The sequence below is a fragment of the Thermococcus atlanticus genome, assembly GCF_054657855.1.
This window is the reverse complement of the sequence record NZ_BAAHXX010000001.1, coordinates 2,007,504-2,116,347: the sequence shown is the minus strand read 5'-3', so window position 1 is coordinate 2,116,347 and position 108,844 is coordinate 2,007,504. Positions and strand designations below refer to the sequence as shown.

122 protein-coding genes, 5 tRNA genes, 2 rRNA genes, 1 other RNA gene and 1 pseudogene (2 of these 131 only partly in view) are annotated in these 108,844 nt (G+C 51.9%); 78 read left to right on the top strand and 53 right to left on the bottom strand.

The features are described 5' to 3' along the window. Positions 1–299, bottom strand: partial view of a glycine C-acetyltransferase gene (locus tag ACYQ27_RS11540; RefSeq protein ID WP_456454079.1) — the 5' portion only. The gene continues 889 nt to the left of window position 1, outside the view; the window shows 299 of its 1,188 coding nt (coding positions 1–299); the start codon lies at positions 297–299; its stop codon lies beyond the left edge, outside the window. Between the two features lie 96 nt (positions 300–395). After that, the gene (locus ACYQ27_RS11535; RefSeq protein WP_456396024.1) at positions 396–887 is read right to left on the bottom strand and encodes a metal-dependent hydrolase; all 492 of its coding nucleotides are present in this window, start codon (positions 885–887) and stop codon (positions 396–398) included. 57 nt (positions 888–944) lie between these two features. Here ACYQ27_RS11535 and ACYQ27_RS11530 point away from each other — a divergent pair, with 57 nt between their 5' ends. Further along, a complete protein-coding gene (locus ACYQ27_RS11530; RefSeq protein ID WP_460041662.1) occupies positions 945–5,057 on the top strand; it encodes an LAGLIDADG family homing endonuclease in 4,113 nt (1,370 codons plus the stop codon). 5 nt (positions 5,058–5,062) lie between these two features. After that, a complete protein-coding gene (locus ACYQ27_RS11525) occupies positions 5,063–6,502 on the top strand; it encodes a replication factor C large subunit (protein ID WP_460041661.1) in 1,440 nt (479 codons plus the stop codon). 98 nt (positions 6,503–6,600) lie between these two features. Here ACYQ27_RS11525 and taw22 read toward each other — a convergent pair whose 3' ends face one another. The 3 genes from taw22 to moaA form a co-directional block, all read right to left on the bottom strand. Continuing rightward, a complete protein-coding gene (gene taw22 / locus ACYQ27_RS11520) occupies positions 6,601–7,611 on the bottom strand; it encodes a tRNA (guanine(37)-N1)/4-demethylwyosine(37)-methyltransferase Taw22 (RefSeq protein WP_460041660.1) in 1,011 nt (336 codons plus the stop codon). Further along, positions 7,568–8,449: a DUF835 domain-containing protein gene (locus ACYQ27_RS11515; protein ID WP_460041659.1), complete on the bottom strand. Its 882-nt coding sequence runs from the start codon at positions 8,447–8,449 to the stop codon at positions 7,568–7,570. The genes taw22 and ACYQ27_RS11515 overlap by 44 nt, the downstream gene beginning before the upstream one ends. Before the next feature lie 126 nt (positions 8,450–8,575). Continuing rightward, entirely contained in the window at positions 8,576–9,496 is a 921-nt protein-coding gene (moaA, locus tag ACYQ27_RS11510; RefSeq protein ID WP_456396029.1) for a GTP 3',8-cyclase MoaA, read from the bottom strand. Positions 9,497–9,614: 118 nt separating this feature from the next. On the opposite strand from moaA, the gene ACYQ27_RS11505 reads away from it, so the two are divergent. Further along, entirely contained in the window at positions 9,615–10,364 is a 750-nt protein-coding gene (locus tag ACYQ27_RS11505) for a hypothetical protein (protein WP_460041658.1), read from the top strand. Then, a complete protein-coding gene (locus tag ACYQ27_RS11500) occupies positions 10,330–11,745 on the top strand; it encodes a ribonuclease FAU-1 family protein (protein WP_456396020.1) in 1,416 nt (471 codons plus the stop codon). The genes ACYQ27_RS11505 and ACYQ27_RS11500 overlap by 35 nt, the downstream gene beginning before the upstream one ends. Before the next feature lies 1 nt (position 11,746). On the opposite strand, the gene ACYQ27_RS11495 is transcribed toward ACYQ27_RS11500, so the two are convergent. The 4 genes from ACYQ27_RS11495 to ACYQ27_RS11480 form a co-directional block, all read right to left on the bottom strand. Further along, the gene (locus ACYQ27_RS11495; RefSeq protein ID WP_456454222.1) at positions 11,747–12,133 is read right to left on the bottom strand and encodes a PIN domain-containing protein; all 387 of its coding nucleotides are present in this window, start codon (positions 12,131–12,133) and stop codon (positions 11,747–11,749) included. Beyond that, positions 12,130–12,354 carry an AbrB/MazE/SpoVT family DNA-binding domain-containing protein gene (locus tag ACYQ27_RS11490; RefSeq protein WP_456396018.1) on the bottom strand — a complete coding sequence of 75 codons (225 nt, stop codon included), beginning with the start codon at positions 12,352–12,354 and terminating at the stop codon, positions 12,130–12,132. The genes ACYQ27_RS11495 and ACYQ27_RS11490 overlap by 4 nt, the downstream gene beginning before the upstream one ends. A 93-nt stretch (positions 12,355–12,447) precedes the next feature. Further along, entirely contained in the window at positions 12,448–13,119 is a 672-nt protein-coding gene (gene radB, locus ACYQ27_RS11485; RefSeq protein WP_456396017.1) for a DNA repair and recombination protein RadB, read from the bottom strand. Positions 13,120–13,138: 19 nt separating this feature from the next. Next, positions 13,139–13,774: an MBL fold metallo-hydrolase gene (locus ACYQ27_RS11480; protein WP_456396016.1), complete on the bottom strand. Its 636-nt coding sequence runs from the start codon at positions 13,772–13,774 to the stop codon at positions 13,139–13,141. A gap of 159 nt (positions 13,775–13,933) precedes the next feature. Between ACYQ27_RS11480 and ACYQ27_RS11475 the strand changes: the two genes are divergently transcribed. The 10 genes from ACYQ27_RS11475 (at position 13,934) to ACYQ27_RS11430 (ending at position 22,757) form a co-directional block, all read left to right on the top strand. Then, the gene (locus tag ACYQ27_RS11475; RefSeq protein WP_460041657.1) at positions 13,934–14,275 is read left to right on the top strand and encodes an ASCH domain-containing protein; all 342 of its coding nucleotides are present in this window, start codon (positions 13,934–13,936) and stop codon (positions 14,273–14,275) included. 10 nt (positions 14,276–14,285) lie between these two features. Beyond that, positions 14,286–14,984, top strand: a complete 699-nt coding sequence (locus ACYQ27_RS11470; RefSeq protein WP_456396028.1) for a DUF1614 domain-containing protein — start codon at positions 14,286–14,288, stop codon at positions 14,982–14,984. Positions 14,985–15,039: 55 nt separating this feature from the next. Further along, on the top strand, positions 15,040–15,879 hold the full coding sequence (locus tag ACYQ27_RS11465) for a ribose-phosphate diphosphokinase (RefSeq protein WP_456396027.1): 840 nt from the start codon (positions 15,040–15,042) through the stop codon (positions 15,877–15,879). 9 nt (positions 15,880–15,888) lie between these two features. Continuing rightward, positions 15,889–16,185, top strand: a complete 297-nt coding sequence (locus ACYQ27_RS11460; RefSeq protein ID WP_456454216.1) for a hypothetical protein — start codon at positions 15,889–15,891, stop codon at positions 16,183–16,185. Beyond that, positions 16,182–16,448, top strand: a complete 267-nt coding sequence (locus ACYQ27_RS11455) for a hypothetical protein (RefSeq protein WP_456454215.1) — start codon at positions 16,182–16,184, stop codon at positions 16,446–16,448. Before ACYQ27_RS11460 ends, ACYQ27_RS11455 begins: the two co-directional genes overlap by 4 nt. Before the next feature lie 379 nt (positions 16,449–16,827). Next, positions 16,828–18,313: ribosomal RNA gene (locus ACYQ27_RS11450) — 16S ribosomal RNA — on the top strand. 52 nt (positions 18,314–18,365) lie between these two features. After that, positions 18,366–18,442, top strand: a tRNA-Ala gene (locus ACYQ27_RS11445). Between the two features lie 120 nt (positions 18,443–18,562). Next, positions 18,563–21,592 (top strand): 23S ribosomal RNA (locus ACYQ27_RS11440). The 16S and 23S rRNA genes sit together here with 1 tRNA gene alongside, the layout of an rRNA operon. A 119-nt stretch (positions 21,593–21,711) precedes the next feature. Further along, positions 21,712–22,191 (top strand): magnesium-dependent phosphatase-1, encoded by a 480-nt coding sequence (locus ACYQ27_RS11435; protein ID WP_456396684.1) that lies wholly within the window; start codon positions 21,712–21,714, stop codon positions 22,189–22,191. Continuing rightward, positions 22,191–22,757 (top strand): DUF366 family protein, encoded by a 567-nt coding sequence (locus tag ACYQ27_RS11430; RefSeq protein ID WP_456452990.1) that lies wholly within the window; start codon positions 22,191–22,193, stop codon positions 22,755–22,757. Before ACYQ27_RS11435 ends, ACYQ27_RS11430 begins: the two co-directional genes overlap by 1 nt. Here the strand turns inward: ACYQ27_RS11430 and ACYQ27_RS11425 are convergent. Further along, complete coding sequence (locus ACYQ27_RS11425; RefSeq protein ID WP_456396688.1) at positions 22,751–23,356, bottom strand: hypothetical protein; 606 nt, start codon at positions 23,354–23,356, stop codon at positions 22,751–22,753. The two genes, ACYQ27_RS11430 and ACYQ27_RS11425, sit on opposite strands and share 7 nt — an antisense overlap. A gap of 65 nt (positions 23,357–23,421) precedes the next feature. Then, positions 23,422–24,300 carry a PhoI gene (locus ACYQ27_RS11420; protein WP_460041656.1) on the bottom strand — a complete coding sequence of 293 codons (879 nt, stop codon included), beginning with the start codon at positions 24,298–24,300 and terminating at the stop codon, positions 23,422–23,424. 124 nt (positions 24,301–24,424) lie between these two features. Between ACYQ27_RS11420 and lysS the strand changes: the two genes are divergently transcribed. The 6 genes from lysS to lipS2 all read left to right on the top strand — a co-directional run bounded on the left by lysS (position 24,425) and on the right by lipS2 (position 30,868). Continuing rightward, positions 24,425–26,005 carry a lysine--tRNA ligase gene (gene lysS / locus ACYQ27_RS11415; RefSeq protein WP_460041655.1) on the top strand — a complete coding sequence of 527 codons (1,581 nt, stop codon included), beginning with the start codon at positions 24,425–24,427 and terminating at the stop codon, positions 26,003–26,005. 38 nt (positions 26,006–26,043) lie between these two features. Next, positions 26,044–26,628 (top strand): indolepyruvate oxidoreductase subunit beta, encoded by a 585-nt coding sequence (locus tag ACYQ27_RS11410; protein ID WP_456452996.1) that lies wholly within the window; start codon positions 26,044–26,046, stop codon positions 26,626–26,628. A gap of 120 nt (positions 26,629–26,748) precedes the next feature. Continuing rightward, a complete protein-coding gene (locus ACYQ27_RS11405) occupies positions 26,749–27,663 on the top strand; it encodes an AbrB/MazE/SpoVT family DNA-binding domain-containing protein (RefSeq protein WP_456396674.1) in 915 nt (304 codons plus the stop codon). Between the two features lie 154 nt (positions 27,664–27,817). Further along, positions 27,818–28,735: an isoaspartyl peptidase/L-asparaginase family protein gene (locus tag ACYQ27_RS11400; protein ID WP_456396686.1), complete on the top strand. Its 918-nt coding sequence runs from the start codon at positions 27,818–27,820 to the stop codon at positions 28,733–28,735. Continuing rightward, positions 28,736–29,896, top strand: coding sequence for an MFS transporter (locus tag ACYQ27_RS11395; RefSeq protein ID WP_456396672.1), 1,161 nt, complete (start codon positions 28,736–28,738; stop codon positions 29,894–29,896). Positions 29,897–29,911: 15 nt separating this feature from the next. Next, complete coding sequence (lipS2, locus tag ACYQ27_RS11390; protein ID WP_460041654.1) at positions 29,912–30,868, top strand: LipS2 family lipoyl synthase; 957 nt, start codon at positions 29,912–29,914, stop codon at positions 30,866–30,868. On the opposite strand, the gene ACYQ27_RS11385 is transcribed toward lipS2, so the two are convergent. The 4 genes from ACYQ27_RS11385 to ACYQ27_RS11370 all read right to left on the bottom strand — a co-directional run bounded on the left by ACYQ27_RS11385 (position 30,848) and on the right by ACYQ27_RS11370 (position 34,188). Beyond that, positions 30,848–31,375 carry a hypothetical protein gene (locus ACYQ27_RS11385; RefSeq protein WP_460041653.1) on the bottom strand — a complete coding sequence of 176 codons (528 nt, stop codon included), beginning with the start codon at positions 31,373–31,375 and terminating at the stop codon, positions 30,848–30,850. The two genes, lipS2 and ACYQ27_RS11385, sit on opposite strands and share 21 nt — an antisense overlap. Continuing rightward, positions 31,347–32,267, bottom strand: a complete 921-nt coding sequence (locus ACYQ27_RS11380) for an RIO1 family regulatory kinase/ATPase domain-containing protein (RefSeq protein ID WP_460041652.1) — start codon at positions 32,265–32,267, stop codon at positions 31,347–31,349. Before ACYQ27_RS11380 ends, ACYQ27_RS11385 begins: the two co-directional genes overlap by 29 nt. A gap of 101 nt (positions 32,268–32,368) precedes the next feature. Beyond that, the gene (locus ACYQ27_RS11375; RefSeq protein ID WP_460041651.1) at positions 32,369–32,938 is read right to left on the bottom strand and encodes a hypothetical protein; all 570 of its coding nucleotides are present in this window, start codon (positions 32,936–32,938) and stop codon (positions 32,369–32,371) included. A 50-nt stretch (positions 32,939–32,988) separates the two neighbouring features. Next, positions 32,989–34,188 (bottom strand): proteasome-activating nucleotidase, encoded by a 1,200-nt coding sequence (locus ACYQ27_RS11370; RefSeq protein WP_460041650.1) that lies wholly within the window; start codon positions 34,186–34,188, stop codon positions 32,989–32,991. Positions 34,189–34,403: 215 nt separating this feature from the next. On the opposite strand from ACYQ27_RS11370, the gene cas6 reads away from it, so the two are divergent. Further along, positions 34,404–35,135, top strand: coding sequence for a CRISPR-associated endoribonuclease Cas6 (cas6, locus tag ACYQ27_RS11365; protein ID WP_456395958.1), 732 nt, complete (start codon positions 34,404–34,406; stop codon positions 35,133–35,135). On the opposite strand, the gene ACYQ27_RS11360 is transcribed toward cas6, so the two are convergent. Continuing rightward, on the bottom strand, positions 35,110–36,009 hold the full coding sequence (locus ACYQ27_RS11360) for an MraY family glycosyltransferase (RefSeq protein ID WP_460041877.1): 900 nt from the start codon (positions 36,007–36,009) through the stop codon (positions 35,110–35,112). The genes cas6 and ACYQ27_RS11360 overlap by 26 nt on opposite strands. Before the next feature lie 53 nt (positions 36,010–36,062). Between ACYQ27_RS11360 and ACYQ27_RS11355 the strand changes: the two genes are divergently transcribed. Genes ACYQ27_RS11355 through ACYQ27_RS11345 form a run of 3 tightly spaced genes read left to right on the top strand, consistent with a single transcriptional unit; the run spans position 36,063 to position 38,374 of the window. After that, positions 36,063–36,689 carry an HAD family hydrolase gene (locus ACYQ27_RS11355; protein ID WP_460041649.1) on the top strand — a complete coding sequence of 209 codons (627 nt, stop codon included), beginning with the start codon at positions 36,063–36,065 and terminating at the stop codon, positions 36,687–36,689. Continuing rightward, positions 36,680–38,002: a glycosyltransferase gene (locus ACYQ27_RS11350; protein ID WP_456395956.1), complete on the top strand. Its 1,323-nt coding sequence runs from the start codon at positions 36,680–36,682 to the stop codon at positions 38,000–38,002. Before ACYQ27_RS11355 ends, ACYQ27_RS11350 begins: the two co-directional genes overlap by 10 nt. Before the next feature lie 6 nt (positions 38,003–38,008). Next, positions 38,009–38,374, top strand: coding sequence for a DUF2304 domain-containing protein (locus ACYQ27_RS11345; RefSeq protein ID WP_456452489.1), 366 nt, complete (start codon positions 38,009–38,011; stop codon positions 38,372–38,374). Between the two features lie 2 nt (positions 38,375–38,376). Here the strand turns inward: ACYQ27_RS11345 and ACYQ27_RS11340 are convergent, their stop codons facing one another. From ACYQ27_RS11340 to rlmD, 6 genes are all read right to left on the bottom strand, one after another. After that, positions 38,377–38,901 (bottom strand): deoxycytidylate deaminase, encoded by a 525-nt coding sequence (locus tag ACYQ27_RS11340; RefSeq protein ID WP_456395952.1) that lies wholly within the window; start codon positions 38,899–38,901, stop codon positions 38,377–38,379. A 6-nt stretch (positions 38,902–38,907) separates the two neighbouring features. Next, the gene (locus ACYQ27_RS11335) at positions 38,908–39,699 is read right to left on the bottom strand and encodes a M48 family metallopeptidase (protein WP_456452487.1); all 792 of its coding nucleotides are present in this window, start codon (positions 39,697–39,699) and stop codon (positions 38,908–38,910) included. A gap of 5 nt (positions 39,700–39,704) precedes the next feature. Next, the gene (locus tag ACYQ27_RS11330) at positions 39,705–40,070 is read right to left on the bottom strand and encodes a BlaI/MecI/CopY family transcriptional regulator (protein ID WP_456395966.1); all 366 of its coding nucleotides are present in this window, start codon (positions 40,068–40,070) and stop codon (positions 39,705–39,707) included. Positions 40,071–40,181: 111 nt separating this feature from the next. After that, a tRNA-Gly gene (locus ACYQ27_RS11325) sits at positions 40,182–40,259 on the bottom strand. Positions 40,260–40,303: 44 nt separating this feature from the next. After that, positions 40,304–40,729 (bottom strand): HTH-type transcriptional regulator LrpA, encoded by a 426-nt coding sequence (gene lrpA / locus ACYQ27_RS11320; protein WP_456395948.1) that lies wholly within the window; start codon positions 40,727–40,729, stop codon positions 40,304–40,306. Between the two features lie 65 nt (positions 40,730–40,794). After that, the gene (gene rlmD, locus ACYQ27_RS11315) at positions 40,795–42,048 is read right to left on the bottom strand and encodes a 23S rRNA (uracil(1939)-C(5))-methyltransferase RlmD (RefSeq protein WP_460041648.1); all 1,254 of its coding nucleotides are present in this window, start codon (positions 42,046–42,048) and stop codon (positions 40,795–40,797) included. A 109-nt stretch (positions 42,049–42,157) separates the two neighbouring features. On the opposite strand from rlmD, the gene ACYQ27_RS11310 reads away from it, so the two are divergent. Next, positions 42,158–42,373 carry an ArsR family transcriptional regulator gene (locus ACYQ27_RS11310; RefSeq protein ID WP_456395944.1) on the top strand — a complete coding sequence of 72 codons (216 nt, stop codon included), beginning with the start codon at positions 42,158–42,160 and terminating at the stop codon, positions 42,371–42,373. 29 nt (positions 42,374–42,402) lie between these two features. Here ACYQ27_RS11310 and pyrE read toward each other — a convergent pair whose 3' ends face one another. Beyond that, positions 42,403–42,954 (bottom strand): orotate phosphoribosyltransferase, encoded by a 552-nt coding sequence (pyrE, locus tag ACYQ27_RS11305; protein WP_456395942.1) that lies wholly within the window; start codon positions 42,952–42,954, stop codon positions 42,403–42,405. 176 nt (positions 42,955–43,130) lie between these two features. Between pyrE and ACYQ27_RS11300 the strand changes: the two genes are divergently transcribed. Then, positions 43,131–43,826, top strand: a complete 696-nt coding sequence (locus tag ACYQ27_RS11300) for a PrsW family glutamic-type intramembrane protease (protein ID WP_460041647.1) — start codon at positions 43,131–43,133, stop codon at positions 43,824–43,826. Here ACYQ27_RS11300 and ACYQ27_RS11295 read toward each other — a convergent pair. The 5 genes from ACYQ27_RS11295 to ACYQ27_RS11275 all read right to left on the bottom strand — a co-directional run bounded on the left by ACYQ27_RS11295 (position 43,807) and on the right by ACYQ27_RS11275 (position 49,359). Continuing rightward, positions 43,807–45,492 carry an ATP-dependent DNA ligase gene (locus tag ACYQ27_RS11295; protein WP_460041876.1) on the bottom strand — a complete coding sequence of 562 codons (1,686 nt, stop codon included), beginning with the start codon at positions 45,490–45,492 and terminating at the stop codon, positions 43,807–43,809. The genes ACYQ27_RS11300 and ACYQ27_RS11295 overlap by 20 nt on opposite strands. A gap of 43 nt (positions 45,493–45,535) precedes the next feature. After that, the gene (locus ACYQ27_RS11290) at positions 45,536–46,441 is read right to left on the bottom strand and encodes a pantoate kinase (protein WP_460041875.1); all 906 of its coding nucleotides are present in this window, start codon (positions 46,439–46,441) and stop codon (positions 45,536–45,538) included. Between the two features lie 52 nt (positions 46,442–46,493). Then, positions 46,494–48,089: a Na+/H+ antiporter NhaC family protein gene (locus ACYQ27_RS11285; protein ID WP_460041874.1), complete on the bottom strand. Its 1,596-nt coding sequence runs from the start codon at positions 48,087–48,089 to the stop codon at positions 46,494–46,496. Between the two features lie 333 nt (positions 48,090–48,422). After that, positions 48,423–49,004: a type-4 uracil-DNA glycosylase gene (gene udg, locus ACYQ27_RS11280; protein WP_456452479.1), complete on the bottom strand. Its 582-nt coding sequence runs from the start codon at positions 49,002–49,004 to the stop codon at positions 48,423–48,425. Next, positions 48,991–49,359: a hypothetical protein gene (locus ACYQ27_RS11275; RefSeq protein ID WP_456396149.1), complete on the bottom strand. Its 369-nt coding sequence runs from the start codon at positions 49,357–49,359 to the stop codon at positions 48,991–48,993. The genes udg and ACYQ27_RS11275 overlap by 14 nt, the downstream gene beginning before the upstream one ends. A 160-nt stretch (positions 49,360–49,519) precedes the next feature. On the opposite strand from ACYQ27_RS11275, the gene tes-int reads away from it, so the two are divergent. After that, positions 49,520–52,636: a tetraether lipid synthase Tes, intein-containing gene (gene tes-int, locus ACYQ27_RS11270; RefSeq protein WP_456452477.1), complete on the top strand. Its 3,117-nt coding sequence runs from the start codon at positions 49,520–49,522 to the stop codon at positions 52,634–52,636. Then, positions 52,636–52,914: a DUF3213 domain-containing protein gene (locus ACYQ27_RS11265; RefSeq protein WP_456396151.1), complete on the top strand. Its 279-nt coding sequence runs from the start codon at positions 52,636–52,638 to the stop codon at positions 52,912–52,914. The genes tes-int and ACYQ27_RS11265 overlap by 1 nt, the downstream gene beginning before the upstream one ends. Positions 52,915–52,930: 16 nt before the next feature. Here ACYQ27_RS11265 and ACYQ27_RS11260 read toward each other — a convergent pair whose 3' ends face one another. From ACYQ27_RS11260 to ACYQ27_RS11250, 3 genes are all read right to left on the bottom strand, one after another. Next, a complete protein-coding gene (locus ACYQ27_RS11260; protein ID WP_460041873.1) occupies positions 52,931–54,388 on the bottom strand; it encodes a DUF2139 domain-containing protein in 1,458 nt (485 codons plus the stop codon). Between the two features lie 159 nt (positions 54,389–54,547). Continuing rightward, complete coding sequence (gene enfR, locus ACYQ27_RS11255; RefSeq protein ID WP_456452495.1) at positions 54,548–54,991, bottom strand: transcriptional factor EnfR; 444 nt, start codon at positions 54,989–54,991, stop codon at positions 54,548–54,550. 121 nt (positions 54,992–55,112) lie between these two features. Beyond that, positions 55,113–55,200 (bottom strand) — tRNA-Leu (locus tag ACYQ27_RS11250). Between the two features lie 102 nt (positions 55,201–55,302). Here ACYQ27_RS11250 and ACYQ27_RS11245 point away from each other — a divergent pair. The 7 genes from ACYQ27_RS11245 to ACYQ27_RS11215 are packed head-to-tail and all read left to right on the top strand — an operon-like array spanning position 55,303 to position 58,933. Continuing rightward, the gene (locus tag ACYQ27_RS11245) at positions 55,303–55,683 is read left to right on the top strand and encodes a DUF2178 domain-containing protein (protein ID WP_456452475.1); all 381 of its coding nucleotides are present in this window, start codon (positions 55,303–55,305) and stop codon (positions 55,681–55,683) included. After that, positions 55,684–56,046 carry a DUF2178 domain-containing protein gene (locus tag ACYQ27_RS11240; RefSeq protein WP_456452473.1) on the top strand — a complete coding sequence of 121 codons (363 nt, stop codon included), beginning with the start codon at positions 55,684–55,686 and terminating at the stop codon, positions 56,044–56,046. After that, a complete protein-coding gene (locus ACYQ27_RS11235) occupies positions 56,047–56,400 on the top strand; it encodes a hypothetical protein (protein ID WP_460041646.1) in 354 nt (117 codons plus the stop codon). Further along, positions 56,375–56,584, top strand: coding sequence for a helix-turn-helix transcriptional regulator (locus ACYQ27_RS11230; RefSeq protein ID WP_456396154.1), 210 nt, complete (start codon positions 56,375–56,377; stop codon positions 56,582–56,584). The genes ACYQ27_RS11235 and ACYQ27_RS11230 overlap by 26 nt, the downstream gene beginning before the upstream one ends. Next, complete coding sequence (locus ACYQ27_RS11225) at positions 56,565–56,942, top strand: hypothetical protein (protein WP_456396155.1); 378 nt, start codon at positions 56,565–56,567, stop codon at positions 56,940–56,942. Before ACYQ27_RS11230 ends, ACYQ27_RS11225 begins: the two co-directional genes overlap by 20 nt. After that, on the top strand, positions 56,929–57,672 hold the full coding sequence (locus ACYQ27_RS11220; RefSeq protein WP_456452471.1) for an ABC transporter ATP-binding protein: 744 nt from the start codon (positions 56,929–56,931) through the stop codon (positions 57,670–57,672). The genes ACYQ27_RS11225 and ACYQ27_RS11220 overlap by 14 nt, the downstream gene beginning before the upstream one ends. Beyond that, positions 57,665–58,933 (top strand): ABC transporter permease, encoded by a 1,269-nt coding sequence (locus tag ACYQ27_RS11215; RefSeq protein WP_456452469.1) that lies wholly within the window; start codon positions 57,665–57,667, stop codon positions 58,931–58,933. Before ACYQ27_RS11220 ends, ACYQ27_RS11215 begins: the two co-directional genes overlap by 8 nt. On the opposite strand, the gene ACYQ27_RS11210 is transcribed toward ACYQ27_RS11215, so the two are convergent. Next, entirely contained in the window at positions 58,934–59,341 is a 408-nt protein-coding gene (locus ACYQ27_RS11210) for an RNA-binding domain-containing protein (RefSeq protein ID WP_456452467.1), read from the bottom strand. Positions 59,342–59,495: 154 nt separating this feature from the next. On the opposite strand from ACYQ27_RS11210, the gene ACYQ27_RS11205 reads away from it, so the two are divergent. After that, a complete protein-coding gene (locus ACYQ27_RS11205) occupies positions 59,496–60,305 on the top strand; it encodes a ZIP family metal transporter (RefSeq protein WP_456452465.1) in 810 nt (269 codons plus the stop codon). Here the strand turns inward: ACYQ27_RS11205 and ACYQ27_RS11200 are convergent. Next, complete coding sequence (locus tag ACYQ27_RS11200) at positions 60,274–60,864, bottom strand: dephospho-CoA kinase (RefSeq protein ID WP_456452493.1); 591 nt, start codon at positions 60,862–60,864, stop codon at positions 60,274–60,276. The genes ACYQ27_RS11205 and ACYQ27_RS11200 overlap by 32 nt on opposite strands. 51 nt (positions 60,865–60,915) lie before the next feature. After that, complete coding sequence (locus tag ACYQ27_RS11195) at positions 60,916–63,078, bottom strand: ATP-dependent DNA helicase (protein WP_460041645.1); 2,163 nt, start codon at positions 63,076–63,078, stop codon at positions 60,916–60,918. 58 nt (positions 63,079–63,136) lie between these two features. Between ACYQ27_RS11195 and ACYQ27_RS11190 the strand changes: the two genes are divergently transcribed. Next, a complete protein-coding gene (locus ACYQ27_RS11190) occupies positions 63,137–63,718 on the top strand; it encodes a hypothetical protein (RefSeq protein ID WP_456396161.1) in 582 nt (193 codons plus the stop codon). 22 nt (positions 63,719–63,740) lie between these two features. Here the strand turns inward: ACYQ27_RS11190 and ACYQ27_RS11185 are convergent, their stop codons facing one another. The 5 genes from ACYQ27_RS11185 to ACYQ27_RS11165 form a co-directional block, all read right to left on the bottom strand. Next, positions 63,741–64,715 (bottom strand): ABC transporter ATP-binding protein, encoded by a 975-nt coding sequence (locus tag ACYQ27_RS11185; protein WP_456453203.1) that lies wholly within the window; start codon positions 64,713–64,715, stop codon positions 63,741–63,743. Positions 64,716–64,725: 10 nt separating this feature from the next. Next, positions 64,726–65,706, bottom strand: coding sequence for an ABC transporter ATP-binding protein (locus tag ACYQ27_RS11180; protein ID WP_456453205.1), 981 nt, complete (start codon positions 65,704–65,706; stop codon positions 64,726–64,728). After that, the gene (locus tag ACYQ27_RS11175; RefSeq protein WP_456453207.1) at positions 65,699–66,901 is read right to left on the bottom strand and encodes an ABC transporter permease; all 1,203 of its coding nucleotides are present in this window, start codon (positions 66,899–66,901) and stop codon (positions 65,699–65,701) included. The genes ACYQ27_RS11180 and ACYQ27_RS11175 overlap by 8 nt, the downstream gene beginning before the upstream one ends. 10 nt (positions 66,902–66,911) lie before the next feature. Then, complete coding sequence (locus ACYQ27_RS11170) at positions 66,912–67,913, bottom strand: ABC transporter permease (RefSeq protein ID WP_460041644.1); 1,002 nt, start codon at positions 67,911–67,913, stop codon at positions 66,912–66,914. A 61-nt stretch (positions 67,914–67,974) separates the two neighbouring features. Further along, on the bottom strand, positions 67,975–69,801 hold the full coding sequence (locus ACYQ27_RS11165) for an ABC transporter substrate-binding protein (RefSeq protein ID WP_460041643.1): 1,827 nt from the start codon (positions 69,799–69,801) through the stop codon (positions 67,975–67,977). A 292-nt stretch (positions 69,802–70,093) separates the two neighbouring features. On the opposite strand from ACYQ27_RS11165, the gene ACYQ27_RS11160 reads away from it, so the two are divergent. Together ACYQ27_RS11160 and ACYQ27_RS11155 are read left to right on the top strand one after the other, a co-directional pair. After that, a complete protein-coding gene (locus ACYQ27_RS11160) occupies positions 70,094–70,303 on the top strand; it encodes a hypothetical protein (protein WP_460041642.1) in 210 nt (69 codons plus the stop codon). Positions 70,304–70,377: 74 nt separating this feature from the next. Continuing rightward, entirely contained in the window at positions 70,378–70,617 is a 240-nt protein-coding gene (locus ACYQ27_RS11155) for an Lrp/AsnC family transcriptional regulator (RefSeq protein WP_456396245.1), read from the top strand. On the opposite strand, the gene ACYQ27_RS11150 is transcribed toward ACYQ27_RS11155, so the two are convergent. Beyond that, a complete protein-coding gene (locus ACYQ27_RS11150) occupies positions 70,618–70,941 on the bottom strand; it encodes a signal recognition particle protein Srp19 (RefSeq protein ID WP_456396167.1) in 324 nt (107 codons plus the stop codon). A 57-nt stretch (positions 70,942–70,998) separates the two neighbouring features. Here ACYQ27_RS11150 and ACYQ27_RS11145 point away from each other — a divergent pair, with 57 nt between their 5' ends. The 6 genes from ACYQ27_RS11145 (at position 70,999) to ACYQ27_RS11120 (ending at position 75,594) form a co-directional block, all read left to right on the top strand. Continuing rightward, complete coding sequence (locus ACYQ27_RS11145; RefSeq protein WP_456396246.1) at positions 70,999–71,619, top strand: DUF257 family protein; 621 nt, start codon at positions 70,999–71,001, stop codon at positions 71,617–71,619. Positions 71,620–71,632: 13 nt separating this feature from the next. After that, the gene (locus ACYQ27_RS11140; RefSeq protein WP_456453211.1) at positions 71,633–72,394 is read left to right on the top strand and encodes a tRNA (adenine-N1)-methyltransferase; all 762 of its coding nucleotides are present in this window, start codon (positions 71,633–71,635) and stop codon (positions 72,392–72,394) included. 155 nt (positions 72,395–72,549) lie between these two features. Then, positions 72,550–73,416 (top strand): sulfide/dihydroorotate dehydrogenase-like FAD/NAD-binding protein, encoded by an 867-nt coding sequence (locus ACYQ27_RS11135; protein ID WP_456453213.1) that lies wholly within the window; start codon positions 72,550–72,552, stop codon positions 73,414–73,416. Then, positions 73,413–74,852, top strand: a complete 1,440-nt coding sequence (gltA, locus tag ACYQ27_RS11130; protein ID WP_460041641.1) for an NADPH-dependent glutamate synthase — start codon at positions 73,413–73,415, stop codon at positions 74,850–74,852. Before ACYQ27_RS11135 ends, gltA begins: the two co-directional genes overlap by 4 nt. A 63-nt stretch (positions 74,853–74,915) precedes the next feature. After that, positions 74,916–75,221, top strand: a complete 306-nt coding sequence (locus ACYQ27_RS11125) for a nucleotidyltransferase domain-containing protein (protein ID WP_456453217.1) — start codon at positions 74,916–74,918, stop codon at positions 75,219–75,221. Continuing rightward, entirely contained in the window at positions 75,214–75,594 is a 381-nt protein-coding gene (locus ACYQ27_RS11120) for a HEPN domain-containing protein (protein WP_456396172.1), read from the top strand. Before ACYQ27_RS11125 ends, ACYQ27_RS11120 begins: the two co-directional genes overlap by 8 nt. 3 nt (positions 75,595–75,597) lie before the next feature. Here ACYQ27_RS11120 and ACYQ27_RS11115 read toward each other — a convergent pair whose 3' ends face one another. The 3 genes from ACYQ27_RS11115 to gcvH all read right to left on the bottom strand — a co-directional run bounded on the left by ACYQ27_RS11115 (position 75,598) and on the right by gcvH (position 77,726). Beyond that, positions 75,598–76,695 (bottom strand): AAA family ATPase, encoded by a 1,098-nt coding sequence (locus ACYQ27_RS11115; RefSeq protein WP_456453219.1) that lies wholly within the window; start codon positions 76,693–76,695, stop codon positions 75,598–75,600. Between the two features lie 249 nt (positions 76,696–76,944). Continuing rightward, positions 76,945–77,286, bottom strand: a complete 342-nt coding sequence (locus ACYQ27_RS11110; protein WP_456396174.1) for a DUF7132 family protein — start codon at positions 77,284–77,286, stop codon at positions 76,945–76,947. Between the two features lie 35 nt (positions 77,287–77,321). Then, positions 77,322–77,726, bottom strand: a complete 405-nt coding sequence (gene gcvH, locus ACYQ27_RS11105) for a glycine cleavage system protein GcvH (RefSeq protein ID WP_456396247.1) — start codon at positions 77,724–77,726, stop codon at positions 77,322–77,324. A 120-nt stretch (positions 77,727–77,846) separates the two neighbouring features. Between gcvH and ACYQ27_RS11100 the strand changes: the two genes are divergently transcribed. Genes ACYQ27_RS11100 through ACYQ27_RS11065 form a run of 8 tightly spaced genes read left to right on the top strand, consistent with a single transcriptional unit; the run spans position 77,847 to position 81,716 of the window. Next, on the top strand, positions 77,847–78,452 hold the full coding sequence (locus ACYQ27_RS11100) for a Na+/H+ antiporter subunit E (protein ID WP_456396175.1): 606 nt from the start codon (positions 77,847–77,849) through the stop codon (positions 78,450–78,452). Positions 78,453–78,473: 21 nt separating this feature from the next. After that, positions 78,474–78,746: a monovalent cation/H+ antiporter complex subunit F gene (locus ACYQ27_RS11095; RefSeq protein ID WP_456396176.1), complete on the top strand. Its 273-nt coding sequence runs from the start codon at positions 78,474–78,476 to the stop codon at positions 78,744–78,746. Then, entirely contained in the window at positions 78,739–79,053 is a 315-nt protein-coding gene (mnhG, locus tag ACYQ27_RS11090; protein WP_456396177.1) for a monovalent cation/H(+) antiporter subunit G, read from the top strand. Before ACYQ27_RS11095 ends, mnhG begins: the two co-directional genes overlap by 8 nt. Continuing rightward, entirely contained in the window at positions 79,034–79,282 is a 249-nt protein-coding gene (locus ACYQ27_RS11085) for a hydrogenase subunit MbhD domain-containing protein (protein WP_456396178.1), read from the top strand. Before mnhG ends, ACYQ27_RS11085 begins: the two co-directional genes overlap by 20 nt. Before the next feature lie 5 nt (positions 79,283–79,287). After that, positions 79,288–79,515, top strand: coding sequence for a hypothetical protein (locus tag ACYQ27_RS11080; RefSeq protein WP_456453239.1), 228 nt, complete (start codon positions 79,288–79,290; stop codon positions 79,513–79,515). Then, a complete protein-coding gene (locus ACYQ27_RS11075; protein ID WP_456453223.1) occupies positions 79,512–79,919 on the top strand; it encodes a Na(+)/H(+) antiporter subunit B in 408 nt (135 codons plus the stop codon). Before ACYQ27_RS11080 ends, ACYQ27_RS11075 begins: the two co-directional genes overlap by 4 nt. Further along, complete coding sequence (locus tag ACYQ27_RS11070; protein WP_456396180.1) at positions 79,912–80,205, top strand: cation:proton antiporter subunit C; 294 nt, start codon at positions 79,912–79,914, stop codon at positions 80,203–80,205. The genes ACYQ27_RS11075 and ACYQ27_RS11070 overlap by 8 nt, the downstream gene beginning before the upstream one ends. Then, on the top strand, positions 80,202–81,716 hold the full coding sequence (locus ACYQ27_RS11065) for a proton-conducting transporter transmembrane domain-containing protein (RefSeq protein ID WP_456453225.1): 1,515 nt from the start codon (positions 80,202–80,204) through the stop codon (positions 81,714–81,716). Before ACYQ27_RS11070 ends, ACYQ27_RS11065 begins: the two co-directional genes overlap by 4 nt. Here ACYQ27_RS11065 and ACYQ27_RS11060 read toward each other — a convergent pair. Beyond that, positions 81,696–82,103 carry an ACT domain-containing protein gene (locus ACYQ27_RS11060; protein WP_456396182.1) on the bottom strand — a complete coding sequence of 136 codons (408 nt, stop codon included), beginning with the start codon at positions 82,101–82,103 and terminating at the stop codon, positions 81,696–81,698. The genes ACYQ27_RS11065 and ACYQ27_RS11060 overlap by 21 nt on opposite strands. 33 nt (positions 82,104–82,136) lie before the next feature. Here ACYQ27_RS11060 and ACYQ27_RS11055 point away from each other — a divergent pair, with 33 nt between their 5' ends. The 12 genes and pseudogenes from ACYQ27_RS11055 (at position 82,137) to ACYQ27_RS11000 (ending at position 92,647) form a co-directional block, all read left to right on the top strand. Then, a complete protein-coding gene (locus tag ACYQ27_RS11055; protein WP_456453227.1) occupies positions 82,137–83,330 on the top strand; it encodes a cation:proton antiporter in 1,194 nt (397 codons plus the stop codon). A 191-nt stretch (positions 83,331–83,521) separates the two neighbouring features. Continuing rightward, positions 83,522–83,995, top strand: a complete 474-nt coding sequence (locus tag ACYQ27_RS11050) for a pyruvoyl-dependent arginine decarboxylase (RefSeq protein WP_456396183.1) — start codon at positions 83,522–83,524, stop codon at positions 83,993–83,995. Positions 83,996–84,030: 35 nt separating this feature from the next. Continuing rightward, positions 84,031–84,396 carry an adenosylmethionine decarboxylase gene (gene speD / locus ACYQ27_RS11045; protein ID WP_456396184.1) on the top strand — a complete coding sequence of 122 codons (366 nt, stop codon included), beginning with the start codon at positions 84,031–84,033 and terminating at the stop codon, positions 84,394–84,396. Between the two features lie 264 nt (positions 84,397–84,660). Next, on the top strand, positions 84,661–85,518 hold the full coding sequence (speE, locus tag ACYQ27_RS11040; RefSeq protein ID WP_460041872.1) for a polyamine aminopropyltransferase: 858 nt from the start codon (positions 84,661–84,663) through the stop codon (positions 85,516–85,518). Between the two features lie 76 nt (positions 85,519–85,594). Beyond that, positions 85,595–86,386 carry a UbiA prenyltransferase family protein gene (locus tag ACYQ27_RS11035; protein ID WP_456453229.1) on the top strand — a complete coding sequence of 264 codons (792 nt, stop codon included), beginning with the start codon at positions 85,595–85,597 and terminating at the stop codon, positions 86,384–86,386. Between the two features lies 1 nt (position 86,387). Continuing rightward, entirely contained in the window at positions 86,388–87,311 is a 924-nt protein-coding gene (locus ACYQ27_RS11030) for a lysylphosphatidylglycerol synthase transmembrane domain-containing protein (protein WP_460041640.1), read from the top strand. After that, the gene (locus tag ACYQ27_RS11025; protein WP_456453233.1) at positions 87,292–88,422 is read left to right on the top strand and encodes a glycosyltransferase family 4 protein; all 1,131 of its coding nucleotides are present in this window, start codon (positions 87,292–87,294) and stop codon (positions 88,420–88,422) included. The genes ACYQ27_RS11030 and ACYQ27_RS11025 overlap by 20 nt, the downstream gene beginning before the upstream one ends. Position 88,423: 1 nt before the next feature. Continuing rightward, the gene (locus tag ACYQ27_RS11020) at positions 88,424–89,158 is read left to right on the top strand and encodes a creatininase family protein (RefSeq protein WP_456453235.1); all 735 of its coding nucleotides are present in this window, start codon (positions 88,424–88,426) and stop codon (positions 89,156–89,158) included. After that, complete coding sequence (locus ACYQ27_RS11015; RefSeq protein WP_456453237.1) at positions 89,139–89,768, top strand: hypothetical protein; 630 nt, start codon at positions 89,139–89,141, stop codon at positions 89,766–89,768. The genes ACYQ27_RS11020 and ACYQ27_RS11015 overlap by 20 nt, the downstream gene beginning before the upstream one ends. A gap of 114 nt (positions 89,769–89,882) precedes the next feature. After that, positions 89,883–91,189, top strand: a pseudogene (locus tag ACYQ27_RS11010) (RNA-guided endonuclease InsQ/TnpB family protein). A 195-nt stretch (positions 91,190–91,384) separates the two neighbouring features. Further along, a complete protein-coding gene (locus tag ACYQ27_RS11005) occupies positions 91,385–92,191 on the top strand; it encodes a hypothetical protein (protein ID WP_456452328.1) in 807 nt (268 codons plus the stop codon). 318 nt (positions 92,192–92,509) lie between these two features. Further along, the gene (locus tag ACYQ27_RS11000) at positions 92,510–92,647 is read left to right on the top strand and encodes a nucleotide-binding protein (RefSeq protein WP_460041639.1); all 138 of its coding nucleotides are present in this window, start codon (positions 92,510–92,512) and stop codon (positions 92,645–92,647) included. A gap of 95 nt (positions 92,648–92,742) precedes the next feature. Here the strand turns inward: ACYQ27_RS11000 and ACYQ27_RS10995 are convergent. The 7 genes from ACYQ27_RS10995 to ffs all read right to left on the bottom strand — a co-directional run bounded on the left by ACYQ27_RS10995 (position 92,743) and on the right by ffs (position 95,688). Then, positions 92,743–92,820: transfer RNA gene (locus ACYQ27_RS10995), tRNA-Gly, on the bottom strand. Positions 92,821–92,830: 10 nt separating this feature from the next. After that, a tRNA-Phe gene (locus ACYQ27_RS10990) sits at positions 92,831–92,907 on the bottom strand. Between the two features lie 50 nt (positions 92,908–92,957). Continuing rightward, the gene (gene queC / locus ACYQ27_RS10985) at positions 92,958–93,677 is read right to left on the bottom strand and encodes a 7-cyano-7-deazaguanine synthase QueC (RefSeq protein WP_460041638.1); all 720 of its coding nucleotides are present in this window, start codon (positions 93,675–93,677) and stop codon (positions 92,958–92,960) included. Beyond that, positions 93,674–94,084 (bottom strand): PIN domain-containing protein, encoded by a 411-nt coding sequence (locus ACYQ27_RS10980; protein ID WP_460041637.1) that lies wholly within the window; start codon positions 94,082–94,084, stop codon positions 93,674–93,676. The genes queC and ACYQ27_RS10980 overlap by 4 nt, the downstream gene beginning before the upstream one ends. Then, positions 94,072–94,308 (bottom strand): AbrB/MazE/SpoVT family DNA-binding domain-containing protein, encoded by a 237-nt coding sequence (locus ACYQ27_RS10975; protein WP_456396194.1) that lies wholly within the window; start codon positions 94,306–94,308, stop codon positions 94,072–94,074. The genes ACYQ27_RS10980 and ACYQ27_RS10975 overlap by 13 nt, the downstream gene beginning before the upstream one ends. A 70-nt stretch (positions 94,309–94,378) precedes the next feature. Continuing rightward, positions 94,379–95,281, bottom strand: a complete 903-nt coding sequence (locus tag ACYQ27_RS10970; protein WP_460041636.1) for a dihydroorotate dehydrogenase — start codon at positions 95,279–95,281, stop codon at positions 94,379–94,381. Positions 95,282–95,374: 93 nt separating this feature from the next. Beyond that, positions 95,375–95,688, bottom strand: an RNA gene (gene ffs / locus ACYQ27_RS10965) — signal recognition particle sRNA. Positions 95,689–96,012: 324 nt separating this feature from the next. Here ffs and ACYQ27_RS10960 point away from each other — a divergent pair. The 10 genes from ACYQ27_RS10960 (at position 96,013) to ACYQ27_RS10915 (ending at position 104,764) form a co-directional block, all read left to right on the top strand. Next, positions 96,013–97,458 (top strand): FAD-dependent oxidoreductase, encoded by a 1,446-nt coding sequence (locus tag ACYQ27_RS10960; RefSeq protein ID WP_460041635.1) that lies wholly within the window; start codon positions 96,013–96,015, stop codon positions 97,456–97,458. Next, on the top strand, positions 97,455–97,970 hold the full coding sequence (locus ACYQ27_RS10955; RefSeq protein ID WP_456453128.1) for a 4Fe-4S binding protein: 516 nt from the start codon (positions 97,455–97,457) through the stop codon (positions 97,968–97,970). Before ACYQ27_RS10960 ends, ACYQ27_RS10955 begins: the two co-directional genes overlap by 4 nt. After that, positions 97,967–98,251, top strand: a complete 285-nt coding sequence (locus ACYQ27_RS10950) for a (2Fe-2S)-binding protein (RefSeq protein WP_456396202.1) — start codon at positions 97,967–97,969, stop codon at positions 98,249–98,251. The genes ACYQ27_RS10955 and ACYQ27_RS10950 overlap by 4 nt, the downstream gene beginning before the upstream one ends. After that, entirely contained in the window at positions 98,241–99,398 is a 1,158-nt protein-coding gene (locus tag ACYQ27_RS10945) for an NAD(P)/FAD-dependent oxidoreductase (RefSeq protein ID WP_460041634.1), read from the top strand. The genes ACYQ27_RS10950 and ACYQ27_RS10945 overlap by 11 nt, the downstream gene beginning before the upstream one ends. A gap of 122 nt (positions 99,399–99,520) precedes the next feature. Next, positions 99,521–100,204: a UMP kinase gene (pyrH, locus tag ACYQ27_RS10940; protein ID WP_456396206.1), complete on the top strand. Its 684-nt coding sequence runs from the start codon at positions 99,521–99,523 to the stop codon at positions 100,202–100,204. Between the two features lie 49 nt (positions 100,205–100,253). After that, the gene (locus ACYQ27_RS10935; RefSeq protein WP_456453124.1) at positions 100,254–100,469 is read left to right on the top strand and encodes a hypothetical protein; all 216 of its coding nucleotides are present in this window, start codon (positions 100,254–100,256) and stop codon (positions 100,467–100,469) included. Next, a complete protein-coding gene (locus tag ACYQ27_RS10930; RefSeq protein ID WP_460041633.1) occupies positions 100,466–100,732 on the top strand; it encodes a type II toxin-antitoxin system RelE family toxin in 267 nt (88 codons plus the stop codon). The genes ACYQ27_RS10935 and ACYQ27_RS10930 overlap by 4 nt, the downstream gene beginning before the upstream one ends. Before the next feature lie 4 nt (positions 100,733–100,736). Then, the gene (locus tag ACYQ27_RS10925) at positions 100,737–102,017 is read left to right on the top strand and encodes a pentapeptide repeat-containing protein (protein WP_460041632.1); all 1,281 of its coding nucleotides are present in this window, start codon (positions 100,737–100,739) and stop codon (positions 102,015–102,017) included. Positions 102,018–102,075: 58 nt separating this feature from the next. Continuing rightward, positions 102,076–103,395 carry an NAD(P)/FAD-dependent oxidoreductase gene (locus ACYQ27_RS10920; RefSeq protein ID WP_460041871.1) on the top strand — a complete coding sequence of 440 codons (1,320 nt, stop codon included), beginning with the start codon at positions 102,076–102,078 and terminating at the stop codon, positions 103,393–103,395. A gap of 67 nt (positions 103,396–103,462) precedes the next feature. Beyond that, complete coding sequence (locus ACYQ27_RS10915) at positions 103,463–104,764, top strand: C69 family dipeptidase (RefSeq protein ID WP_460041631.1); 1,302 nt, start codon at positions 103,463–103,465, stop codon at positions 104,762–104,764. Here the strand turns inward: ACYQ27_RS10915 and bpsA are convergent. Further along, positions 104,734–105,789, bottom strand: coding sequence for a N(4)-bis(aminopropyl)spermidine synthase (bpsA, locus tag ACYQ27_RS10910; protein WP_460041630.1), 1,056 nt, complete (start codon positions 105,787–105,789; stop codon positions 104,734–104,736). The genes ACYQ27_RS10915 and bpsA overlap by 31 nt on opposite strands. A gap of 370 nt (positions 105,790–106,159) precedes the next feature. Here bpsA and ACYQ27_RS10905 point away from each other — a divergent pair, with 370 nt between their 5' ends. From ACYQ27_RS10905 to ACYQ27_RS10895, 3 genes are all read left to right on the top strand, one after another. Then, the gene (locus ACYQ27_RS10905) at positions 106,160–106,900 is read left to right on the top strand and encodes an ATPase (RefSeq protein ID WP_456454270.1); all 741 of its coding nucleotides are present in this window, start codon (positions 106,160–106,162) and stop codon (positions 106,898–106,900) included. Between the two features lie 50 nt (positions 106,901–106,950). Continuing rightward, entirely contained in the window at positions 106,951–107,478 is a 528-nt protein-coding gene (locus ACYQ27_RS10900; protein WP_456396253.1) for a metal-sulfur cluster assembly factor, read from the top strand. Between the two features lie 171 nt (positions 107,479–107,649). Continuing rightward, the gene (locus ACYQ27_RS10895) at positions 107,650–107,850 is read left to right on the top strand and encodes a ferredoxin (RefSeq protein ID WP_456396226.1); all 201 of its coding nucleotides are present in this window, start codon (positions 107,650–107,652) and stop codon (positions 107,848–107,850) included. A 71-nt stretch (positions 107,851–107,921) separates the two neighbouring features. Here ACYQ27_RS10895 and ACYQ27_RS10890 read toward each other — a convergent pair whose 3' ends face one another. Next, positions 107,922–108,844 carry the 3' portion of a nicotinate phosphoribosyltransferase gene (locus ACYQ27_RS10890; RefSeq protein ID WP_460041870.1) on the bottom strand. It continues 250 nt past the right edge of the window, so the window shows 923 of its 1,173 coding nt (coding positions 251–1,173); its start codon lies beyond the right edge, outside the window — the gene reads right to left on this strand; it ends in the stop codon at positions 107,922–107,924.

The following is a 108,844-nucleotide window of genomic DNA, read 5'->3' as shown; positions in this document are numbered from 1 at the left end:
TCCCTCTTCTTGAACTTTGCCAGCTTCTCCTCAAGCTCCACGTGGAGCTCCATGGTCCCGGCGATTGTTCTAACGGCACCGGCACCAACGCCGTAGTCGAGAATGGCCCTTATCGCGGCCTCTTTAATCTTTGGGTGGGCGGCCAGGCCCAGATAGTTGTTTGAACACATGTTGAGAACCTTTTTGCCACCGACGACAACCCATGGGCCCTGGGCGCTCTCAAGCTTTCTGATGGTGACGTAAAGGCCCTTCTCCTTAAGCTCCCTCAACTCTTCGGTAATCCAGTCCAGCTTTGCCATAAGAACCACCATGATAAGAATGCTCATGCAGGTATAAAAGTTTTGCACTCCTCGCTTGCATTTTTATTCTGAAAGCCTTGGCCGGGCTGCAGTCCCTCAGGTCGAGAGCCGGAGCAGCAGAGCGGCGAGTGCAACAATAAGCATCGCAACGCTCTCATTTGAAAGGGCAGTGTGGCTCCCCCTTGATCTCTCGGGATAGCCGAGAATGAGTCTATACCTTATTTTCAGCCGGGGCAGGCTCTCAAAAACCACAAGCCCCATGATTTTAATGCCAAGACCCCTCTTTTTTATAGGATACAGGAATGGAATCACGCCGGAGAAGAAATCCAGGAAGATGTGGAAAGCCGCCCCCGCTGTGAAAAGCCAGAGGTACATGCTGTGTGTCCAGAGCGACAGCAGTGAAAGCGGAGTTAGGAAAATCAGGGAATGGAAGTAGCTCCTGTGCTCGTCAAAGAAGACATCGAAATCAGGGAATATCGCCCCAAAAGTGAAGACTGCGAGGAGAAATAGACTGAGCTCCCGGGTTATTGCCAGAAATGCAAGCATTGGAATCGAAATATGCTTCAGGACATCCATTTTCTCTCCCAAAGTTTTTAATATCTCAAGCCATAATAAACCTTTAGCTCACGATGATAGGTGATAACTATGGGCGAAGAGGTTAAAGAGGTTAAAATTCTCGAAAAACCATGGGTTGAGAAGTACAGGCCGGAGAGGCTCGATGATATAGTGGGTCAGGATCACATCGTAAAGCGGCTCAAGCACTATGCCAGAACCGGCTCGATGCCCCATCTTTTATTCGCCGGGCCACCCGGTACGGGAAAGACGACCAGCGCTCTGGCCCTCGCGAGGGAGCTTTTCGGTGAAAACTGGCGCCACAACTTTCTGGAACTGAACGCCTCAGTCTCCAAGGACACACCCGTACTCGTGAGGATTGGGGGCAAAGTCGTTAGAAAGACCTTCGCTGAACTCGACAAGATTTACTTCGATGAGAACGACGGTGACGTTGCCTACAAAGACGCCCCTGACTTGGAAGTCTTGACGGTTGACGAGAGCTACCGCGTCAGGTGGGCTAGGGTAAGCAAGATAATCCGCCACCGCGTTCCGGTTATACTCCGTCTTCACCTTGAGGGCGGAGGAAAGCTCGAACTGACCGGGAACCACTCGGTTATGGTGCTCACAGAGAACGGTCTCGAAACAGTCAAGGCGAGCGAGCTTAGGGAAGGCTCAATCCTTCTCAGCTTTACCGCGAACCTTGAGGGCATTCTCGACTTCATTGACCTGAGCGAGCACAGGATTAAGGAGAGCGCGAGAACGAGAACCTTTGGGGGGCTCCCGGTTAGCGAAGGGCTTTCGTACATGCTCGGCCTCTACGCCGCTGAAGGTGCGGTCGGCTTTAGGGGCAACACCTCCGGACAGGTGATTTACACCCTTGGAAGCCACGAGGGTGAACTGATAGACCGCGTTAGAACCTTTGCTGGAAATCTCGGCGTCAGCGTATACGAGAACTACACGGGCTCGGGCTTCGACCGCTCACGGAAGAGTGCGTACCAGATCAGGCTTCTGAACACCCAGCTGGCTAAGTTCTTTGATGGAAACTTCTACGATGGAAACGGCAGGAGGGCGGAGAATAAGAGGATTCCTGGTTTTGTCTTCGAGTTCCCGATTCAGGACAGAATAGCCTTCCTTAGGGGTCTCGCCGACGGCGACGGGACTGGCGAATGGGGAAGTGTCATCAGGGTTTCCTCCGTTTCGAGGGAACTGCTGATAGACACGGTGTGGCTTGCAAGGGTCTCTGGAATAGAGTCCAGTCTCTTCGAGAGGGAAGCGAGGCTTATCTGGAGGGGCGGAATGAAGTGGAGCAAGGCGGAGCTCCTTCCGGCTGAGCCAGTGGTTAAGATGCTACTGTCGATAGAGGACGCAATCGAGGGGAACTGGCGCTATGAACTTAGGCACCAGCTCTACGAGGGCAAGAAGCGCTTGAGGAAGGAGACCCTGAGAAGGGTCATAAGTATGGTTAACGAGAAGAAACTTGATGGAAAAGGCAGGAGAATCCTTGAAACGCTGAGGAAGCTCGCCAACACGGATCTCCACGCCCTTATGATACGGAAAGTTGAAGTCGTCGAGTACAACGACTTTGTCTATGATGTTAGCGTTCCGGGCAATGAGATGTTCTTTGCCGGCGAGATACCTGTGCTCCTCCACAACTCAGACGAGCGTGGCATAAACGTCATCCGCGAGAAAGTAAAGGAGTTTGCGCGCACAAAGCCCATCGGCAGTGCGGGCTTCAAGATAATCTTCCTCGATGAGGCCGATGCTTTAACGCAGGATGCCCAGCAGGCCCTGAGGAGAACGATGGAGATGTTCTCGAACAATGTTAGATTTATCCTGAGCTGTATCACAGGAAACATCAAGGTTTACACCCCTGACGAGAGGGAGGTTAAGGTCAAGGATTTCATGAGGCACTTTGAAGAGGGCCTCCTCCGGGAGGTTAGCAACAGGGCTGGAAGGGATACCGTTATAGCCGCGGTTGCATTCAACTCAAAGATAGTCGGGCATCCGGTTTTCAGGCTCACACTTGATAGCGGAAGAACCATAGAGGCCACCGGCGATCATATGTTCCTTACGCCGGAAGGCTGGGCTCAGATATATGACCTGAAGGAAGGCTCGGAAGTCCTCGTCAGATCAACGCTTGAGGGCACTCCCTACGAGCCTGATCCAAGGCCGATACTTGACCTCTATGACTTCTACTGCTTCCTTGAGAAGATCGAGCGGGAACACGGCCTCAAACCCCCTGAAGAGGCAAAGGCCTTCAGGGAGCTAATCACGCGGGGCAAAGAGCGGGTTTTGGCAAGAGCCCTTGAGCTCAAGGCCGAGATGGAGAACGGCCTGACGATGAGGGAAGCGGAAGTTCTGGCGCTGATTTCCAGCGAATGGACAACGAGGGAGGAGCTACAGAAAAAAGTTGGTCTTTCCCGCGTTAGGCTCAACCAGCTCCTCCGGAGCCTTGAAAGGAAGGGATACGTTGAGAGAAGGATTGAGGGAAGGAAACAGTTCATCAGGAAGGTGCGTGACGGGAGGCCAATAAGGAATGCAATGGACATCAGGAAGACCCTTGAGGATGAGTTTAGAATCAGGATAAGCTACTCCGCGGTTAAAAGACTTCTTGCCGGCGAGCTTAACGGAATGGCCTACAACATCCTTAAAGAAGTCAAAGAGAATTGGCTCGTCCGCTACGATGACGAAAAAGCTGGAATCCTCGCGAGGGTTCTTGGATTCCTGCTCGGCGACGGACATCTGGCCAAGAACGGCGTTAGGATATGGTTTAATTCAAACAGGGAAGAGCTCGAAATGCTCGCGGAGGATCTGAAGAGGCTCGGCCTGAAGCCTTCGGAGATCATCGAGCGTGAGGTTACCTCTGAAATTGACGGAAGAAGGGTTGAGGGCAGAACCCACATGCTCTACGTGGACAGCTCGGCGTTCCATGCTTTAATGCGCTTCTGGGGTGTTGAAGTCGGCAACAAGACGAAGAAAGGATACATGGTTCCAGGATGGATAAAGAAAGGCAACCTCTTCGTCAAGAGGGAGTTCCTGCGCGGTCTCTTTGGAGCGGACGGTACAAAGCCCGCAGGAAAGCGCCACAACTTCAACGGTATTAAACTTGAGATGCGCTCAACCAGGGAAAGCCTCGAAAGAACCACCGAGTTCTTCAACGATGTTGCCGAGCTACTCAGGGAGTTCGAAGTTGATTCCAAAATCATGGTTTCGCCTGTGGGAGACAGGTTCATCGTCCGCCTCGTTGTTATGCCGAACGATGCCAACTACCTAAACTTCCTCACGAGGGTCAGCTACGCCTACGCAAAAGATAACTACGCCAGGCTCGTCGGAGAGTACTTGAGGATCAAGCTTGCATACAAGGAGATAATCCTGCCCGCGATTGCTGAGAAAGCCGTTGAACTCGCCACAACCACGAATCCTACTCAAGCCGCCAGAGTCCTCGGCGTTAAGAGGGACTTTGTCGTGAACAGGCTCAAAGGCGTTCCCATCGGTATAACAAGGGATTTCATGACCTTTGAGGAGTTCCTACGGGATAGGGTCCTCGATGGCTACATTGTGGAGAGGGTCATCAGAAAGGAGGAACTCGGCTACCTCGACGTCTACGACGTGACCTGTGCAAGGGATCACAGCTTCATCTCCAATGGCCTGGTGAGCCACAACTGCAACTATTCGTCAAAAATCATCGAGCCAATCCAGTCAAGATGTGCCATATTCCGCTTCAGGCCGTTACGGGATGAGGACGTTGCCATGAGACTTCGCCACATCGCGGAGAGGGAGGGTCTCGAGCTCACTGAGGAAGGCCTTCATGCTCTTCTCTATGTTGCAGAGGGTGATATGAGGAGGGCAATAAATGTCCTGCAAGCGGCGGCAGCCCTCGACACGAAGATAACCGATGAGAATGTCTTTACTGTGGCGAGCAGGGCAAGGCCCGAGGACGTCAGGCAGATGATGCTCCTCGCCTTGGAGGGCAACTTCCTCAAGGCCAGAGATAAGCTCAGGGAGATTCTCCTGAAGCAGGGCCTCAGCGGTGAGGATGTCATAATCCAGATGCACAAGGAGGTCTTCAACCTTCCAATAGCAGAGCCCAGGAAGGTCGCCTTGGCCGATAAGATAGGGGAGTACAACTTCCGCCTCGTCGAGGGAGCGAACGAGATGATTCAGCTTGAGGCCTTACTCGCCCAGTTCACAATAATGGGTAAGTGATTTCCATGCTTCCGTGGGTTGAGAAATACCGTCCGAGGCACATGAAGGATATAATCAACCAGAAGAGCGCAGTCCAGAAGGTCAATGACTGGATCAGGGGGTGGCTTGGAGGGACTCCCAAGAAAAAAGCCCTGCTGCTTGCAGGGCCGCCGGGCTCCGGCAAAACCTCCACGGTCTATGCCCTCGCCAACGACTACGGCTTTGAGGTCATAGAGCTCAACGCTTCGGATGAGCGGACTCTGGAGAAGATAAAAAGATACATAGGGGCAGCTTACACCCTTGATGTTTTCGGGAGGAGGAGAAAGCTGATCTTCCTCGATGAGGCAGACAACATGGAATCGAGCGGTGCCAGGGAGATTGCAAAGCTGATTGAGAGGGCGCAGAACCCCATAATAATGGCGGCCAACTACTACTGGAAGGTTCCGAGGGAAATCCGGAACAAGGCTGTGATAGTGGAGTACAAGCGCCTTACCCGGCGCGACATCCAGACCGCCCTCTACAGAATCCTGAAGGTTGAGGGCATTTTTGTCCCGAAGGAGATCATAGCGGAGATTGCCAGGAGAGCCAGCGGGGATTTGAGGGCTGCCATAAACGACCTGCAGACCGTCGTGAGCGGCGGTGTTGAGGATGCAGCCGAGGTTCTGGCATACAGAGACGTTGAGAAGTCCGTCTTCCAGGTTCTCGGGACGATATTCGCCACTGACAATGTTAAAAAGGCCAGAATGGCGAGCTGGAATCTCGACATGATGCCAAACGAGCTTCTCCTGTGGATAGATGAGAACATCCCCTACGTTTATCCGAAGCCTGAGGACATAGCGGCGGCATATGAAGCCCTCAGCAGGGCGGATATATACCTCGCAAGGGCTCAGAGAACCGGGAACTACGGGCTGTGGAAGTATGCAACCGACATGATGAGCGCAGGTGTTGCTGTGGCGGGCGTCAAGAAGAAGGGCTTCCTCCGCTTCTACCCGCCAAAGACGATTAAACTGCTGACAGAGAGCAAGGAGGAGCGCTCACTGAGGGACTCCATTCTCAGAAAGATCATGAAGGAGATGCACATGGCGAAGCTTGAGGCCATCGAGACGATGAGGATATTCAGATCAATCTTCGAGGGCAATCCCGAGGTGGCTGCACATATAGCGGTTTTCCTTGATCTGGGTGATAAGGAGCTTGAATTCCTGGCAGGAGATAAGGAGAAGGCCGCAAAGATAAAGGGGAGGATGCTTGGCATCCACAGAAAGCTGAAAGAGCGCGGGGAGCTTGAGGAGCATGTGAGGGTTGCGGCTGGGAGGAAGCCTGCGGAAGCTGAACCCGGGGACGAGGAAGAGATTGAGAAGGCCGAGGAGGAAATGGAGGCCATTGAGGAAAAGAAAGAGGAAGGCCAGACAGACAAACCAAAGAAGAAGGGCAAGCAGGCGACGCTGTTCGACTTCCTGAAGAAGTGAGGGCCGGTCTGTATTGTTTGCGATATGGATTTTTGCAATTTTTATATTCCGTGCAATATAAAATTTGGCGAGTTTTATATCCTGTTATGAACTAAGAATTACCTTAACTCAACATCAGCACACACCTTGAAAACCCTCGGCTTGTACTCGCTCACCTTCTTTACCTTTACCCTGCACTCCTTTCCCTGTTTCCTGCATTCTTCAAGGATTCTGCTCTCAAAGCCCCCAATTTCATCCTCATGGACGAAGTCGTAGTAGTGGAGCCAGTTTTTCGCTTTCCCCAGTGCGATGGAGAGAGCATCCACTCCCTTTGGAGTCGGGCTTATGACCCTGTCGAAAGCCGGAAGCCCGGGCACGACCTCAAAAACATCTCCATGGATAAGCCTGATTCTGCCCCTCAGCTTTCCCCTGTTCAGCTCGATGTTTTCAAGACCGAGCTTTACGGCATCTTCGTTCAGCTCCACCGCAGTGATTTCGGCTTTTCTGTATCTGGCTATGACGAGAGCGTAGGGCAGCACGCCGGCAAACATGAGCAGAACCCTCTCGCCGTCGCGAACGAGCCGGGCCAAGCGGTAGCGCTCACCCTTCATCCTCGGGTTGAAGAATACCTTTGAAAGGTCGACCTTTATCTGAACGCCGTTCTCCCTGTGGACTGTTGTCAATCTTCTCTCGCCCCATATTATCGAGTAGTCCCTTATCCTGAAGGCTCCCCTGTGGAACCCCTTCACCGCCACAACCTTCAGGAAGGGATGCACCTTAAGGAGGGCCTCAATGATTTCCCCTCTCCTGTGTTTGAGCTCCGGGAGAATCCGGGTTACAGCTATATCCCCGATTATGTCGTACCTCCTGACGTATTTCATCTCCTCAGGGCTCAGCTTTTCCCTTAGAACGCTCTCAAGGTTCCTGTAAATCTGCCTCTCCGGCCTCATCGGAAGCTCCACATCGAGGACATCGAAGCCCAGTTCAAGGGCTTTATCGGGATCGAGGAGGGGCAGCAGGACGTGATCTCCTTCCCTTACCGGCCTCCTCTTTCCATCGTATATTCCGAGTCTTTTCAGGAGTCTCTTAGTCATCTCCGCTTTTTCCCTGGGAACCATCAGTGCCGGCATTTGATGGGCCCTCCCTCCTCATGATGCCGAAGAGCGCTATCTCCTCTATCTCCGAGAGCAGCCTGCCCTCATCAAGCCATTTGAACTCCCTCATAAGGGTCGACTCCTGGAGTTTATTCACGGTTTGCTCGGGCAGGTGGATGATGAGCAGGGAGGCCTTCATCATGAGGTGATCCTTCAGGTTCAGGAGAAACTTGGCGACACTCCTGAAGTCGTTGTACAGGAGGAGGTAATCAAAGCCACCTAGATAGACAACAATTCTCCCGCCCTTTTTTGCGGCAAACCTGAGAATTTCCTCCTGGAGCATGTGGAGCTTTGCGGGGTCGATGCTGTTAGGGGAGCCGGTTCTGCTCAGCCATATATACCTGTCGGGCTTTACACCAGAACTCCTCACAAACGCCTCCTCTGGCTCTCTCCCGATTACAACAAGCCCGTTGGAATTCTCCTTTAGGAGCATGAGGAGCTCTTTTAGGTCTTTTGCAGATTTTCTTGTTATGTCTCCTCCTGTTAGTGCCCATTTTTCACTCACTTCCTCTTGGCGGTAATTGCCGATATACGTGATGCGTCTTATATAATGAACACCTGCAGAAACAGCGAGGATGTAGGAAATGGTTATTGGGATTGCAGCCAGAAACCAGAGCTGAGATTTGCTCAGTGAGTCTACTATAACCCCTATGCCACCTGCGGAGAAAAGGATAAGGGATAGCAATATTCTCCTTCCTAACTGTTTCACAGGTGAATCCAAGACCTTGTAGCGGGAATACATCAGGCTTATTAATGAAACCCCTATAAAAAGAACAACCACACCACTTGCGACACCAAGTTGGTCAATATACATCGGCTTCCCCTCTCTTCGATATTTCATAAGGGTATAGCACGGCGGCTATATAAATACCTTGGTTTCCCTCAGTTTAATTAGCCTTCTGGTGGATTTCGAAGGGTGCGCTCAAACATGCAAAAAACTCTAACGCCAGTAAGGCTGCCTGATTTTAATGGCTTCCCTGAAAACGTCCACAAGCTCCTCATCTGTGGCTCCTTCTCTCAGAGGTGTCAGGATGTCTATCAGGTCGTCCCTTCTGAGGAGGCAGGTTTTCAGATGTCCGTCAGCGGTGAGCCTCAGGCGGGTGCAGTTGGCACAGAAAACCGTGTTGTGCATTGCCCTGACAACTTCCACCTCGGCGGTTCCGCCATTCACCGGCAGAAAGTACTTCCTCCTCCTGTGCATTCTCCTTTCCCTTATTTCCACAGCTTTCCGCTCGAATTCCTCTTCGAGGGGTCTGAGCGGGTAGAAGTACCTCTTAAAAAACCACGACTCTTCAAGCTCCCTGGGGGCTTCGATTTCAATCAGCTGGAGAACAGCACCGGTTCTGGCGGCGTAGTCTATCATATCCCATATTTCATCATCGTTCAGCCCCTTCATAACGACCATGTTGAGCTTGACCGGATTGAAGAGCCGCACCGATTTCTCAATGCCCCTGAGAACCTGAGGCAGAACATCGAAACCCGTGATACGTCTGTATTTTTCTCTATCAAGCGTATCGAGGCTTATATTTACCCTATCCAGTCCGGCCTCCTTCAGGTCTTCCGCAAGGTTATACATGACCGTTCCGTTCGTTGTGAGGGATAGATCCTTCACGTAGGGCCTTATCCTCCTGACGATTTCAACGATGTCCTTCCTTATGGTCGGCTCCCCTCCGGTGAGCTTTACCTTTCTTACCCCCAGCCTTGAGGCGATTCTGACGATTCTCTCTATCTCCTCAGGGGTCATCTCCCTCCGCCCTTCGTTCTGCCCCTCCCTGTGGCAGTAGAAACAGTTCAGGTTGCAGCTCTCCGTCACGGATATTCTGAGGTTGGTCACTGGCCTCCCGAAGCGGTCAAAGAGCACCATCTTTTCACCGCAGTAATTAAGCTCCATATGTTAAAAAAAGCTTATGGGTAAATGATTTCATTTACATCGAAAAGTAAAAGTAGGGGAAGGGGGGAATATTCTAAGGGGGCGTTCTATGAATATCGAAGAGTTGAAGGATTTGGTGCATAAAGCCGGGGAGCTCCACAGGAAATTTGAGAGGGAGTTCCCAAAACTCTATGAAAGCGATGACATCGAGTCGCTCCATTCTCTGGTCAGGCTCCTTTATTCCCTTGCTGAGGAAAAGTTCAACCTTGCCTCCTCCATACACAGAGAGGTTGCGATTATAGGGGGGACAATTGAACATTATGCAAAGGAGCTGCAGAAGAACGAGCACCAGATGAAGTTCCGTCTTGAGGAGGTTCTCTCGCTCCTGCCCCGGGTAAATGACTATGAGAGCAGAACAAAGCTGAAAACCTCCATAGGCAGGCTCGTGCAGTTTCACCGCTTTTATGATTACACGGTTACCCAGTCCATCCAGGGGCTCAGCTCCGAGATTGAAGGGCTGATTTTTATAGGGTCGACAGGCGAAAAAGAGAAAAAGCCTCCGACGAGTATAATGGAGAAGCTCAGGAAAGTTGAGGAAGTTGATGCCCGACTCAGCACGCTCATAGCACTCACGTATCATCTCTACACTCATCCCTCGTGGGTTCATAAGGTTGAAGAGGCCCTGAGAAGGTGGCACTCCAGGGGTTTGCTCTGGGTCGAGGCGAGAAATGTTGAAAAGGAGAGCGGGGTGCGGGATGCCGCACAGATACTTGAAGGTCTTGCCCTCATCGGAATAGCTGAAAAAAGGTATAGGGGTGGTGAAGTTGTCTACAGACTCAGAGGTTTCGGTAAGGATTAGGGGGATATACAGCACGGCGCTGACAAAGCTGTTCCTTGACAGCGGCCTCAGAATCTCTCAGCCGAGCCAGAGGATCGCTGAAAGGCTGGGAATTGAGAAGAGCTACGACGACTTTGACGTGGACATATACGACAAAAAGGACAGGCAGGGTGTTATCATCACGGGCACGGCTGTTGAGAAGGTCAAGGAGGTTCTTGAGGAGGAGTTCATAGATGTTTTCTTCAGGAAGATGCCCTACCAGCTCTACGGCATATACAAAGGGATGGTCGTCAAAAAGGATGAGAGGTATGTTTATGTTGACATAGGGAGCGCCATAGGTTCCGTGATAATTGAGGAGCTCCCGGATGTTATGGAGGGTGATGAAGTCCTCGTTCAGGTAAAGAAGCACAACGTTCTTCCCCATCTGAGCGTGCTTCTGACCGTGCCTGGGGATTATGCGGTTTTAATACCCAAGCCCGTTGGGAGCCAGAGACATGTGAAAATTTCGAGGAAGATCAGGGACAGCGAGGAAAGGGAAAGGCTCAGGATACTGGGTCTGAGTCTTGACCTCGGGGACTGGGGGGTTCTCTGGCGGACAGCAGCTGCATATAAGGACTGGAACCTCCTGAGGGACGAGCTCGTCAAACTGTCCAGACTCGCAGACAGGCTCAAGGAGGCAGACAGGTATTCAGCGCCGGCCCAGATCATTGAGGGAAGAGACATATACGAGGTCGAGTTCGGAGGGGGGGCAAAGAAGAAGCTCGATGAGATTAGGAACCGGGTTGTTCCGACCATCGAGGGACACCACCAGTTCAAGTCCTACGACCCGGAGTTCAGCTTTGCGGTGGAGATAGCCGAGGGGATACTCTCAAAGCTCCCATCACAGAGGGAGAAAATAAAACAGGGATTCATACAGGCGCTGGTTGATAACAAGGGGCCCAAAGTTGGGTGGCTCTTTGTCCTTGAGCACATGAAGCCGGACGGCCAGAAAATAAGAATAGGCCCGGGGGAAGTTGTGGAGGTCTCGGTCAACCCGCTGAAGATCAAGCTGCGGAGAAGCTTAAAGCCGGGGAAGGGATATGATGGCCTTGAAATTCCAATCGAATACGGGGACTATGCAGTAACCGAGATAGAGGAAGGAAAATGGTGGTTCAGGCACAGCTATTACGATAGAAACGGAAATCTGAAAGGGGAGTACTACAACATAAATACCCCTGTGGAGTTCTATCCCGACAAGGTGCGCTACGTTGACCTTGAGGTCGACATAGTCAAGTGGCCTGACGGCAAGAAGGAGATAATCGACAGGGAGAAGCTGAAGGAGCACTATGAAGACGGAATAATCAGTGAGAGGCTTTACAAAGCCACCCTGAGAATCACGCAGGAAGTTTTCGAAAGGATTTGAATCAGGGCATCACTTCGATGCCCAGCTTTTCTGCATCTTTTTTCAGTTTTTTGTCGTAGGTGGCGAGTTTTCTGAAGTCCTCGGCCGTTGCGAGTATTATCATGTCGTTGAAGCGTTTTGGATTTTTTGTCAGCTCAAGGGCTCTTTTTGTGTGCTTTCCCCTATCTCCAATGATCCTCGTTCTTTGATTGTTGAGTATGGAAGAAATCACGCTCTTTATTTCATCTTCAGTATAGCCCCTCTCCCTGAAGAACCAGTAAAGTTCATAAAGAACGATGCTTGGCACCACCCATCTTTCCAAGGATGCCAGCAATGCCCTTGCTTCGTGATTGAACTCCGAGTCTTTCAGAACGGCGTATATGAAGACATTGGTATCTATAACGGTCACTCTTCCTCACCCTGTCCCCTCAGTATTGCCTCCTCAATGTCCTCAATTTTTAACCCCTCGCCTCCGGGGAGCAATGGGAGCTCAAGCTTGCTCTTTTTGAGTACCACTTTCCCGTCTTCGACTTCAACGAGCAGGATGTCGCCGACTTTAATTCCGAGCTTTCTCCTAACATCGCTTGGTATAGTAATCTGATAGTTCCTCGTTACCTTTGTGAGTCCCATATTATCACCAAGCATAGTTGGATTTTGGGAGATAAAAAGCTTTTGGAAAACCTTTAATCTCCCTCTTCTCTTAACTTCCAGGGAAGGGAGAGCTCAATCCTTCATATCCTCAATCCCTCTCTCGGTTATCCTGAAATACACCATTCCCCCCTCCGGCCTGAAGCGGTGTCTCTCAAGAACCGCCACCCTGATGTTCGGTCTGCTGAACCTGTCCAGCCTGAGTATATCCTTGCATTTGTATCCCAGAACATGCTCCGCCACCGGTTTCAAAGTCCCTGCCTTTGAATCAAAATGCACCTGGTTGACCACTATTACCCCGAGGTTGAATTTTCTAGAGAGCCACAGAAGAATCTGCAGCTGCTTTCCAAGCTCTGTGAGGAGCTTGCTCTTGTTCTCTTCCACCCTGTAGTGGGCGGTAATTGAGTCCACGACTATGAGGGAGAAGCTACCATCCACAATGGTCTTGAGCCTTGCAAGGGTTCTCCTCTGCTCTTTAAAATCCCCGGGCTCGAATACGAGAAACTTCTGAAGGGCTCTTTCAGGTTCAATACCCCGGCTTTCTGCCATCAGTGCGATTCTCTCCGGCGAGAACCCCCCCTCCGTATCAATGTATGCGGTCTTGCCGCTGTTCAGGAGGGCTACCTGTGCTGCGAGGGTTGTTTTTCCGGTTGCAAATGCCCCGTAAACCTGCGTTAGAACCTTTCTTCCGATGCCTCCCCCGAGGAGCTCGTCCAAAGCTCTGCTTCCTGTGCTGAGCGGTCTCATGGAATTCACCGGTGTGGGGCTACAGGATAAATTCCTCCCCTATTTCCATGATTTTAACCCTGACCCAGATTCTTCTCTTTTTAAGCTCCTCCTGCAGCTTTTCGGGGGTTGCCTGGGAGTAGACCCCGTAGTGCATCGGGATGACGATTTTTGGCTTTATATCTTCGATTATGTCTGCGGCTTCCCTCTCGTTGGCTGTTGAGCGGCCGCTTATGGGTATTATGAGTATGTCCACCTGCCCTCTCAGCCGTTTGAAGTGAGGGGAGGAATACGTGTCCCCAGTATGGAAAATTCTCTTCTCACCCGTTATGATGTAGCCGACGGGGTACTGACTTGAGGGGTGCTCCATGTAGATGGCCTTCACCTTTACTCCCCTGCCCAGCTCAATCTCCTGTCCATCTTCAATCTCCTGAACGTCGGTCACACCATCGCTGATTGCCATTAGATAAACCGGTTTCGGCCCTATCACCTTTGCACCTCGAAGCCTTGCCAGAAGGGGTATCTTTCCGTAGTGGTCGCTGTGTTCATGCGTCACGAGGATATAATCCACCTCTCCAATCATATCATCATCAACTTCGGGATACGGGTCAATCAGGATTCTCACACCATTGGTTTCGACCCAAAAGCACGCATGTCCGTACCATATAATCTTCATGATGCTGCCTCCAAATAGGGGGTTGGTCAATATTAAACTTAAAGTTTTCCATTTCGATGCCGTTGGCGGCTCTGAGATTCTATCCTTTAAAGGCATTAGAGGGGAGAATCGCACAGTTAGGTTTATAAAATTGGCCTGACTAGGAGAACATGATTAACCATGAGGGGTTTAATTGTCAGGGAGCCATTCGCTTCATGGATTGTTGAAGGAAAAAAGGTCTGGGAGATTAGAAAGTCCCGGACAAGGATAAGGGGCAGGGTGCTGATTCTCACAGGAGGCAGGGCAATTGGCAGCGTTGAACTGACCGATGTCCTCGGCCCTTTCTCTCCGGAAGAGCTTTCCAGATACGAGGACAGGCATCTCGTTGATTATGGCTTCCTGAAGAAATATTCTAATGGCAGAAAGCTCTACGCGTGGGTTCTGCAGAATCCCGAGAAGTTTGAGAGGCCCAAACCGATTGATGTTCCGAGAGGAGCACAGGTATGGGTCAGGGTGAGATGAGAACATGAGCATGAGAAGGTTCATATTCATCCCGCTGGCTCTTCCATTCCTCCTGATTCTCGTTTTCTTAATGGTAATTCTGTTCATGTTCTACGCTGGCGTTATAAGCGCCGCCTTTCAGAAGCTCAACATCCCTGCCCCGGTGGCATACACGCTCTTTTTTGCCGCGATTATCGGCAGCTTTATAAACCTCCCTGTGGCTGAAACAACAACCTACGCTCCTGTGATGAAGCTCAGGGAAGTCAGGTTTTTTGGAATACCGTATCCCGTACCGTATGTGGACTGGGCCGAGCAGAAGGTTGTCATAGCTGTCAATGTTGGGGGTGCGCTTGTTCCCCTCAGCATAGTCTCCTACGAGCTCATGCTGCTCATAATCATGGGACGGAGTCAGCTCCTCATAAACACCATAATTGCGATTCTGCTGGCCTCCCTTCTCAGCCACATGTTTGCAAGGCCAGTCAAAGGGCTGGGCATAGCGATACCCACCCTCATCCCTCCCCTGATAGCCGTGGCATTAGCCCTGCTCCTCGGGGATGGAAACAGGCCGCTTGTGGCATATGCGAGCGGAACAATGGGTGTTCTCATCGGCGCTGATCTGATGAACTGGAACAAAATCAAGAACCTCGGAGCGCCCATGGTTAGCATAGGGGGAGCCGGAACCTTTGATGGAATATTCCTTGCCGGAATAATTGCCGTCCTTCTGGTATAACGGTGGGTTTATAAGCCGTAGATTGAACATCCTCACGGCAAAAGGGGTGGTGCTCATGTTGGCGGTTGGAAGCGGTGGAAAGCATCTTGAGGAAGAACTCAGAAAGCTCGGCGGCGATCTGGTTGGGATTGAGATAAGGAGGTTCCCCGACGGCGAGAAATATGTGCGTGTTTCCGGTTCTTCCAGAGAGGTTACCGTCGTTCAGTCGACCTTCGCCCCTCAGGATGAGCATATGGTTGAGCTGCTCCTCATAGCTGATGCTCTCAGGGAGAACGGGGCCGAGAGGCTCAGGGCTGTCGTTCCTTACCTTGCATACAGCAGACAGGACAGGGTCACGAAGGATGGAGAGCCTGTGAGCGTGAGGGCGATAATGAGAGCTCTGGGCGTTTATTACGATGAGCTCTATGTCTTTGACATTCACAATCCCGAAACACTGAGGTTCTTTCCGGGAAAGGCAGTCAACCTCTCACCGGCAAGGGCCATGGCTGAATACTTTGGGGAGAGGCTTGGCGATGGAATAGTTCTCGCCCCCGATAAGGGAGCGCTGGCTAGAGCAAAGGCCGTTGCAGAAGAGCTTGGTCTTGAGTACAGCCACTTTGAGAAGGAGCGTATATCACCCACAGAGGTTCGAATGAAGCCGGTCGATGTCGATGTCGCTGGCAGGAACGTGCTCATAGTCGATGACATCATAAGCACCGGCGGAACTATGATTCGCGCAGCGAACCTGCTCAAGGACATGGGTGCGGAGAAGGTTTTCGTTGCCGCAACCCACGGCGTTTTCGCCGAGGGAGCCATAGAGCGCGTTGGCAAAGCCGTCGATGAGCTTGCGGTCACCAATACAATCCCAACGCCTGTCTCAAAGATAAGCGTGGTGCCCGAGATAGTGAAGCTGTGAGGGGAGTTTATGACCCGGCCGGTATCCCTTCTTTCCCTCCTAATTTTTCTAACGTTCTTTGGCGGAGGCTTCATAATACTAACATCTTTTCTGGTGGGTGGTGCTTTGGGCTCAAGGATTCCATCTGCGGAGAGTCTGTCCTTAGTCCTCTCACTTATGCTTCTCCTGCCTCTGGCGAAGAGGTTCTTCCTTGCCGTGGGACTGGACGAGGATTCGTCCAGAAAGCTGGCTTTAATCGTTGGGCTCCTCTCAGTTTTGGTCTTCTATGTGACAATACCAAGGGCCTGTGGGTGGTGCCGTCCATGAGGAGAGCCTTCCTCTACACCGCTGGCTTTACCGTCATGATGCTCATAGCCTCCCTTGACTTCCTTCTCTTTGTTGACCGCTTGCTCCCGCTGAGGGGAAAGGTGTTGCCCTTCTTAGTTTCTCTTTCCATGGTTTTCTTGGGAGGCTACGTCGCGATGAGTGCTGGGAAAAGCATCGGTTTGAATGAAGACGAGATTGAGACCATGGCATTGATTAGCTCCATCTCCACGGGCATGCTACTCATGCTGTTTTTCCTCTTTTAATCCTCCAAAAAATTTTATCATTTTTATGTCTAAAATTATGCATTTTATCGGCGCTTTTTGACAGCTTCTTTTTCAAAAATTCCCTCTGAGGAGGATTTTGCAAAAATTTTGTATCGGTGGGGTTCCCCCCTATTGGATGGAGCGCCCGAACAGGGTGCGACAAAGCCCAGGTGCCAAGACGGCGGCGTCGGGGGGAACGGGTGCAAAGCACCCAGCATGAACCCCGCCCTCCAACCATGGGCACAGCAGGTGCGCTCCCAAGGAAACCCCGAAAGGGGGAACCCTTGGGGGTAAGGCAGGCCCAACATCCCGACTAAACCCCGGACGGAATTTGGTACTTCCCCTTGAGGGAAGTCCCACCGGCCGTACTCCTTGCTCAATTCCGGTTGATCCTGCCGGAGGCCACTGCTATGGGGGTCCGACTAAGCCATGCGAGTCATGGGGCGCCTTGCGCGCACCGGCGGACGGCTCAGTAACACGTCGGTAACCTACCCTCGGGAGGGGGATAACCCCGGGAAACTGGGGCTAATCCCCCATAGGCCTGAGGTACTGGAAGGTCCTCAGGCCGAAAGGGGCTCTGCCCGCCCGAGGATGGGCCGGCGGCCGATTAGGTAGTTGGTGGGGTAACGGCCCACCAAGCCGAAGATCGGTACGGGCCATGAGAGTGGGAGCCCGGAGATGGACACTGAGACACGGGTCCAGGCCCTACGGGGCGCAGCAGGCGCGAAACCTCCGCAATGCGGGAAACCGCGACGGGGGGACCCCCAGTGCCGTGGCAACGCCACGGCTTTTCCGGAGTGTAAAAAGCTCCGGGAATAAGGGCTGGGCAAGGCCGGTGGCAGCCGCCGCGGTAATACCGGCGGCCCGAGTGGTGGCCGCTATTATTGGGCCTAAAGCGTCCGTAGCCGGGCCTGTAAGTCCCTGGCGAAATCCCACGGCTCAACCGTGGGGCTTGCTGGGGATACTGCAGGCCTTGGGACCGGGAGAGGCCGGGGGTACTCCTGGGGTAGGGGTGAAATCCTATAATCCCAGGAGGACCGCCAGTGGCGAAGGCGCCCGGCTGGAACGGGTCCGACGGTGAGGGACGAAGGCCAGGGGAGCGAACCGGATTAGATACCCGGGTAGTCCTGGCTGTAAAGGATGCGGGCTAGGTGTCGGGTGAGCTCCGAGCTCGCCCGGTGCCGCAGGGAAGCCGTTAAGCCCGCCGCCTGGGGAGTACGGCCGCAAGGCTGAAACTTAAAGGAATTGGCGGGGGAGCACTACAAGGGGTGGAGCGTGCGGTTTAATTGGATTCAACGCCGGGAACCTCACCGGGGGCGACGGCAGGATGAAGGCCAGGCTGAAGGTCTTGCCGGACACGCCGAGAGGAGGTGCATGGCCGCCGTCAGCTCGTACCGTGAGGCGTCCACTTAAGTGTGGTAACGAGCGAGACCCGTGCCCCCAGTTGCCAGTCCTTCCCGCTGGGAGGGAGGCACTCTGGGGGGACCGCCGGCGATAAGCCGGAGGAAGGAGCGGGCGACGGTAGGTCAGTATGCCCCGAAACCCCCGGGCTACACGCGCGCTACAATGAGCGGGACAATGGGATCCGACCCCGAAAGGGGAAGGGAATCCCCTAAACCCGCTCCCAGTTCGGATCGCGGGCTGCAACTCGCCCGCGTGAAGCTGGAATCCCTAGTACCCGCGTGTCATCATCGCGCGGCGAATACGTCCCTGCTCCTTGCACACACCGCCCGTCACTCCACCCGAGCGGGGTCTGGATGAGGCTCGATCTCCCTTCGGGGAGGCCGGGTCGAGTCCGGGCTCCGTGAGGGGGGAGAAGTCGTAACAAGGTAGCCGTAGGGGAACCTACGGCTCGATCACCTCCTATCGCCGGAAATCCGTCCGGGGGGTTTAAGGGATGTTGGGCCTGCCTTTAGTGGGCCGGTAGCTCAGCCTGGGAGAGCGCCGGCTTTGCAAGCCGGAGGCCCCGGGTTCAAATCCCGGCCGGTCCACCACGAAGAGGTGCACATCCCGAGCTTTGCTCGGGGTGGAAGGGTCCTAGGCCCCGAACAGGGGTCACGATGAGGACCGTGCATAGGCGGATTGACCCAAAAAATGCCCAGCCCTCTAAGTAGAGGGCAGAAAACCTAAGCCGTCTGGTGGATGGCTCGGCTCGGGGCGCCGACGAAGGGCGTGGCAAGCTGCGATAAGCCCCGGCGAGGCGCAGGCAGCCGTAGAACCGGGGATTCCCGAATGGGACTTCCTGCGGCTTTGCCGCACTCCCGTCAGGGAGGGGGAACGCGGGGAATTGAAACATCTTAGTACCCGCAGGAAAAGAAAGCAAAAGCGATGCCGTTAGTAGGGGCGACCGAAAGCGGCACAGGGCAAACTGAACCCTGAGTCGAAGAGACTCAGGGGATGTGGTGTTGTGGGCCCTGCGCTGGAGCCTCGGGGGTGAAGCCGAAGTCCGCTGGAACGCGGCGCCGGAGAGGGTGAAAGCCCCGTAGGCGTAAGCCCTCAGGCTCCTGCAGGGTTCCTGAGTACCGTCGGTCGGATATCCGGCGGGAATCTGGGAGGCATCGGCTCCCAACCCTAAATACGTCCCGAGACCGATAGCGAACTAGTACCGTGAGGGAAAGCTGAAAAGCACCCCTGGCAGGGGGTGAAAAGAGCCTGAAACCAGGCGGCGATAGGTGGGTGCGGCCCGAAAGGGTTGAGTCTCCCCGAAGGAAACCGCGGCGACGCGGGAGTACGAGGGGAGAGGACCGGGGTTGCACCGTCCGTCTTGGATCACGGGGCAGGGAGTTCATCCGAGCGGCGAGGTTAAGGGGGTTAAGCCCCGAAGCCACAGGGAAACCGACAGGTCCGCAGGCGCTTCGCCGAGGGACGGGGTGTGAAAGCGCCCGGAGTCGCTCGGATGAGACCCGAAGCCGGTCGATCTAGCCCGGGGCAGGGTGAAGTCCCTCAACAGAGGGATGGAGGCCCGATAGGGATGCTGACGTGCAATTCGCTCCCGTGACCTCGGGCTAGGGGTGAAAGGCCAATCGAGGCCGGCGATAGCTGGTTCCCGCCGAATTATCCCTCAGGATAGCCCGGCCGGAGGTAGGCGGTGGGGTAGAGCACTGATTGGGTGTTTAGGGGGAGAAATCCCCCGGCACCCTGTCAAACTCCGAACCCACCGTCGCCGTAGATGGCCGGAGTAGGGGGACGGTGTAAGCCGTCACCCGAGAGGGGAACAACCCAAACCGGGGTTAAGGCCCCTAAGTGTCGGCTAAGTGTTACTCCAAAGGGTGTCCTTGGCCTTAGACAGCGGGGAGGTAGGCTTAGAAGCAGCCATCCTTTAAAGAGTGCGTAACAGCTCACCCGTCGAGGTCAGGGGCCCCGAAAATGGACGGGGCTTAAGCCGACCGCCGAGACCCCGGCGCACGGACCGATTGGTCCGTGATCGGGTAGGCGGGCGTGCCGGTGGGGTGGAAGCCGGGCCGTAAGGTCCGGTGGACCCGTCGGTGTTGTGGATCCTGCCGGGAGTAGCAGCATAGCCGGGTGAGAATCCCGGCCGCCGAAGGGGCAAGGGTTCCACGGCAATGTTCGTCAGCCGTGGGTTAGTCGGTCCTAAGCCAGCCCGTAACTCGGCGCTGGCGAAAGGGAAACGGGTTTATATTCCCGTACCGCGGTGGTAGGTGCGGCAACGCAAGCCCGGAGGGTGACGCCTCGGGGTAGGCAGACCGGTCCAAAAGGCCGGCTAAGCGTATAAGTCCGGGGAGTGCCGTAATGGCGAGAACCGGATGAAAGCGCGAATGGCCTCCCGTAAGGGGGGTTCTGCCGATCCCTGGGGCCCGTGAAAAGCCCTCCGGGAACGATCCACCGCGACCGTACCGAGAACCAACACAGGTGCCCCTGGGTGAGAAGCCTAAGGCGTGTCGGGGGAAACCCAGCCGAGGGAACTCGGCAAATTGGCCCCGTAACTTTGGGAGAAGGGGTGCCTGCGGGTGCGTAACCCGCAGGTCGCAGTGACTAGGAGGGCCCGACTGTTTAGTAAAAACACAGGTCCCAGCTAGCCCGAAAGGGTTTGTACTGGGGCCGACGCCTGCCCAGTGCCGGTACGTGAAGCCCGGGTTCAACCGGGTGAAGCGCCGGTAAACGGCGGGGGTAACTATAACCCTCTTAAGGTAGCGAAATTCCTTGTCGGTTAAATGCCGACCTGCATGAATGGCGTAACGAGGCCCTCACTGTCCCCGGCTGGGGCCCGGCGAAACCACTGCCTGGCGCATATGCCAGGGACCTCCGGTGGGAAGCGAAGACCCCATGGAGCTTTACTGCAGCCTGCCGTTGCTGTACGGCGGGGGGTGCGCAGCGTAGGCGGGAGGCGTCGAAGCCCGTCCTCCGGGGCGGGTGGAGCCGTCCATGAGACACCGCCCACCCTTTGCCGTACAGCTAACCCGCGAATGCGGGGACAGCGGTAGGTGGGCAGTTTGGCTGGGGCGGCACACCCTCGAAAAGGTATCGAGGGTGCCCTAAGGTCGGCTCAGGCGGGTCAGGAATCCGCCGTAGAGTGCAAGGGCAAAAGCCGGCCTGACTGGACCCGTAACAGAGGCGGGTCCAGCCGCGAAAGCGTGGCCTAGCGAACCCCTGAGCCTCCCCGGTGGGGGCCAGGGATGACAGAAAAGCTACCCTGGGGATAACAGAGTCGTCTCGGGCGAGAGCCCATATCGACCCCGAGGCTTGCTACCTCGCTGTCGGCTCTTCCCATCCTGGTCCTGCAGCAGGGGCCAAGGGTGGGGGTGTTCACCCATTAAAGGGGAACGTGAGCTGGGTTTAGACCGTCGTGAGACAGGTCGGATGCTATCTACCGGAGGTGTTGGCCGCCTGAGGGGAAGGTGCCCTCAGTACGAGAGGAACAGGGTGCCGCGGCCTCTGGTCTACCGGTCCTCCTACAGGGGGTAGCCGGGCAGCTACGCCGTGTCCGATAAGGCCTGAAAGCATCTAAGGCCGAAGCGGTCCCCGAAAATAGGCGGCCACTCCCTGGCGCAGGGGGTCGGGCGACCGATCCTTTGCCAGGGACGAGGGCTCGGGAAGAAGACCCGTTTAATAGGGCGGGGGTGTAAGCGGGAAGGGAAACCGACCCGTTTAGCCTGCCGCTCCTAACAGCCCGAGGTTTCTGCCCTCGAAATGAGGGCTGGGCATTTGATAGGTCAATCCGCCTGTGCGCGGTCCCCCCCTGAATTTCTGAAATCCTATCGCAATTGTTAAAACCTGTTTGTGGGGATTATTCTCTGGTGGTGTGATGAAGCTGCTCGTTCTTGACCTTGATGGCACCCTCTGGGATCACGAGGATGCATCGAGACTGGTGCCCCCTTTTTTGGTGAGTTCAGATGGCGAGGGGGTTGTCGATGCTTACGGAGAAGAGCTGGTTCTTTTCCCGGGGGTCAGGGACTTTCTTGAGTGGGCGAAGGAACGTTTTCTGCTGTCAGTAGCAAGCTGGAATCTGGAGGAGTTTGTGCGCCCGATTCTGGAGGCGCTTGGCCTTTGGGACTACTTTGTTTTTCCGAAGATTGAGGGACATCCCGACAAAGCCAGCATGATTGAGAGGACTCTGCTGGAGCTGAAAGCGGCAGGATACACCGTGGATGGGGTTATATACGTCGATGACAGAACTATCCATGTTGATGAGGTGGTAAATGCCATCCCTGATCTGAAATTTATCCACATGTGGACTGATGTGAAGAGCTTTGAGGAGCTGAAAAAGATGCTGGAGGTGCTGTAATGGAGCTGTTTGTTGTGAGGGACAGGCGTATTGATTATGACGGCTCCGCAATAGGGAGCCACTGGGCTTACCGCAACTTTGGAATCCTCGGCAACTCGCTCGTTGTTTTTAGGGGTAGATGTGACGTTAAGGTCGAGGAGATGATTGACATTGAGGATTTAAGGGCGAGCAGGGAGATCAAAAGCGATGACATGGTTCACTACATCATCGAGGTCTTTGACCTGGTGAATACGCTCTTCGCCTCAACGCTCCAGAAGCTTTTCATAGCCAGGCTCTGCGAGGTTCTCGGTGAATACGGTGTAAGAACCATCAGGAAGGGCGACGACATCTATGTCGACGATAAAAAGCTCAGCATCTCCATAGCTACAGTTTCGCCGGTCAGCATCAAAATCCACATCGGGATAAACGTGGAAGCAAAGGGAATCCCAGAGGATGTGAAGGCAATCGGGCTGAAGGAACTTGGAATCACCGACGTTGAGGAGTTTATGGAGAAGAGCGGAAAGGCCCTCGCAGAAGAGTTCAAAAAGGTGAGGAAGGACAGTCTGAAGGTGAGGTGGGCTCAGTAGAGGAGGAATAGAACGCTTCCAACCAGCGGCACCGCCAGGTTATCATCGAGGTAGGGCTGATATTCTGCGAGCATTAGAATTCCTGCCCATGCTATTTTCCCGGTGAGCCCTGCATCGAGGAACAGAAAGGCTATTGCCCCGGCGGTTATGAGATACCCGAGGCTTCCAGTCCAGTGCTTTTTCAGCTTTACATCAAACCCATGTCTCTGGAAATAGAAGTGCCTTATGACTCCTGTAACACCATCACTCACCGCCATCGCCAAAAGCAGAGCGGTTGCGTATTCTCTCGGCAGAAACAGAGCAACGAATGATGCCGAAAATGCAAAAAGCACTTCTCCATAGTTGTGCTTTATCTGGTACCACGAAAATTCCCTTCTGCTTAAATGGGGCCATAACTGGAATGCACCAAAGAGAAATGCCGCTGATGCGAAAATCTCCCGCGGGATGTTCCCTGTGTAGTAGAAGAGGATTGCGGGGACGATGCTGAAGTGTATAATTTTGCGGTTTATCCACGCGTATTTCTCCCCGAGCTTTTTTGTGAGGACTATTGCGGCTATAATGAACGACGCCGCCGTTATTACGTATCCCATCAGGTTCATTGATTCCACCGGAATTAAAAATGAAAGAACATTAATATGCCTTTCGCCTGATGTCTTGGTCAGCTTCACCGACTGCCGAAAGCAGAGCTCACTTCCATGAGGGCCCAGTAGAGGTCGTTTGCATGAACAGTGAAATACCACTCTGAGGAACTGCTGAGCTCTCCCCTGGACTTTCCGGTAAGCTCTCCATAAATTCCCGTTATTCTGATTTTCGGTGCCGTCGTGGAGAGCCTGAGGTTGACCCTCACAGGCCTCCCTTCTTTCCATACAATCCCCACCTTGAGGCCCGCCCTTGTCTCTTTCCTCTTTCTAAGCCCGAGCTTCAGATAGCGGAGCACCTCCGGATTGACGCCGTTTTCCTCTGCCTTTTCACGAAAATACTCCTCCGCAAGCGTGAGACCTTTCATACCGAGGCTGTACCTGAAGACCGGGATTCCGAGGTTTTTGGACTTCCGGCCCTTGTAGCCATAGACCTCAATCTCCCTGCCCGTGCCCCTGGAGGCCAGATAGATGCCCTTTGGTTTCTCGCTGGCATGCCCCTGCAGTGCCTCTGTTATGGACTCAATGCTCTCAAACTTCAGCGAAAAAGCTGCCCACGTGCTCCAGAGCCTCGGCGGGACTGAGGTGAAGCCCAGATCCTCAAGGTGGTATTCCCCGGGCAGAATTTTGAACATCACGAAGCCCTTTTCATTCACCAGCATTTCAACCCATGCTTTCTCCTCCGGCAGGATGCAGTATCTTCCGTCATTTTCAAATTTTCCTGCCTTTAAAACTCTCTCCTTCCGTATCACCCTGCCGCCGGAAAAGCTTGAGACAACCGGAACGGGTGTTCTCGCTTTGCTTTCCTTATCATATGGCACTTTGAACCCTGCTTTCAGCAATTCCTCCTGGATTTCGAGGGAGGCCGGAAAGAAGACCTGCATACTATCAACCGCCAGTTTCATCTTATTAGCCCCCAGCGTTTATATATTACAATCAGTAAAAGTTAAAACTTACGATTTTATAAAGTTTTCCCCTGTGCTCAAAGTTTAAAAAGCATACGGAGGATTAGATGCTGGAGGGTGTGATATGGTTCATTGGGCCGATTACATGGCTGAAAAAATCATCAGAGAGCGTGGGGACAGGGAGGAGTACGTGGTGGAGAGCGGAATAACGCCGAGCGGTTACGTTCACATCGGCAATTTCAGGGAGTTTTTTACCGCTTACATAGTCGGCCACGCTTTGAAGGACAGGGGCAAGAGGGTCAGGCACATCCACATGTGGGACGACTACGACCGCTTCAGGAAGGTTCCCAAGAACGTACCTGAGGAATGGAAAGAGTACTTCACAATGCCCGTCGGGGAGGTTCCAGACCCGTGGGGCTGCCATAAAAGCTACGGTGACCATTTCATGAGCCTTTTTGAGAGCGAGGTTGAGAAGCTGGGCATTGAGGTTGATTTCCTTCATGCACGGGAGCTCTACAGGAAGGGGGAATATGCGGAGGAGATTAGAAAAGCCCTTGAGAGGCGTGATGAAATAAAAGCGATTCTCGATGGGTTCCGCGATAGGGCAAAGCAGCCCCATCTTGAGGAGAGCTGGCAGCCCGTTCAGATATACTGCCCGAAGTGCAGGCGCGAAGCCGAGTTCGTGGCCTGGGACGGTGAATGGAGGATAAAATACCTCTGTAAGCACTGCGGCAGTGAGGGCGAGACCGACATAAGGGACGGAAACGTCAAGTTGAGGTGGCGCGTGGACTGGCCGATGCGCTGGGCACACTTTAAGGTCGACTTTGAGCCCGCTGGAAAGGATCATCTGGCAGCGGGCGGCTCGTATGACACCGGCAGGGAGGTAGTGGAGAAAATCTTTGGCTGGCCGGCTCCGATGACGCTTATGTATGAGTTCGTCGGGATTAAGGGGCAGAAGGGCAAGATGTCCGGAAGTAAGGGCAACGTTATACTCCTGAGCGACCTGTATGAAGTTTTGGAGCCCGGAATAATACGCTTCATCTACGCCAAGGCAAGGCCGAACAAGGAGCTCAAGATCGACCTTGGATTAGGCCTTCTCAACCTCTACGACGAGTTTGACAGGGTTGAGAGGATTTACTTCGGTCTTGAGCATGCGAAGAACCCGGAGGAGGAAGAGGAGCTCAGGAGAACCTACGAGCTTTCGATGCCCGAACTGCCGGAGAGGCTCATCGCTCAAGCGCCCTTCAGGTTCCTGGTTACCCTCGTTCAGATGCCCCACCTTGACGAGAATGGAATAATGCGCGTTCTTCAGGAACAGGGGCATCTTCCAGAGAAGCTTGGAGAAGAGGACATCAGACGCATAAAGTTGCGCATTCGCCTCGCCAGAAACTGGGTTGAGAGGTATGCCCCTGATAATGTCAGGTTTACAGTTCTTCAGAAGCCGCCGGAGATTCGCTTTGAGCCTGAAATCGAAGAAGCTCTCGGGGAAGTTGCGGCCTGGCTTGAGGGGCATGGGAGCTTTACCGTCGATGAGCTCAACAACATCATATTCGATGCTGCAAAGAAGAGGGGAATTCCGAGCAAGAAATGGTTTAAGGCACTCTACAACATCTTCATAGGCAAGGACAGGGGGCCCAGGCTTGCACCCTTCCTGGCCTCCCTTGAGAGGGAGTTTGTTGTCAGGCGCCTCCGTCTGGAGGCATGATTCCCTCGCCATGTTTAAAATCCCGGAAGGTGGTGTTTATGGAGTTCAATCTGATAATCACGGGTGTTGGGGGACAGGGGGGCTTAACCCTCTCGCGCATAATCGGGAACGCGGCGATGGAGGAGGGTTACAACGTTAGAATCGGTGAAACCCTTGGGATGAGCCAGCGATATGGAAGCGTTCTCAGCTATCTCCGCTTTGGGGACGAGGTTCACTCTCCCCTTATTGAGGAGGGTGAGGCCAACCTCATGCTCGCCCTTGAGCCGGCTGAGGCTCTCAGAAATGCCCGTTTTCTGGGAGGGAGAAGTTACGCCGTTGTGAACGCATACCCCATTCATACCGCAACGACGCTTGTCGGAAAGGAGAGATATCCGGAGCTGGGCGATGTTGAAAGGGCACTGGGGAAGATATGCCGCGTGGACCTCAGGGATTTCCAGAGGGAGGCTGATGCAATTAATCCGAGGACGCTCGGCGTTCTCATGCTTGGCTATGCGTGGGTAAGGGGCGGGCTCCCCCTCAAAAGAGAAAGTCTCTATGAGGGAATACGGAGAACACTGAAGGAAAAGCTCTGGGATGTGAACTTCAGGGCCCTTGAGAGGGGAATTGAGCTCGGAGGTGAATGATCCCTTCCAATTCTATTCTCTCTATTGGCTGGAGCATTATTGGGCTTATCCCGCAACAGCCTTCTCTGGGAAAGCCTTATATAGTTCTCCCGGATTTCCTATATAGACGGGGTGATATCTATGGAGTTCAGAAAGATTCAATTTACAGGAAGGAGTTCATACATAATATCCCTGCCAAAGAAATGGATAAAAAATCACGGACTGAAGCAGGGGGATGTTGTTCCTCTCACAATAAATCCTGACGGTTCGGTGACGATATTCCCGAAAGAGCCGAGGGAAATAAGTGAGAAAAAAATCCTGGAGATATCCAGGGAATATTCTCCTGACATGGCAGTTCGCCTGGCTATATCGGCCTATATTCAGGGCTATGACCTCCTTGAGATACGCTTTGCTGGCGAAATGCCCCAGTACAAGGTCAAGCTGAGAAAGATACTCCAGAGCCTTCCCGGAGTGGAGATAATTCTGGACGAACCCCAGAGGATAGTGGCCAAGAGCCTTCTGGCTGAGGAAGAGGTCAATCTCGCGGAGATTCTGAACAGAATTCGCTCGCTTATAATTTCAATGCTCGGTGATCTCGAACTGCTGGTGAGTGCCTCAGAAAAGGAGGAGATATTCAGGGATATAAACGACCTGGAAAATGAGCTTGACAGGTTCTACTTCCTGATAATAAGGGCGGTAAACAGGCTTCTCACGAGGAGGGCCCTGAGTGAGGAGAGCGGAATCATTAAAAGGACATTTGACCTGCTGGGAATACTGTTCATAGTGCGCAACATAGAGAGAATCGGCGACCACATAATCAGAATAGCGGAGAACCCCGACAGCATAGATATATCCTATCTCAAGGGGAAGTTCAGCGAGATGATGGAGCAGATTGAGAAGAGGGACCTGCTGAAGATAGACAGCCTGATGCTTGAGCTGAAGGAGGAGATTAAGGGCATAGACTACAGGCAGTCCATAGCGATGGAGAGCTACAGGAGGATACTGGAGTACCTTGAGAACATAGGGGAGACCATAATTAACATGGCAATAAGCTGATATGCATCTTTTCGTTTTCCCACTCCTTAAGGGCGCACCGAAGTCTCTGAGAACCTAAGGGAGACCATAATCAACATGGCAATAAGCTGATAGGCATCTTTCCGTTTCCATAATCCTTTTAACCGTTCGAGGCTCAGTATTTGTGGTGATTTTCGTGGTGGCGATTATAGTTCACGGCGGTGCAGGCACTGTAAAAAAGGAAGAAAGAATCCCGAAGGTTCTGGATGGTGTCAGGGAGGCCGTGCTGGCAGGGTGGAGAGAGCTAAAAAGGGGCTCCGCACTCGATGCTGTTGAGGAGGCGGTTAAAGCCCTTGAGGACAATCCGCTCTTCAACGCCGGAACCGGAAGCGTTCTGACGCTTGACGGGAAGGTCGAGATGGATGCCGCGATAATGCGCTCAAACCTTGAGGCGGGTGCTGTTGCAGCAATATGGGGGGTTAAGAACCCGATAAGCGTCGCGAGGAAGGTCATGGAGAAAACCGACCACGTTCTACTCGGGGGTGAGGGGGCCCTTAAATTTGCCCGCCTGATGGGGTTTGAGGAGTATAACCCCGTAACGGAAGAGAGGCTGAAGCAGTGGCAGGAGCTCAGGAAGAAGCTCATGGAGAGCGGGGAAACAAGGCACTGGAAAAAGCTCAGCGCGCTGATTAAGGAGTACCCCGAGGTTCTGAGGAGCACAGTGGGTGCTGTGGCCTTTGATGGGGAGGATATAGTGGCTGGAACATCAACAGGAGGGGTTTTTCTCAAGATGTTCGGAAGGATAGGGGATACGCCCATAATAGGCGCGGGAACCTATGCAAATGAATTCGCGGGGGTCTCGGCAACGGGCATAGGAGAGGTCATGATAAAGCTTGTTCTTGCCAGAACCGCCGCGGACTTTGTGCGCTTCGGCCTTAAAGCCCCCGAGGCTGCGGAGGCTGCCATAAGCATAGCCACCGAACATTTCGGAAGGGATGTTGCGGGGCTTATAATGATAGACAGGGACGGCAGAGTTGGTTTTGCCAAAAACACAAAGCACATGAGCGTGGCATACATGAGAGAGGGCATGGAGGAACCCTACACGGGGATCTGAATGAGGAAGGACATCTGGCTTCTCCATTTTTCGGTCTTTTTCTTCTTCATGGGCATGGTATCCCTGAATCCAATAATATCCCCCTTTGCCATGGTGCTGGGCGCCGCTCCGGTTATTGTGGGGACACTTGCATCGATATCATCCGCGGTCTCCCTGATATTCAAGCCCGTGGCGGGGGTTATAGGAGACAGGGGATTCAAGTTTGAGCTCATGATTGCCGGGGCCTCTCTGGCAATCCTCGCGGGGGTAATATACATCGTCTCCTCCTTCACTGGCAGCCTGAGCCTGTTTGCCGTTGGGAGGGGCCTTCACGGGTTTGGGATGGCGCTGTTCTTTCCCGCATCGCTGACGCTGGCCGTCGACCTGGCGCCCCCGGGAAGGGTCGGGGAAACCCTCGGATGGAGGAGCACGATGTTTGGGGTGAGCCAGCTTTTCGGGCCTGCTTTTGGGAGTTTTGTCGCTGATCTGATGGGGTTCACAGCGGCCTTCGGACTGACGGTTCTCTTCTCCTTCCTGTCGGTGGTTATGGTGGTCTATGTCTACATGAGGGACAGGGAGAAGGTGAAGGTGCGTGAAAGGGAGAAGAACCATTCCAGATGGCGTGCCCTGCTTGTGCTGAGCTTTGCTGCGGCCTCAGTGGCTCTCCTGCTGAATGCTACCGCATACAGCGGCTTCCTGACCTTCCTGCCCGCTGTGTATAAGGAGCTGGGCCTCGGAACATCCGCCTTCGGCGTGTACCTGAGCATCGTCGGTGGATTCAGCATACTCACGAGAATCCTCGGTGGCCGGGAGGCTGACAGGAGAGGAGCCGCTCTGGTGGCCTCCATAGGGTTTGTTGCGATGATATCCGGATATCTGCTCCTCAGCGCATTCCTCCTGCCGCCGGGGGCATACATCAGTGCGTTTCTCCTTGGACTGGGTCTGGGATTTGTTGTTCCGGCCCTCCAGCTTCTGGCCCTCGGGAGCCTCCCATCAGGTGTGAGAAACTTCGGGGCGAGTATATACACGATGTTTTTTGATGTGGGCTTCATGGCCGGTCCTGTGATTCTGGGATACTACATTCAGGTTAAGGGGGATTACAGTGTCATTTTTCCGCTGCTGCCGGTTATAGTTAGCTTTGCCCTGATAACAACCCTTATAGCAAAGGTTAAGAAAGCATAGCACGGAGGTCTTATCATGAGGATCAGGGTTTCATATGGAACTGCGGTATCAATGGGTCTCATTCACGCAAGAATGCTTGCGAGGCCAACCACGGCATACCTGATGACATATCATGATGGGAGATGCAGGAACAACTGCGCCTTCTGCCCTCAGGCGAGGGGGAGCAGGGCTGATCTGAAGAAACTTTCGAGGATTACATGGCCTGTATTTGAGCTTGAAACTGTGGTGGAGGGACTGAGGAACGGCGGGTTTGCCCGCATATGCCTCCAGACCGTGGATTATCCCGCCCTTATTGACGACGTCTTTGAGATTCTTGGGGCTTTCATGCCCCTCGGGCTTCCTGTTTCACTCTCGATAACTCCGGTCAAGAGAAGCACTCTCCGGGAGTTCAAAGATCTCGGGGTCGGGTACATCGGTGTCGGTCTTGATGTGGCAAGCGAGGAGCTTTACCCCAGAATCAAGGATTCCCTGTATTCGTGGGATGACATGTGGAAATTTACGCGGGATTCAGTTGAGGTCTTCGGTGAGGGCAGGGCATTCGTGCACGTCATAATCGGCCTCGGAGAAACGGACAGGGATGCAGTTGGAACGATTCAGATGGCCTACGATGAGGGTGCTGAGGTGTCTATGTTTGCATTCACCCCTGTTAAAGGAACCCGGCTCGAAAAAGCCAGCCCTCCCCCGCTCAGCCGCTACAGAAAGCTCCAGATCGCCCACTACCTGATAAGAAGGGGGATTGCGGGCTTTGAGGATATGGAGTTCAGCGAAGACGGGACGCTCCTGTCCTTCGGTGTGGGCAGTGAGAAGCTGAAGGAGGTGCTTAAGGCCTCCGCCTTCAGAACCTACGGCTGCCCCGGCTGCAACAGGCCCTACTACAACGAGAGACCAAAAAAAGAACCGTATAACTTCCCCTTCACCCCGGGCGGGAGCTATGCATCGAGGGTTCTGAAATCAATCGAGAAGGATTCTTAATACCTCCCTGAGCTTTTCTGTTTTGATGTTTCCGGGCACCTCTCTTAGTTCTCCCCTCACGATCCCTATGAGGGCCATCAGAAAGCTGTGCAGTTCTTTATCATTCTTTACCATTGCCAGCGTTGTCTCAAAGTTTTCTCCGAGTTCATCTAGCCTGTCGTTCTCCTTTGCTATCATAACTATCGCTTTAATCCGCTCAGCTCCGAGCAGGTACAGCTCTTCGCTTGGGGCCGCCATCATGGCTCTCATTGCACATTTTATTGCCCCCCTGTAGTTATCCTCCTGCAGGAAGATATCGCCCATCCTGAAGCACGCCTCGAAGTAAAATTCGGGATATCTGTCCTTTGCAAGCTCCAGGATCTCATCGAGCTTTTTCTTGGCCCCATCGAGCTCCCGTCTGTTCTCAAGTTCTATGGCCTCCCTGAAAAGCCTTACAATTCTCTCCTGCGTGGTGTAGGGCTCGTACCTGATTGTCATGTCAACCTCCCCTGCTTCTCGTCCATGCATTATAGAATCTGTTCCATACCTCATTAAAATCTTTCTCCACCCGCCATCTCCTCCTGAAGGAGTTCAGCAGAACTGTGATGTCCCGCTTGAGGTATTCGATGCTCTCGGGATATGCCGTTGGGAGGTACTGCGGCCAGTCTATTATGAGGATGTCGTGATCCTCGGTGAGAACTATGTTGAATTCGCTCATGTCAGAATGAACCACCCCGAACTCCACTATCCTTTCATACTCGTCAAGAACCATGTCGAGAATCCTTTCGGCATCTTCCCTGCTCAGCTCTCCTTCCCTTAAATCTGCAAGCTCAACCCCGTTTATGAACTCCATAACTATCGCATGCCGGTTCCATCCTATGGGCCTCGGAACCCTGGCAACCGGGGAGAGGAGCTGGAGGGCCTCATATTCCCTCTGGGCAACGAGCCGGGAGATGTAAAGCCAGCTTATGTGCCTCTTGTCCATGAAGTCCCGCCGGTAGAGCTTTATCCTTGTGAAGCTCGTTCTCCCTATGCGGTTGAACTTGACGGCGACCCTCTCTCCATCGGGCGTTACAGCGGCGTAAACGTCAGCTTCCTTGCCGACCCCTATCTGTGTGGTGCTTATGGCCTCGATGATGCCCTTCCTTGAGAAGGCCCTTATTGCGAGGACATCGTATCCGTGAATTGTGAGCTGATAGCCTATGTAGCCTATATCGCTCCTCCGCCTCACAAGCTCCCAGCTGTCGAGCTTTCCGAGACGGTGTGAAGCGGTTTCCACATCCGTTCTGGCAAACCTCGCGATGTCCTCAAGGGGAACCCACCTGTGGTGGCGCATATTCAGCTCTACCCCTCTGAGGATGCGGAAGTCCAGATCCTTCAGGTGAGGATATGCTTCGAGGGCTATGAGCTTGCTTACCATCTCCTTCCCTGAAGTTGGTTTTATGGGAGAATTTATAAAAGTAGTTGGTTCCCACATCCTGGCTTTTAGACGTTCAGTAATTCCCCCGTTCCTAGATTCGATCAGCCCGTGCAGCTGGCGGCATAAAACGGCTCAAGCACCACCGCTGAGAGCGTCCCTTGGTATTTGAAGAGGTCATCCCTGACTTCCACGGTAACCTGCATCATGAGCCTCTCTTCGGGTGCCCTGTCCACAAACGTCAGCTCGTATGTTCCATCCCCTGCTTCACCGAGGTCCCTGACCTGGATGATGTATGTCGTTCCCCTGTCTTCCCCTCTGCTGATCTCAACTTTCCCGTACCAAGGAGGTTCGACCTCAAGGTACAGGGCGTTTAGAAACTCTCTTTTTACCACCACTTTTATGTAGAGCGTCCTCGCACCTTCCCTGGGGGTTATCCAGAGGCGTATCTTGTCGAAGCTCCTCGTGATTATGACGTAAAAATGCCCGCTGAAGTTCGCCCTCAGGCTCTCGTCCCTTCCCACCCAGCTAACTGGATTCCCTGAACCGGTGTACGATACCTTGGAGAGCCGGGGTTCGAGGGTTATGGACACCTGGCTCGCGATGGCGAGGACTACCACAATGATAAGGACCGCACTCAGAACATAGGCACGCCTCTTACTCAACCCACCCACCGGGGAGAATACCATAACAAAGGATAAAAAAGTTGCGACGAAAGTCGCCTTCAGCCGTACATGACCTCGTGCATGGCTATCTGCTGGGCGAGCTTCTGCTCCGAGCCGAGGACCTTGTCTATGGCCTTGATGAAATCCTCATGGGTCACGTGCTCCCTCCTCGCCCTTATTGCAAACATCCCTGCCTCGGTTACGATGGCCTTGAGATCCGCACCGCTTGCTCCTTCTGTCATCCCGGCGATTGCGTTCAGGTCGACTTCCTTGAGGTTCATCTTCTTTGTGTGCACCTTCAGAATTTCAAGCCTTCCGGTGAAGTCAGGCAGGGGCACCTCAATCAGTCTGTCAAATCTTCCGGGTCTCAGCAGTGCGGGGTCGAGTATGTCCGGTCTGTTTGTCGCTGCAATTATCTTCACATTGCCCCTCGCATCAAACCCGTCCATCTCCGCCAGCAGCTGCATCAGGGTTCTGTTGACCTCCCTCTCGCCGCCTGTTGTTTCATCCATCCTCTTTGCACCGATTGCATCGATTTCGTCAATGAATATTATTGTTGGAGCTTTCTCCTTTGCGAGGTCGAACAGCTCGCTGACGAGACGGGCGCCCTCCCCTATGTACTTCCTCACAAGCTCGCTGCCGATGACCCTGATGAACGTCGCATTGACCTCGTTGGCGAGGGCCTTGGCCATCAGGGTCTTTCCGCATCCCGGAGGGCCGTAGAGCAGGACACCTTTGGGCGGATCTATCCCAACCTTCTCAAAGAGATCAGGATGTTTTAAGGGGAGTTCAATGGCTTCTCTGAGTTCCCTGAGCTGCTCCTTGAGTCCTCCTATATCATCGTACGTTACAGCGGGCCTCTCAATGACTTCAAATCCCAGAACGCTCGGATCCTTCTGGCTTGGAAGCAGTTCAATGACCGCCATCGTCCTCTGATCAAGGGCAACCCTTGATCCGGGTTTGAGTTTCTCCCTCTCTATCCATGGGGCAATCCTGACGACAAACCTCGGTCCGTTGTAGTTCTGCACTATCGCCCTGTCCTCATCGAGGACCTCCAGAAGGGTTCCGGCAAAGTTTGGCGGCTGTCTCATCCTTGACATTTCCATTCTAAGCCTCGACAGTTCCCTTTCGAGCCTCTCCTTGTCGGCCTCAAGGGTTCTCACCTGGAGCTCAAGTTGCCTGATCCTCCTCTTTAAATACGTGATGTAATCATCATATTCGCCTGATGACTTGAATCCAACTTCATTAATGTCGGTCACATCTTTCACCTCTGTATTAGCCTCTCCTAAACTGCCTTTTAACTCTATCCCTGTTCACAGCAGGAAGCTTTATATCCTTTTGGGAAACTGGCTTGGGTTTTTACTTAACTTAATGGTATTCCTTGATTGAAATCCTTCACGAAATTTTTATAACCAGAAGTGCATAAGATTATGTAAGGGGAGAGATGCAGGTTCTAATCATGGGGTGAAGTCTAATGCGTGTAGAAATAAAGCTCAGGCCGGCAGAGGAAAAGGCTATTCTGCCGTTTAATTACAACTATCAGATTTATGAACAGCTTATTGATAAGATGGCAATAGCCTCCCTTGAGCTCTCGAAGAAAGTTGAGACAAGTCATGTTGATTATTTCACCTTTTCAAGGATAGTCGTGCGCAAGAGGGAGCTGATTCCCGACAGGGGTATCAGAATACTGTCGGACACGGTTTCGCTGTATATCTCATCATCCGTGGGTGAGATAATAAAGGCCATAGTTGAGGGCTTCAATGACAGTCCAGTCCTGAAAATAGATGACCTCTCGTTTATTGTCGAGGATTTTAAGGTTTTGAAGGAGCCCAGAATCAGGGATGGTGCTCTCTTCTCAACTCTGAGCCCTGTGATGGTCAGAACCGTCAAGATCAGCGGAAATAAAATGAAAATATGGGATCTCTACCCCAATGAAGACGCTTTCTTCGAGAGGCTGAGAAAGATAATGCTGATGCGTTTTTCAGAGCTGAACGGCAGAATGCCCGAGGACAGGGAGTTCTCCCTCGATGTTATAAAATTCAAGCCTGTCAGGATTCTTGTGAGGGATACATACTACAGAGGGTCTCTAATGGTCTTCCGCTATTACGGCTCGCTTGAGATTGCCCGTTTCGGCTATGACAACGGCTTTGGAGAAAAGACGAAGTACGGCTTCGGCATGATCAAGCTGATAGAAGAAGAGAGATGATTCCGAGAATGGCTTCTATCCCCCATACCATGGCCACGAGCTCGTATTCCCTGACCCTTTTTGCCCTCATGATCATGCCAAGAAAACTTGGATACGGGGGTGCCTTCAGGGTTCCATCCTCCAGAACCTGCGTTCTCCCGATGCTCCTTCCTGCAAACCTTATCCTCGTTTTCAGCAGGAAGTCAATTGCATGTGGAAGCAGCAGAATAGCTGTGAAAAGCTCGGCTTTTCCCATTATCCCGACGAGGCCTATGAGCGCACCCAGGCTTAATGTTCCGGTATCGCCCGGAAATACCCTCGCGGGGTAGCGGTTCCACCACAGAAACCCCAGAGCCACGGCACATCCTGTGAAGGCCAGAATCCGGGCATCTCCAGCCGTCATGAGGCCGAGGAAGAAGAGGGCTATTGCGGAGGTTCCGACCTCCAGCCCGTTGAAGCCTGCCAGCATGTTGACAAGGTTTGCTGAGCCGGTTATGAATAGGACGGCAAATACCCCGTATAGAGCACCCAGGCTGAGTGAGAGGAAAATCAGATTAAGTTGCCCTCTGGAGGCAAAGGCCAGCAGGGGGGTTGAGACTAAAAGCGAGAGCAGAACCTTATGGGACTGCCTCATGTTTGTTAGGTCATCGAGTATTCCAACGAGCCCGAAGAGGAGGAAGATGATGAGTGCTTCTGAGGTTTGAGCACCGAGCACGGGGATTAAAGCCAGGGGCAGGGATATCAGGATTGCCAGGCCACCCATCTCCGGAACCTCGGGCAGGTCGGGCTTGTGGATATCCTTTCCGATTATCCCCGCTTTTCTCATAAGTCCCGCTGTGTAAGGTGTGAGCACGAGTGAAAGCAACAACCCTATAAACGGTGAGATCAACACCATCAACACCCCAGAGAGAAAGCTCACAACGTTAAATAAATCCTTCGGTGAAGGCCATGATAAAGCTCGTGGTGCTTGATTTCGACTATACGCTGGTGGGGAGCGAGGCCGGATTCTACGATGTGAAGGGGCTTAAAAAGGAGGAGTTCGAGCGCAGGGGAGTGTGGAGGGTTGCTGAAGGGCTCACCCACGAATACGGGAGTGTTTTCAGGGTGGCGGGGGAGCTCGGCTTGGATGTGGAGGACGTTAAGAAGGTGGCGGAGGAGATAGAGCTTGAGCGCATGAGGACGAGCTACCTCCTTGAAGGCGCTGAAGAGCTGCTGGGCTTTCTGAGGGAGAAGGGTGTTAAAATCGCACTCCTTACAGGTAACTGCAGAAAAGCCGTGCTCTACGCCCTTGAGAAGCACGGGATCAGGGACTTCTTTGACCTGATAGTTACGAGGGATGAGTGTGCTCCCGGGGACATGAAGCCCAGCGCAGGGTGCTATCTGAGGCTTCTGGAAAAATTGGGGGTCAAAGAGGAGGAGGCGGTCTTAATAGGGGACAGTGAAGCTGATATGCTCCCCGTAAAAAGCGTGAGGATAATAGTCAGCGATAAGGTTAAAGGGGACTACAACGTTAGAGACCTCAGGGAAGCGGTAGACCTGCTAAAGGGACTCATGGGTGAAGGAGAATGGACATAAAACTGGCGGTCTTTGATCTCGATGGAACCCTCGTGGGTGCGCACACGGCTTTCTCCGAGATCAAGGAGAGGCTGAGGGAAAGGCTGCTGAGCGAGGGAATTCCCGAGGATTTAATTGGCGACCTTACCCCGATGTACGAAACCCTGCACAGGATTTCCCGGGAGACCGGCAGGGACTTCGAGGAGCTTCACAACCACCTGAGGGAGCTTGAAATTGAGCGCATGGACAGCAGCTATCTTTTTGAAGGCAGCAGGGAGGTTCTTGAGTTTCTGAAGGACAGGGGCATAAAAATAGCCCTCATGACGAGGAGCTGCAGGGATGCCGCCGTAAAGGCCCTCAGGATGCATGGAATCCTTGAGTACTTTGATCTGATGGTTGCGAGGGAGGATGTTCCGGTCGAAGAGCTGAAGCCCAACAGAGGCCAGCTGGAAAGGATTCTGAAGCATTTTGGAATTCCCCCCTCGAAGGCCCTTATGGTTGGAGATCACGGCTACGACATCGTTCCAGCCAACGAGCTCGGCGTTCTGAGTGTTCTGGTTACATCCAATGAAACGGGCAGGATGAGCTTTTCCATCGATGCTCAGGCGCACTTTGAAGTCCCCACGATGAAGGAGCTCCTGCCCCTGCTTGGGAGAGTCCTGAACACATATGTCGTTGTCCCTGCCTACAACGAGGAAAAGACCATCGGGAAGGTACTCGATGACCTGCTGGATTATTTTAAAGCTGAACACATAGTGGTGGTCAACGATGGGAGCAGGGATGGAACAGAGGATATAGCCCGTTCGAAGGGCGTTCACGTTGTTAGCCATCTCGTCAACAGGGGTCTTGGGGGTGCCCTTGGAACGGGAATAGCGTATGCCCTGAGGAGGGGTGCGGAGCTCATCCTGACCTTTGATGCCGATGGGCAGCATCTGATAAGCGATGCCCTGAGGGTCATGAAGCCCGTCGCGGAGGGGAGGGCTGATCTGGCAATCGGCTCCCGCCTGAAGGGCGACGTGAGCCAGATGCCCGCCATAAAGCGCTTCGGAAACTTTGTTCTCGATGCAATAACCGCCCTGTTTGCGAACAGATACGTTAGCGACAGCCAGAGCGGGCTGAGGTGCTTCAGCAGGAGGTGTGCATCGAAAATAAGGATAACCTGCGACCGCTATGCGGTTTCAAGTGAGATAATAATCGAGGCATCCAAAAATGGCTGCAGGATTGTTGAGGTTCCCATCAAGGCGGTTTACAGTGAATACTCGATGAAGAAGGGGACGAATGTTTTTGAGGGTGTTAAAATAGCCCTGAATCTGATGTTCGATAAGCTGAGGTGATGAGGGATGTATGCTGTTCAGTACATTGCAATGGCCATTACTCTGGCCTTGATGCTGTACGTTTTGGGCAAATACGGGAAAAGGGAGTTCGACTGGAGGGAGCTGATATTCTGGGAAGGCCTCCTGGTGGTCATGCTGTTTATTGCCCTGTTCCCGGTGGAAATCGCAACCGAGATCAAGAACATCCTCGGGCTCGGGAGGGGGCTGGATGCACTCTTTGTGGTTGCAATCGGCCTTGCATACCTCATGATTTTCAGGGTGTATCTGGCCGTTGACAGGGCCGAGAGGGAGATAACGGAGCTGACGAGAAAAATAGCAATCGAGCTTGAGGAGATAAACGAGAGGCTCAGGAACATGGAAGAGAAGCTCTAACGCTATTTGAAAAGCTCCTCCAGAAACAGTTTGACCCTCTCTTTCGGCAGTTTGAACTGCCTTATTTTCACTATGCCCTTTTCCTGTGCCTCTTTCAGGAGTATCTCCGTGGCCTCATTGGGATACATCTCCTCATAGACTATCTCCTTTATGCCAGCGTTGATGACGAGCTTGAAGCATGTGTCGCAGGGGAAGTGGGTAACGTAGAGCGTCGCTCCCTCAAGGCTTATTCCCTTCCTCGCTGCCATCGCTATGACGTTCTGCTCCGCATGAACGGCTCTGTGGCAGTGTCCGTCCACCACCAGACATCCCGCATCGATGCAGTGCTCCATGCCCCTGGGTGCTCCGTTGTAGCCTGTGGCGAGGATATAGCCGTCCTTCACGGCAACAGCTCCGACCCTCAGCCTCGGACATGTGGCCCTAAGCGAAACCAGCTTCGCTATAAGCATGAAGTACTCGTCCTTCGTGGGCCGGATTTTCTTTATTCTCTCCGCCCTCTCCCTGTCCAGAACTATCTCGACCTCCATTGTGCATCACTTGAGGAGGCTTCTCATGCTCAGCCCTTCAACTTCTATCATTATCCTCAGGATTCTTTCGTCATACGTGGGGTGGGTGTCCATAATGCCAATGCTCTTGCTCTTTCTCTGCCTTCTCTCTATTGAGGGCTCGATTCCGGGGAGGGCGCTTTCCTTCACATGCGCCCTGAGGTCTTCGTAATATTTCAGCTCTTCCAGGGCATCCTTGAGGCTCATGGGTCTGTCGAGCAGTCTTACAGCGGCTTCATCCGCTTTGAACTCCCTCTCCTTGAAGAACCTTACCCTGTCCGCCTCATACATGATGTAAAGCGTTATCGAGAGTATCTGTATTGGGAGGCTGTGGGAGAACAGGACGCCGAGGGCCATCAGGAGCATCATCAGGTACCTCGCATAGACCACAACCGGGAAAAGGAGGGTGTCGTTGTTTTTAATGTGGCCGAGCTCATGGGCCACAACGCCCAGTATCCCGTCCCTGTCAAGGACCTCAAAAAGCCCCATTGAGAGAACTATTGAGTTTCTGAAGGAGTATGCGTTGGGTATGTAGTCGTCGAGCAGGTATACATTGGGCATTCCTATGCCCGCCTTGCCTGCCATCCTCGCTATGCTGTCGTAGAGCCAGGGCATCTCAGTCCAGTTGAGGGTTATATAATCCCGTTTGAGGCTGTGGGTTGATATCCATGCATATACAAACGTTAATGCCAGAACTGAGAAGCCTATAACCACTAAACCTATCCTGCCGAAGTACCTCAGGATGATCAGCATCTGGAGGAGCACGATTAACCCCAGCATCCGCCTCACTTCTTTATTTTGGAGATGTATGCGAATGTCGCTTCCTTGAAGTTGTTCATCAGGGCGTCCAGTATGCTCTCAACAACCCTCTGTTCGAATTCCTCCCTTGTTGTTGTGATGTTGTAGATGTACCTCATTCCACCCCTTCCCTTCTCGACCTTCCGTTCAAGCAGGCCCCTTTCGCACAGTCTGTTCATCAGTATGCTAACCGTTGAGCGTCTCATGTCGGGATGTCTCTCTTTGAGCCTTTCATAAACCTCTCCGGCGGTTGCTATCCTGACCTTCCACATGTACTCCATAATCTCGGCTTCTAAGGGTGGGAGAACAGCCTTTATACCTTCTTCCGTGAGCTTGAATTCGTGAGGTTCCATTATCATCACCTTGTTTAAACTTCGAAAGCATGTCTAAAAAAGTTTTTGTCTGCTGAAGAACATTGGCACTTGGGCCATTAATGAGACCATCCTGACAGCGCCGCCAGAAGATGGTGCGGTGGCCGGGATTCGAACCCGGGTTACCGGCTTGGGAGGCCGGTGTCCTAGACCAGGCTAGACTACCACCGCAACTGGGCATTAGGAAATAATAAAGAATGGGTTTAAAAGCTTTATCACTTCAGCCTCTCAAGTATCACAGCGGGACACACCTTTGTGACGCCCTCAATCTTTCCAATCTTGTTTGAGATTATGTCCGAAAGATCCTCCCCATTCTTTGCCCAGATTTCTGTCATTATCATGTGGTCTCCGCTGGTCAGATAGATTTCCTTGACGAAATCGAATTCCTTAAGTTTGTTTGCAACCTCAAATATCTTCTCCGGAAGCGTATCCACTCCTGTGAGGCTCACCAGATGGTAGCCGAGCTTTGTGGGGTCAACCTTGACGGTGTACTGTCTTATAACTCCGGCATCTTCAAGAGCCCTGACCCTCTTCCTCACGGCGGTTTCGCTTATGCCGAGAACCTTGGCTATCTCCGTAAACGGAGTCCTTGCATCCCTGGTGAGCATCTCAATTATAACCTTATCCCTCTCATCCAGCATTTTTCCACCTCATTGTAGATATGTCAAACAAGTTTATTAAGTTTTTGAACCTTACGGTTCTAAATCTAAACCTTCAAATGCAGTTTTACCAACGTCTCCACATGGGGGGTGTGGGGGAACATGTCAAAGCCCCTGGCCTCCTCAATGGAGTACATCCCCGAAAGCCCTGCGAGATTGGCGGCAAGGGTTCTGGGATTGCAGGATATATAAATAATGGTGTTCGGTTTTTCTTTTAAGATTTTCCTTATGAGTTTGGGATGCAAACCCGCTCTCGGTGGGTCGACGATTACCGTGTCATACGCCCCGAGATTTTCGACATCCTTATCCCTCCCCACCCTGAATTCAGCCTCAACACCGTTCAGCTCGGTGTTTTTCCTCGCCATCTTCACAGCGAAGGGGTTGACCTCAACTCCCTCAACGGTGAATCCCCGTTTGGCGAGATAAACCCCGAATGTTCCAACGCCCGAATAGAGATCAAGCACCCTTTCACCATCAACAAGCCGGGAGGCCTCTTCCACGAGATTGACGGTCTGGTATGAATTTGTCTGGAAAAAGCTGTTCGGATGTATCAGGTAGGCCACATCGTCTATCCTCTCCATTATGAACTCACTGCCCCAGAACTTCTCAACATCTCCAAACGAGACATCGCTTTTGCTCCTGTTTATGCTCCAGTAAAGCGAGTCTGCAAAGGGGAAATAGCTCTCAACATCCCCGGGAAGCATTCCTTCGGCCGTAACAAGATTCACCATGAGCTCCCCCGTGAACTTTCCTTCCCTGAGGACAATATACCTCAAAAAACCCTCATTCTTTCGTATGTCGTATAGCTGCAGCTTAAAATCATGGATGAACTCTCTCAATGCCTTCAGGGCGGTTCGGCTCCTTTCACCGAAGACCTTGCACTCCTCAATATCAACGACATCCCACCACGTTCCCCTCCTCCTGAAACCTATTCCTCCCGTCGAGGTGACAACATCAATCCTATTTCTGTGGCCGTAAATTTCCGGGGAGGGCAGGACATCAACCTCAAATCCGAGGATGCTGAAGAGCTTCTCCTCCTTGAGCCTAACCTGTTCCCTATAGGGCAGATGCTGAAGAAGACAGCCGCCGCATTTCCCGAAATACGGGCATGGGGGGTTTACCCTGATGGGGGAGGGCTCGACTATCTCATAATCATGGGCCACCAGCTTCTTCTTTTCGCGATGCCATTTTCTGATTTCCACGACATCCCCCGGCGCAGTGAAGGGAACGTAAATTGTCTTCCTCCCAATTCTGGCTTTTCCAAGGCCGTCCGCTTCGAGTTTCTGGATTTCAACCCTCATGTTTTCAGGAATGGCGCCGGCATTTATAAATCTGCACCTGCCATAATGGCAAAAACTGTCCAGCAAGGTTTATTTAGATTGCCTGCATAATCTATATGGTGCATCCCTGATGCTGGGCCGGAGGAAGGATATCGTGTATAAAACCCTTGCCACAAAAAAGAAGGCAACTTCTCTTCAAAAATTAAGCTCCGAGCTTGAAACGCCAATGCACACCCTTCTCCAGACCGTTAAAAAGCTTGAATCCGATGGCCTTGTTGAGGTCTATTACGGAAAGGAAAAGGCTTCAATCATGGTGAGGGCCAAAACCCTTGAGGATTATGTCTGATTTTTTGCTTCTTCTGTATAATTTTAGGCTCAGCCTCCGGATTTTAAGCGTTTTGAATGCTGAAACAGATCGCCAACGGTCACCAGGGGCAGGAACGTGTATTCCCTGCCGATAGCGTCCTCAGCCCCCTCCTCCCTGTCCACGACAACACATATCGCCGCAACCCTCGCACCGTTTTCTTCGAGGATCCTCGCCGCCCTCAGAACACTTCCCCCCGTTGTCGTAACGTCCTCCACCAGCAGAACCCTGTCGCCCGGATTGACGTCTCCCTCAATCTGTTTCCCTGTCCCGTGCTCCTTCTTTTTCTTTCGGATTATGAGGAGGGGTTTTCCGGTTTTCAGGGCCAGCGCCGTTGCTATCGGCACAGCACCCAGTTCTGGGCCTGCAATTTTGTCGAATTCAATGTTCAACCTCCGGGTTTTTTCCTCCATGAGCTCTGCAATGAGCTTCAACGCCCGGGGGTTTGTTATGAGCTTTTTGATATCAATGTAGTAGTCGCTTTCCCTGCCGGAAGTGAGGATGAAATGGCCAAAACGAATGACGTTTTCCTTAAATATCATCCTGATCAGCTCTTCCTTCATCTTTGGCACCTCTGTATCAATTTGCGTATTGCAGGCTGTTTTAAAACTTTGGGTGCCGGGTGGGCTCTTAGGAAAAAGCACAGTTAGCCTTATCCTGCCAGTATATGCCCGGAATAAAGAATAAAACCAGCCATCCCTAGGCAGGTTAATAAACCTTCATGGACAAATGGAACCCGATGATGATTGCCGGAATCCTGGGGGTTTATATCGGAGTTATAGTGCTCCTCGGAGGGCTGGTGGCATTAGACGGCCTTAAAAAGGTTAGGGAAAAATGGGAGGAGCTTCCGGAGACTGTCCGGCTTCCATATGTATTTTTCGGGGGAATTTTGCTGCTGTTTATTTCGGGGATTCTTGAGCTGTCCGTATGGAGGATTTATCGGTCGCCTCTGACCATGGCGCTCTCAATTGGAATCGTTGAGGAGAGCCTCAAGCTCTCTCCCCTTTTAATTCTGCTGAAAAGAGGGGAAAAATCATATCTCTGGAAGCTCACCATTGGAACCGCAGTGGTATTTGCCGTTTTTGAGACGCTCTCGTACATTTCGGCCTTCGCTCTTGCACCGACCCGGAACGGTACCCAGATGCTGCTTTTTGGAGTTAGATTGGTCGTAGTTGCCTTCCACGTGCTGTGGACAGCGGTTCCCCTGAGCTATCTGCTCTATGGAAAGAATAGAGAAGCGCTGGCGGGGTGGGCTTTTGCCGTTTTTGCCCATTCGGTATATGACTATCCCGTGCTGGCGGCATCCGCCGGAGAAAATGAGGGGATGATAGCAGCCGGTGTCCTTCTGAGCGTCATTGCCATCCTTTCACTCAAGATTGCCGTGGACAGAGCGCTGCAGACTGTGAGGAAGGAAATCATCTCCGCCCTGCCTTGAACCGCTCCTGAAGCTCATAGAGCTGGGCTATCCTTTCCAGTGTATCCGCCTCCTCCGGGCTTTTGTCCTCCCTCAAAGCAACGTAGCGGGGGAACCTCAGTGCAAAGCCGCTCTCATACTTCGGGCTTTTCTGAATCTCCTGATAGGTAACCTGGATGACGACTTTGGGCTCTATTTCAACGTTCTTTCCCTCCTCCCTCACAACGAGCGGCTTCAGCAGCTTTGTGAATTCCACCAGATCCTCATCCGTAAATCCGCTCCCGACCTTACCAACCGGCAGGAAGGCCCCCTGTCCGGGATCATAGGCCCCAAGGAGGTAGGATGCGAAGACATGGCTTCTCCTGCCCTCACCCCATTCGGCACCAATGATTACCAGATCAAGGTTCTCCATCGTGGGCTTTACCTTGAGCCACTTTTTGCCCCTGTTTCCGGGTTCATAAACGGAATCCAGCCTCTTCACCATAACCCCCTCATGTCCGAGCTCCAGTGCTTTTTTATAGAACTCCTCGGCTTCTGCGGGATCATCGGTGACGAGCTGGGCTGCCAGCCTTATCCCCTCCGCCTCCTCGACGATTCCTTCAAGGGAGCGCCTCCTCTCGCTGAATGGAGAGTCTATGAGCTCCGAACCGTCTGCATAAAGAACATCGAAGAGGTTGAGCTCAAGGGGTATCCTTTCAATCATTTCATCGATGTTATATTTCCTCCTGAACCTTCTGAGGACAAACTGGAAGGGCCTTGGCCTGTCGTTCTCTCCGACAGCAACGAGTTCTCCCTCTACAATGGCTTTCTCGGCTTTGATGTGCTCCTTTATTCTCTCAACGACTTCCGGAATTGATTTTGTGACGTTCTCAAGTCTCCTTGAGTATATCGTGATTTTTCCGCCATCCTTGTGAACCTGAACCCTCGCACCGTCGTATTTTATTTCAAACGCCGCCCTTCCCCCCATTTCCTTCAGTGCCTCTCCGATGTTTGCCGCGACCTGAGCGAGCATCGGCCTTATCGGCTTCCCCACCTGGATATGAACCCTGCTGAGGCCCTCATTGCCCTCAAGCTTTGCGGTCTTTGTCACGTATCCGAAATCACTCGTGAGCATGTATGCCCTCTCAACAAGCTCCGCCCTGACCTTAAACGCCTCCGCGATGGCATCCCTGAGAATACCCTCCGCCACCCCAGTTCTCATGGTGCCGAGTATCGTTCTGGTGAGGTACTTGCCCTCCTCAGGCTTTGCATCCATGTAGAGGTTTGCGAGGTACTTCAGCTTCCTGTCCTGGCTTCTCTCACCGCTCGTCTCCGCTATTTTGATGAACGTCTCGTATACCCTCCTTATCGTCAGCGTCTGGGAGAAGAAGCTTTTCTGTCTTCTCCTTTTAAGGGCCAGTGCAACGCTCTCCCCTAAATCCCCCGTATCCTTAACGGAGTTTTCAATCTCCTCAGCCCTGATGCCTGTGGCCATTGAAACGGCCCTTATCAGCAGCTTCTCACCCACGCCTAGTTCTCTCTCATCCCAGTCAGGAAAGACCTTCCCGAGGATAAGATACGGCAGAATTTCAAGCAGCCGGGCATCTTCCACACTCCTGAGAAACTCAGCCACATATTTTGTTTTCAGGGTTTTCAGCGTGGTCTTCTCAAGCCTCTGGTATAAGCCTGCAAGCTCGCTGTATCTCACATTCATCACCCTGAAGAGTATCGACGCCGGAGGTAAAAAATGTTTAGCCCGTCCACCTCCCAACCTTCGGCTTCTCGTTGTAGATTTCGCAGATTGAGTAGTTCTCTATGGAGAGATCATCGAGAACCCCTACCGCGCTCTGAACCTCATCCGGGCGGAGCAGGGCAAAGATGCTTCTTCCAAGCATCACCATTGAGGATGGGAGCCTCAGAACTCTGTCCAGCTCCCTCGCTATTTCAAGGAGTTCTCCATCAAGGAGGCCGGTTTTTTCCGCAAAATCCCTCGCCAGGCGCATCATGTTCTCGGGGGTTGGGGAATTCAGGAGCATATCCAGAGCCCGCCTTCCTTCAAACTCGATTTTTTCAATCACATCACCTTTCAGGATTTCTCTCGTGCTCAGCCTGCCGAGCGGTACCGCAAGGACCCTGTAGTCATCGAAGAATATGCTGTCGACAACGCCTATTCCGGGGGCGCCGGCCTTTATCCTCATCTCAATACCTCCGTGCAGCTGGGCTATGACATCCCCAAGGCCACCGCCGTTGATGACCTCATGTGTGTGGGCGACCTGGGCTGCCTGAAGGAGTGTTCTGTTTTTGAAGGAATATGCGAGGGCAAGGGCGGTTCCCAGAGCTCCGCCGGCGCTGTTCCCGAAGCCATGCCCATTCGGGAAATCGAAATACTGCCATACCTCAACATCCCCCCTGAATACCTCCGGGATGATTTCCTCAGCCACACCGTAGCTGATTCTGGCCGCTCTCCTCTTCACGGGTTTGCCGTTAAATGCCACGTGTATGTGATTTTCCATACCCTCCTCAATGCTAACGATGACGTTTGTCCCTCTGTTGAGATTAACTCCAGCCCCGAAGGAACCCGCTTTCATGGGATTCTCGTGAAACCGGGGAAAGAAGAATGCGGTTATATGTGCAGGAATAAATGCTCTCACCAGCATTGAACCCACCGAAGAAAATACATGAGAGGCTTAATAAAAATTGGGGAGGAAGTCACTCCTCCACAACATATATGGGAACCTGGCCGTGGGGGATGCCGTACTTCTTGCCGTACCACTCTGTGAGGACGTACCATGCGCCCACCAGGAGGATAATGCCCACAGGCAGGAGGATTCCCCAGCTCCTTATGCCTATCGCAAACAGCAGGTACAGCACGAGACCGACGGTTGAAGCTGTTACAGCATAGGGTATCTGCGTCGTAACGTGGTCGATATGGTCGCTTCCGGAGAACATAGAGCTCATGATTGTTGTATCGCTTATCGGAGAGCAGTGGTCGCCGAAAATACCACCTGCAAAGACCGCACCGATTGCTGCGAAGACCTCCGGGCCAACGTAGCCGGTGACACCGTAGGCGAGCGGTATGGCTATGGGCATCATGATGCTGAACGTTCCCCAGCTTGTTCCAGTTGTGAATGATATGAACATGGCAACGAGGAACACTATGAGGGGCACAACCCCTCCTGTAACTCCGGCGCTCTTGGCTATATCGACGATATAGGGAGCCGTTCCGACGGCATCGGTGGCGCTTTTGATGCTCCATGCCAGGAGCAGGATGGTGTTTGCTATGACCATCTGTTTCATGCCTTTTATTATGGCGTCCTCGGCCTCTTCAATGTTCATCTGCTTCGTCAGGAGCACGAGGAAGAAGGCAACGACAACCATGGCAAATGATCCCCAGAGCAGAGCAAGGGCAGAATCGGAGTTTCCGAGAACGCCCATAATGCCGTCCGTGGCGTAGGTTTTGCTCCCGCCTCCTGTATACCACATGCCGTAGAGCGTTACAAAGATGAGCGTCAGGATGGGCCATATGAATATGTGGACGCTTCCTCCTTCCTTCGGCATTCCGAGGTCGACTTCAGTTGTCATCAGCGGTCTGGCACCGTCACGGAGAACCTTACCCTCTGTTCTGGCGCGCATTTCGGCTTTAAGCATCGGCCCGTAGTGTCTGTGGGTTGCGGCGACTATGAGAACGAGGAGTATGGCGAGTATCGAGTAGAACCTGAAGGGAACGCTGTGCATCCATGCGACGTATGCACCATAGCTAACGTTGAGGTCTTTAAACGCATCGCCTATTAAACCGACCTCATAGCCGATCCATGTCGAGACTATTGCCAGGCCCGCAACGGGCGCTGCTGTTGAATCGTCTATATATGCAAGCATCTCCCTCGAAACCCTCGTTCTGTCTGTGATTGGTCTCATGGTGTTACCGACGATGATTGTGTTCGTGTAGTCGTCGAAGAATATGAGGACGCCGAGGATCCATCCCATTATGGAAGCCCCTCTGCTGCTCCTCACCCGGTTGGCCAGAGCACGACCTATGGCAAAAGCACCGCCGGACTTGTATATCAGTCCAACACCCGCGCCGATGAGGAAATCGAAGAGCAGTATTTTGACGTTCCAGTCATCAATGGCATTTTTGACAATCCAGTCGAGAGTCTGGGTGGTTCCTGATATCGGGTTCCATCCGCTGGTCATAACTCCGCCGATCCAGACACCTGCAAATAACGCAAGTATAACCCTCTTTGTCCAGATAGCTAAGATAATTGCCACCAGAGGCGGCAGTAACGACAGTATACCGAAGTCAGACACATTTCCACCTCCATATTTCCTCATTCAAAAATCATAGAGGCATTTATAAGAGTTTCTGAATAACCATTGGCATTCTGGCATATATGTCGAAGTTTCTACTGTCAAAATTGGATTTCTAACAACCGAGATGATGCACATTTCTGAACCTCTGTATCCTGCCGTTCTGCCATGAGTAATAATGTCTCAACGATGCATCTTCAAGTACGTTAATGCACGTTTATTCCATAAAAACCTTTCTCAGAAAAAGCTTCAGCATGAAGGCATATAAGCTGAAAAACACATGAGAAACGCCTGCCACTTCGAAGAGTAATTGAAAGATGAAAAAAATTTGTTTTATACTCCAAGCAGAGCCCTGATATTCCTGAAGTCTCTCCTGAGCTCCTCCTTAAGCGCTGGTTTGTAGAGTGCAACCGCGGGGTGATACACGGGAACTATAAGAATTCTGCCGAACAGTGTTCTGGCCTCAAACACCTTGCCGTGAATCCTGCTTATGGGCTCGGGTTCAAACCCGAACTTCCTGAGGATATAGCCCATTGAATGCCGTCCGAGGGGAACGATTATCCTTGGTCTGATGATATCAATCTGCATGTCCAGATAGGGGGAGCATGCCCTGATTTCCTTCTCACTGGGGTCTCTGTTTCCCGGAGGCCTGCATTTGACTATATTGGTTATATAAACCTCCTCCCTTTTAAGGCCGATTTCTTCGAGGAGTTCATCCAGAATCCTCCCTGCCCTGCCCACGAAGGGCAGTCCTTTCTGGTCTTCCCAGTAGCCCGGAGCTTCCCCGACAAACATTATCCCTGCATCGTAGCTCCCGCTTCCGGGAACCGCATTGGTTCTGAGCTGGCCCAGAGGACATTTTCGGCAGCTTTTGATTTTCTCTTCCAGCCTTTTCATAGCCTCATCCTTTGGCACCTTTGACACCCAGCATCTTCTGTGAGAGGTATGCCCTTAGGAATTCGACCCACGCTGTGTAGTATCCCTTCTCGTACTCATCCCTGAATTCATGCTTCAGAATGTTCTCAAAGTGTTTGAGAAGCATCTCTGCTTTCTCTCTGTCATGAGTGCTGAGGAGCTGGACGATAAGGGCATCTGCATCATTGTCCTTCAGGGCGCTTATAAAACCGTTTATGGCCTTTCCGTATCCCATGCCCCATTCATCGGTTCCCACAATTTTCTGCAGCTTATCCAGATGTCCCTTTGCCCTGGTGAAGTCCCTCTTCATGAGTGCCCTGAGGAACATCTCCATCCTCATTTCCCTTGCCGGCATTTCACCACCACCCTAATTTGGTTGAGGGATATTTAACCTTTGTCTGATTAACCTTTGTGCCGCTTACCTATGCAGATAAATCTTCATATTTACGCAAAAGTTTTTATACCCTGGTGGAGAATACCATCCAGAGGCGAAGGGAAAATTTGAGGTGGTAGAGATGGCAGAGACTGTTGGTGAAATCCCCAGCGGGGAAAAAGAGTTTGAAGAGCTCACCCGCAGGGTTAAAAATATTATAGAGTTTCCCGAGATCAGTGAAAAAGAATTCGATGAAATGATTAAAAAAGCAAGCCGCGGTTACGGTGGCCCCCTGCCCCACAAGACGTACTCCCTCTGTCCCGAGACGAGGAGGGTTGTCCCGGCACTGGTATGGGAGAAGGACGGCAAGGTGTGGATAACCAAAAAGTGCCCTGAGGGCATGATCACCGATGTTTATTATGAGAGTGTTGACCAGTACTACCGCTTCCAGAGGTGGAAGTATGATTTCAATCTCATGAGCTTCAATGTTGAGAACAGCGGCGTCAACTGCCCATTTGATTGCGGTTTGTGTGCCAGACATCGCTCACATACGAACCTTTTGAACATAGTTTTGACCAACCGCTGCAACCTGAGCTGCTGGTACTGTCTCCCGGGGGATGAGGAGGTTCTCTTCAGGATTAACGGAAAGCCAGTTATAGCTAAGATGGAAGAGATTGCCAGGTTGATTGAGTTCAAGTACAGGGTTGATATAGACGGCTTCTCCGGGGAGTACGGCACTCCCGGCTGGCTTGAGGTTCTCACCCTCAGGGACGGAAAAGCGGAGTGGGCAAAAGTTACCAAGTTCCTCAGGAGGAAGCACGGGGGCAGGGTTTACAGGATAAGAACACACACAGGCAGGACACTCAAGACCACTCCGGAGCACAAGTTCCTCATTTACTCGGAAGGAAAGTTCGCGAAAAAGAGGGCGGATGAGCTGAAGCATGGAGACGAACTCATTCTCCTCTGGAACTTCAAAGAAAAAGGCGGAAAGTCTGAGATTGACCTTCTCGAAGCCTTCAGGGAGCTACCAGACGCAGAGAAGGAGAAGATCTACGTGCGTGGAATTAAGGAACTCGACTTAAGCCCCCTCAGGGAGAAGCATGGCGACAAAATCCACCGGTGGAAGGGCAGGGATTCGATGCCATTGAAGGCATTCTACGAGCTTAATGCCTCAGGTGAATTCCGCTTGGGACGGGATGCAACCAGCTATGAGCTTCCCTCGAAGATTGAAATCACGCCGGAGCTTGCCAAGCTGATAGGCTACTTCATAGCCGACGGGAACTACACCGACAAGGACATCAGGATAACGGTGGCTCACGAGGACGTGGAGAGGGAAGTAATTGACCTGATAGAAAAGCTCGGTTTGCCCTACAGCTTCCTTGAGTGGGAGGGCAAGGCAAAGCAGATAGTCATAGGGAGCAGGCTCTTCAGGCTCGTTTTCAGGTACGCCCTCGGCATTCCCGAGGGGGCGGAGAACAAGAGGCTTCCAAAAGACTTCCTGAAGTTCCCGTTCGAGGCTAAGATTGCCCTCCTGAGCGGGCTCTTCAACGGGGACGGCTACGTTGTTAGGGGCGAGAGGCACCTGAGCATTGGCTACGCAAGTGTTTCACGTGATCTCATAAGGGACATGCTCTACCTTCTCGCCTCCCTCGGAGTGTTCGCCAGGGTCTACACGGTCAGAAAGGAGAGGATGAAGGGAGCAAATCACGATCTGCACAAGCTCTACATAGCTGGCCAGGACATGGTGAAACTCTTAGAACTCCTCGAACTGAGGGAAGGACACAGGAAAAGGCTCGGCGACGTTGGAAACAGAAAGCCCGCCAGGGTTGAGCGCGTCGGCGACTTCTTCGTAGACACCGTGGAGGAAATAGAGACTGGGGAGTACAGCGGATATGTCTACGACCTTGAAGTGGATAGTGAAGAGCACGCCTTCGTCGCCGGCGATGGAATCCTCATAAGCAACTGCTTCTTCTACGCCAAAGAAGGACAGCCCATCTACGAGCCCACCCTTGAGCAGATACGGATGATGCTCCGCAACGCCAAGAAGGAGTATCCTGTTGGAGCGAATGCAGTCCAGCTCACCGGAGGAGAGCCAACCCTGAGGGAGGATCTGATCGAAATAGTGCGCATAGCCAGGGAAGAGGGTTATGATCATGTTCAGCTCAACACCGACGGAATAAGGCTTGCATTTGAGCCAAATCTTGTGAAGAGAATTAAAAGAGCAGGCGTCAACACGCTCTACCTGAGCTACGATGGCATGACCCCGAAGACGAACTGGAAGAACCACTGGGAGATACCGCTCATCTTTGAGAACGTGCGGAAGGCTGGAGGGCCGGGAATAGTCCTCGTGCCCACAACCATAAGAAACGTCAATGACCATGAGCTCGGGGAGATAATAAACTTCGGTCTCAACCACCTCGACATCGTCCGCGGTGTAAACTTCCAGCCGATTTCCCTCGTCGGCAGGGTTCCGAAGAGGGAGCGCCAGCGCTTTAGGATTACGATACCCGGCGCAATAGCCAGAATAGAAGAGCAGACAAACGGCGAGATAGCCGTGGAAGACTGGTATCCCATCCCAATTGCAGGTCACATAGCGAGGTTCTTTGAGGCCTTTGCGGGGAGCAGGTACTACATGACCAGCCACTACTGCTGCGGTGCCGCAACCTATGTCTTCCTTGACAGGGAAAAGAAGAGGGTTGTCCCCATAAGCAGGTTCCTCGATGTGGAGGGCTTCGTTGAGTACCTTGAGAGCAAAACGGAGGAGGTTCAGAAGTGGAAACACCTAGGAAAGCTCCAGAAACTGAAGCTCGGTGCGGAGATTTTCCTGAAGTTCAGGAGCTTCTATGATGAGAAATACGCCCCGGAGGGGCTCGATGTCCTCGGATTGATTAAGAATGCATTCGTGCATGGAAATTACGACGCCCTCGGCCAGTTCCATGTAAATGCTCTCTTCCTCGGCATGATGCACTTCATGGATGAGTATAACTACGATGTGGAGAGGGTGGAGCGCTGCGTCATACACTACGCAATGCCAGACGGGAGGATAGTGCCCTTCTGCACATTCAACGTGATTCCCGAGCTCTACAGGGATAAGGTGCAGAAGCAGTTCAGCTACACATGGGAGGAGTGGAAGGCCATGCACCCTGACTGGGAGTACAGGAAGGACAAGTACATCCGCACCAGGGAGTTCGTTGAGAAAATGAAGAGGAGCGAGGTCTACAGAAAGACCTACATAGATATAGAGAAATACTTCGGGTGATGGAGATGCTGAAGCTCCGCCTGAAGTTCAGAAAGATAAATCCCGTGGATGCCATGGTTAAACAGTATGAGCTGCTGAACGAGGAAGGGATTTACAGGGCATTTATCAACGGCTACTCCAGGAGAGGCTCGGTTGTTTTCGATGAATCCAGGATATCCAGGGAGGAAATAATGAAGAGGCTTGAAGACTTTGAGCCGGAGATAGTGGGTGCGGAGAGGCTCACCCTCGATGAGCTAATCGAATCCAGCTACAGCTGGAAGGGAGAGGCGGAGGTATAATCCAAAAGAATAGAGGTTAGAGGAGTTCTATCCTCGCCTTTCCTTTCATGTCCTCTTTTTCCAGCTCAAATGACACTATTCCGCTGAAAGAGCTCAGGTCTATCACGTTCTTTCCTGCTTTTATCTCGAATATCTCCTGATGTGCTTCTCCAAGAGGCAGGGAGAGGTCGTATTCATAAACGGTTAGCCTGTTGTCCTTTGAGGCATGGAGTATCATCCTAGGCCTGCGATAGCCGTCCAGTGGAATTCCGCCAAACACCCCGGCTCCATACCTCCCCGCCATGCCCGGCAGGAAGAGGGGCAGGGAGAAGCTAACCGCAGGTGGTCTCTCCTGAATGATTTTCTCGTCCAGAACGACTATGTCTTTGTTCCCTGTATCGAAGGGTGTCGCCTCCTTTGCACCCGTGTTTGGGGTGCTGTTCGTTCCTAGAAGTATCTTCCCGTCCATTTTCTCGATGCTGGTTATCCTCGCTCCAAAGGCACCGACTATCTTTACCATTGGGGGCGCAACGTAAACGAGAACGCTCGGCCCGACGATAACGTTGGTGGTGGCCCACTCAATGCTTTCCCCAGTGTCCGACCTGTATGTTGCGTCGTGATGGGCATTGAACGCTGTCAGAATCCCCCCGCCGACGTTTATCGCATTCACCCTGAATGGGGCATAGAATGTGTAGAACTCGAAGAGCCTTGCAAAGGCAAACTCATCTCCCATGAAGGGATTGCCTATGAAGAGTCCCCCGCGCACGAAGGCAAATGCCCTGTTGTATGCCGATGCCATCGCCCCGAGCCCCGGTCTTATGTAGGGTTTGCCATCAACGCTCCTTCCTGGTTTAAAGCTCTCCCATCTGTTCGTTATCAGATCAAGGGCTTTAAACTCCCCGACTCCGGAGACAAAATTATTTCCCACACCGAAAAAAACCGTGTCGTGGACGAGGGTTCCCTTTGGAGATGGTTCATTCAGCAGGGGTTCGGCCTTCCCGGTTCTCCTGTCGAGGGAGTAAACACCGAGGTTTGCATGCCCGTCCTCCCTCGCCAGAAGCAGCCTGTCGCCGTAGGGGTCGTAGATTATATCGCTCACCTCTCCGGCCCAGTCGGTTTCATGGTGTATTGACTCCTTCCAGATGAGCTTCACCTCATCATTCTCGGTGTCGTATTCATGGACATGGGAGTACTTGTTGACAAAGCTGATCCTCCTGTTATTATACACTGCGGGCGCATGAACCCAGCCGCCGAAGTATATGGAGCCATCAACGGCTTCAACGGCATTGTAGGTGTCCCCTCCGGAGGTGGGTCTCTCCCCAACCAGCTCGAACTCATACACCCTTTCGCTATCCCCGTCTTCCCTCACGAAGTGCGCCTGGGCTTCAAATGCCACGGTGAAGTAGAGAACACCGTTGTGATACCTCAGTCCGAAAATTCCGCCGCTTCCCCACTCGGGCCCGTATCTTGGTGGAAAACGATAGTTCCTCAGCATGGTCACCACCGCTAGGGATACATTCAGGGATTTATTATACTTTCCCCGTTTCCGGACGTGTCTAAAAGTTGGGCGTGAGTGTCATGCTTGAGGTTTTTTGCATCGTTAGAGTGCATTTTCCGAAGACTTTACTCTTTCACCATACAAACCTCAACAATCTTAAACACGTCCCCCCGTTTCGCCAAAGTCCTCCAGAATGCATTCGCTTATCCTCAGCCTGTCCTTGGCGTCGAGGAAGAGCGTGAAGTCACGCTTGGTTATTCTGTCCTCGATAGGCGCATGGTCAACCAGAAAGGCTATAATCTCGGCGGTGCTGTAGGGCACCTTTATATTCAGCTCATCGGCCTTTCTGAACAGCTTTTCGGGAACATCAAAGATGTCCTCTCCCTGTTTAACATCCACGCTTATCTTGGAGTTAATCTGCTCCCATAGAAGGAGGGTATTCCGGGCTTTCTGGATTTTTTCGAGGGCCCTGTGCTCAAGGATGCTTATGTTGGCTCTGCTCGTCCCCAGAAGCTCCGCAATCTCGCTCTGCTTCAGCCCCTTCGCCCTCAGCCGGAGGATCTTAATCTGCTGCTCGGTGAGAAAGCTCTTTCCCTTCATCTTAAACACCTTAATTTAACATAATATCTGATATTAAAAACTTTTTCTCCCGTAGGGATACTGGTGGGCAACTGCAGTGCGCCGGCAGTTGTAAATTTCATAACTGAAAACAGAGCAGCAATGGTGCGGGGGACGGGATTTGAACCCGCGAACCCCTGCGGGACGGGACCCTAAATCCCGCGCCTTTGGCCAGGCTCGGCAACCCCCGCCCGGCTAAAAACTCCAGACCTCTTTTAAAAAACCTTTCGGGGAAAAGCTTATAAGGATGTAAAGGAAGCTTTACGTAAAGGAAACTTTACATGGTGATAAATGTGGAAGGATGGAGGGCAATTGGATATGCGATTCCGGCCACGACCGCATCGCTGTTGGCCGTGGCCCTCTGGATGGGAAACGCCGCACTCGCCTTTGGGGTTCTGGCTGGGGCAATTGCCACGACCTTCTTATATTCCGAGTGGGTTAAGAGGCGCGGTGAGATTGTAAACGATGAGAGAACGCTCCGCATTGAGGAGATGGCATCAAGAAGGACGCTTCAGGTTTTGGTGCTCGTCCTCGCTTTCAGCGTGGTGGGTCTGGCGGTACTTTCCCAGAGTTGCCCGGAGCTGAGGAGCGCCTACTACCTCTCCCTTGCCCTGATGGTTCTCGTCTCGGTTCTAAAGGTCGCGCTGAAACACCACTACTCGAGGGTGATGTGAATGAAGTACGAACACCTGCTTGGGATTCTCATTACGGGCATGATAATCGGGCTGGCTTACTCAACAAAGTCCGGGAAAGCCCTTCTGGCTGTGGGAATTTTTGTGGCGGGCTTTTTGCTCAGCTATCTGCTCACGTGGTACTACAGCTCAAAGGTTGAGAGGATTGAGGATGAGAGGAGCGGCCTCATAGGTGCGAAGAGCGCGAGGAACGGCTACGCGGTGATGAGCTTTTTCCTCTTTGCCGAATACCTCTGGGAATACAGCAGGGGGAACGTCGAGGTGGCGACGAAGCTTATAATTCCCCTCGCCCTCGGGGCGGCGGTACTCTTAATCTCCCACTATTATTACGAGCGGGTGATGTGAATGAGGGCAAGGTTATTCCAGCTCGCGGTGTTTTTAATCATAGGCCTGCCCGTGGCTTTTGCTGTGAATTTCCTCCTGAAGGCGCCGGATGTCTCATTTGTTGCGGCGGCCCTCGTGCTGCTCCTTCTCTCAAACGACCTTCTGCCGTGGGGAGGAAAGGAGGGTGCAAGAATCTTCGTGTATCTATCCGCTGTCGATTCAACGCTTCTCGCTCTGATTTACAGGAAATTCGGAACCTCGGCATGGGTAACATTCACGGCGGTTTTTGGTGTTGTCATGCTGAACTCCCTCGTATCGAAGCGCATCAAGGAAAAGACCGGTGAAGAGGATGAGAAATCGTCTGAGGGAGCTTAGAGAACTGAAGGGACTCACGCAGGAGGAGCTGGCAAAGGCCTTGGGAGTAACGAGGCAGACCATAATAGCGATTGAGAGGGGAAGGTATGATCCATCGCTTAGACTTGCGTTTAAAATTGCGAGGTTTTTTGGGGTTAAAATCGAGGATGTTTTCCTTTACGGGGGTGAAAAAGACGAACATTAGAAAAACTGCCGGTTTCGGGCTTTACTTTACCGGCATTCTTCTTGGAATCCTAAAACCGCCAATTGAAAGACTCGCCTGCATGATACTGCCGAGCGGAGAGGTCTGCACCGGGATAAATACTCCGTTGCTTGCCCTTGAGCTCGGCCTCGTTATGTTCGGTTCAGTCTTAGCTGGGCTCTCACACGGATTCAGGAATACACGGCAGCTCAACGGCTGGCTCGGCCTAACCACTGGCCTGGGTGCTGCATTCATCGGAGGGCACTCCGGAATCTGGAGCCTTTTCCTGTTTGGAGTCGTTCTTTCCACTTTAGGACTCATGCTCTACAGGGTTGGGAGGCAGAAAAATGCCGGCGGTTAAGGTTGAAAACCTTGAGAAGGACTACGGGAAGGTTAAGGCCCTCAGGGGTATCAGCTTTGAGATCAAGGAGGGGGAAATATTCGGGCTCATCGGACCAAACGGGGCAGGAAAGAGCACCACCCTGAAAATCCTCGCAACGCTGCTAACACCAACCGGAGGAAAAGCGGAAATATTCGGGCATGATGTGGTCAAAGAAGCTCCGAGAATAAGGGAACTCATAAGCTATCTTCCCGAGGAGGCTGGAGCCTATAAAAACCTCACCGGAAGGGAGTACCTGGAGTTCATGGCGAGGCTTTACGCAAAGAATGAGAGGGACTCGGCAAAAATGATGGAACTGGGTATAAAGCTCTCAGGTCTCGGTGGGAGACTTGATGATAAGGTTTCCACCTATTCCAAGGGCATGACGAGGAAGCTTCTGCTTGCAAGGGCCCTTATGGTAAGGCCGAAGCTGGCCATACTCGACGAACCCGCCAGCGGTCTGGATATAATCAACGCTTATACAATCAGGAAGACCATCAGGGAGTTTGCCCGGAGTGAAGGCGTGACCTTTCTGCTTTCAAGCCACAACATGCTTGAGGTTGAATTCCTCTGCCACAGGGTTGCCCTGATAGATGGGGGCAGAATAATAGACCTCGGAACCCCCGGGGAGCTCAAGGAGCGCTATGGTGCTGAAAACCTCGAAGAGGTGTTCATGAGGGCGGTCGGCGAGGGAGGTGTTCATTATGAGTGACTTCTGGATTATGGCCAAGAAGGAGATGAAAAACCTCATCAGGGATAAGAAGCTCCTTTTCGGGCTTATCATAGTCCCTCTGGTTCTCTATCCCGCCATGGGGAAGCTGATGCAGGTGGGGCTTGAGAAGGCGCAGGGCGAAACTCATGTCGCCATAGCAAACTTCGATGATGGACAATACGGAGTGGTGCTTGTAAAGACCCTCCAGCGTGCCCCCAACGTTACCGTGACGCTGATAAATGCAGGTTCGGTTGAAAGGGCTCTGGAATTTGCGGCCAAAAAGGATCAGAACGTCCTCGTTGTCATTCCTCACAACTTCAGCGAGAGCATAATAGAGGATAAACCAGCCACGGTTAAGCTTTACGGGATATTCAGGTCCGTGAGCACCGGCATGAAGGAGAGTGTGAGCGAGGGGAGGATAAATGCAGTCATATCTGTTCTCTCCGAGCAGATAGCAAGGATAAAGGTTCAGAAGCTGGGTGTTGAGAGCCCCGATGCCGTTCTCCACCCTGTGAGGGCGGAGAGCATGTCCTACCTGAAGAACAGAATAGTTCCTGTTTCCCCGTCTGTTGTTTCCGGAGTCCTCGCCTCCCAGTCAATCACGCTGCCGATAATAATCTTCCTCATGGTCACGATAACCGCCCAGATGGCCGCGGGAGCGGTTGCCGCAGAGAAGGAGAACAAGACGCTGGAGACCCTCCTGACGTTGCCGGTGAAGAGGACCACAATAGTCGCCTCAAAGATAACAGGAACGGCCCTGATGGGGCTTATAGCCGCTCTGGCCTACATGGTGGGCATGAGGAGCTACATGGGGTCACTGGGAGTCCAGTCCGGAATCAGCCTCAGCGAGCTCGGCCTTCAGATTGCACCGGGGGGAATGGCGCTCTTCGCGCTGATTATATTTCTGACGATAATATTCTCCCTGAGCCTTGCGATGATTCTGGCGATATTTGCCCAGGATGTTCAGAGCGCCAACACGGTTGTTAGCTCCGTAATCCTGCCTCTGGCCTTTCCCGCGTTCATCCTAATGTACACAGGCCTCGGGGAACTTCCAGCGGCGGCCCGCTATGCCCTGCTTGCGGATCCATTCACCCATCCTATAGTGGCATACCAGTACATGCTCTCCGGTAACTACAAGGGAATGCTCACGAGCATAGCGTATCTGGCAGTTTTGGCCGCTCTGACCCTCTACACAACCGCAAGGATATTCTCCACCGAGAAGGTTCTGACGGCAAAGATAGGACGGGGGAGGAAATCGTGATCACTCAACCGGCACGCCGTCCTTTGTCCTCGGAGCGAGCCACCTCATAAGCCTCTTCGGGTCTTTTGTTTTTATTATGATGGTTATCGGGCCGAGCGGGGATTCCTCGTTGAAGTTCACCTTCCCCGCATAGGCCGCCTGCTTGTGAACCCTTATTATGATTTCCTCGCCGAAATACCCCTCCTCCAGAAATGCGCGCGCTGTGTCGAGTATGGCCTGTCCCCTGAAGAGCTCATAGAGTCTGTGGAGTGCTTTTTTGTCTGCAGTTCTCCCCCTCAGGAGCATGTACTCCCCCCTGTCAAATGCCTCAAACTCCAGATCAGGTATCAGATTGAGCATGGCTCTCTTTACCTTCTCAATATCCTCCGTCGGATATACATAGGCTTCAACCTCGACTTCCTCGAACATTTTCTCACCATTTCAAGGTGATTTGGAAGGCTTATAAGCTTCACCTCTGCTGGATTCATGTTAAGATCAAGATTTAGATTTAGACTGAGATTAAGCCTCAAACCTTCTCTCCCATCACGGAAAGCTTATAAGCCCCACAGCCCGAGGCCTAACTATGCTGGGGAACTTCATAACAAACCTTTCCCGCTGGATTCTGAACGTTTCAGGCGGAAGCATAATGTGGGTGGCGGTTTATGCCGGCCTGTTTGTGGCCTTGATGACATCGATGGGGGCATTTCTAGCAATTTTTTCCAGAAAAATTCCGGACAGAGGTGTTGATTTCAGCCTGAGCTTCGCCGCGGGGGTCATGATCGTTGCAGCCTTCACCAGCCTGATTCTGCCTGCAATAGAGAGCACGGGCAGCTTCACGCCAGCAGCCCTCGGTATTGCGCTCGGGGTTCTCCTCATAGCGGCCATCGACAGGTACACCCCCCATGAACACCTTGTGCGGGGTTATGAAGGTCCGGAGGAGTTTAAAAACAGGCTGAAAATGGTGTGGCTGCTGGTTTTTGCTGTCATGATCCACAACCTCCCCGAAGGCCTGGCGGTCGGAACCTCACTCGCCTATAACCTTGAAGTTGGCCTCGTAACCGCGATAGCGATTGGCATACAGGACTTTCCTGAAGGAACCGTTGTTTCACTCCCCCTCGCAGTCCTCCAGAAAAAACGCCTCCAGCCCATCCTCATGGGTGTCCTCAGCGGTGTGGCGGAGATGGTTATGGTGATTTTCGGGGCGTATTTCTTCACCCTCTTCGGCTGGCTCCTGCCGTACGGCCTCGGACTGGCAGGCGGCGCAATGCTCTACGTCACAGTCAAGGAGATGATACCGGAAATCTACAGAAGGAAGGAAAATGATCTGCTGATAACCCTCGGCTTCTTCCTCGGATTCTACGTCATGCTTTTCCTCGATTCAATGCTCGGTTAGGAGCCTTCTCGCTCAGGAGCTTTTTGACCAGCTCCCTGACCTTCCTGTTGTATTCCGCCCTGCTGCGGTCGTTCACTATCATGTAATCAGCCATCGCTATCACGTTACCGATTCCGAACCTGAGCTCCTTCCAGTCCCTCTCCTCAAAGTCCTCCCAGCTCCTCGGATCATCGTGCCTGCCCCTCGCCCTGAGCCTGCTGAACCGCATGTGTGGAGGTGTATGGACTGCAACAATTATTATCCTCTCCTCGGGAAAGGCGCTCCTGAAGGTTCCGACCTCATCAAGGGAGCGCACACCGTCTATGACCACGACAGGGCTTTTTCTGAGCAACTCCTTCACCCTCTCAACGGTTAGCTTTGCCACGGCATTCTGACCGAGCTCCTGCCTGAGGCGGATGCTAACCTTGGCAACGTTTTCCTTGGTTAGCTCAAGCCCCCTCTTCAGGGTCTCCTCCCTCACTATGTCGCCCATAGAAACATGAGGAACCCCGTGCTCCGAAAATTCCCTGACAATCCTGCTCTTTCCAGAACCGGGCATTCCCGTCACGATGACTATCATAGTGCCCACGCTGAGTTACCGAAGAGAGGTTTAAAAATCTAACTCTATACTCTATTTTAAAAACTCATCCAGCGTGCCTTTTCTGGTTTTTTTGGCCTTTATTTTCGGGAGTTCAGCCCCAAAATGCCTGTAAATCGCTTCAAGAACCTTTTTCCCTATCCCCTCAACGGCCAGCAGTTCGCCCGGTCTGGCCCGTATAATGTCCTCCGTTGTCCTGAAGCCCGCATTGTAGAGGGCCCTTGCCCTCCTCCTTCCTATCTGCGGAATCTTAACGAGCTCAAGGAGTTCCTCCCTGACTCCGTGCTTCACCCTGAGGTGCAGATCCCTCAGAAATCTCAAAACCTCTTCATCCGGATCAAATAGCCTGTAAATCTCTATCAGGGAATACATGAGCCAGTCAGCCAGTTCGAGAACCCTGTACAGGTCTCCAAAATCTATCCCATAAGCCTCCAGGATTCTGGAATCCGGAACCTCGTTGACCCAGTCGAGGAGGAGCTTCGCTGTCTTCACCTCCCCGAGGAAGCTCTGAAAGTCATAATCCTCCCAGTAGGGAATGCTTTCATAGAGATGCTCCTCCATCTCGTATGCATAGTCCAGATAGTCCTCCATCTCCTTCTTTTTCACCCTCAGACTCCCCATATCCGGTGTCGATGCGAGGAGCTGAAAAACCCCGAGGGGATTTGGGTTCTCGTTGAGCTTTGGAATGGCCTCCCTGAACCTCTTGGCCGTCACGGGGTCAATATAAAGCTGGGAAGTTCTTATTCCAAAAGGCAGGGCTATAAAGCGGTCATTAAGGTCCAGATCAATGAATTCATTTTCAATTAGGAAATGGACTATTTTCCTGGCCTTTTCCTGAAGCGAGTCCATGTTCCTCCTCTGGTGGTGGTAGAAGGTTTTTTCCAGAAAATTAACCAGCTCGGGAAAGCTTTCCACACCGAAGTTTGTAATCAGGGCAAGAATCTGGCTCCTGAAGGCCATTTCATTCGCCAGCATTGAGAACAGCTTTTCAGGCTTTCCCTCTATGTATTTCTCCATGAGCTCCCCGGGATCCTCGGTTTTTGCCACTATAATGGCCTCTCCCACCTTATCATACTTCGGCCTTCCAGCTCTCCCCATCATCTGCTGTATTTCGAGAACCGGTATATCGCTCCAGCCAAAGTTGGAATAGCGCTTCGTATCGCGGATTATCACCCTGAAGGAGGGCAGGTTGAGCCCCATGGCTAAAGTGGGGGTTGCCGTTATCGCTTTAACCCATCCTTCCCTGAAGGCGTCCTCAATCAGACTGCGCTCTTTCCTCCCAAGTCCCGCATGGTGGAAGGCCACCCCCTTCGTGAGAACCTCCTTGAGCCTGTCGTTGGTCGGGTTGCTCTCAATCGAGGCCGCAAGCTCTTTGAGGTACCTTCTCTCCGGCTTTGTTAGAAGTCTGTAGACCTTTGAGGCCAGATTCAATGCCTCCCTCTCGGCAGAGCGGCGCGTGTTCACGAAAACCAGAGCCTGCTTTCCGATTTTTACGGCATCCAGAACGAGGGAGTCCCACTGCGGCGGAAATCTCTGGACTGTGCCGTCATCCCAGAAGAGCTCGCCGTGGGCAAAAACCCCCTTTTTGAGCTTAACCGGCCTCCACTCGCTCACTATCAGCTCGGCCTTGAGCCACTCGGCAAGTTCCTCTGCATTCCCTATTGTGGCGCTCAGCCCCACTATCTGAGCCTTATCCATTAGATGCGAGAGAATCATCTCAAGCGTCGCTCCTCTGTCATATGATCCTAGGAGGTGGATTTCATCAGCAACGATGAACCTGATATCCTTTATCCACCCCGCCTTATGCCGCAGCAGGGAGTCAAATTTTTCGGATGTGGAGATTATGATGTCATACCTGCCCAGCCAGCTGTCGGCACTGTCATAGTCACCTGTTGTTACGGCAACCCTCAGTCCGAGGCTCTCCCACACCCTGAACTCCCTGTACTTCTCCTCGGCCAGAGCCTTCAGGGGAACCAGGTAAACCGCCTTTCCGCCCTCTCTGAGAAGTTTGTTTATCATGGCAATCTCGGCAACCAGCGTTTTTCCGCTCGCCGTCGGGATTGCAAGAACGAGGTTCTTCCCCTCCAGCACACCCTTCCTAATGGCTTCGGCCTGCGGGGGGTAGAGCTCCTCTATTCCCCTCTCCTCAATCAGCCTTATTATCCTCTCATCAACGGGAAGTTCATGCACCTTCATTCCAATCGAAATGAGTGGGGGAAACCGTTTTATATGCTTTTGGTTAAGTTGGAATGCCATGATGAGCATACCATATCTTGTGTTCGAGGTCAGCGGCAACCGCTATCTCATCGATGCATACTTCACTAAGATAGTCGAGAAAAAGGAGAGGCTTGCGGTTCTGATCCGGCCTTATGACATGGGCATTTACTCAAAAGAACCCCGCAGCAGGCCACTGGAACCCCTCTTGCGGGAGGAAGAACTTGATGCACTTCTCAAGGACGCCTTTGCTGAATCTTTTGAACGCTCGGGGGAAAGGTTCAACGAAAGGCTCCGGCATATGAGGAGATGGAACCTATGGAGGTTTCTGGGGATTCCAACCGGCCATCAGAGACACATTGAGAAGGATGAGAAGCTGGCGGAGGAGAGCAGGGAGGCCATGATGGCGCTGACAATCTTCAGGAAGGTTCTCGGTGTGAAGAAGGTGGAAGAGCTCGACAGAATCTCAATCAGGCCTGTGGAATATGTTTACTACGATGTGCTCCTTGAGGGGGACGAGGTTTTTGACCGGGAGGGGAAAAAGGACAGGATATACACCCAGCTGATGATGTTCGATGAGTCATTCAAGAGGGAATTCCTGAGAAAATGGGAGAACAGATAGGAACAGAAAAACAAAAACGGAATCAGGACTTCGCATAAAGCCAGCAGGCAACATAATGGTCTCTCTCAACCTCGACGAGAGGCGGTTCCTCCTTTCTGCATACATCCTTTGCAAATGGGCACCTCGGATGGAACCTGCATCCCGCGGGCGGGTTTATCGGACTCGGCGGTTCTCCCTTGACCATCTTTCTCTTGGCCTTGAGCTCCTGAGCAAGCTCCGGGTCAGGCACAGGGATTGCGGAAAGGAGCATCTGGGTGTATGGATGCAGCGGGTTCTCGAATATCCTGTCCGAAGGTCCAACCTCAACGAGCTTCCCGAGGTACATGACCCCTATCCTGTGGCTCATGTACTTTACCACACCGAGGTCGTGGGAGATGAAGAGGTAGGTGAAGCCGTACTCAGACTGCAACTCTTTCAGTGTGTTGAGGATGTTTGCCTGAACCGAAACGTCGAGTGCGGAGGTTGGCTCGTCGAGAACTATGAACTCCGGTTTAAGTGCCATGAGCCTTGCCAGAGCAATTCTCTGCCTCTGACCGCCTGAGAATTCATGGGGGTATCTGTAGAGGTGCATCTCGTTCAGCCCGACGCTCTCAAGAAGCTTTATCACGAATTCCTCGGGGTCATCCACTTCAATTCCATGGAACCTGACAGGTTCCATGATTATATTGAAGACCGTTTGTCTGGGATTAAGGGAGGAATAGGGGTCTTGGAACATTATCTGGGCATTTCTTCTGAACCAGAGCAGATCTTTCCCCTTAAGGGACATTACGTCCTTTCCTTTGAAAATTATCTTGCCCTCTGTAGGTTCTATAAGCCTGAGTATAGTCCTTCCAGTGGTGGTTTTGCCGCATCCGCTCTCCCCCACAAGGCCAAATGTTTCACCTGACATTATCTCAAGTGTTATTCCATCAACTGCTTTGACCCATGCTATTGTTCTGAGAAGGCTTTTGATGGGGAAATACTTTTTTAGACCCTCTACTTTAAGTACCGGCTTCATATTTTTCACCTCAGTAAAGATGACATGCAACAAAGTGTCCGTCCTCAATTTCCTTCAGCTCAGGTACTTTCTTCCTGCATATCTCCTTTGCGAATGGACACCTAGGGTGGAATCTGCAGCCTCCTGGGGGTGTTATCAGATTTGGCACAGTTCCAGGGATGGCTTCAAGACGCTCCACTTTTATCATCGGGTTGGGGACAGCTTTAAGGAGACCCTTTGTATACGGATGGAGGGGGTTTTTGAAAATCTGTTCCACAGTTCCTATCTCTGCAACTTTTCCTGCATACATCACTATAACCCTCTGGGCGGTTTCAGCTACAACTCCGAGGTTATGGGTTATCAGAATAACAGTAGCGTTATACTTTCTCTTAAGCTCGTTAAGCAATTCAAGTATCTGGGCCTGAACAGTAACATCAAGGGCTGTCGTTGGCTCATCGGCTATGAGTATCTTCGGGTTGTTTGCTATACCTGTGCCTATGACAACACGCTGCTTCATGCCGCCGGACAGCTCATGCGGGTAGTTCTTCACCCTCCTTTCAGGATCTGGGAGAAGAACCTCGCGAAGAATGCTAATGACCTTTGGTATGCCTTCTTTTATGTTTTTTATCCTTCCATGGACCTCCATGCTCTCGGCTATCTGGTATCCAATGGTATATAGTGGGTCGAGGGAAGAATGGGGATCTTGGAAAATATATGCTATTTCGTTTCCTCTTATCTCCCTTATTTCCTCTTCATTGAGCTTGAGGAGGTCAACCGTGGAGCCGTCATTACGATGATATATTACTTGGCCGCTGACGATTTTCCCGGGACTTTCAATAAGCTTTGTTATGGCTCTTGATGTAACACTCTTTCCACAGCCTGTCTCACCAACAAGAGCAAGAGTTTCACCACGGTAGACATCAAAGGAAACCTTCTCGATAGCCTTAACGACTCCTGCGTATGTGTAAAAATAAACACTTAAATCCTTGATTTCAAGTATGGGCTCAGGCATTTGCTTCACCTCCCTCGGTCTTCTTCTTAAGTTTGAACTCAAGGCTTCTTCTCGTTCTTGGGTCAAGGACGTCTCTCAGACCGTCGCCAAGGAGATTCCAGCCAAGAACAACAGTTATTATCACCAGCCCTGGAAAAGCCACAAGCCACCATGCCTGAGGGAAGTACTGGGAACCTTGATTGATGAGATTGCCCCAATCAGGGATAGGTGGAACTGCACCCAGACCAAGGAAGCTAAGACCAGCCTCGGTAAGGATTATCCCACCAAAGTCCATTGTTATCATTACAAGTATAGGCCCTATTATGTTGGGCAGTATATGTCTGAAAAGTATCGTCCTCTTTGGAAGACCTATCGCCCTTGCTGCCTCAACGTATGGATTCTCCTTCTCTGTCAGGGTAGAACCTCTGGTAACTCTAGCATAACCCGGCCACCATACTATGACGAGGGCCACAAAAACTGCCAAGAGCTTTCCAAGGTTGTTGACATCTCGGGGATGAAGTGCAAAGAGCTTGAGAACGAATGTCTGAGCCCATACATGGGCATTTAGAAAGCTCTGAATTCTGCCGGGTAATACTGCAGAAAGTGCTATGGCAAGTATAAGACCAGGAAATGCCAAGAACATATCAGTAATACGCATTATCAGCTCATCTATTTTGCCACCGTAGTAGCCTGAGATTAATCCCAGTATGATGCCCATAGTTGGCCCTATGAGAATTATGAATATATCGAGTACCAGTGCCGTCCTTGCTCCGGCAAGAAGTATGCTGAGCAGATCACGCCCATATGTGTCTGATCCTAATGGATAGTATACGTTAGTTGTATAATGGATTATATACCCGTTCTGTATTGTCGTTACATTAAGGAAGTATGATGAACCTGGATGTGCTAGTTGTGAGGAAACATTATAATTAACCGGGAAAAAATCATACGGCCATGTAACTAAATATGGCCCAAAAATACCGAAGAAGAGGTAGACAATAACTATAAAAAGTCCTAAGAGTGTTGGAGGCGAACGGTTTATTGAGTATGCCATTAGCTTCCATTCTTTTATCCTGGATTGGTTTTTTCGTTTCCAATCTTTCCTGAAGAGTGTGATAAATGATGCAAAACTCTCAATCAACCTGTCGCTGACTCTATCCAAGATGCCCATTTCATATTCTTCCTTCTCTTCATATTTGACCGTTTTCTCTGTCATTTTATTCACCTCAGAATCTTACTCTTGGGTCTATTACAGCATATAGTATATCTGCAATGAGATTTGCGGTAACAAAGACTATTGCATAAAGGAATGTCACGCCTATTAATGCCGGGAAGTCAAGATACATTATAGCTTGGAGAGCATAACGGCCTATCCCTGGAAGGTTGAAGATAGTCTCGGTTATAGGCGTACCTGCAAGAAGTCCTCCGAACTGGAGAGCAAGGATAGTTATAACCGGAACCAGAGCATTTTTGAGGACATGTTTGTAGAGTCTGCTCTTGGGGACACCCTTTGCCTTAAGAAAGAGAGTGCTGTCCCTGCTATACGCCTCAAGGAAAGAGTTTCTGGTGAATCTCATCAATACGCCAGCTGCTCCGAGACCGAGTGTGAAACCCGGAAGCCAGAAACGTTCTACCTGTTGGACAAAGTTGTTCCAATCAAGAGTTATGATGGAATCTATGAGAGGAATATGGGTTATCTGGTGTGGTGGTGCAGGCGGAATACCTGCGAGGGTTGTTGTGCTCCAGTGGAGGAAAAACAGCCATATAAACAGATACGCCATAACATATATGGGAGTTGAAATGAAAATCAGGGCAAGTATTCTAAGAAACATGTCTGTTACACTGTTCCTCTTCAATGCTGAGATTATTCCGAGAGGAAGACCCATAAGCACGAGGAAGAAGAATGCGAAGAGTGCAAGTTGAAATGTTACCACAAATCTATTACCTATGTTTGTAAAAACGGGCTCCTGATTTAACGGGTCAAGGAGAGTGTTTGTAAAAAGCCCCTTAACGAGGAAAACATACTGATTATACCAAGGCTGGTCGAGATGATACTGCCTCTTTATCATCTCAATAGCTGCTTGGGAGGCTTTTTCTCCACCCGCCCAAGCTCTAACCGGATTGGCCGGAATGATATATGCTATAACAAAAACAATGAGCGTAACACCTATAAGAGTGGGTATGAATGTTAGAGCCCTTCTCACGAGGAATTTGCCAAGTCCTGCCATTATTCTCCCCCCTGAGAGTTTTAATGTCAATAATAAGACACTGAAATAAAAAAAGAAAGAATCAGCTTATAATCTCGTAATTCAAACTGTCAAAGACAACGGCACTCTGGAGGAATGGTCCAATGTAATCATCGGGGTCGAGGAAGTCTGGTGCCCATCCAACGATATAGACTTGGAAGTCTCCCTTGGATGTCTTTCCGAGGAGGGTCGGCCATGAGAGCGGAGTTACAGCCACTTTGAATCCAAGCTGTCCCCAAGTGTTCTGAAGAAGTGTGGCGATCTTCTCACGCTGCGTGTTTCCTGTGTTGTAATAGATGGTTAGAGTGTATTTCTTTGGATCGATTCCTGACTGCTTAATGAGCTGGAGAGCCTTAGCAAGATTGTATTTGTATTTGATGACATTGTACTCCGTATAACCGAGCCATCCAATTGGTATTGGACCGTAGTTTGGAACCATATATCCTCTATAAACCGCCTGATATGCCTGCTGGTATGGAGTTGCCCAGGCCAGCGCCTGTCTGACAAGGTCATTGTTGAGAGGCTCTTTCTGGGCATTGAGCACGATGAAGAGCATGTCCGGTGTGACAAACGAGTCAATCTTTGACTGGAAGCTACCAAGCTTGAGATTCTTCACAGCATCAAGTCTGTCAACAGGGATAGCGGCTATATCTGCAACACCCTTTTGGAAGAGGCTTATTCTTGTGTTGGCATCATTTGACAGGACATAGATAACCCTCTTTGTGACAGCAAGATTTGGATTCTTGGATGCAAGGTCTTTCCAGATAGCGGCATCCCAGTAATAGGGATTCCTCTCCAAGATTATATAGCTGTTTTGTTTGGCCTCTTTTATGTAGAATGGCCCTGTAAAGACGCCGATGAGGTTGTCCTGAAGCATCTTGTGAATCGGGTCATTTGAACCCTGCTGGATGTAATTGTTCCAAGCTTTTGGATCCTTACCCCATTTGGCCGCTTTCATAGCCTCAGTATACTTGTCCCCGAGCATATATTTGGCGGGGATTACCATGAGGTACGGGTCAGCTAAAACGCTGAGAATTCCGCCATATGGGTGTGGGAGAACAAGCTTGTAGACACCTGCGGTTGAACCGCTGTAGCCAAAGAAGCTCAGCAGATCGTTGAGTGAGGTAACTTCCTTAGTGTTACCATTGAAGTCCGCTATCAAACCGTTCTGGAGAACCTTCTTGAATTCACTCTCACTCATGGCATAGCTTGCGCTTAGATTTGTATATGTGGCAAGCATCCAGTTGACAGAGTAACCCGCACGGAGGATACGCCAGAACTCGAATTCAACGTCTGTGGCATTTATCGGATAGAGTTTCCCTGTCTTGGGGTCGTATGCCTTCACGCCTCCTCTGATAACAAAGTACCAGACAGTTCCATCCTTATTGTGGGCCCACGCAACAGCGAGATCAGGTGAAACCTTCTTGGTTTCACTTTCCCAGTATGTGACAAGGGTGTCACCAACATTGTGGTAGAGTGCCCATCCAAAGGTCTCATAGTCAAATGCAGGGTCAAATGAGCTTGGCCATCCGATGGTTGTTTCAACTATAGTCCCAGGCTCGTTTTTGTAATCGCCTATTCCAATGCTCACGCTTGGAGCATTCTTATCCTCCATAACAAGATCCCAGCGTGGAGCAAGGACAGGGTTGTAGTACCAGTTGTGGACCCAATTCCAGTAGACACGGGTTGCCTTGTTGTCTCCAAAGATTATTTCGGGTACTTTCCTGTTCGCCATTATGTACAGAGCATTATAAAGGGCTTCTCTAACCTTAAGGTCAGTTACTTTCCTTGCAATCTGTATAAGGGCATCCATATCTGGATCACGGAGGAATGCAGGGTTTATCTGGCCAAATCCCTGCCCCTCTTTCATCAATTCCTGTATTGTTGGTGTCTTGGCTGAATTTACTTTATAAGACACCACTATGGCAGGTTTATTTGGAAGGTTGCTTACTTTTGCACCGTTCCCCTCAGGGCCAACAACAATAACATAATTCGGTGTGTCTATAACCGTTGCTTTCGAAAGGTGGGATTCTATATATTTGACGGCTTTCGAAGGCTGAACCGTTGTGGTTGTGCTTGTCGTCTGAGTTGATGCACTGCTTGTTGTTGAGGTCTGAGTTGAAGTTGTTGAAGATGCTGATGAACTGCTTACAGGTGTTATTGTGGTTGTTGTGGTGCTTTTGCCCCCAATACATCCGCTTGCTATTACTGAAAAAGCCATAAGACCCACTAAAAACAAAACTAACGGGACATGTTTTTTCATTATAACCACCCCCTTAAATTGGGCAGTTAATAATACCGGAAATCCAATAATAAGTGTTTCGGTTCAACAATCTATATTCAAATCCATGGGTACTCTCTCGGGACATTAACTAATACCATCAGAAAAGCTTGAATGGTATAAATGGCATAACTACAACCGTAAATCTCTCTGGTGGTGAAAAAAATGGTTAGGGCCTATGTTTTATTGACTGTGGAGATTGGAAAGGTTGAAAGGGTTATGGAAGAGCTGAGACAGATTCCCGGTGTTACGAGGGCCGATGCGGTGACCGGACCGTATGATGCAATAGTCCACATCGAGGCAGCAGACCTGGGAGAGCTGACGAGGAAAATCCTGCATGACATCCACAATATAGATGGGGTTATAGATACAACAACCGCAATAGTAGTAGAAATGGAGGAGTGATTACTTCCTTTTCCTCTTCGATCTCCCCCTGGACTTCCGGAACTCCCTAATCTTTTGTGCTATTAGCCGCAGGCTCTTGGATTTGCTGTATTTGCTTTCAATGATGAGCCTTCCATAGCTTCTCAGGTTTTCATCCAGCCCTGCCAGTCTGGGATTCAACCTGTCCCTCTCAATCTTTACGATGCGCATTTTGAGAGCTTCAGCGGCTTCAACTACCTCTCCTATCTTCGGACTCTCCACCGCGAGATTTCTGGGAACCTCCCGTCCATATCTCCGCGGCAGCCTGCTGTCAATTTCACTGGTCCATACAACAAACCTTCCCATGTCCTACACCTAAAAGATTTTAAAAGTGCCACGATTAAAAAATCTTTGGTGGGAGTAATGGATATCAAATCCCTCAGAGACTATCTGCTCCGCGAGATATGGAGGGGGAGCACCGTACTTGTTGAGTATCCCAGCAATTATTCTATCGGAGATTTTGTGTGGGGAACTCTTCTACCTTCGATTCCCGAAGGAGAGCAGGTTATAGTTGATGATTTCTTTGGTATCGGTGATTTAACCTTCAGAAACTACCTGAGGAAGGAGTCGGGAGAGAGGTACAGAGCCCTTCTCGATGCCATCAGAAATATCAAACTCATAAAGATAGGGCCCGGAAGGGGGAGCTATGGAACTGTAATCAATGAGATACCCCTGACATATGATACCCAGGAGTTTATGGACAGATACTACAGCTGTTTAAAGAGGCTGGTCACTGAATTCGGCAAGCCCGCATACTTCTTCACATTTGGTCTGGCCGAGTACCTCTACTTCGGTGGAGAAAAAGCAATCCGCACGATTTTAACACTCCAGAGCGTTCTCCCGATTGAAGACTGGACATCGATATATTTCATAAACGGAAACCTTATGGACCCAAGACATCTTGCAATACTTGAGGAGATATCATCATCCGTTCTGGAAATATCATTGAGCGGGGAGAGCGTGGATGTTGTGATCAAGAAGTAAGAAGGTGGAGCAGGTGATAAAAGAGGGCGACAGAGTTCTCCTGATTGACCCCAGGGGGAAAAGATATCTGATAACAGCGAGGAATGAAGAGTTCCACACCGATCTGGGGATTCTGAGACTGGGTGAGCTCCTTGAAAAGGACTACGGGGAAAGCATTCTCAGCCACAAGGGGAAGGAGTTCAGAATACTGAAGCCCGATGTCAATGACATCATAGCGAAAATGAAGCGCGGGCCCCAGATCGTCCACCCGAAGGATGCAGGCATAATCATCGCCTACGCCGGCATATCACCCGGAAACACCGTGATAGAGGCCGGCGTTGGGAGCGGGGCGCTCACAATTTTCCTTGCGAACATAGTTGGGCCGAGCGGAAGGGTCATAAGCTACGAGGTCAGGGAGGACTTTGCAAAGATAGCCCGTAAGAACATCGAGCTTTCAGGCTTCTCAGACAGGGTAACGATAAAGCTCAAAAACATCTACGACGGCATAGACGAGGAAAGCGCTGACCACATCATCCTCGACCTGCCCCAGCCCGAGAACGTCCTTCCCCATGCGGTGGAGGTTCTGAGGCCGGGCGGCTACTTCGTGGCATACACCCCCTGTATGAACCAGGTTCACCGCTTCTTCCAGGCCTTCCAGGAGTACCGGGAGGAGTTTTACAAGCCGAGGGTCGTTGAAGTCCTTGTCAGGGAGCACGAAGTAAAGAAGGAGTGCATGAGGCCGAAGACGACCATGCTTGCCCACACCGGCTACATAACATTCATCAGAAAGCTATAATTTCTGTTCTCTTTTCGATTTCCGGCATTTTTCACAGAAGGTCTTGTTATGCCGTCGCAGTATTGAACCAGAGGTTATCAATATCTTTATAAACACCAAAGGTTTCAAACCCATGTAGATGCTCATACCTGAACATATGAACGGAGGTGTTCATTGTGTATAAAATCCTTGAAAAAAGGGAAATCGCCATGAGAAACACCTGGTTTAAGATTCACGCTCCCCATGTGGCCAGAAAGGTTCAGCCCGGCCAGTTCGTCATAGTCAGGGCATTTAAAAACGGGGAGAGGATTCCCCTAACACCCGTCATGTGGGATAAGGAGGAGGGGTGGATAGTTCTCATAGTCTTCACCCGCGGAAAGACCACCGCAAGGATGGCGGCCGAGCTGGGGGAGGGCGATGGCATACTCAACATAGCCGGCCCGCTGGGGAACCCGGCGGAGATGGAAAGGTTTGGCAAGATACTGGCGATTGGAGCCTACACGGGAATAGTCGAGGTGTATCCCATAGCCAGGGCCTGGCAGGAGTTTGGAAACGACGTCACAACACTCCACGTCACCTTCGAGCCGATGGTCGTCCTCAAGGACGAGATGGAGAAGGCAGTTGGAAGACACATCCTTGAGACCGTCCCGATAGACCCGAACCTTGACTTTCCAGCCAACATGAAGAACGTCACCAGAAGGCTCACCGAAAGGGTCAGGGAGCTTCTCGAAAAGGAGCACTTCGACCTCGTCTTCATGGTGGGCCCCACGGGAGACCAGAAGGAGGTATTCGAGGTCGTTAGGGAGTACGGGATTCCCATGGAAGCTGACCTCCACCCGATAATGGTGGACGGAACCGGTATGTGCGGAGCGTGCCGTGTTACCGTAGGAGGAGAGGTCAGGTTTGCGTGCATAGACGGGCCGAGCTTTGATGCATATAAAGTTGACTGGGAAGAGCTGATCCACAGGGTTGGCTTTTATGTGCCCAAGGAGAGGATGGCGTTTGAGGAATATCTGAGACAGGTTCGGGGAGGTGTGCAGTGATGCCAAAAAGGAAGCTCATTAAAGAGAGGATTCCAACACCCGAGAGACCCGCGGGAGAGAGGATTAAGGACTTTAATGAGGTCAACCTCGGCTACACCTTTGAGCTGGCCGTGAAGGAGGCTGAAAGATGCCTTCAGTGTCCTGCCAGCTATGCTCCCTGTATCAAGGGCTGTCCCGTCCACATTGACATCCCGGGCTTCATAAGCAGACTCGTGGAGTACCGCGACGACCCTGATAGGGCAGTTAAGGAGGCCCTCGACGTTATCTGGGCATGCAACTCCCTGCCTGCCACCACCGGAAGGGTGTGCCCGCAGGAGGATCAGTGTGAGATGAACTGCGTCATGGGAAAGGTCGGCGACAAGGTCAACATAGGCAAGCTTGAGCGCTTTGTGGCCGATTATGCCAGTGAAAGGGGGATAGATGACGAGCTGTTAGGCGAGATAATTCCGGAAATTAAGAGGAAGCCTCAGAAAGTTGCGATAATCGGAGCAGGTCCGGCGGGCCTCACGGCCGCAGGCGAGCTTGCGAGAGAGGGCTACGGGGTTGTCATATACGAGGCACTTCATGAAGCTGGTGGTGTGCTCATGTACGGTATCCCGGAGTTCAGGCTGCCGAAGAGCATTGTGGAGAGGGAAATCAACAAGCTCAGGAAGCTCGGTGTTAAGATACTCACCGACCACATTGTCGGCAGAACCGTAACCATCGAGGAGCTCCTTCAGGAATACGATGTGGTCTTCATAGGCTCGGGAGCAGGGACACCGAGACTCATCAACGCCCCCGGCATAAACCTCAACGGCATCTACACAGCGAATGAGTTCCTCACGAGGGTAAACCTGATGAAGGCCTATCTTTTCCCGGAGTACGACACCCCCGTTTATGTGGGCGAAAAGGTCATAGTTATTGGGGCGGGAAACACGGCAATGGATGCAGCGCGCTCGGCCAGAAGATTCGGGGCTGATGTTACCATAGCCTACCGCAGGGGGGAAGAGGACGTTTCAGCAAGGGAAGAAGAGGTGGAGCATGCAAAGGAAGAGGGCATAAAGTTCGAGTTCTTCCTGAACCCCGTCGAGTTCATCGGCGAAGACGGCAGGGTCAAAGCTGTGAAGTTCGAGAAGATGAAGCCCCTTGAGGAGAGGGACAGCAGAGGCAAGAGAAAGATAGTCGGAACCGGGGAGTACGTAACGCTCGAAGCCGACACCGTTATCATAGCCATCGGAAAGCACCCCAACAGGCTCATCGTCAGCACGCCGGGCTTAAAGGTCGAGCGCGGAAGGATTGTGGTTGATGATAACATGATGACGAGCATTCCGGGAGTTTTCGCGGGTGGAGACGCGATAAGGGGAGAGGCTACAGTCATTCTGGCAATGGGCGACGGAAGAAGGGCAGCTAAGGCCATCCACGAGTACCTCATGAGGAAGAGAAGAGAGAACGCGTGAGGTTTTCTTTTTATCCTTTTCTGTTCCGAAAGTATTTTTAGTGTTGATTGCTTATTATCACACATGAAAAAACGGGAAGCGGTTGAGTACTTTTCCAGGCTTTTAAAGGAGAGATATGGGGGGAGGATAAGAGAGATAATCCTCTTTGGCTCCGTTGCCCGGGGAGATGCCGGGGAGGAGAGCGACATAGACGTTCTCGTCATCGCTGAGGGGATAAGTCAAAAGGAAATCTCAGAACTAACATGGGAGGTTCTGATGAGAACCGGAGAAGTAGTGTCGGCGATAGTTGAAAGTCCGGGGGAGTTCGAGGAGATGAAGGATACATCGTTCCATCGGACAGTTCTCAGGGAGGGTGTTAGGATTGGATGAAGTTTCACGGAACATCGCCCTCGCGGAGGAGAATCTGGGCGAAGCCAAGCTTCTTTTAGAGCACGGCTATTACCGGGGAGCGGTCTCAAGGGGCTATTACTCCATGTTCCACGCCGCGAAGGCACTCCTCCTGATGAAAAACTACAAGCCGAGAAAGCACGCGGGAGTCTTGAAGACACTCGGACTGGAGTTCGTCAAAGAAGGATACCTTGAGGAAACCTACGCCAAAGCCTTCAAATACGCATTCGACATGAGAAGCAAAGCGGATTACAACGCCATGATTAAGATTGACGAAGAGACTGCAGGAGAAATAGTGGAGGAAGCAGAGAAATTCCTTAATGCCGTCAAAAAGGCTCTAAAGAGGCTTATCTGAGGATCAACGGAAGCACGCCTCCAGTATTGGATCGGGAATGTGGTAGCGGACGTTTCTGCCATCCCTAACCTTCTCAAGGAACGAGGAATCAACGAGGGCCTTTAAAAGCCTCGCTAGTACACTGTCCGCTATACTTTTTCCCTCATTCCTTTCGAGGTGTTCCTTTATCTCCTCCCACGTTCTTTTGCCATAGGCGACGGCCTTCATTATCTCGACGTACCGGTTCCTCGCGGCGGGTCTCTTTGAGAGAAAGTTCTCGAATTCATCCATCGCAAGGGCATTCGCTTCCTCAAAAACCTCGTCAACCAGCTTCTCGGAGAGCCCTTTTTCCATGGCTTTCCTGCCGAAGAGAACCAGCCAGCCCACTATTCCATCGAGCCTCTCAACGGCGAGGCTTATGAGCTCGTCCGGGGGTGTTAATCCCACCTGCTCAAAGCCTTTCTGGAGGAACTCTCTGCTCTGTTCGGGCGTGAATCTCCCCAGGGAAATTTCATGGAAGTACCTGCCGTAGAGGGGAGCCTTGGGGTCATCAACTCCAAGGTAGTCGTGGAGCAGGCCCACCTCTGAACCCGTCATGACCATTCTGAGGTCGGAGTAGTCGTACAGGTGGGCAATTAATCCGGCAAACTCGCTCCCGACCGGCCCGCGGAGGTACTGAACCTCATCAAAAGCTAGGACAACGTCGTACTTTTCCAGCTCACGAAAGAGTGCTATGAGGTCGGTTCTCTCCTCTTTCCAGGAAAAGCTCACTCCGAGGCTCAGAACCCTAAGGCCGGCTATGTTTTTGAGCTCGGTTTTAATCTCCTCCCAGAGGTTACGGTTTTTGCGAAAGAATCCATTGAGGGAGCTTTCTATTCTTTTGTACACGTCCATGCGTGAGTTGGGGTTGACACCCCGGAAATCTACGAGAACGTAAGGGACCCCCAGTTCGTTGAGACCCACCACTAGCAGAGAAGTCTTTCCAAGCCTTCTTATACCGGTGATGACTGTGAGGGGATTACTGGACATAATTGACTTTTCAAACTCCTTCAGCTCCACTTCTCTGTCGTACAAATCTTCCCGTTTTCTCTTTGGTCTGATGTCAAAGTACACAACTACCACCCCAGTAGTTAACTACTGGGGCAGAAGTTATAAGGGTTTCGTGATGTTTATCAGGGAGTAGGTGGAGGTGACTACCGGCGATGACGAGCCTCACGATAGCTGAAGCTGCGCTTCGCGCAGCGGCGTGATGATGCACATACCGGCCGAGCCGCTGGGTTTTTAACTCCCCTGGAGAAACATACAACGAGCGATGAAGACCTCTAGGGTATCTGATACCGCAATGTAGGTGATGAAAAAAGAGAGCGGAGCTCACTCCTTTTCAACTTCCTCTATTTCCTCAAGGACGTGTTCAAACTTCTTGTAATCCTCGCTCTGGCCGATGAGGGTTATGAAATCGTCTATCTCCTTCTTCTCAAGGAAGGCCCCTGCCAAAAGCTTCCCGGTGTAGCGGTTGTTTTTGATCTCCCAGAACATGTAGAACTCGGGGAAGCTCTCCTTAATTTTTCTGTAGGCCACACCGTACTTTGAATCCTTGAGGGGGTTCTGTTCGATGTAGAAGTGGCCCGGCTCAAGCTCTATCATGTGGAGAATGGCACCCCTCCGGGTTCTCACGAGCTTGACCTTAACGTCCCATTCCTTGAGAACCTTCATGAAATCACCCCCAAGAGAAAGAGTGGGGAGAAAGCTCAGAGCGTCTCAAGGTATTCCGCATAGGCCTTGGCATCCATGAGCTCCTTGAGCTCTTCCTCAAGGTTTTCCGGCTTGAGCTTGGCGATCCAGTTCTCATATGGCTCTTCGTTGATGAGCTCTGGCGAATCTTCAAGCTCTCCGTTGACCTCCACGACCTCGCCGCTCACGGGTGCATAGACCTCGCTTACTGCCTTAACGCTCTCCACTTCACAGAGAACTTCCCCTTTCTTGAACGCTGCCCCGACCTCCGGGAGTTCCACGTATGCTATGTCCCCGAGCTCCTTCTGGGCGTAGTCGCTTATTCCGACAAGGACTGTTCCGTCCTCAAGAACTTTCGCCCATTCATGGTCTTTCGTATAATAAAGACCTTCCTCAACCTTATACTCTCCGACTTCGATCATGAGAACCACCGAGGATTTTACGCCTAAAAAACATTTAAACCTTTCCTCCCCGGATGCCTCGGTGTGCCTGCCAACATAGGCCTCAAAACTGTTATAACATCTGGAATCAATAATAGGAATATGAGCCGGATGCACTTCTACCTTAAGGAGCGCCTTGAGGATGTGAGGAAGAGGGTTCTCTATGAGCAGTACAGAGCCCAGAAAATACCCGTGTGGGAAAGGATAGCACTCACCTGGGGCGTCCTGTTTCCCTTCTGGCTGATAGTGAGCGGGAGCACAGCCCCGGGCAACCTCCTCATAGGGGCCATCACGACCCTTATAATCTCCTCCTTCATGAGGGATATGCTAACAAAGGATATAAGGCCAAAAGGCAGCGTGCTCCAGAAGGCCCTGTATTTTCTTCTGATTTACGCTCCCCAGCTTGCCATAATCATGATGTTCAGAATTCTGGAGAGCAGCGTAAAGGTTGCAAGGAACGTCATATTCATGGACATAAATCCGGGGATAGTCAAGATAGAAACCGATTTGAACTCGGACACCGGAATAGCGGTTCTTGCCAACTCAATAACCCTGACCCCGGGGACACTAACCCTTGATGTTAAAAGGAAGCTCGGGGAGACATATCTCTATGTCCACTGGATTGATGTCGAAACGCTCAACAGGGAGGATGCTGGAGAGAAGATAAAGGGGGATATTGAGGAATGGCTGAAGAAAATCTTCTGGTAGCGGAGGGGTGAGGGATGAGGGATGAATGAAGGAACCATCCTGACGGGAGCGGTGATGGTGCTCACGCTCACCAGCCTGCTCCTCACGTACAGGGTGCTCTTTGGCCCGACGACGCCGGACAGGATAGTCGGGGTTAATACCATAACAACCAAGGCGGTGGTCATGCTCGCAATCTTCGCGGTTGTCCGGGGGGAGTACTACCTCCTTGACCTGGCGATAGTCCTCCTGATGGTCAACTCTGTTGGGGGTCTGATATTTGCCAAATATCTTGAGAGGGGTGGGGCCATTGATTGAGTACCTTCTGCTTGCCTTTGGGGAGGCCATAATGGTTTTTGGAGCCCTCGGAATACTCCGCTTTCCGGATGTTTACACGAGACTTCATGCCGCTACAAAATGCGATACAGGTGGGGCAATGACCATACTGATAGCCCTTGCATTGATGACCAGCGCTCCGAGCCTTATAAAGCTCAAGTTTCTGGTTCTGGCGTTCCTCATAGCGCTAATCAACCCGATGGTTTCCCACGCGATAGCGAGGGGGGCCTACAAATACGGCATAAAACCGAAAGTCGTGGTGGATATGTATGCCTGGGATAATCCATGAGCTCCTCCTGCTCCTCATGATAGTCCTTTCAGTGGCTGTTGTGGAGGAAAAAAACCTCGTTAATGCGGTTATTGAGTACATCCTCCTCGGGCTGGCATTCACCATAGTTCTCTTTCAGCTCAATGCCCCGGATGTTGCGCTCTCGGCAGTAGTTGTGGGGGCCGTTGTGGTTGGCCTCTTTCTCTTCGCCATAGGGGAGGTGAGGAAGTGGGAGTCAGGGAGAGGATAGCCGCGATGATAATCGCCCTTGCACTGGCGCTGCTTCTCCTCCAGCTGGACTACTCACGGAGCGGTTTCGGCAGCTATTCCTACTATGTATCCAGCTGGCGTGATGTGGGGGTTCCCAATCTTGTAACGGCCATAGTCGCCGACTGGAGGGCATATGACAGCCTTGGAGAGGCCACACTCCTGTTCACGGCGGTTACAGGGGTGTATCTCCTTTTGGGAGGGAAGAAAAAGTGAAGATGAGTCTGGTCGTGAGAACAACGACGAAACTGATGAGCCCATTTCTTGTGGCATATGCTGCCTATCTGATGATTTATGGCCAGATGAGTCCGGGAGGCGGCTTTCAGGCCGGTGTAATACTTGCGGTCAGCGTTGTGCTGCTGATAGTCTCCCAGGGATACAGGAGCGTCAAGAAGAGGTTTAAGATGAGGGAGGTGGGAGCGATAGAGGGAGTTTCAGCTCTCGGACTGGTTCTGCTCGGACTGGCGGGAATGCTCTTCGGAGGCTTTTTCTACAACTTCCTTAAAGGCTGGTGGAGCGGGGGGACAGTGGTTCTCTTCAACATAGGCGTGGGTCTGAAAGTCGGGGCGGCCTTTGTGATGGTCTTCTACGTCATGCTGAGGTGGGTTGAGAGTGATTGAGGCCGAAATGACCGGGATAATCATCATGTTAGTGGGGTTCTACGGGCTGATGAGCAAGAGGAATTTAATAAAGATAGTCCTTTCGGTAAACATAGTTTCGGTCGGGCTGGTTCTGTTCTTCGTCGGCACGGGTTATATTGAAGGGGCGAGCGCTCCGATAATGCCCGGAAGAAGTGTTGTTGACCCTCTCCCTGCAGCCCTGATGCTCACCACCCTCGTGGTTGATGTCGCCATAACGGCCCTGGCGCTGACCATAATACTGAGAATGGGGAGGGAAGAGGCGTGATTCCGGTTCTCGTTGCAGTTCCGCTGCTGTTTGCGTTCATGACCGTGCTGGTGGATACGGTCATAAGATCACGGAGAATCCGGGCCGGAATGGTCCCTCTCCTTTACATCTCGGGGTCTCTCTTGCCCTGGCCGGTTCTGCTGGTTTCGTACAAAGGCACGCCTGTGGATGAAATAGTTGGGGGCTGGACAAGGGCGGGGGGCATTGAGGTCGCCCTGAACGGCTACAATTTCTATTTTATTCTGGGAGCGCTGATACTGTTCTCCGCGGTTTCCATTTACTCAGCCGGCCATTTCCGCACGGGAAAGGAATATTCGGTCATCCTGCTGATGGAGGCGGGCGTCCTTGGAGCTTTCATAAGCCGCGACCTCTTCAACTACTACATATACATGGAGATAGCCTCCGTGTGTGCGTTCATCCTGACGGCTCTTTCGGATGAGGAGGGGGCAAGAAAAGCCGCTTTCAGGTATCTGGTGTTTTCCCTCACCGCTTCATATCTGTTCATCTTTGCAACGGGCATTATATATTTGAAAACTGGCTATCTGAATCTGGAGCTTATAAGACAGACTGCAAGGCCTTCGAGGGAAATCATCACAGCTGTCGGGATGGCGTTCTCCGCGCTCCTCCTGAAGGCGGGAATATTTCCCCTTCACTTCTGGCTCCCTGATGCCCATTCCAGAGCATCAACCCCAGCGAGTGCCCTGCTCTCCGGTGTGGTGGTCAAGGTTCCGGTCTACGGAATGCTGCTGCTGTTTTATGCACTCCCCGTGGGCCCTGTGATGAGAAATGCCCTCACGGTCGTTGCGTTCCTCTCGATATTCGGGGGAATCGCAGGGGCTCTGTTCCAGATCAATGCGAAGAGGCTCCTCGCATACTCCACGGTCTCCCAGCTTGGCTACATCCTCCTCGGACTTTCGACCGGCAGCATTTACGGGGCCATATACTACTCCCTCGCCCACATGCTCTTTAAGGGAGGTCTATTCCTGAGTGTGGGCTCGCTGGCGGATGCTCAGGGCACGAAAAACATGAGGGAGCTCAGCTACAGGGGTAACAGGGGGGTTATGGCGGCTTTGCTGCTTCTGAGCCTTGCACTTCCGGGAATTTCACCGTTCATAACGGCCTACGGTAAAAAGCTCATACTGTCCGGCCTCTCATGGCCTGGGGTTCCTCTCCTTTACGCCGCTACCGCAGGCACCATGCTATACATAATCAAGCTCAACTACCACCTTGCGGGCCCCGGAAAAAGGGGGAGCGTGAAAGCTCCGGTTTCGTTGATTCTCGGGCTGTTGACACTGATCTCCGGCATTTATCTGAGCCCATCGCTAAACCCCGCTGACTGGATGCTCCTCCTTTTAACCTCGGTTGTGTTCATGCTCATCAGGAAAACCGGAATTCTGGAAAAAACCCTGCATCTCACGCTCGCTGGAGAATTCGGGAGGGAGGTCAACATGCAGATGATGCTATTCTTCCTCTTTGTGCTCGGGATGATGTTAATACAGGGGCTTCAGTGATACCTCCTTAACCTCCTCAATCCCCGAAAGCTCCTCCTCAAGCTCCTCTATACCAACACCGGCCCCGCTTATATCAACAACGGCGATTATGGCGGCAAATCCTATGTGCTCAAGCTCTTCGGCCTCGTTAAACAGTATGTTGACCCTGTTTCTCCCGAGAACATCGCTTATCTTCGCAAGGACTCCGGGTTTGTCGAGAACAACGAGCTCTATCTCCACAAGCTTTTTCCCGGGCAGGGCAATTCTCTCAAGGTGCATCTCCTTCAGGTCGGTGTCTATCTCAACGAGAAAGTATGCTCCCTCCAGCAGGCCCACCTCATATGCATAATCCGGCGGAATCTCAATCCTGCCCCTCTCCTTCACCCTGATGATTTCATAGTGCCTCATAAATGGGATTTGGAGAAAAGGTAATTAAGGTTTGTGCCGCAGTATTACTGTTACACCGGCACTCAGGAGGGCAATCAGGTGGATGTGATAGGCTATGTTTTCATAATCATTGCATTCGGGAGGATACTGGCGGAGGTATTTGAAAGGATGGGGTATCCCGGTTTTCTCGGGGAGATTTCAGCGGGTTTGATCCTCGGTGTGGCCCTGACAAACCTCCCCCGGAGCGAGATGAGCCTTCTGGCCCAGTTCGGCATCTTCTTCCTCATGATATACTCAGGACTGGAGCTCACACCGGAGGAGGTCAGGCTCGGGGGCAGGAAAAGCTTTCCTATATATGTTGTAACCTATGCTGTCATGCTTTTTGTGACGCTGCCTTTTACAGGCTATTCCCTCTCATATGACAGCTTAGTGGTCGCGGCAATACTGTCTGTGGCATCCGCCCCGATAGTGATAACCCTCGCAAGGTTCTTCGGGAAGGAGTTCCTTCATGTTGCCCTCTCCTATGCGGTTATAAGCGAGGTCGGGAGCCTCGTAATCCTCTACCTCCTCATAAACTTCGAGCTTCACCATCTGAGCTACGCAGGGCTTTTCCTCGAATTCGTCAAGGATATCCTCTTCCTCGGGGTGGTTCTCGGGCTCAACTATGTCATAGGCATACAGCACAAGGTTCAGATAATCCGGGCGCTTAGAAAGCTCAGGAGCGACGAGGCCGTGTTTGGGGTGTTCATGATACTCTCTACATCCCTGGCACTGATAAGCGAGGAAATAGGCCTCCACTTTAGCATTGGGGGTTTCCTTGCAGGTTTGCTCCTCCACAGCGACCTCGTGGGAACAAAGCAGTTCGAAAGGCTCCGCACAATAATATCAGGCATAACCTACGGCATCTTTGCCCCGATATTCTTTGCCTGGAGGGGCATCAACTTTGAGACCGAGTTCTCCCGCGATGTGGTGTATTTCTTCGTTCTGATTTACATGGTGAGGGTGCTCCTGACGACCCTTTTCGTGTGGAAGGATGATTTCAGAAGTTCGGTAGTCAGGGCCACGGGAATAGCGAGCTTTGGCGTCCTCGGCCTGCTCGTTGGGGAGCTCGGTTATGAGCATGGAATCCTGAGCGCGCACATGTATGCCCTCGCTTCCCTTGCGAGCATAATGGGAATATTCATCTCCGCAACAATCGGCCGCATGATATCCTATCTTAACGAAAGACAGAACATTGAGATTCAATGATTTAACCGGCCTTTTCTCCTTTATTTTTGCCCCGGGCCCTGAAAAACAGGCCATTTTCGATTTGGTCAAAATCCGAAAGCTTTATAAGCAATCCATCGAGTAGCGACTAATTGAATTGGAAATTTCGGGATTATCACATACCAAATCAAAATTGGGGAGTTAATAACACTCCAGAGCGGAGGTTGTGAGAGATGAGCTGGACTACGCCCAAACGGGCATTCCTCGGAGCGGCATCTGCTGAAGGCGGGACAAAGTTAAATGCCTTTGACAACGCCCTGCTAAAGCTCGGTATTGGCAATGTTAACCTCGTCAAGCTCAGCAGCGTCATTCCAGCACACATAGAGTGGATGGATGAGGTGCATGACGTCCCAATCGGCATGCTCCTCCCGACGGTCTACGCACACATAGAGAGTGACGAGCCGGGTTCAACGATAAGCGCTGCTTTGGGAGTTGGAATCAGCGAGGGAAACGAGGGCGGCCTTATATACGAGTACTCCGGATACTGCAGCAGGGAAGAGGCCGAGGAGATGGTGCGCAGAATGGTGGAGGAGGGCTTCAGGGTTAGAGGATGGAAGCTCAGGGAGTTTAAGGTCGCTTCGGCTGAGGCTGTTGTCCGGGATAAACCTGTCGCCGCTTTGGCTGTCGTTGTGATGTTCCCGTACTGAGCTAATGGGAGGTGAGCATATGGAGGGTGAGGACGATGAAGGGTGTGGAAAGTCCTCTCGGAATGCACGTTATCCTCGACCTCTACGAATGCGATCCGGCTGTTTTGGACGATATGGAGGAAATAGAGAGAATTCTGACTGAAGCCGCCGAGCTGGCAAATGCCACAATTATTGATAAGCGTTTTCACAAATTCTCCCCGCAGGGCGTTTCCGGGGCCGTTATCGTTTCTGAGAGCCACATAACAATTCACACATGGCCGGAGCATGGCTACGCCTCAGTTGACGTCTACACCTGCGGGGATCACACGATGCCCCTGAAGGCGAGCGAGTTCATAATCAGGGAGCTCAGGTGCAAACGGCCTGCCCTGGTTAAAGTCGACAGGGGTCTGCTCTTCAGGTGATATTTTCCATCACAGGGTTTTTAGCTCTCTTCTCCCCAACTTTATGTGGAGAATCCCTGATTGGAGCCCTGCCCTTCAGGAGTGATGGGGGCGTGTCTAAGATTGTTGATGTTTGTATGGTTAGGGGGTAAACTTTTCAGAAGATGCACTCTAACGATGCAAAAACTTCAAGTAAGCCACTACACCAACTCAACTTTTAGACACGCCCGGGGTGATGGTGAAGTTTTTAAGCTCCCCCTCTTTTCTTCCCAACAGGTGATGCTCATGGGATTCAGCGATGAGGAGAATGCTTTCATCGAGTGGTATCCCCGCGGTTACGGTGTTGGCTTTAAGGTTAAGGCGAGACTCCTTGAGATTCAGACCAGATACCAGAGGCTTGAGCTGTACGAAACGGAGGGGTTTGGAAAGCTCCTCGTCCTCGACGGCACCGTTCAGCTGGTTGAGAGGGGTGAGGAGAGCTACCACGAACCCCTTGTTCACCCTGTCATGCTCGCCCACCCCAATCCGGAGCGGGTTCTCATCATCGGGGGAGGCGACGGCGGAACCCTCAGGGAGGTTCTGAAGCACGGAACTGTGGAAAAGGCCGTGATGGTTGAGATTGATGATGCCGTCATAGACGTCTCCCGGCGCTATCTTAACATTGACAGGGGAGCGTTTGAGGATCCGAGGGCTGAGGTCATTGTCGGAGACGGGGTTGAATATCTCAGGAATGCCGGGGAGAAGTTTGATGTGATAATCATAGACTCAACAGACCCCGTGGGCCCGGCGAAGATGCTCTTCTCCGAGGGGTTCTACAGGGATGTGTATAACGCTCTGAACGGGAGAGGTTTAATGGTAACCCAGGCCGGCAGTGTCTATCTCTTTACAGAGGAGCTCCTCGGTGCATACAGGGAAATGAGCAGGGTGTTTGACAGGGTTTACTACTTCAGCTTTCCAGTCATAGGATATGCATCCCCGTGGAGCTTTCTGGTCGGGGTTAAGGGGGATGTGGACTTCACGAGGGTCGACCTGAGCAGGGCGGAAGGCCTTGAGCTAAAATACTACGACCCCGAAAGACATGAAACGCTCTTCCAGATGCCCAGGTATGTCAGAGAGCTGCTTGAGGCTTTCCCCTCCCTATGAAGATTTTTCTTCATACCTCTTCACATTTTTGTGAAAAGGCTTATAAACGTTTCAGAAGATGTCCAGTGGTGGTGCTATGTTACGAGCAGCGTTCAGAAACACGAGGATAGCTGACGGAAGGTCGTTCATCGGCATGGGAGTCCTTGGCCTTCTCATGAACGTCAGGAATCTTCCGGATTTCAAAAGCATCCCTTTAATCCTTATCTCACTCCTTCTCTATGTCGCCTATGCATTCTCGATTAACAACTGCTTTGATGTCGACACCGATATTCTGAACCCGAGGAAGCGGGATAAAAACCCGATAGCCAGCGGTGAGCTCAGCTTCAGGGCAGGGGCTGTTTTCTCCGCAGCGCTGGCAATCTCGGGGATTCTGCTCGCCTCGCTCCTCGGCAGGGGTGAGCTAATCATATACGTCTCAATGGTATTCCTGGCTACCCTCTACTCGGCCCCTCCAAGGCTGAAGGCACGGCCGGTGCTGGATGTAGTATCCCACGGGATGTTCTTCGGCATGATGCCATTCATCTACGGGGCGTATTCCGACGGCGTGCTCAGTCGATATGAGCTTGCAATCAGTCTGGCAATTCTCATCTACTCCTTTGCACTGGAGCTGAGGAACCATCTTGAAGACTACGAGAGCGACCTCGCTGCGGGCCTGAGAACAACGCCCATACTCATAGGGAGGGAAACCTCGGAAAGGCTCGTCATGGCGTTCTCTGGCATCTCAATAGCGATAGTCCTCATGAGCTTCAGCACGCCTTTCGGAGCCCTTGGAATGATTGCCGGTGTTAGGGTGAGCTACAGGACGCTTGATGGCATGATGGTGTCTCTTTTAGCGCTGCATGCGGTAAAGATGCTGCTGGGTGCATGAGATGAAAAAAAGACGACTGCTGAGCGTTGCAGCCCTCATAATTTCAATCGCCTACCTCTACAGCAATATAGATGCTGAAGAGCTCCTTCTGGACATCAGGGGGGCATCCCCGGAATACCTTCTCGTGGCCTTTATGCTGTCGGTTTCAGCCTTCCTCCTATCCACCGTGAGATGGTATCTCTTTCTGAAAGAGGTGCAAAAAACCAGCTTTAAAAGGACACTGCTGGCTTCAATAAGCGGCTATTACCTCATAACAATCCTGCCACAGACCATCGGGCACATGATAAAGGTCAGACTTGTGGGGGGAGACTATTTCAAGGCCCTCTCCGCCCTCGCAGTTGGAATGAGCCTTGAGGTTCTGGTAATCGTCCTGTTCGCCCTCGTTTTTGAGGGCTTTATGAAATCCAGCATCCTGTGGCTCTGTCTGATTCTCCTGCTCCTCCTGAGGGAGGAGTGGGTATATAAAATTCTGGATTATCCTTTAAGATTTATGGAGATTCGAGGGGCTAAAAGGGTTGCAGCACCGCTCAGGGATTATCTAAAGAGGACATACATCGGATGGAGGATGGCGAAACGGAACAGGCTTATCTTTTTTGTCTCGTTTATCCTTTCAGTTATCATTCTGTTTCTTCAGATATTTTCCATAACGGTGGTTGGGGAGGCATTCGGCATTCATATCCCGATGCGGCGCGCGATTTATGGTTTTGTGATGAGCCTGTTATTTGCCTCGGCAAGCGGCATACCCGGTGGCTTTGGGGCAAATGAGTTTGGACTTGTTCTGGGCATAGGAGCCTCGACAAAAGCCGCCGTAACGGCGTTTGTGTATAAGTTCCTTTTCCAGTATGCATATTCGGTGTTCGGGGCAGTGGTATTCTACAAGGTGGTTTACAGGATGGTGAGCAGGGATGAGGATAGCCCTCGTTAGCGACTGGTATTATCCCAAAATCGGGGGTGTGGCGACGCACATGCATCACCTGGCGCTGAAGCTCAGGGAGAGGGGACATGAGATCACCATCGTCACCAACAGCAGGGGGGAGCTGGGGGAGGAGGGTATTAACCTGCTCAGGATTCCGGGAGTTGTGAGTCCCATCCTCGATGTGAACATCACATACAGCCTCAAATCCACGAGGGAGCTCAATGAGTTTCTGAAGGACTTCGACGTAATACACTCCCATCACGCATTCACACCGCTTGCGCTGAAAGCCGCAAAGGCCGGCAGGAGGATGGGGAAGGCGACGGTGCTCACGACACACAGCATCTCGTTTGCCCATGAGTCGAGGCTCTGGGAGGCTCTGGGCTTAACGTTTCCCCTGTTCAGCAAATACCTCAGATATCCCCACAGGATAATAGCGGTCAGCAAGGCGGCTAAAGCTTTCATAGAGCACTTCACGGATACTCCCATAGAGATTATACCCAATGGGGTTGATGACGGAATCTTCAGGCCGGTTCGGAACAGGGAGAAAATCAAGGAGGAATTCGGTGTTGAGGGAAGGGTTGTGCTGTACGTCAGCAGGATGAGCTACCGAAAGGGGCCGCATGTTCTGCTCAACGCGTTCTCGGGTATCGAAGATGCTGTCCTCATCATGGTGGGCTCTGGGGAGATGCTGCCCTTCCTGAAGGCACAGGCAAAGTTCCTGAGGATAGAGGACAGGGTCAGGTTTTTGGGCTATGTGGAGAGTGGGATGCTGCCGAAACTTTTCGGGATGGCGGATGTCTTCGTTCTCCCTTCGGTAACGGCGGAGGCCTTTGGGATTGTGATACTCGAAGCTATGGCCTCGGGTGTGCCCGTCGTTGCAACAGACGTCGGAGGAATCCCCGAGATCGTGAGGGAGAGCGAGAGCGGTGTGCTCGTTCCGCCCGGCAATGAGCTTGAGCTGAGGAATGCTATTCAGAAGCTCCTTCTGGACGATGGCCTCAGGGCGCGTTTCGGAGCCAACGGCAGAAAGGCAGTTGAGGAGAAATACTCGTGGGACAGGGTGACGGAAAGGATAGAAAAAACTTATGAGGATATCCTCTCAAAATCCAACGGGGATTGAAATGCGCATGGAAGACCTGACCTGGAAGGAGTTTGGTGAAGTCAGGAAGAGCATAAGCACAGTGATTCTTCCGATAGGAAGCGTCGAGGCACACGGCAGGCACCTGCCCCTCGGCACGGATGTTTTTGCACCCGTGGAGATAGCGGAGAGAGTTGAGGCAAAACTGAAGGAGAGGGGGGTGGAAATTCTAATAGCGCCGCCCATATGGTACGGGCACAGCTTTGTTCTCAACGTCTTCCCCGGCACCATAAACGTGAAGGCAGATACGCTCAGGAGATATGTGCGTGATGTCGCGGGTGAATTCGCCGAGGAGGGCTTCGGGAGGATAATCCTGCTGAACGGGCATGGGGGGAACTACCACCCTCTAATCGAAGCCGCTGAGGAGGTTGCTGAAAGGTACGGGGTTGAGGTGTGGCTCATAAACTGGTGGGTCGACTTCAGGGAGGACATACTGAGCATCTGCTCATCGCAGGGGCATGCGGGGGAGGACGAAACCTCCGTGATTCTGGCCATAAAGCCGGAGCTGGTTAAGATGGAGAAGGCTGCTGGGGAGAGGAGAACCTCAAAGGTCAGGGTCATCAGAAAGGACATGGGGCTTGAGCTGTTCCCGGATGGGGTCAACGATGATCCAAGGGGAGCGACTGGGGAGAAGGGGGAGGCAATCCTCGATGTGGTGAGCGAGAAGATTGCCCGTCTGATTTTAGAGGCGGAAGGACATGAAAGAGGTACTCGATGAGATAGACCGGAGAATAAAGCGGCTGGAAGCCGAGATAGAGCTGGCCGAGCTGAGCATGCGGAGAATGGAGAGGAGCCTGAAGGGAGAGGAAGTCCTCAGGAAGGCGGGTTCTTACTCCCTCTATTATCTTCTCTTTGCGGTTGTGTGGATGGTTGCGGGACTGCTCTTTCTCATCGGCATCAGGAACAGACTGCCTGTGGCCGCGAACCTCCCTGTCCTGCGGTACGGCCTGTTTTTCATCCTGATATTTCTCGCACCGGTTGCATACATACTGTGGACGAACAGGGGGGAGAGGGCGACAGAGGGAATCGAGTCGAGGGAGAGATGGGCCAGAATGGTGATCAGGCTGTTCTACACCCCCCTGAAGGAGGCGCTGGAGAGGGGGGATGAGGCGAAGCTTGTTGAGCTTGCGGATTCCCTTCTGGAGAACAGGGAGCTTGCGAGGGCAATTGAGGGAGTCAATGAGGGGGATTCAAAGATGATGGCTTATGCACTCTACCTCTACATAAGGCGCTCCCCGGAGCTTAAGGCGGAGATTGTGGAAACCTCTGAGAAACTTGCCAACAAGCCCCTGAAGAAGCTCCTCCTTCTGGGCATGAAAGATTTATGACATTTTTCTTTTGCAAGCCCTGCCCTTTAGGGTGGGGTACGATGTTCTTCAAACTGGCCATTAAGCAGGAAAGCAACACTCTTTTAAAGCTTAAAATCTGTACCATACATTGAAATGAAGCGTTCAGTAACGGTTAAACTTCAACCCTCAAAAGCTCAAGAAGAAATCCTTTTCGAATTAGCTCACGCTACAGCCATAATCTGGAACAGGCTGAACTATGAAAGGCTCAAACAATTCAAGGAATTCGGGAAAATAGACTTCAACAGGACGGAAAAGGAAGCTTACCACGAGTTTAGGAACTGGATTGGCGGCTCAACAGTCCAGCAATTGGGGAGAAAGAATTCTGAAAGCTGGAGGAGTTTTTCCAGCTCAATAAAAAGAAAAAGAACGGAGAACTGCCGGAGTGGTTCAAGCCAAAACCGCCAAAGTTCATCAGGGAGAATAACGGGCGGAAACTCTTCATAATTCCACTCCGGAACGACCAGTATAAAATTATGGGAAACGTCATCGAGTTGAGGAGGCTCGGAAAATTTGGCAGGCTCAAAATCCAGTTCAAGGGGAGAATTCACTTAAAAGGCAAGCAAAGCAGGTTGGAAATCACTTATGATGAAGTTAAGCGGAAGTGGTACGCTCACATCAGCCTTACGGTTGAGGAGAAACTTGAGAGTGGGGAGTGGGTTGCACTCCCGAGAACTCCAAAAGGAAGCCTTTCTGCTGGAATTGACTTGGGAGTAAACAACTTAATGGCCATTTATGTTGAGAATGGAGAAAGTTTTCTGGTCAATGGAAGGCCAGTAAAGAGTATCGACTTTTACTGGAGGAAGAGAATAGCGGACTACCAGTCCAAACTCAATAAATCGAGAGCTAAAACTAGCAGGAAGCTTAAGAGAATGCACAATAAAGCAAAAATTCAGGCTAAACACTACATTAATACGGCGGTTAGACAGACTGTTAGAAGGCTTTATGAGCTTGGTGTTTCTAAGATTGTCGTTGGTTACCCTAAGGGGATTGCTCGGAATTCCGATAAGGGTAAAAAGCAGAATTTTCTGCTTTCTCACGTGTGGAGGTTTAATTATGTTATCAAACGCTTGAAGGCAGTTGCTGAGGAGTATGGTATTCTGGTTGAGGTTGTTGATGAGGCTTTCACTTCACAGCTTTGCCCTCTCTGCGGCCAGCGGCATTCTAACGCTCGCTTTGTTAGAGGTTTATTCAAGTGCCGCAGGGAGGGTGTTGTTATGAACGCTGATTTGGTTGGTGCTTTCAACATTTTGCGCAAGGTTAAAACGATAACCCCGAGCCTGCCTGCTCTGGCGGGTAGGGGTAACTGGCCTGAGACCGGGCCGGAGGGGTTCGAAGAACCCGTTTTAACGGGTTCTCTGATGAGAACCCCTCAAACCTCCCCGTCACTGGCGAGGGGTTAATTCGCTGGAACCCTCAGCTAAGGCGGGAAGGAGGTCAGACATATTTCCATCATGTTTTGAGTTGTTCATTTTGTTTGTTTTGAATGTTTTCATGCGAGCACTCTCTCAAAAGTAAATTCCCTCAAAAGCAACTCTCAACATCTGATGAGAACCAAGGTTTATAACAACTTTCTCCTCTCTTCTTATGGTGAGGATATGAGATTTGAAGTGCTTACCAGGGAGGATATGATAGAGCTTTCAAGGGAGCTGAGCAGGGCGGGCATAATGAACAAAACAAAGGAGGAAGTGGAGTGGGAGGTGCAGCATTTTCTGGTCATCAGGGAACGCTATTATGAACTCGTCGAAACGGCGGAGAGATACCCCTTCATCTGGGATAAGCTTGAGGAGGTGCGTCAGGCTTTCGATGCAATTCTCTCAAAGTGGGAGCAAGGGGAGGAGAAGAATGTGGAAGAGCTGTTTGATGAAGCCGATATCAACAGGCTTGTGGTTCTGACGGCGCTCATTGAAGGAGGATACATCGAAAACGGGGAAAAGCTCAGGCTCATTAAAAAGCCGGAACTTGATGAGCTGGTTCTTGAACTCAGGTTTTCCCTGGAGGATATAGATGACCTGGAGGAGTTCGAGAGGGAAGCCAATGCAGGGCTCGTGGCCGAATTCACGCTGATGAAGCACTACTACGTTGAAGTGATGGAAATTGAAAAGGAGCTCATACAGAAGGCGGTTGATATCGCGGAGGGCTACGTAACCGAGGAATCCCTTGTAGATGCCCTTTTTGTTGGAATAGCCAAGTCGGTGCTGGCTGATGTGATACTTGAACTGGCGGAGGAGAAGAGGAAGAAGAACGAGCTAATTGAAGCGCTGCTTTCGAGGGAGCCGATCGTCGTTGAAGGCAGGAGGGAAAAAATAAACCTTTATTTTGATGAAGAGGCCATAGAGGACTTCCTCAAGGAGCTGCAGACCCTTGGATACCTCAAGGTTAAGGGCAACAGAATCTGGGTCTGATGTTGTGGGGTCTGTCCGTCGTGAGTTTTTGGGAAAGCCCTCCTCATCAAGCCAATTCTCACGACGGACTTGGGTTTCATCAGCTTCAACTCCCCTCCGGCGGAGACACCCTGGCCTCGATGGGGATGTGGCATGTCCAGGAGGGCGCGTCTGAAATTAGTGATGGTTGAGTTATGCGGTTAGCCCTTCAGGCGGTTTTTCTCTGAGGGTGCAAAAACTTCAGTAAAGCATCAAACAAAACAGCACCAACTCTTGATACGCCATGTCCGGGAAAAATCTTAAAAATCAATCCTCGAATCTCCAACGGAGGTGGAGGGGATGGCGATGCTCAGGGCCATAAAAATTGAGGACAGGGATGGAGAGGTCTACTTCCGCTGTCCGAGGTGCGGGTTGGTCTTTAAGAAGAGCAGGGACTATGTAAGGCACGTAAACAAGGCCCACATCAGGAAGTCCTGATGCCTCCATTTATTCTGTCCGACCTTTATTTTCTCCTGTATCCTGTATCCGGATTTGGCCTTTTCGCCGTGTCCTCCAGCCGGCAGAAAAGTTTCTGGTGCGGTGGCCGGGATTCGAACCCGGGTCACCGGCTTGGAAGGCCGGTGTCCTAGACCAGGCTAGACTACCACCGCTTTGAGAGAATGGTGGGGCGAGGGGGATTTGAACCCCCGACACCCGGATCTTCAGTCCGGCGCTCTCCCAGGCTGAGCTACCGCCCCGTGCCCAATGGATAGGGTAGAGACCAGATTTATAAATCTTGCGGTATCCATCAAACTTTCGGCTCCACCTCATAAACCGTCCTGTCCTCTCCAATTGCCTCCATAAGTCCGCGGTGCCTCCTGACGCAGCTCTCGCACTCGCCGCAGTGTATGGGCTTTCCATCCCTTGTGAAGCCCTTTGGCATATAGCAGGAGTTCGAGTACTCGTATTTGGCATTCATCTCCTTCAAAAGCCTCGCTATGCCCTTCTTGTCGAGGTCTATGAGCGGTGCGACGACCTTCACCCCGGCCATTGTTCCATATTTCAGCATCTCGTTCATCTTTTCGACAAACTCTGGAGTGTTGTCCGGAAAAGTTGCCCCCTCCTCGGCGTTGAAGCCGACTATTATATCACCCCCGCCGAGCGCATCGAGGAGCGAAGCCGCTAAGCTTATCAGCACGACATTACGAGCGGGAACCCAGACACTCTTTGCAGTCTCTGTTGCTCTCTCGAAATCTTCAATCTCTTCAGCTGTAACCTTCGGCGTCTCGCCGCCGACGAGCGTTGTCCCCCTCAGCTTTGAGAACTCCTCAAGGAAGTCGAGTTTAACAATTTTCAGCGGGACGTTAAGCTCCTTCGAGAAGAACTCTGCAACCCTGTTCGTAACTCTCTCCTCGTTGCTTCCGTAGTTTACCGTCAGCATGATGACCTCTTCGTAGTTCTCCTTAGCCCAGTAGAGGCATGCCGTCGAATCGAGTCCTCCAGAGAACAACACCACAGCGCGCTTCATTCCAACACCTCCGGTAGTAGCTTAATACCCAACTTCGCGGCACGGTTTCTAAGCTTTTTGTCGTAGGTGGCGAGGGTTCCAACCTCCTTAGCTATGGCGAGGATTACGGAGTCGTTGTAGTGCTTCAGGCCAAGGTTTCCAAAGAGCTCAAAGGCGGGAAGTAAATATTGCATGTCATCCACGAGGACAACCCTTTCATTCAGGAGAATTTTTGAGAGCGTTTTTTCTGCCTCTTGAGGAGAAATCCCGGCAGCGGCAAGGTTCCATATGAATTCATACACCACAATCGTCGGCAACACTATTCTGTCAAGGGAACTTATAAGCCCCCTTGCCTCTTCGTATCTGCGGGAGCTTCTGTTGACCGAATAAATGAAAGCATTAGTGTCAACGACCGCTACTCTTCCCATCTGGAAGCCTCCATGAGTGCCTTCTTTATGTTCGTCTCTATCTCCTCGGGTGTAAAATCCCTGCCAAGGTCAAGGCTTGGCCACTCCATTTCAGCCCTCTTGATGACTATCTCCTCCCCCCTGAGTTCAACGCTGAGGTATTCCCCCTCCTTTATGCCGAGCGCCTTTCTAATCTCAGCAGGAATCGTTATCTGGTAGTTGCGGGTGACCTTCGTTATCGGCATAGTAACTCACCGTAGTATAGTAGGCTTTTCTCCTATAAAGTCCTTTTGGCTAAGAAGAGAGGAGGAAAAATCACCCAAGGGCAAGTCCCACTATCTCCCTCACGCTCGAAAAGCCCTCGCTTTCGAGGTATCCTTTGATGCCCTCTTTTATCTCGCGGAAGACCTTCCATCCCCGGAGCGAAACGGCTGTTCCTATCTGGAGGGCCGAAGCTCCGGCCAAAAGGAATTCGACCGCATCCCGCCAGGTGGTTATTCCCCCTATCCCGATAACGGGGATTTCAATAGCCCTCGCGAGGTCGTAGACCGCCCTCAAAGCAACAGGCTTCACTCCGGGCCCGGAGTAACCTCCAAAGCGGTTGCTCAGTATCGGCCTCCTCGCGTAGACGTCTATGGCAATGGCCTTCAGCGTGTTTATCGCAGAAACCGCATCTGCACCGGCCTTTTCAGCGGCGAGGCCGAGCTTCGTAATGTCGTCCGTGTTGGGGGTCAGCTTCGCTATAACCGGCCTGTCCGTGGCGTCTTTAACTGCCCTGACCACCTCGTAGACGTTCTCAGGTTTTTGCCCGATTTCCATGCCGTAGCCCTTTGCATGGGGACAGCTGAGGTTGAGCTCAAAGGCATCGGCAACATCGCTCAGCTTCTCAGCCAGGAATGCAAACTCCTCTCTGCTTCCACCGAATATAGAGACTATCAGCGGGAAGTTGAAGGTATAGCCCTCGACCATCTCAAGGAAGCCCTTCCAGCCCGGGTTTGGCAGTCCCATGGCGTTTATCAGGCCGTAGGGGAGCTCAACGATTGTGGGGTTGTCATAGCCCTTCCTCGGCTCGATTCCGATGGATTTGGTAACGACACCACCGGCACCCTCATGATGAGCGCGTATCCACTGTTCAGGAACCTTGTCGTTTATTCCGGATGCAAGAATGAGCAGGTTTTCAAACCTTATCCCGAAGAGCTCAACTTCAAGGCTCGCCATCTTGACACCTCAGAGGTGAGAGTGATGGTTTGCTATTAAGGTTTTTGCCTTTTTAAGTGAACACGAAGGGGAATAGAGAACCGTTGCTAGTGGCGGCGGACGCGTCCGGAGGTGGGAACCATCCACCGCGGGCATCCACAGGGGCTCGCTCACCCCCGCTACCCCACGAGCGCCGCACGTCCCGCCTACCGCTGCTCCCTTCCGGGCCTGGCGGGGTTCGGCGGGCAAAGAGCGTTAGCGGAGCCCTTCAGCTCCGCCCCGCTCACCGCCGGCCCCGTGGGACGAGGGCTCATCGTTATGCCCCTGCTTCAGCCCGCGGCTTCAGGAGCCGCCCTCCGGACTTCGGCCCCCGCATATCGACGGTTTCGGGTTCCAGGGGACGCCGAACCCCCCAGCCTAGTCCGCCGCCATTTAAGACTACCCGTGCCGGATATATAAAGGTTTGGTATGTCCCTCCATGCTGCTGGGATAAACCCAATAATGGCTCAGGGAAGTGAAAACTTTACATTGTTGCTTCACTACAGTTACCTCATCACCTGCATTGCTTTTACAAATATAAACGTCACTTGAACGTACCGCCACATCAAACTTGAACTGGTGGAAGGTCTCTCAAAGCCCACATTGTATTTCGTTAAGATTATCAAGCACCACGACCTAAACCAAAGGTGCAGAACTTTTCTATCAAAAAAAGCTCATAAAAACTGCCTTCTAATCTACACTGGTGAAATATCATGCGCCTTAATGAACATCCAATTCTGGACTTTTCTCTAAGACGGGGACGGGAGGTTACGATTTATTTTGAAGGGAAGCCAGTAAAGGCCCATGAAGGGGAAACAATATCAATGGCACTTCATGCGGCTGGAATCCGCGTTCTATCCCACAGTAGCGAGAAACACCGGCCAAGGGGGCTCTTCTGTGCAATAGGCAAGTGCTCCTCGTGCCTTGTGAAGGTCAACGGCATACCCAACGTGCGCTCGTGCATAACCCTCGTGGAGGATGGCATGAGGGTGGAGATGCAGAAGGGCAAGGAAGAGCTGCCAAAAACCGCAAAGCCGCCTGAATGGAAGGATGCGCCGAAGTTTGAGGGAGATGTGGTCATCATCGGCGGCGGGCCTGCAGGGCTGATGGCGGCAATAAACGCTGCGGATGCCGGAGCAAGGGTTATTCTGATTGATGAGCAGCCCATGCTCGGTGGCCAGCTGGTCAAGCAGACCCACAAGTTCTTCGGCAAGAGGGAGCAGTTCGCCGGGGTTAGGGGCATCAAAATCGCCGAAATCCTTGAGGAAGAGGCCAGGAAGAGGGAGAACATCCAGATATTCCTTGAAACCTCTGCCGTTGGCGTCTTCCAGGAAGGTGATGAGAAGCTCGTAATCGCCGTAAGAAAGAACAGGGAGCTCCTTGAATTCAGGGGGAAGAGCCTCGTGGTCGCCACCGGGGCAATGGAGAAAATGATACCCTTCGAGAACAACGACCTGCCCGGCATTTACGGAGCCGGGGCAATACAGACGCTGATGAACACCTACGGTGTAAAGCCTGGCGACAGAGTTCTAATCGTCGGAGCCGGCAACGTGGGGCTTATCTTGGCCTATCAGCTCATTCAGGCGGGCGTTGAGGTTAAGGCGATAGTGGAGGCAATGCCCAAAGTTGGAGGGTACTTCGTTCACGCTGCCAAGGTCAGGCGCCTGGGTGTTCCGATACTCACGAGGCACACCATCCTCAGGGCTGAAGGAAGGGAGAGGGTCGAGAGAGCTGTGGTTGCTCAGCTCGACGAAAACTGGAGACCGATCCCGGGAACGGAGAGGGTTTTTGATGTGGATGTAATAGCCCTCGCCGTTGGCCTTCGCCCGAGCGTTGAGCTTCTCCATCAGGCCGGCTGTCAGCTGCTCTACATCAGGGAGCTTGGCGGGCATGTTGTAAGGAGGGATGAGCGGCTTGAGACGACGATTTCCGGAATTTTCGTTGCCGGCGACACCGCGGGGATAGAGGAGGCAACAACGGCAATGCTTGAGGGCAAGGTGGCCGGGATAGCCGCAGCCCTTAAAGCAGGTGTGGCGTCTCCTGATTGGCTCAAAGAAATCGAGAAGGCACAGAGAGACCTTGAGGAGTTCAGAAGCGGGCCCTTTGGAAGGCATGTTCTTGAGGGCATAAAGAAGGTCATGATAGGAGGGAGCGAATGATGGCTGCGGAGATTCCCCGTTATCTGAGGTACGGCTACATAACCCCTGAAGAGCTGGAGAAATATATCGGAGAGCTTCCGAGCGAGGAGAGGCTAAGAAAGAGGCCGGTTGCGATACCAGAGTGTCCTCAGGAGATACCGTGCACGCCCTGCAAGGAAATCTGTCCCGTCGATGCAGTCAGCATGCCCACCCCCAATGACCTGCCAGTGGTTGACTATGATAAATGCGTCGGCTGCTCCCTCTGTGTTCAGATATGTCCCGGCCTGGCTTTCTTCATGATGCACTACGTTGGGGACAGGGCGAGAATAACGCTGCCGCATGAGCTCCTTCCTCTTCCGGAGAAAGGCGAGGAGGTTGTGCTGCTCAACAGGGTCGGTGAGGAGGTTGGAAGGGGCAGGGTTATCCTGGTAATTCCCAGGGAGAAGAGCAAGGGAGACACGCCTATTCTGACCGTGGAGGTTCCGATTGAGCTGGCATGGGATGTTAGGGCTGTCAGGGTGGTGAGAGAATGAGTGATCCAAGGGAGAATATCATAATCTGCCGCTGTAACGATGTAACTCAAAAGGAAATAGAAGAGCTCATTGACAGGGGCATAACCGACATTGAGGAAATCAAGCGCCTTCTGAGGGTCGGTATGGGGCCCTGTCAGGGCAGGACGTGTATTCCGCTTGTCATAGGAATAATAGCCAGAAAGACGGGTAAGAGGCCTGAGGAAATTCCCGTTCCCGCGACGAGGATTCCCACGAGGCCCGTCCCGATGGGCGTTCTGGTGGGTGATTGCGATGAGGAGTGAGGCCAAAACCGTCATCATCGGCGGGGGCATAATAGGCCTGAGCATCGCATACAACCTCGCAAAGCTCGGCGAGAGCGACGTTGTTGTTCTTGAGAAGAGCTACCTTGGAAACGGCTCGACCTTCCGCTGCGGGACCGGAATCAGACAGCAGTTCGGGGATGAGGCAAACATCCGGATGATGAAGCGTTCTGTGGAGCTGTGGAAGGGCATGAAGGATGAGCTTGGCTGTGATGTTGAGTTCAAGCAGAGCGGCTATCTCTTCCTCCTCTACGACGAGGAGGAGCTCAGGAGCTTTAAGGCCAACGTTAAGCTCCAGAACAGATTCGGGGTTCCCTCCAGGATTATCTCACCGGACGAGGCCAAGATGATAGTCCCGCTGCTGAACACGGAGGGTGTAATAGCCGCAGCGTGGAACCACACCGACGGAAAGGCAAACCCCTTCAGGGCGGTTTTTGCATATGCAAACGCCGCTAAAAGGCTCGGCGTCGAGATTTATGAATACACCGAGGCGAGAGACATAAAGGTCGAGGACGGAAGGATAAAGGCCGTCCTGACGAACAGGGGAGAAATCAGGACAGGGAGGGTCATAAACGCCGCCAATGCATGGGCGCCCATCATAAACAGAATGGCCGGGGTTCCTGTCAGGATACCGATAGAGCCCTACAAGCACCAGGGGATCAAGACTGAGCCCATAAAACCCGGCCAGATTGAGCCGATGGTCATCTCATTCAAGCATGGAGGCGTTTATCTGACGCAGGAGGCAAATCAGGGGGGCGTAATAGGGGGATACGAGCTCAAATACGGCCCGACATACGATATATCCCCCACGTATGAGTTCCTCAGGGGAGTTAGCTACCGCTTCACCCAGCTGATCCCCGCCCTCAAGTACGTGAATGTCATCAGAATCTGGGGAGGCTACTATGCGGAAACCCCTGATGGAAACGCTGCAATAGGCCGCATAGAGGAGCTTGATGAGTTCTACATTGCGGCGGGCTTCAGCGGACACGGCTTCATGCTCGCCCCGGCCGTCGGGGAAGCCCTGGCGGAGCTCATAGTCGATGGGAAGACTGAAAAACCCCTGTGGTTCTACGATCCATACCGCTTCGAGCGCGGCGAGCTCAGGGAGCAGGCAATACAGATGGGCTGAGCCTTTTATCTTTATCCCTTTATCTCCCATCCTCATGCAGGACACTCTGTTCTCGGACTCCTGCTAAGACCTGTCTAAGAAAACGTTATAAATCCCTCCGGATTATCATCGAGAGGGTCATCATGAGGATAGTCTTTGACATTGGAGGATCTGTTCTCGTTCCTGATAAGCCCGATATCGGCTTCATCAAGGCGATTGCATATGAACTGACGAAAATCAGCGAAGATCACGAAATAGCGGTGGTTGTCGGTGGGGGAAGGGTCTCAAGGGAGTATATACAGGCGGCCAAAACATTCACTCCCAACGAGACGTTCAAGGACTACATAGGGATACACATAACCAGAGCGAATGCAATGCTCCTCATAGCCGCTCTCGGTGAAAAGGCCTATCCTTTCGTGGTTCAGGACTTCAGAAAGGCATGGGAGGTCATACAGGTGAAGAAAGTCCCGATCATGGGCGGAACGCACCCCGGTCACACGACGGATGCCGTGGCGGCGCTTCTCGCGGAATACCTGCAGGCAGACCTTCTCGTCGTCGTAACCAACGTCGACGGCGTCTATGACAGCGATCCGAGGAAAAACCCGAATGCGAAAAAGCTTGACAGGATAACCGTTGACCAGCTCGTCGAGATAGCCATGCAGGCCGAGAGCAAAGCTGGCGGGAGCAGCGTGGTGGATGCCTTGGCCGCGAAGTTCATCCAGAGGGGTAAAATAAAGACCTACATCGTCGGGAAGAGGGATGCTCTTCATCTCTTTGAGGTCGTGAAGGGAAAGCACGGCGGAACCGTGGTTGAGCCCAGGGAGTGATTTCTAAACCCTTTTATACTTTTTGTGGTTATATTTTAAGGGGGATATTATGGAAGCCAGTCCAATTAATGTCTTGATTCAGGATATTGAAGAAATGAAAAAGAAGCTTGAGGAAATGGAGAAAGCTCTTCTCCAGCTTAAGGCCCAAATGCTTGAGGAGGAAGAGCTGAGTGAGGAGGAGATTAAGGAACTTAAGGAGATCGAAAAAGAATCGTTGGAAAAAGGTAAGAGCTGGGACGAGCTAAAAAAGGAGCTGGGTTTATGAAATACAGAGTCATAGTCAGCCCCAAAGCTGAGAAAAACCTCCGCTCTCTCCCTCCCGCAAATGTTAAAAGACTGGCAGAGCTTCTTGATGTTTTAAAAATAAAACCTATACCTGCAGAGCAATTTGATATAAAAAAGCTTAGAGGATTTAAAAATGCCTATCGTGTTCGATTAGGACAGTTTCGGGTGATTTATACTGCCAGATGGGATGAAAATCTTGCTGTTATCTTGAAGATAGAACCAGGAGAAAGAGCATATCGGTGATTTTATGTGCAGGATGGCGCACTTCGGGAACTGTGACCCTGAAACCGCTGATCAGGAGTACTGTATTTTTCATAAGCCGAACAAGAGCGAGGAGGAAGCGAGAGAGTTTTACAGGAAGTTCTTGGAGAGGTTCAAGCCGAGGATTGAGGAGATTGAGGTTGAAGACGAATCAGGACAAAAAAGAAAAATAAAGAGGTTTGTTTTTGAGGAAAAGCTTGACTGTTCTGGTTACGTCTTCACTGGTATTCCAAGCGAAGATTTTGATTCCCCTTTAATGCATGCATTGTTTCTTGGGGATGTAAATTTATGGAAAGCAAGGTTTGTTAACATAAACTTGACTGGGATTGAATTTCAGGGAAAAGTTGACTTATCTGAGTCTAGTTTTGAAAATGTAGATTTATCTGATGCGAAATTTATTGAGATCGATTTTTCAAAATCAAATGTAGAGAATACCCTATTTGTCCGATCTAGGTTTAAGGAGGCATACTTTATCTCGAGCACACTAAGAGATGTGAGTTTTGTGGATTCCACTTTTGGTGAAGTTCGCTTTTTGGATTCTTATATTTATGATAGCGACTTTGTAGGCTCAGGATTTGGTTTTGCGGATTTTTCCGGGAGTGAATTAATTACTGCCGATTTTACTGATGCCGTCTTTTATGGTAAGGCCTATTTTTCAAGATCATCTTTAAACAGTGTTGATTTTGAATGCAGATTTGAGGGAGGGCTAAGTTTTTCTGGGGCAGAAATTGGAATAATAAATATTGACATTCCTAGTGAACAGTTCAAACTCCTAGAAGCTGAAATAGAAGCCCGCCGTGTTCAACGCCTCAGCTACGAAAAAGAAGGCAAGCGCGACAAAGCCGATAGAATGTTCGTTCTCGAAATGCGCGCTAAAAGACGGGCCAGAATACAAAATGCAAGGAACACCTTAGAACGTATCAAAGCAAGTGTCCATAACTTTGTCGAATGGCTCCTGGCAGATCTGCCCTCCGAATATGGCACGAACTGGATTCGTTTGTTCCTGTTTTCGTTGCTTGTAATAGTTGGAAATGCGATTCCCTACACGGTCTGGGGTCACTATATTAAGGGCTTCCCCTCAAACGCTGGTTATTTCGTTCGCTTCGCCAACGCCCTCTACTATTCCCTCGTCACCTTCACAACCCTCGGCTACGGTGACATGCACCCTACCGGCTGGCTCAAAGCCCTGAGTGCAATTGAAGCTTTAACTGGAGCCGTCTTCATGGCGCTCATCGTCGCTGTGATAGCCCGTAAATGGATGCGCTGAACCTAAGGTTAAGGCCAACTTTTTATACCTCCTCCCCCTTCTATCTCTGGTGGTGCCAATGAAGATCGTTGTCATCGGTTCCGGTACGGCCGGGAGCAACTTCGCCCTCTTCATGAGGAAGCTTGACAGGAAGGCCGAAATCACAGTCATCGGAAAGGAGAGCACAATGCAGTACTCCCCCTGCGCCCTGCCTCATGTGATAAGCGGCACGATAGAGAAGCCCGAGGACGTTATCGTCTTTCCAAACGAGTTCTATGAGAGGCAGAGGATAAAGCTGATGCTCAACACAGAGGTCAAGGCCATCGACAGGGAGAGAAAAGTGGTGGTCACCGATAAGGGCGAAGTCCCCTACGACAGGCTCGTCCTGGCTGTGGGTTCTAAGGCCTTTGTCCCGCCGATAAAGGGCGTTGAGAACGAAGGCGTTTTCACGCTCAAGAGCCTCGACGACGTGAGGAAGATAAAAGCCTACATCGCCGAGAGGAAGCCGAAGAAGGCGGTCGTCATAGGAGCGGGTTTAATAGGCCTTGAAGGTGCCGAGGCCTTTGCAAAGCTCGGGATGGAGGTTCTGGTCGTCGAGCTGATGGATCGCCTGATGCCGACGATGCTTGATAAGGACACCGCAAAGCTCGTCCAGAAGGAGATGGAGCAGCACAACATAGCTTTCCGCTTCGGCGTTGGGGTGAGCGAGATAATCGGCAGTCCCGTCAGTGCAGTCAAAATCGGCGAGGAGGAAGTTAAAGCTGATCTCGTTCTCGTCGCAACCGGCGTCAGGGCCAACGTTGGCCTCGCCAAGGAAGCTGGACTTGATGTGCACTGGGGCATCGTTGTGAACGAGCACCTCCAGACGAGCGACCCCGATATATACGCCATAGGCGACTGCGCCGAGGTAGTCGATGGCGTAACCGGCAAGAGAACCCTCAGCCAGCTCGGAACCTCTGCGGTGAGGATGGCGAAGGTAGCGGCGGAGCACATAGCCGGGAAGGATGTAGCTTTCAGGCCGGTCTTCAACACCGCTATAACCGAACTCTTCGGCCTCGAAATAGGCACCTTCGGTGTAACAGAGGAGCGGGCAAAGAAAGAAGGCATCGATATAGCCGTCGGCAAGTTCAAGGGAAGCACAAAGCCCGAGTACTACCCGGGCGGAAAGCCGATCTATGTCAAGGTCATCTTCCGGAAAGATGACAGAAAGCTCATTGGGGGACAGATAGTCGGCGGCGAGCGTGTCTGGGGCAGGATAATGACCCTCTCGGCCTTAGCTCAAAAGGACGCAACCGTTGAGGATATTGTATATCTTGAGACGGCCTACGCTCCTCCGATAAGCCCGACCATCGATCCAATAACCGTTGCTGCGGAGATGGCGCTCAGGAGGTTCCGCTGACATTTCTCTTTTTTCGCTGGAGCATGCATATCATGAAAAACCTCTTATAACCCGGCGCTGAAGGGTTATGGGTGGAACCATGTGCGACATTCTCGTGGCAACTCCCGAGGCCACCAAGGAGGGGATAGCTCTCTTCGCCAAGAACAGCGACCGTGAGCCGAACGAGGCCCAGGTAATCGAATTTATACCACGAACCCGGCACGAGGAGGATATGGTCAGATTAACCTACTTTGATTTTCCGCAGGTTAAGGAGACCTACGCTGTAATCATCTCCCGCCCCTGGTGGATGTGGGGGGCTGAGATGGGCGTTAACGAGTTTGGGCTGGCGATAGGCAACACGGCTGTCTTCACGAAGGTCAAAGTGCCGGAGAAGGGGATAACCGGGATGGACATGATACGTCTGGCGCTTGAGAGAATGAAGAGCGCGAAAGATGCTTTGGAGTTCATAACCGGCATCGTTGAAGATGGCCTGCAGGGCGGAAACGGGAGCAGAAGCCACAGGCTCTACTACTTCAGCTCCTTCATAATAGCCGACCCCAAAGGGGCCTGGATTCTTGAGACGGTCGGTAAGGAATGGGCGGCAAAGAAAATCGAGGGGGTCTATTCCATCTCCAACGCCCTCACGATTGGGAATGACTGGGATTTGGCTTCGGAGGGCGTTGAGAGGCTCGCGGGAAGGGGCTCCTTCAGCTTTGCGGGGCACTTCTCGGACCGCTTTTACACCCACTTCGCGCACGGCAGGGACAGGAGGGAGTTCACCTTAAGCCGGCTGAAGGAGCGTGAGGGAGAGATAACGCTCGAATACATGATGTCCCTTCTCAGCTTGCACTCCTTTGAGCCCTACCGCCCGGAGAAGGGCTCGATGAGGGACATCTGCATGCACTATGGGGGCTTAACGAGGCCATCCCAGACTGCCTCTTCTCAGGTTTCCGAGCTCGGAAAAGGCCTTCACTGGTTCACGGGCACCTCAAACCCCTGCCTGAGCATCTTCAAGCCGGTGACCTTCGAGGGCGGTCTTCCGGACCTCGGAAAAACTCCCACGGATAGATACGACCCCGAAACATACTGGTGGCGCTTCGAGGCCTTCCACAGGAGGTTTCTGACGAACTACATGGCTTACATCGACGACTTCACCCGCGAGAGGAATGGACTGCAGAGGGAGATAATCGAGAAGGTGAGGGAGATTGAGAAAACTCCCGAGGACCTGGAAGCTTTAACGGAGTGGGCCTTCAGGGAAGAGCTCAGGTTCCTCGAAAGGTGGGAGAAGCTGATAAAGCCCGGAAAGCTTCCCTTCCTCTTCGGGAGGGCATGGAAAAAGGTGAACAGGGAGGCGGGGCTTCAGGTTGTTGAGGCCTCATCATCATTGTAGAGCTCATCCTTGACCTCTATCCTCTCTTCGAAGCCCTTTGAGCCCTCAAGCGTCTGAATCCTGAACATGTAGCTCTTGTACCAGTTGTATGAAGGCTTGACCTTCACAGGGAGGAGCTTCCATGCCCTCGTTTCTTCCTCGTAGCCCCAGTTGACGTACTCGTTGAAGTTCCTGATGATGTCCGTGATGACAACACCGAACTCGTTGAGGAGGAGCCTCTGAATCTCCCTCCACTTGTCAAGGGAGCTCTCGCGCCTCGTTATGCCGAAGTAACCTGCACAGCCGGGCCCTTTAAGCGTCGCTATTCCCCTGCCGACGAAAGCCCTGATGGCCTCAACGGTCTCGGGCGGGTCGGTGATGAAGGTGTTAAACCTGTGGAGCGCGTAATCCGGCAAAGGTTCGCGGAGGTCGAAGGTGAACATCTCGATGTTCCCGTAGCCGAGCTCATCTGCCGTCTTCTCGATGAACCTGACGAGCCTCTCGTCAATGTCGAGGACGGCAATCCTCTTCGGGAGACCAGAGAGCATGAGGGCTATACTGGTAAGGTCATCATCCCCCAAAACAAAGACCTCCTTGTTCTCAAGGTCTCCGCGGGTGTGCATTAGGGCTATTCTCGCCACCGTTGTCTCCGGCGTGACGTAGGCCTGGTCGAAGTCGTGCTTGGGTAGCGGGCGCTCCTTGACTATCTTCCTGAACTGCTGGAGGAGGTCGCTAAAAGCTGAGAGCTCGACCGTCTTGCCCTCGCAGTGGGAGCAGGTGTAGTCTTCCCTCCTTCCTATCCCGTACTTCTCCACCAGCTTCCTGCCGCTCTGGGTGAGAACGATGCTGGCGCCCTCAAAGGTGATATGGCCAAGCTCGTGGAGGGCAGCAATGACAGCCACCACCAGCGGTAGCGGCTCCTCGCTGAGGTCAACTATTCTCCAGACATCCCCGCTCGCTTGGACTGCACTCAGGACGTTCTCAACTGTCCTTTCATAAACCGGAATGCTCGTTTTCTCTCTGACCCTTTCAACAATCTCCCTCATCACAAGCACCTCCAGAAGTCCGTGGAGGCGGTTAAGGTGAGCCTCTTTTAAGGTTTTCCCAGCGGCAGGGCGTGTCTAAAAGTTAAAGTTGGGGTTGTTTTGTAGATGGTAAGAAGTGTAACGTTCGCTAATTTTTGTTTTTCGTAATTTTTATAGGCCTGTGACGTGGTTCTTGATGGGTAGCAGTCTCCGGTATGTGGGGTTTTAAGCCCGAATGGAGACTAAAAACGGAAGATGTGGGGACCACCGATGAGCAGAGGCTGCAAGGTTAGCCATAATGGCATTTACTCCCCCACCATACAAACATTAACAATCTCAGGCACGCCCCCCCAGCGGCAAGTTTAATAAACCGTTCCCCGATTGGTCTTCGATGATAGGCCCAGCAGGAGACGACTTCGTCAAGAGGTACCGTCTTGATTACAATCTGGAGGCCCTTGAAAGGGTTAGGGGAGACATCGGTGAAGAAGCATATTCCCGTCTGAAAGCATTGATAGAGTACCGCCTCTACGGAAGGGACTTCGACCGCTCGCCGGTTGGCGTTAAAATAGCCCTCGCCTTTTCTGCCGGCTCGGACAGCACCGCAACGCTAAAAATACTCAGATGGGCAGGGTTTGACGTGGTTCCCGTTATGGCAAAGCTTCCACAGATGAGGGAGCCGGTTCTCCTAAATGCCATGATGCAGGGTGCGGTTTTTGTTGAAATTCCGGGCTACATGGAGAAGATGAGCGATAGAATAGGGAAGGGAGCCCCCATATGCGGGGTATGTCACTCCATGATAATGGAGGCGGTTGAGAGCTATGCCCGGGAGAACGGGATAAAAATCGTTGCCTCGGGGGATCTTTTGAGCTCCGGGCTGATATCCATATACAGAAAGGGCGATATCGTAGTCCTCAACTTCCCAGCATTTCTCGTCATGGACAAGAAGGAGGCCATAGGGGTCCTGGGAAGGAAATATGCCCTCGGTTTTGGATGCCCGCTCTGGAAGGCCGCTGCCAGAAATGCACCTGTGCTCAAACGCTTTGCCATCCAGCGGGTTTTGAGGGAGCTCCGTGCAAGGGCAATTGACGAGAAGATTGCGGCGGTTTTAATACGCGACATTCTACAGAAATGACCCAAAAGGTTTAAATGTGGTGCTTTGAACTGGGGTTTAGGTGAATGAGAATGGTGGAAAAAGAGGAAGTGCTCGCAAGGCTCAGCGGGATTCTTGATAACAGCCTCATTAAGAGAGCGGAGGTTAAAGAAGACGGCACGCTCTCCATTGAGCTCAGCAGGGAGATTGACGATGGGATGCTGATAAAGCTCCATCAGGAGCTTGGAAAGATTGAGGGCATCAGAAACATTGAGATAAACCTTCCAAAGGCAAAAAAAGAAGCGCCGGGAGATGTTCAGCTGAACAGGGAGATGATACTTGAAAAGCTGAAGGAGGTTATAGACCCTGAGATAGGCGTGGACATTGTAAACCTCGGCCTGATATACGAGCTTGAAATAAGGCCCGATAACACCGTCTACGTCAAGATGACCATGACAACTCCGGGCTGCCCCCTGACGATGTGGATTCTCAGAGCCGTTGAGGACAAGGTTCTTGAGATACCGGGTGTCAGGGACGCTGAAATCGAGCTAACATTCGACCCTCCATGGACTCCTGACAGGATAAGCGAGGAGTACAAAAAGAGGCTCGGCCTTTTGTGATTCCTTCCCTTCCTGCCTTTTGTTGTTAATCGGGTGTTTAACCATCCGTAGATAATTTTGTAGCAAAATGTTCATCACCGTCCCTTATCTGTGTATTTTAACAGTTCTCCATACCCTGCTCCAGCGAAAGGTTTATATTCCTCCCGTTTTAACTATGCTTGGTGATGTTCCATGGCATGGAAGGTTACGGTTGACCAGGATGTTTGTATCGGAGACGCTATCTGTGCAAGCCTCTGCCCGGATGTCTTTGAAATGAACGATGAGGGCAAGAGCGTTGTTATCGTTGAAACAGTTGGCGAAGACCTCATCGACTGCGCCAGAGAAGCTGCTGAGGCCTGTCCGGTCAGCTGCATTTACATCGAGGAGGCCTGAAGCCTCTTTTTCTTACTTTCCTTTCTCCGGTCTCTGCTTGCTGGCTTTTTGTACGTTAAAAGAAAAAAGGATTATTCGAGGGTCAGGGAGAACTTCTCCGCCTGTTCCAGAACGTACTCCCTTATCTCCCTCGCCTTTGGGAGCTCCGCCACTATCTCCCCGTTTTCAATGAGCGGCTTTAGGAGGGGCTCGACCTTTGTCCCGCATACCGGGCAGCGTTCGAGCTTTTTAGTGGCGGGGACTCTGTGGTAGTGCCCCTTCTCGCAGCGGTATATCTGCTTTCTCCCGCTCAGCTTTCCGCGCTTTGTGATGTGCCTTCCCTCTATCTCAACTATGTCGAGGGAGAAGTCAACGGGCTTTGCTGACGCTATGCTTCCACCAACGCCGAAGGCATCGGCAACGTCCGCAAGCTCCCTTAAGCTCTCCTCATTGAGCCCGCCGCTGAGGAATATTTTGACGTGCCCATAGCCCCTCAAATCAAGCTCCCAGCGCACCTCCTCAACTATGCGCTTAAAGTTCCCCCTTCTTGAGCTTGGGGTGTCGAGCCTGACTGCGGTTAACCTCTTACCGAGGGCCTCCGCTGCCATCAAAGCTTCGAATTTCTCATCGCACAGCGTATCAACGAGTGCGGTTCTCGGCACCCCATCGTCCATGACCTCATCGTAGTACTCCCACGCCTTCACCTGGTCGCCCACAACGAGGATGAGTGCGTGGGGCATCGTTCCGACGGGCTTTTCCCCGATCATCTCCGCGCCCAAAACCCCGGAAACGCCGTCGCAGCCGCCTATGAAGGCCGCCCTATCAATCATCGGCGCTATGGCCGGGTGCATGTGCCTTATGCCGAAGGAATAGACCGGCTTGAAGTTGGCCGCTATCTTCGTCCTCAGCGCCGCCGTCGCTATTCCGCTCGCCTGGCTCAGCATCCCGAGTAAAGCGGTCTCGTAGATGCCGAATTCTTTATAATAGCCCTCAATCTGGAGAACCGGCTCGTAGG

Bases quoted from the DNA above. Each gene is read 5' to 3' on its own strand.
- ACYQ27_RS11530 (WP_460041662.1), top strand. From the start codon at position 945: ATGGGCGAAGAGGTTAAAGAGGTTAAAATTCTCGAAAAACCATGGGTT.
- ACYQ27_RS11525 (WP_460041661.1), top strand. From the start codon at position 5,063: ATGCTTCCGTGGGTTGAGAAATACCGTCCGAGGCACATGAAGGATATA.
- taw22 (WP_460041660.1), bottom strand. From the start codon at position 7,611: ATGCCGGCACTGATGGTTCCCAGGGAAAAAGCGGAGATGACTAAGAGA.
- ACYQ27_RS11515 (WP_460041659.1), bottom strand. From the start codon at position 8,449: ATGTATATTGACCAACTTGGTGTCGCAAGTGGTGTGGTTGTTCTTTTT.
- ACYQ27_RS11505 (WP_460041658.1), top strand. From the start codon at position 9,615: ATGAATATCGAAGAGTTGAAGGATTTGGTGCATAAAGCCGGGGAGCTC.
- ACYQ27_RS11490 (WP_456396018.1), bottom strand. From the start codon at position 12,354: ATGGGACTCACAAAGGTAACGAGGAACTATCAGATTACTATACCAAGC.
- radB (WP_456396017.1), bottom strand. From the start codon at position 13,119: ATGAGACCGCTCAGCACAGGAAGCAGAGCTTTGGACGAGCTCCTCGGG.
- ACYQ27_RS11480 (WP_456396016.1), bottom strand. From the start codon at position 13,774: ATGAAGATTATATGGTACGGACATGCGTGCTTTTGGGTCGAAACCAAT.
- ACYQ27_RS11475 (WP_460041657.1), top strand. From the start codon at position 13,934: ATGAGGGGTTTAATTGTCAGGGAGCCATTCGCTTCATGGATTGTTGAA.
- ACYQ27_RS11470 (WP_456396028.1), top strand. From the start codon at position 14,286: ATGAGAAGGTTCATATTCATCCCGCTGGCTCTTCCATTCCTCCTGATT.
- ACYQ27_RS11465 (WP_456396027.1), top strand. From the start codon at position 15,040: ATGTTGGCGGTTGGAAGCGGTGGAAAGCATCTTGAGGAAGAACTCAGA.
- ACYQ27_RS11460 (WP_456454216.1), top strand. From the start codon at position 15,889: ATGACCCGGCCGGTATCCCTTCTTTCCCTCCTAATTTTTCTAACGTTC.
- ACYQ27_RS11455 (WP_456454215.1), top strand. From the start codon at position 16,182: ATGAGGAGAGCCTTCCTCTACACCGCTGGCTTTACCGTCATGATGCTC.
- ACYQ27_RS11435 (WP_456396684.1), top strand. From the start codon at position 21,712: ATGAAGCTGCTCGTTCTTGACCTTGATGGCACCCTCTGGGATCACGAG.
- ACYQ27_RS11430 (WP_456452990.1), top strand. From the start codon at position 22,191: ATGGAGCTGTTTGTTGTGAGGGACAGGCGTATTGATTATGACGGCTCC.
- ACYQ27_RS11425 (WP_456396688.1), bottom strand. From the start codon at position 23,356: ATGAACCTGATGGGATACGTAATAACGGCGGCGTCGTTCATTATAGCC.
- ACYQ27_RS11420 (WP_460041656.1), bottom strand. From the start codon at position 24,300: ATGAAACTGGCGGTTGATAGTATGCAGGTCTTCTTTCCGGCCTCCCTC.
- lysS (WP_460041655.1), top strand. From the start codon at position 24,425: ATGGTTCATTGGGCCGATTACATGGCTGAAAAAATCATCAGAGAGCGT.
- ACYQ27_RS11410 (WP_456452996.1), top strand. From the start codon at position 26,044: ATGGAGTTCAATCTGATAATCACGGGTGTTGGGGGACAGGGGGGCTTA.
- ACYQ27_RS11405 (WP_456396674.1), top strand. From the start codon at position 26,749: ATGGAGTTCAGAAAGATTCAATTTACAGGAAGGAGTTCATACATAATA.
- ACYQ27_RS11395 (WP_456396672.1), top strand. From the start codon at position 28,736: ATGAGGAAGGACATCTGGCTTCTCCATTTTTCGGTCTTTTTCTTCTTC.
- lipS2 (WP_460041654.1), top strand. From the start codon at position 29,912: ATGAGGATCAGGGTTTCATATGGAACTGCGGTATCAATGGGTCTCATT.
- ACYQ27_RS11385 (WP_460041653.1), bottom strand. From the start codon at position 31,375: ATGCATGGACGAGAAGCAGGGGAGGTTGACATGACAATCAGGTACGAG.
- ACYQ27_RS11380 (WP_460041652.1), bottom strand. From the start codon at position 32,267: ATGGTAAGCAAGCTCATAGCCCTCGAAGCATATCCTCACCTGAAGGAT.
- cas6 (WP_456395958.1), top strand. From the start codon at position 34,404: ATGCGTGTAGAAATAAAGCTCAGGCCGGCAGAGGAAAAGGCTATTCTG.
- ACYQ27_RS11360 (WP_460041877.1), bottom strand. From the start codon at position 36,009: ATGGTGTTGATCTCACCGTTTATAGGGTTGTTGCTTTCACTCGTGCTC.
- ACYQ27_RS11355 (WP_460041649.1), top strand. From the start codon at position 36,063: ATGATAAAGCTCGTGGTGCTTGATTTCGACTATACGCTGGTGGGGAGC.
- ACYQ27_RS11350 (WP_456395956.1), top strand. From the start codon at position 36,680: ATGGACATAAAACTGGCGGTCTTTGATCTCGATGGAACCCTCGTGGGT.
- ACYQ27_RS11345 (WP_456452489.1), top strand. From the start codon at position 38,009: ATGTATGCTGTTCAGTACATTGCAATGGCCATTACTCTGGCCTTGATG.
- ACYQ27_RS11340 (WP_456395952.1), bottom strand. From the start codon at position 38,901: ATGGAGGTCGAGATAGTTCTGGACAGGGAGAGGGCGGAGAGAATAAAG.
- ACYQ27_RS11335 (WP_456452487.1), bottom strand. From the start codon at position 39,699: ATGCTGGGGTTAATCGTGCTCCTCCAGATGCTGATCATCCTGAGGTAC.
- ACYQ27_RS11330 (WP_456395966.1), bottom strand. From the start codon at position 40,070: ATGGAACCTCACGAATTCAAGCTCACGGAAGAAGGTATAAAGGCTGTT.
- lrpA (WP_456395948.1), bottom strand. From the start codon at position 40,729: ATGCTGGATGAGAGGGATAAGGTTATAATTGAGATGCTCACCAGGGAT.
- rlmD (WP_460041648.1), bottom strand. From the start codon at position 42,048: ATGAGGGTTGAAATCCAGAAACTCGAAGCGGACGGCCTTGGAAAAGCC.
- ACYQ27_RS11310 (WP_456395944.1), top strand. From the start codon at position 42,158: ATGCTGGGCCGGAGGAAGGATATCGTGTATAAAACCCTTGCCACAAAA.
- pyrE (WP_456395942.1), bottom strand. From the start codon at position 42,954: ATGAAGGAAGAGCTGATCAGGATGATATTTAAGGAAAACGTCATTCGT.
- ACYQ27_RS11300 (WP_460041647.1), top strand. From the start codon at position 43,131: ATGATGATTGCCGGAATCCTGGGGGTTTATATCGGAGTTATAGTGCTC.
- ACYQ27_RS11290 (WP_460041875.1), bottom strand. From the start codon at position 46,441: ATGCTGGTGAGAGCATTTATTCCTGCACATATAACCGCATTCTTCTTT.
- ACYQ27_RS11275 (WP_456396149.1), bottom strand. From the start codon at position 49,359: ATGCCGGCAAGGGAAATGAGGATGGAGATGTTCCTCAGGGCACTCATG.
- tes-int (WP_456452477.1), top strand. From the start codon at position 49,520: ATGGCAGAGACTGTTGGTGAAATCCCCAGCGGGGAAAAAGAGTTTGAA.
- ACYQ27_RS11265 (WP_456396151.1), top strand. From the start codon at position 52,636: ATGGAGATGCTGAAGCTCCGCCTGAAGTTCAGAAAGATAAATCCCGTG.
- ACYQ27_RS11260 (WP_460041873.1), bottom strand. From the start codon at position 54,388: ATGCTGAGGAACTATCGTTTTCCACCAAGATACGGGCCCGAGTGGGGA.
- enfR (WP_456452495.1), bottom strand. From the start codon at position 54,991: ATGAAGGGAAAGAGCTTTCTCACCGAGCAGCAGATTAAGATCCTCCGG.
- ACYQ27_RS11240 (WP_456452473.1), top strand. From the start codon at position 55,684: ATGAAGTACGAACACCTGCTTGGGATTCTCATTACGGGCATGATAATC.
- ACYQ27_RS11235 (WP_460041646.1), top strand. From the start codon at position 56,047: ATGAGGGCAAGGTTATTCCAGCTCGCGGTGTTTTTAATCATAGGCCTG.
- ACYQ27_RS11230 (WP_456396154.1), top strand. From the start codon at position 56,375: ATGAGAAATCGTCTGAGGGAGCTTAGAGAACTGAAGGGACTCACGCAG.
- ACYQ27_RS11220 (WP_456452471.1), top strand. From the start codon at position 56,929: ATGCCGGCGGTTAAGGTTGAAAACCTTGAGAAGGACTACGGGAAGGTT.
- ACYQ27_RS11215 (WP_456452469.1), top strand. From the start codon at position 57,665: ATGAGTGACTTCTGGATTATGGCCAAGAAGGAGATGAAAAACCTCATC.
- ACYQ27_RS11210 (WP_456452467.1), bottom strand. From the start codon at position 59,341: ATGTTCGAGGAAGTCGAGGTTGAAGCCTATGTATATCCGACGGAGGAT.
- ACYQ27_RS11205 (WP_456452465.1), top strand. From the start codon at position 59,496: ATGCTGGGGAACTTCATAACAAACCTTTCCCGCTGGATTCTGAACGTT.
- ACYQ27_RS11200 (WP_456452493.1), bottom strand. From the start codon at position 60,864: ATGATAGTCATCGTGACGGGAATGCCCGGTTCTGGAAAGAGCAGGATT.
- ACYQ27_RS11195 (WP_460041645.1), bottom strand. From the start codon at position 63,078: ATGAAGGTGCATGAACTTCCCGTTGATGAGAGGATAATAAGGCTGATT.
- ACYQ27_RS11190 (WP_456396161.1), top strand. From the start codon at position 63,137: ATGATGAGCATACCATATCTTGTGTTCGAGGTCAGCGGCAACCGCTAT.
- ACYQ27_RS11185 (WP_456453203.1), bottom strand. From the start codon at position 64,715: ATGAAGCCGGTACTTAAAGTAGAGGGTCTAAAAAAGTATTTCCCCATC.
- ACYQ27_RS11180 (WP_456453205.1), bottom strand. From the start codon at position 65,706: ATGCCTGAGCCCATACTTGAAATCAAGGATTTAAGTGTTTATTTTTAC.
- ACYQ27_RS11175 (WP_456453207.1), bottom strand. From the start codon at position 66,901: ATGACAGAGAAAACGGTCAAATATGAAGAGAAGGAAGAATATGAAATG.
- ACYQ27_RS11170 (WP_460041644.1), bottom strand. From the start codon at position 67,913: ATGGCAGGACTTGGCAAATTCCTCGTGAGAAGGGCTCTAACATTCATA.
- ACYQ27_RS11165 (WP_460041643.1), bottom strand. From the start codon at position 69,801: ATGAAAGAGGGGCAGGGATTTGGCCAGATAAACCCTGCATTCCTCCGT.
- ACYQ27_RS11155 (WP_456396245.1), top strand. From the start codon at position 70,378: ATGGTTAGGGCCTATGTTTTATTGACTGTGGAGATTGGAAAGGTTGAA.
- ACYQ27_RS11150 (WP_456396167.1), bottom strand. From the start codon at position 70,941: ATGGGAAGGTTTGTTGTATGGACCAGTGAAATTGACAGCAGGCTGCCG.
- ACYQ27_RS11145 (WP_456396246.1), top strand. From the start codon at position 70,999: ATGGATATCAAATCCCTCAGAGACTATCTGCTCCGCGAGATATGGAGG.
- ACYQ27_RS11125 (WP_456453217.1), top strand. From the start codon at position 74,916: ATGAAAAAACGGGAAGCGGTTGAGTACTTTTCCAGGCTTTTAAAGGAG.
- ACYQ27_RS11110 (WP_456396174.1), bottom strand. From the start codon at position 77,286: ATGAAGGTTCTCAAGGAATGGGACGTTAAGGTCAAGCTCGTGAGAACC.
- gcvH (WP_456396247.1), bottom strand. From the start codon at position 77,726: ATGATCGAAGTCGGAGAGTATAAGGTTGAGGAAGGTCTTTATTATACG.
- ACYQ27_RS11100 (WP_456396175.1), top strand. From the start codon at position 77,847: ATGAGCCGGATGCACTTCTACCTTAAGGAGCGCCTTGAGGATGTGAGG.
- ACYQ27_RS11095 (WP_456396176.1), top strand. From the start codon at position 78,474: ATGAATGAAGGAACCATCCTGACGGGAGCGGTGATGGTGCTCACGCTC.
- ACYQ27_RS11085 (WP_456396178.1), top strand. From the start codon at position 79,034: ATGCCTGGGATAATCCATGAGCTCCTCCTGCTCCTCATGATAGTCCTT.
- ACYQ27_RS11080 (WP_456453239.1), top strand. From the start codon at position 79,288: ATGATAATCGCCCTTGCACTGGCGCTGCTTCTCCTCCAGCTGGACTAC.
- ACYQ27_RS11060 (WP_456396182.1), bottom strand. From the start codon at position 82,103: ATGAGGCACTATGAAATCATCAGGGTGAAGGAGAGGGGCAGGATTGAG.
- ACYQ27_RS11050 (WP_456396183.1), top strand. From the start codon at position 83,522: ATGAGCTGGACTACGCCCAAACGGGCATTCCTCGGAGCGGCATCTGCT.
- speD (WP_456396184.1), top strand. From the start codon at position 84,031: ATGAAGGGTGTGGAAAGTCCTCTCGGAATGCACGTTATCCTCGACCTC.
- speE (WP_460041872.1), top strand. From the start codon at position 84,661: ATGGGATTCAGCGATGAGGAGAATGCTTTCATCGAGTGGTATCCCCGC.
- ACYQ27_RS11035 (WP_456453229.1), top strand. From the start codon at position 85,595: ATGTTACGAGCAGCGTTCAGAAACACGAGGATAGCTGACGGAAGGTCG.
- ACYQ27_RS11030 (WP_460041640.1), top strand. From the start codon at position 86,388: ATGAAAAAAAGACGACTGCTGAGCGTTGCAGCCCTCATAATTTCAATC.
- ACYQ27_RS11025 (WP_456453233.1), top strand. From the start codon at position 87,292: ATGAGGATAGCCCTCGTTAGCGACTGGTATTATCCCAAAATCGGGGGT.
- ACYQ27_RS11020 (WP_456453235.1), top strand. From the start codon at position 88,424: ATGCGCATGGAAGACCTGACCTGGAAGGAGTTTGGTGAAGTCAGGAAG.
- ACYQ27_RS11015 (WP_456453237.1), top strand. From the start codon at position 89,139: ATGAAAGAGGTACTCGATGAGATAGACCGGAGAATAAAGCGGCTGGAA.
- ACYQ27_RS11005 (WP_456452328.1), top strand. From the start codon at position 91,385: ATGAGATTTGAAGTGCTTACCAGGGAGGATATGATAGAGCTTTCAAGG.
- ACYQ27_RS11000 (WP_460041639.1), top strand. From the start codon at position 92,510: ATGGCGATGCTCAGGGCCATAAAAATTGAGGACAGGGATGGAGAGGTC.
- queC (WP_460041638.1), bottom strand. From the start codon at position 93,677: ATGAAGCGCGCTGTGGTGTTGTTCTCTGGAGGACTCGATTCGACGGCA.
- ACYQ27_RS10980 (WP_460041637.1), bottom strand. From the start codon at position 94,084: ATGGGAAGAGTAGCGGTCGTTGACACTAATGCTTTCATTTATTCGGTC.
- ACYQ27_RS10975 (WP_456396194.1), bottom strand. From the start codon at position 94,308: ATGCCGATAACGAAGGTCACCCGCAACTACCAGATAACGATTCCTGCT.
- ACYQ27_RS10970 (WP_460041636.1), bottom strand. From the start codon at position 95,281: ATGGCGAGCCTTGAAGTTGAGCTCTTCGGGATAAGGTTTGAAAACCTG.
- ACYQ27_RS10960 (WP_460041635.1), top strand. From the start codon at position 96,013: ATGCGCCTTAATGAACATCCAATTCTGGACTTTTCTCTAAGACGGGGA.
- ACYQ27_RS10955 (WP_456453128.1), top strand. From the start codon at position 97,455: ATGATGGCTGCGGAGATTCCCCGTTATCTGAGGTACGGCTACATAACC.
- ACYQ27_RS10950 (WP_456396202.1), top strand. From the start codon at position 97,967: ATGAGTGATCCAAGGGAGAATATCATAATCTGCCGCTGTAACGATGTA.
- ACYQ27_RS10945 (WP_460041634.1), top strand. From the start codon at position 98,241: ATGAGGAGTGAGGCCAAAACCGTCATCATCGGCGGGGGCATAATAGGC.
- pyrH (WP_456396206.1), top strand. From the start codon at position 99,521: ATGAGGATAGTCTTTGACATTGGAGGATCTGTTCTCGTTCCTGATAAG.
- ACYQ27_RS10935 (WP_456453124.1), top strand. From the start codon at position 100,254: ATGGAAGCCAGTCCAATTAATGTCTTGATTCAGGATATTGAAGAAATG.
- ACYQ27_RS10930 (WP_460041633.1), top strand. From the start codon at position 100,466: ATGAAATACAGAGTCATAGTCAGCCCCAAAGCTGAGAAAAACCTCCGC.
- ACYQ27_RS10925 (WP_460041632.1), top strand. From the start codon at position 100,737: ATGTGCAGGATGGCGCACTTCGGGAACTGTGACCCTGAAACCGCTGAT.
- ACYQ27_RS10920 (WP_460041871.1), top strand. From the start codon at position 102,076: ATGAAGATCGTTGTCATCGGTTCCGGTACGGCCGGGAGCAACTTCGCC.
- ACYQ27_RS10915 (WP_460041631.1), top strand. From the start codon at position 103,463: ATGGGTGGAACCATGTGCGACATTCTCGTGGCAACTCCCGAGGCCACC.
- bpsA (WP_460041630.1), bottom strand. From the start codon at position 105,789: ATGAGGGAGATTGTTGAAAGGGTCAGAGAGAAAACGAGCATTCCGGTT.
- ACYQ27_RS10905 (WP_456454270.1), top strand. From the start codon at position 106,160: ATGATAGGCCCAGCAGGAGACGACTTCGTCAAGAGGTACCGTCTTGAT.
- ACYQ27_RS10900 (WP_456396253.1), top strand. From the start codon at position 106,951: ATGGTGGAAAAAGAGGAAGTGCTCGCAAGGCTCAGCGGGATTCTTGAT.
- ACYQ27_RS10895 (WP_456396226.1), top strand. From the start codon at position 107,650: ATGGCATGGAAGGTTACGGTTGACCAGGATGTTTGTATCGGAGACGCT.